This window comes from Siminovitchia fortis (assembly GCF_007681465.1).
In the GTDB taxonomy this organism is placed as follows: Bacteria; Bacillota; Bacilli; order Bacillales; family Bacillaceae_C; genus Siminovitchia; species Siminovitchia fortis.
Genome location: NZ_VEKZ01000003.1, coordinates 27,584 through 129,192, shown reverse-complemented (window position 1 = coordinate 129,192; position 101,609 = coordinate 27,584). Strand labels below are relative to the sequence as shown.

General features: G+C 44.0%; 102 protein-coding genes, 1 pseudogene and 1 other annotated feature. Of the genes and pseudogenes, 29 read left to right on the top strand and 74 right to left on the bottom strand.

All coding sequences use genetic code 11. The features are described 5' to 3' along the window. The first annotated feature begins 49 nt into the window (after positions 1-49). The 3 genes from FS666_RS02290 to FS666_RS02280 all read left to right on the top strand — a co-directional run bounded on the left by FS666_RS02290 (position 50) and on the right by FS666_RS02280 (position 3,079). Positions 50-448: an SIMPL domain-containing protein gene (locus FS666_RS02290; protein WP_144460072.1), complete on the top strand. Its 399-nt coding sequence runs from the start codon at positions 50-52 to the stop codon at positions 446-448. A 99-nt stretch (positions 449-547) separates the two neighbouring features. After that, on the top strand, positions 548-1,816 hold the full coding sequence (gene ilvA / locus FS666_RS02285; protein ID WP_144460073.1) for a threonine ammonia-lyase IlvA: 1,269 nt from the start codon (positions 548-550) through the stop codon (positions 1,814-1,816). 528 nt (positions 1,817-2,344) lie between these two features. Further along, entirely contained in the window at positions 2,345-3,079 is a 735-nt protein-coding gene (locus FS666_RS02280; protein WP_186306432.1) for a type 1 glutamine amidotransferase, read from the top strand. A gap of 107 nt (positions 3,080-3,186) precedes the next feature. On the opposite strand, the gene FS666_RS02275 is transcribed toward FS666_RS02280, so the two are convergent. Then, a complete protein-coding gene (locus FS666_RS02275) occupies positions 3,187-4,254 on the bottom strand; it encodes a M20 family metallopeptidase (protein ID WP_144460075.1) in 1,068 nt (355 codons plus the stop codon). Between the two features lie 231 nt (positions 4,255-4,485). On the opposite strand from FS666_RS02275, the gene FS666_RS02270 reads away from it, so the two are divergent. The 4 genes from FS666_RS02270 (at position 4,486) to FS666_RS02255 (ending at position 8,812) form a co-directional block, all read left to right on the top strand. Continuing rightward, positions 4,486-5,067: an ANTAR domain-containing response regulator gene (locus FS666_RS02270; RefSeq protein WP_120070851.1), complete on the top strand. Its 582-nt coding sequence runs from the start codon at positions 4,486-4,488 to the stop codon at positions 5,065-5,067. Positions 5,068-5,154: 87 nt separating this feature from the next. Continuing rightward, positions 5,155-6,588 carry an NAD-dependent succinate-semialdehyde dehydrogenase gene (locus FS666_RS02265; protein WP_306463591.1) on the top strand — a complete coding sequence of 478 codons (1,434 nt, stop codon included), beginning with the start codon at positions 5,155-5,157 and terminating at the stop codon, positions 6,586-6,588. A gap of 29 nt (positions 6,589-6,617) precedes the next feature. Next, positions 6,618-8,021, top strand: a complete 1,404-nt coding sequence (locus tag FS666_RS02260) for a glutamine synthetase family protein (RefSeq protein WP_144460076.1) — start codon at positions 6,618-6,620, stop codon at positions 8,019-8,021. Positions 8,022-8,044: 23 nt separating this feature from the next. Further along, positions 8,045-8,812, top strand: a complete 768-nt coding sequence (locus tag FS666_RS02255; RefSeq protein WP_144460077.1) for an SDR family NAD(P)-dependent oxidoreductase — start codon at positions 8,045-8,047, stop codon at positions 8,810-8,812. A gap of 237 nt (positions 8,813-9,049) precedes the next feature. Here FS666_RS02255 and eutH read toward each other — a convergent pair whose 3' ends face one another. From eutH to FS666_RS02235, 4 genes are all read right to left on the bottom strand, one after another. Next, positions 9,050-10,312 (bottom strand): ethanolamine utilization protein EutH, encoded by a 1,263-nt coding sequence (gene eutH / locus FS666_RS02250; RefSeq protein WP_120070835.1) that lies wholly within the window; start codon positions 10,310-10,312, stop codon positions 9,050-9,052. Between the two features lie 196 nt (positions 10,313-10,508). Continuing rightward, the gene (locus FS666_RS02245; protein ID WP_144460164.1) at positions 10,509-10,892 is read right to left on the bottom strand and encodes a response regulator; all 384 of its coding nucleotides are present in this window, start codon (positions 10,890-10,892) and stop codon (positions 10,509-10,511) included. Continuing rightward, positions 10,861-12,318 carry a sensor histidine kinase gene (locus FS666_RS02240; RefSeq protein WP_144460078.1) on the bottom strand — a complete coding sequence of 486 codons (1,458 nt, stop codon included), beginning with the start codon at positions 12,316-12,318 and terminating at the stop codon, positions 10,861-10,863. Before FS666_RS02240 ends, FS666_RS02245 begins: the two co-directional genes overlap by 32 nt. Before the next feature lie 163 nt (positions 12,319-12,481). After that, positions 12,482-12,901 (bottom strand): DUF1801 domain-containing protein, encoded by a 420-nt coding sequence (locus tag FS666_RS02235; protein WP_244943818.1) that lies wholly within the window; start codon positions 12,899-12,901, stop codon positions 12,482-12,484. A 345-nt stretch (positions 12,902-13,246) separates the two neighbouring features. On the opposite strand from FS666_RS02235, the gene FS666_RS02230 reads away from it, so the two are divergent. Beyond that, positions 13,247-14,305: a C45 family autoproteolytic acyltransferase/hydrolase gene (locus FS666_RS02230; RefSeq protein WP_144460166.1), complete on the top strand. Its 1,059-nt coding sequence runs from the start codon at positions 13,247-13,249 to the stop codon at positions 14,303-14,305. Positions 14,306-14,831: 526 nt separating this feature from the next. Here FS666_RS02230 and FS666_RS02225 read toward each other — a convergent pair. The 5 genes from FS666_RS02225 to FS666_RS02205 all read right to left on the bottom strand — a co-directional run bounded on the left by FS666_RS02225 (position 14,832) and on the right by FS666_RS02205 (position 20,777). Continuing rightward, complete coding sequence (locus tag FS666_RS02225) at positions 14,832-15,833, bottom strand: LacI family DNA-binding transcriptional regulator (protein ID WP_144460080.1); 1,002 nt, start codon at positions 15,831-15,833, stop codon at positions 14,832-14,834. Between the two features lie 301 nt (positions 15,834-16,134). After that, a complete protein-coding gene (locus FS666_RS02220) occupies positions 16,135-17,589 on the bottom strand; it encodes an alanine/glycine:cation symporter family protein (RefSeq protein ID WP_144460081.1) in 1,455 nt (484 codons plus the stop codon). A 47-nt stretch (positions 17,590-17,636) separates the two neighbouring features. Further along, a complete protein-coding gene (locus tag FS666_RS02215) occupies positions 17,637-18,797 on the bottom strand; it encodes a pyridoxal phosphate-dependent aminotransferase (RefSeq protein ID WP_144460082.1) in 1,161 nt (386 codons plus the stop codon). Between the two features lie 401 nt (positions 18,798-19,198). Beyond that, entirely contained in the window at positions 19,199-19,822 is a 624-nt protein-coding gene (locus FS666_RS02210; RefSeq protein ID WP_144460083.1) for a bifunctional 2-keto-4-hydroxyglutarate aldolase/2-keto-3-deoxy-6-phosphogluconate aldolase, read from the bottom strand. Between the two features lie 10 nt (positions 19,823-19,832). Beyond that, complete coding sequence (locus FS666_RS02205; protein WP_144460084.1) at positions 19,833-20,777, bottom strand: sugar kinase; 945 nt, start codon at positions 20,775-20,777, stop codon at positions 19,833-19,835. Between the two features lie 256 nt (positions 20,778-21,033). Here FS666_RS02205 and FS666_RS20600 point away from each other — a divergent pair. Beyond that, positions 21,034-21,114, top strand: a pseudogene (locus FS666_RS20600) (hypothetical protein); the annotation flags it as partial. Positions 21,115-21,130: 16 nt separating this feature from the next. Then, positions 21,131-21,298, top strand: coding sequence for a hypothetical protein (locus FS666_RS02195; protein ID WP_186306434.1), 168 nt, complete (start codon positions 21,131-21,133; stop codon positions 21,296-21,298). Between the two features lie 70 nt (positions 21,299-21,368). On the opposite strand, the gene FS666_RS02190 is transcribed toward FS666_RS02195, so the two are convergent. Genes FS666_RS02190 through FS666_RS02180 form a run of 3 tightly spaced genes read right to left on the bottom strand, consistent with a single transcriptional unit; the run spans position 21,369 to position 24,443 of the window. Further along, positions 21,369-22,574, bottom strand: coding sequence for an ABC transporter permease (locus tag FS666_RS02190; protein ID WP_144460085.1), 1,206 nt, complete (start codon positions 22,572-22,574; stop codon positions 21,369-21,371). Next, entirely contained in the window at positions 22,571-23,251 is a 681-nt protein-coding gene (locus FS666_RS02185) for an ABC transporter ATP-binding protein (protein ID WP_222119335.1), read from the bottom strand. The genes FS666_RS02190 and FS666_RS02185 overlap by 4 nt, the downstream gene beginning before the upstream one ends. Then, on the bottom strand, positions 23,235-24,443 hold the full coding sequence (locus FS666_RS02180) for an efflux RND transporter periplasmic adaptor subunit (protein ID WP_144460086.1): 1,209 nt from the start codon (positions 24,441-24,443) through the stop codon (positions 23,235-23,237). The genes FS666_RS02185 and FS666_RS02180 overlap by 17 nt, the downstream gene beginning before the upstream one ends. 508 nt (positions 24,444-24,951) lie before the next feature. Between FS666_RS02180 and FS666_RS19640 the strand changes: the two genes are divergently transcribed. The 3 genes from FS666_RS19640 (at position 24,952) to menC (ending at position 27,671) form a co-directional block, all read left to right on the top strand. Next, entirely contained in the window at positions 24,952-25,110 is a 159-nt protein-coding gene (locus tag FS666_RS19640; RefSeq protein ID WP_164876287.1) for a hypothetical protein, read from the top strand. Positions 25,111-25,393: 283 nt separating this feature from the next. Next, positions 25,394-26,548: a M20 peptidase aminoacylase family protein gene (locus tag FS666_RS02175; RefSeq protein WP_120070818.1), complete on the top strand. Its 1,155-nt coding sequence runs from the start codon at positions 25,394-25,396 to the stop codon at positions 26,546-26,548. Then, positions 26,529-27,671, top strand: a complete 1,143-nt coding sequence (menC, locus tag FS666_RS02170) for an o-succinylbenzoate synthase (protein ID WP_144460087.1) — start codon at positions 26,529-26,531, stop codon at positions 27,669-27,671. Before FS666_RS02175 ends, menC begins: the two co-directional genes overlap by 20 nt. A gap of 947 nt (positions 27,672-28,618) precedes the next feature. Here the strand turns inward: menC and FS666_RS02165 are convergent. Both FS666_RS02165 and FS666_RS02160 read right to left on the bottom strand, forming a co-directional pair. Beyond that, entirely contained in the window at positions 28,619-29,431 is an 813-nt protein-coding gene (locus FS666_RS02165) for a GNAT family N-acetyltransferase (protein ID WP_144460088.1), read from the bottom strand. A 49-nt stretch (positions 29,432-29,480) separates the two neighbouring features. Further along, positions 29,481-31,055, bottom strand: a complete 1,575-nt coding sequence (locus FS666_RS02160; protein ID WP_244943817.1) for a long-chain-fatty-acid--CoA ligase — start codon at positions 31,053-31,055, stop codon at positions 29,481-29,483. Positions 31,056-31,231: 176 nt separating this feature from the next. On the opposite strand from FS666_RS02160, the gene FS666_RS19635 reads away from it, so the two are divergent. From FS666_RS19635 to FS666_RS02140, 5 genes are all read left to right on the top strand, one after another. Beyond that, entirely contained in the window at positions 31,232-31,384 is a 153-nt protein-coding gene (locus FS666_RS19635; protein ID WP_186306435.1) for a hypothetical protein, read from the top strand. Then, positions 31,381-32,055 (top strand): response regulator, encoded by a 675-nt coding sequence (locus FS666_RS02155; RefSeq protein WP_144460090.1) that lies wholly within the window; start codon positions 31,381-31,383, stop codon positions 32,053-32,055. Before FS666_RS19635 ends, FS666_RS02155 begins: the two co-directional genes overlap by 4 nt. After that, positions 32,052-33,440 carry a sensor histidine kinase gene (locus tag FS666_RS02150; RefSeq protein ID WP_144460091.1) on the top strand — a complete coding sequence of 463 codons (1,389 nt, stop codon included), beginning with the start codon at positions 32,052-32,054 and terminating at the stop codon, positions 33,438-33,440. Before FS666_RS02155 ends, FS666_RS02150 begins: the two co-directional genes overlap by 4 nt. Before the next feature lie 219 nt (positions 33,441-33,659). Beyond that, a complete protein-coding gene (locus tag FS666_RS02145; protein WP_120070799.1) occupies positions 33,660-34,061 on the top strand; it encodes a hypothetical protein in 402 nt (133 codons plus the stop codon). Continuing rightward, on the top strand, positions 34,061-36,193 hold the full coding sequence (locus tag FS666_RS02140) for an MMPL family transporter (RefSeq protein WP_144460092.1): 2,133 nt from the start codon (positions 34,061-34,063) through the stop codon (positions 36,191-36,193). Before FS666_RS02145 ends, FS666_RS02140 begins: the two co-directional genes overlap by 1 nt. 15 nt (positions 36,194-36,208) lie before the next feature. Here FS666_RS02140 and FS666_RS02135 read toward each other — a convergent pair whose 3' ends face one another. Continuing rightward, a complete protein-coding gene (locus FS666_RS02135; RefSeq protein WP_144460093.1) occupies positions 36,209-36,991 on the bottom strand; it encodes a cytochrome c oxidase assembly protein in 783 nt (260 codons plus the stop codon). Positions 36,992-37,159: 168 nt separating this feature from the next. On the opposite strand from FS666_RS02135, the gene FS666_RS02130 reads away from it, so the two are divergent. Genes FS666_RS02130 through FS666_RS02120 form a run of 3 tightly spaced genes read left to right on the top strand, consistent with a single transcriptional unit; the run spans position 37,160 to position 39,107 of the window. Further along, positions 37,160-37,531, top strand: a complete 372-nt coding sequence (locus tag FS666_RS02130; RefSeq protein WP_120070790.1) for a GntR family transcriptional regulator — start codon at positions 37,160-37,162, stop codon at positions 37,529-37,531. Further along, positions 37,528-38,424 (top strand): ABC transporter ATP-binding protein, encoded by an 897-nt coding sequence (locus FS666_RS02125; RefSeq protein ID WP_144460094.1) that lies wholly within the window; start codon positions 37,528-37,530, stop codon positions 38,422-38,424. Before FS666_RS02130 ends, FS666_RS02125 begins: the two co-directional genes overlap by 4 nt. After that, the gene (locus FS666_RS02120) at positions 38,421-39,107 is read left to right on the top strand and encodes a hypothetical protein (RefSeq protein ID WP_144460095.1); all 687 of its coding nucleotides are present in this window, start codon (positions 38,421-38,423) and stop codon (positions 39,105-39,107) included. Before FS666_RS02125 ends, FS666_RS02120 begins: the two co-directional genes overlap by 4 nt. Before the next feature lie 348 nt (positions 39,108-39,455). On the opposite strand, the gene FS666_RS02115 is transcribed toward FS666_RS02120, so the two are convergent. The 12 genes from FS666_RS02115 to ilvE form a co-directional block, all read right to left on the bottom strand. After that, the gene (locus tag FS666_RS02115) at positions 39,456-40,682 is read right to left on the bottom strand and encodes an MFS transporter (RefSeq protein ID WP_144460096.1); all 1,227 of its coding nucleotides are present in this window, start codon (positions 40,680-40,682) and stop codon (positions 39,456-39,458) included. Between the two features lie 77 nt (positions 40,683-40,759). Further along, on the bottom strand, positions 40,760-41,323 hold the full coding sequence (locus FS666_RS02110; RefSeq protein ID WP_120070779.1) for a TetR/AcrR family transcriptional regulator: 564 nt from the start codon (positions 41,321-41,323) through the stop codon (positions 40,760-40,762). A gap of 221 nt (positions 41,324-41,544) precedes the next feature. After that, the gene (locus tag FS666_RS02105) at positions 41,545-42,237 is read right to left on the bottom strand and encodes a TerC family protein (RefSeq protein ID WP_120070777.1); all 693 of its coding nucleotides are present in this window, start codon (positions 42,235-42,237) and stop codon (positions 41,545-41,547) included. Positions 42,238-42,372: 135 nt separating this feature from the next. Beyond that, on the bottom strand, positions 42,373-42,960 hold the full coding sequence (gene leuD / locus FS666_RS02100; protein WP_144460097.1) for a 3-isopropylmalate dehydratase small subunit: 588 nt from the start codon (positions 42,958-42,960) through the stop codon (positions 42,373-42,375). Next, positions 42,957-44,372 carry a 3-isopropylmalate dehydratase large subunit gene (gene leuC / locus FS666_RS02095; protein WP_144460098.1) on the bottom strand — a complete coding sequence of 472 codons (1,416 nt, stop codon included), beginning with the start codon at positions 44,370-44,372 and terminating at the stop codon, positions 42,957-42,959. The genes leuD and leuC overlap by 4 nt, the downstream gene beginning before the upstream one ends. A 10-nt stretch (positions 44,373-44,382) precedes the next feature. Continuing rightward, positions 44,383-45,483 (bottom strand): 3-isopropylmalate dehydrogenase, encoded by a 1,101-nt coding sequence (gene leuB, locus FS666_RS02090; RefSeq protein ID WP_144460099.1) that lies wholly within the window; start codon positions 45,481-45,483, stop codon positions 44,383-44,385. Positions 45,484-45,510: 27 nt separating this feature from the next. Then, positions 45,511-47,055, bottom strand: coding sequence for a 2-isopropylmalate synthase (locus tag FS666_RS02085; RefSeq protein WP_144460100.1), 1,545 nt, complete (start codon positions 47,053-47,055; stop codon positions 45,511-45,513). Beyond that, positions 47,042-48,076 (bottom strand): ketol-acid reductoisomerase, encoded by a 1,035-nt coding sequence (gene ilvC, locus FS666_RS02080; protein ID WP_120070763.1) that lies wholly within the window; start codon positions 48,074-48,076, stop codon positions 47,042-47,044. Before ilvC ends, FS666_RS02085 begins: the two co-directional genes overlap by 14 nt. 17 nt (positions 48,077-48,093) lie before the next feature. Next, positions 48,094-48,609, bottom strand: a complete 516-nt coding sequence (gene ilvN / locus FS666_RS02075; RefSeq protein ID WP_120070760.1) for an acetolactate synthase small subunit — start codon at positions 48,607-48,609, stop codon at positions 48,094-48,096. Then, positions 48,606-50,327 (bottom strand): acetolactate synthase large subunit, encoded by a 1,722-nt coding sequence (gene ilvB / locus FS666_RS02070; protein WP_144460170.1) that lies wholly within the window; start codon positions 50,325-50,327, stop codon positions 48,606-48,608. Before ilvB ends, ilvN begins: the two co-directional genes overlap by 4 nt. 269 nt (positions 50,328-50,596) lie before the next feature. Beyond that, positions 50,597-50,844, bottom strand: a binding site (T-box leader). A 2-nt stretch (positions 50,845-50,846) separates the two neighbouring features. Next, positions 50,847-52,511, bottom strand: a complete 1,665-nt coding sequence (ilvD, locus tag FS666_RS02065) for a dihydroxy-acid dehydratase (protein ID WP_144460101.1) — start codon at positions 52,509-52,511, stop codon at positions 50,847-50,849. An 18-nt stretch (positions 52,512-52,529) separates the two neighbouring features. Further along, complete coding sequence (gene ilvE / locus FS666_RS02060; protein WP_144460102.1) at positions 52,530-53,429, bottom strand: branched-chain-amino-acid transaminase; 900 nt, start codon at positions 53,427-53,429, stop codon at positions 52,530-52,532. Between the two features lie 349 nt (positions 53,430-53,778). Here ilvE and FS666_RS02055 point away from each other — a divergent pair, with 349 nt between their 5' ends. Together FS666_RS02055 and FS666_RS02050 are read left to right on the top strand one after the other, a co-directional pair. Beyond that, positions 53,779-54,441: a hypothetical protein gene (locus FS666_RS02055; protein ID WP_144460103.1), complete on the top strand. Its 663-nt coding sequence runs from the start codon at positions 53,779-53,781 to the stop codon at positions 54,439-54,441. 18 nt (positions 54,442-54,459) lie between these two features. Continuing rightward, on the top strand, positions 54,460-55,716 hold the full coding sequence (locus FS666_RS02050) for an efflux RND transporter periplasmic adaptor subunit (RefSeq protein WP_144460104.1): 1,257 nt from the start codon (positions 54,460-54,462) through the stop codon (positions 55,714-55,716). A gap of 250 nt (positions 55,717-55,966) precedes the next feature. Here the strand turns inward: FS666_RS02050 and nagB are convergent, their stop codons facing one another. Further along, on the bottom strand, positions 55,967-56,680 hold the full coding sequence (gene nagB, locus FS666_RS02045; protein ID WP_144566808.1) for a glucosamine-6-phosphate deaminase: 714 nt from the start codon (positions 56,678-56,680) through the stop codon (positions 55,967-55,969). Positions 56,681-56,935: 255 nt separating this feature from the next. Next, a complete protein-coding gene (gene megL / locus FS666_RS02040) occupies positions 56,936-58,120 on the bottom strand; it encodes a methionine gamma-lyase (protein ID WP_144460105.1) in 1,185 nt (394 codons plus the stop codon). Positions 58,121-58,316: 196 nt separating this feature from the next. Between megL and FS666_RS02035 the strand changes: the two genes are divergently transcribed. From FS666_RS02035 to FS666_RS19630, 3 genes are all read left to right on the top strand, one after another. After that, positions 58,317-59,624, top strand: coding sequence for a C40 family peptidase (locus FS666_RS02035; RefSeq protein WP_244943816.1), 1,308 nt, complete (start codon positions 58,317-58,319; stop codon positions 59,622-59,624). A 163-nt stretch (positions 59,625-59,787) separates the two neighbouring features. Next, positions 59,788-61,302, top strand: a complete 1,515-nt coding sequence (locus tag FS666_RS02030) for an alkaline phosphatase (protein ID WP_144460174.1) — start codon at positions 59,788-59,790, stop codon at positions 61,300-61,302. A 189-nt stretch (positions 61,303-61,491) separates the two neighbouring features. Beyond that, positions 61,492-61,647, top strand: a complete 156-nt coding sequence (locus tag FS666_RS19630) for a hypothetical protein (protein WP_186306436.1) — start codon at positions 61,492-61,494, stop codon at positions 61,645-61,647. Between the two features lie 67 nt (positions 61,648-61,714). On the opposite strand, the gene FS666_RS02025 is transcribed toward FS666_RS19630, so the two are convergent. Then, positions 61,715-62,077, bottom strand: a complete 363-nt coding sequence (locus FS666_RS02025; RefSeq protein ID WP_120070736.1) for a single-stranded DNA-binding protein — start codon at positions 62,075-62,077, stop codon at positions 61,715-61,717. 285 nt (positions 62,078-62,362) lie between these two features. Between FS666_RS02025 and FS666_RS02020 the strand changes: the two genes are divergently transcribed. Continuing rightward, a complete protein-coding gene (locus FS666_RS02020) occupies positions 62,363-62,791 on the top strand; it encodes a YwpF family protein (protein ID WP_186306437.1) in 429 nt (142 codons plus the stop codon). A 24-nt stretch (positions 62,792-62,815) separates the two neighbouring features. Here FS666_RS02020 and FS666_RS02015 read toward each other — a convergent pair whose 3' ends face one another. From FS666_RS02015 to spoIID, 9 genes are all read right to left on the bottom strand, one after another. After that, a complete protein-coding gene (locus tag FS666_RS02015; RefSeq protein ID WP_144460107.1) occupies positions 62,816-63,082 on the bottom strand; it encodes a hypothetical protein in 267 nt (88 codons plus the stop codon). Positions 63,083-63,246: 164 nt separating this feature from the next. Beyond that, on the bottom strand, positions 63,247-63,672 hold the full coding sequence (gene fabZ / locus FS666_RS02010; RefSeq protein ID WP_120070722.1) for a 3-hydroxyacyl-ACP dehydratase FabZ: 426 nt from the start codon (positions 63,670-63,672) through the stop codon (positions 63,247-63,249). A 46-nt stretch (positions 63,673-63,718) separates the two neighbouring features. Next, a complete protein-coding gene (locus tag FS666_RS02005) occupies positions 63,719-63,997 on the bottom strand; it encodes a DNA-directed RNA polymerase subunit beta (protein WP_120070719.1) in 279 nt (92 codons plus the stop codon). 41 nt (positions 63,998-64,038) lie between these two features. Beyond that, positions 64,039-64,869 carry a flagellar hook-basal body protein gene (locus FS666_RS02000; protein WP_144460108.1) on the bottom strand — a complete coding sequence of 277 codons (831 nt, stop codon included), beginning with the start codon at positions 64,867-64,869 and terminating at the stop codon, positions 64,039-64,041. Positions 64,870-64,883: 14 nt separating this feature from the next. Beyond that, a complete protein-coding gene (locus FS666_RS01995) occupies positions 64,884-65,660 on the bottom strand; it encodes a flagellar hook-basal body protein (RefSeq protein WP_144460109.1) in 777 nt (258 codons plus the stop codon). A 15-nt stretch (positions 65,661-65,675) separates the two neighbouring features. Then, complete coding sequence (mreB, locus tag FS666_RS01990) at positions 65,676-66,677, bottom strand: rod shape-determining protein (protein ID WP_120070711.1); 1,002 nt, start codon at positions 66,675-66,677, stop codon at positions 65,676-65,678. Between the two features lie 280 nt (positions 66,678-66,957). After that, complete coding sequence (gene spoIIID / locus FS666_RS01985; protein WP_018706548.1) at positions 66,958-67,218, bottom strand: sporulation transcriptional regulator SpoIIID; 261 nt, start codon at positions 67,216-67,218, stop codon at positions 66,958-66,960. A 450-nt stretch (positions 67,219-67,668) separates the two neighbouring features. Further along, positions 67,669-68,556, bottom strand: coding sequence for a stage II sporulation protein SpoIIQ (spoIIQ, locus tag FS666_RS01980; RefSeq protein WP_235870287.1), 888 nt, complete (start codon positions 68,554-68,556; stop codon positions 67,669-67,671). Between the two features lie 176 nt (positions 68,557-68,732). Beyond that, positions 68,733-69,752, bottom strand: a complete 1,020-nt coding sequence (gene spoIID, locus FS666_RS01975) for a stage II sporulation protein D (RefSeq protein ID WP_120070709.1) — start codon at positions 69,750-69,752, stop codon at positions 68,733-68,735. Positions 69,753-69,925: 173 nt separating this feature from the next. Between spoIID and FS666_RS19625 the strand changes: the two genes are divergently transcribed. Then, a complete protein-coding gene (locus tag FS666_RS19625) occupies positions 69,926-70,078 on the top strand; it encodes a hypothetical protein (protein ID WP_164876254.1) in 153 nt (50 codons plus the stop codon). Between the two features lie 134 nt (positions 70,079-70,212). Here the strand turns inward: FS666_RS19625 and murA are convergent, their stop codons facing one another. The 32 genes from murA to FS666_RS01815 form a co-directional block, all read right to left on the bottom strand. After that, positions 70,213-71,523 (bottom strand): UDP-N-acetylglucosamine 1-carboxyvinyltransferase, encoded by a 1,311-nt coding sequence (gene murA / locus FS666_RS01970; RefSeq protein WP_120070706.1) that lies wholly within the window; start codon positions 71,521-71,523, stop codon positions 70,213-70,215. Positions 71,524-71,556: 33 nt separating this feature from the next. After that, positions 71,557-72,294, bottom strand: coding sequence for a YwmB family TATA-box binding protein (locus tag FS666_RS01965; protein ID WP_186306438.1), 738 nt, complete (start codon positions 72,292-72,294; stop codon positions 71,557-71,559). 168 nt (positions 72,295-72,462) lie between these two features. Further along, positions 72,463-72,705, bottom strand: a complete 243-nt coding sequence (locus tag FS666_RS01960) for a DUF1146 family protein (protein WP_144460111.1) — start codon at positions 72,703-72,705, stop codon at positions 72,463-72,465. A 75-nt stretch (positions 72,706-72,780) separates the two neighbouring features. Continuing rightward, a complete protein-coding gene (locus FS666_RS01955) occupies positions 72,781-73,182 on the bottom strand; it encodes a F0F1 ATP synthase subunit epsilon (RefSeq protein WP_144460112.1) in 402 nt (133 codons plus the stop codon). A gap of 22 nt (positions 73,183-73,204) precedes the next feature. Continuing rightward, complete coding sequence (gene atpD / locus FS666_RS01950; protein ID WP_120070695.1) at positions 73,205-74,626, bottom strand: F0F1 ATP synthase subunit beta; 1,422 nt, start codon at positions 74,624-74,626, stop codon at positions 73,205-73,207. A gap of 46 nt (positions 74,627-74,672) precedes the next feature. Further along, positions 74,673-75,530, bottom strand: coding sequence for a F0F1 ATP synthase subunit gamma (locus FS666_RS01945; RefSeq protein ID WP_144460113.1), 858 nt, complete (start codon positions 75,528-75,530; stop codon positions 74,673-74,675). Between the two features lie 92 nt (positions 75,531-75,622). Next, a complete protein-coding gene (atpA, locus tag FS666_RS01940; RefSeq protein ID WP_120070690.1) occupies positions 75,623-77,134 on the bottom strand; it encodes a F0F1 ATP synthase subunit alpha in 1,512 nt (503 codons plus the stop codon). 30 nt (positions 77,135-77,164) lie between these two features. After that, positions 77,165-77,701: a F0F1 ATP synthase subunit delta gene (locus FS666_RS01935; RefSeq protein ID WP_120070686.1), complete on the bottom strand. Its 537-nt coding sequence runs from the start codon at positions 77,699-77,701 to the stop codon at positions 77,165-77,167. Then, a complete protein-coding gene (gene atpF, locus FS666_RS01930) occupies positions 77,698-78,225 on the bottom strand; it encodes a F0F1 ATP synthase subunit B (RefSeq protein WP_120070683.1) in 528 nt (175 codons plus the stop codon). Before atpF ends, FS666_RS01935 begins: the two co-directional genes overlap by 4 nt. Before the next feature lie 152 nt (positions 78,226-78,377). Further along, positions 78,378-78,590 carry a F0F1 ATP synthase subunit C gene (gene atpE / locus FS666_RS01925; RefSeq protein WP_018708433.1) on the bottom strand — a complete coding sequence of 71 codons (213 nt, stop codon included), beginning with the start codon at positions 78,588-78,590 and terminating at the stop codon, positions 78,378-78,380. Positions 78,591-78,665: 75 nt separating this feature from the next. Continuing rightward, entirely contained in the window at positions 78,666-79,379 is a 714-nt protein-coding gene (gene atpB / locus FS666_RS01920; RefSeq protein WP_120070680.1) for a F0F1 ATP synthase subunit A, read from the bottom strand. A gap of 7 nt (positions 79,380-79,386) precedes the next feature. After that, positions 79,387-79,779, bottom strand: coding sequence for an ATP synthase subunit I (locus tag FS666_RS01915; RefSeq protein ID WP_144460114.1), 393 nt, complete (start codon positions 79,777-79,779; stop codon positions 79,387-79,389). A 6-nt stretch (positions 79,780-79,785) separates the two neighbouring features. Continuing rightward, positions 79,786-80,001, bottom strand: a complete 216-nt coding sequence (locus FS666_RS01910; protein WP_144460115.1) for an AtpZ/AtpI family protein — start codon at positions 79,999-80,001, stop codon at positions 79,786-79,788. 302 nt (positions 80,002-80,303) lie between these two features. Further along, positions 80,304-81,455: a non-hydrolyzing UDP-N-acetylglucosamine 2-epimerase gene (wecB, locus tag FS666_RS01905; RefSeq protein ID WP_144460116.1), complete on the bottom strand. Its 1,152-nt coding sequence runs from the start codon at positions 81,453-81,455 to the stop codon at positions 80,304-80,306. Between the two features lie 35 nt (positions 81,456-81,490). Continuing rightward, positions 81,491-82,120 (bottom strand): uracil phosphoribosyltransferase, encoded by a 630-nt coding sequence (gene upp, locus FS666_RS01900; protein WP_120070668.1) that lies wholly within the window; start codon positions 82,118-82,120, stop codon positions 81,491-81,493. A gap of 218 nt (positions 82,121-82,338) precedes the next feature. Next, positions 82,339-83,601, bottom strand: a complete 1,263-nt coding sequence (locus tag FS666_RS01895; protein ID WP_144460117.1) for a serine hydroxymethyltransferase — start codon at positions 83,599-83,601, stop codon at positions 82,339-82,341. A gap of 110 nt (positions 83,602-83,711) precedes the next feature. Then, positions 83,712-84,284, bottom strand: a complete 573-nt coding sequence (locus tag FS666_RS01890) for a TIGR01440 family protein (RefSeq protein WP_120070663.1) — start codon at positions 84,282-84,284, stop codon at positions 83,712-83,714. Between the two features lie 26 nt (positions 84,285-84,310). Further along, the gene (gene rpiB, locus FS666_RS01885; RefSeq protein ID WP_120070659.1) at positions 84,311-84,757 is read right to left on the bottom strand and encodes a ribose 5-phosphate isomerase B; all 447 of its coding nucleotides are present in this window, start codon (positions 84,755-84,757) and stop codon (positions 84,311-84,313) included. A gap of 92 nt (positions 84,758-84,849) precedes the next feature. Beyond that, on the bottom strand, positions 84,850-85,284 hold the full coding sequence (locus FS666_RS01880; protein WP_144460118.1) for a low molecular weight protein arginine phosphatase: 435 nt from the start codon (positions 85,282-85,284) through the stop codon (positions 84,850-84,852). 130 nt (positions 85,285-85,414) lie between these two features. Then, positions 85,415-85,963, bottom strand: a complete 549-nt coding sequence (locus FS666_RS01875) for a manganese efflux pump MntP (RefSeq protein ID WP_144460119.1) — start codon at positions 85,961-85,963, stop codon at positions 85,415-85,417. Between the two features lie 93 nt (positions 85,964-86,056). Beyond that, positions 86,057-87,109, bottom strand: coding sequence for an L-threonylcarbamoyladenylate synthase (locus FS666_RS01870; RefSeq protein ID WP_144460120.1), 1,053 nt, complete (start codon positions 87,107-87,109; stop codon positions 86,057-86,059). A gap of 264 nt (positions 87,110-87,373) precedes the next feature. After that, a complete protein-coding gene (gene spoIIR, locus FS666_RS01865; RefSeq protein WP_144460121.1) occupies positions 87,374-88,090 on the bottom strand; it encodes a stage II sporulation protein R in 717 nt (238 codons plus the stop codon). A 54-nt stretch (positions 88,091-88,144) separates the two neighbouring features. After that, entirely contained in the window at positions 88,145-89,020 is an 876-nt protein-coding gene (gene prmC, locus FS666_RS01860; RefSeq protein WP_144460122.1) for a peptide chain release factor N(5)-glutamine methyltransferase, read from the bottom strand. Then, complete coding sequence (gene prfA, locus FS666_RS01855) at positions 89,021-90,091, bottom strand: peptide chain release factor 1 (RefSeq protein ID WP_144460123.1); 1,071 nt, start codon at positions 90,089-90,091, stop codon at positions 89,021-89,023. 360 nt (positions 90,092-90,451) lie between these two features. After that, positions 90,452-91,069 carry a thymidine kinase gene (locus FS666_RS01850; protein WP_244943815.1) on the bottom strand — a complete coding sequence of 206 codons (618 nt, stop codon included), beginning with the start codon at positions 91,067-91,069 and terminating at the stop codon, positions 90,452-90,454. A 488-nt stretch (positions 91,070-91,557) separates the two neighbouring features. Further along, positions 91,558-91,758 carry a 50S ribosomal protein L31 gene (gene rpmE / locus FS666_RS01845; RefSeq protein ID WP_120070638.1) on the bottom strand — a complete coding sequence of 67 codons (201 nt, stop codon included), beginning with the start codon at positions 91,756-91,758 and terminating at the stop codon, positions 91,558-91,560. 155 nt (positions 91,759-91,913) lie between these two features. Further along, positions 91,914-93,164, bottom strand: a complete 1,251-nt coding sequence (gene rho / locus FS666_RS01840) for a transcription termination factor Rho (RefSeq protein ID WP_120070926.1) — start codon at positions 93,162-93,164, stop codon at positions 91,914-91,916. Positions 93,165-93,416: 252 nt separating this feature from the next. Continuing rightward, the gene (gene glpX, locus FS666_RS01835; protein ID WP_120070635.1) at positions 93,417-94,382 is read right to left on the bottom strand and encodes a class II fructose-bisphosphatase; all 966 of its coding nucleotides are present in this window, start codon (positions 94,380-94,382) and stop codon (positions 93,417-93,419) included. 103 nt (positions 94,383-94,485) lie between these two features. Then, on the bottom strand, positions 94,486-95,772 hold the full coding sequence (locus FS666_RS01830) for a UDP-N-acetylglucosamine 1-carboxyvinyltransferase (RefSeq protein WP_144460124.1): 1,287 nt from the start codon (positions 95,770-95,772) through the stop codon (positions 94,486-94,488). Positions 95,773-95,893: 121 nt separating this feature from the next. Continuing rightward, complete coding sequence (fsa, locus tag FS666_RS01825; protein ID WP_144460125.1) at positions 95,894-96,541, bottom strand: fructose-6-phosphate aldolase; 648 nt, start codon at positions 96,539-96,541, stop codon at positions 95,894-95,896. Between the two features lie 242 nt (positions 96,542-96,783). Beyond that, the gene (fba, locus tag FS666_RS01820) at positions 96,784-97,647 is read right to left on the bottom strand and encodes a class II fructose-1,6-bisphosphate aldolase (protein ID WP_120070628.1); all 864 of its coding nucleotides are present in this window, start codon (positions 97,645-97,647) and stop codon (positions 96,784-96,786) included. A gap of 122 nt (positions 97,648-97,769) precedes the next feature. Beyond that, positions 97,770-98,153, bottom strand: coding sequence for a response regulator (locus FS666_RS01815; RefSeq protein WP_144460126.1), 384 nt, complete (start codon positions 98,151-98,153; stop codon positions 97,770-97,772). A 225-nt stretch (positions 98,154-98,378) separates the two neighbouring features. Between FS666_RS01815 and FS666_RS01810 the strand changes: the two genes are divergently transcribed. Next, complete coding sequence (locus tag FS666_RS01810) at positions 98,379-98,900, top strand: DUF2529 domain-containing protein (RefSeq protein ID WP_144460128.1); 522 nt, start codon at positions 98,379-98,381, stop codon at positions 98,898-98,900. Between the two features lie 85 nt (positions 98,901-98,985). Here the strand turns inward: FS666_RS01810 and FS666_RS01805 are convergent, their stop codons facing one another. Next, positions 98,986-100,590 (bottom strand): CTP synthase, encoded by a 1,605-nt coding sequence (locus tag FS666_RS01805; protein WP_144460129.1) that lies wholly within the window; start codon positions 100,588-100,590, stop codon positions 98,986-98,988. Between the two features lie 263 nt (positions 100,591-100,853). Further along, on the bottom strand, positions 100,854-101,402 hold the full coding sequence (gene rpoE, locus FS666_RS01800; RefSeq protein WP_390614647.1) for a DNA-directed RNA polymerase subunit delta: 549 nt from the start codon (positions 101,400-101,402) through the stop codon (positions 100,854-100,856). Positions 101,403-101,609: the final 207 nt, after the last annotated feature.

The following is a 101,609-nucleotide window of genomic DNA, read 5'->3' as shown; positions in this document are numbered from 1 at the left end:
ATCAATATCGAAAAAAAGTGGAATCAGCACAACTAACTGGTTGTGTTAGTTGTGCCGTGTAAGTTTTAAAAACTACAGGGTTGAGCATATGCTTTTAATTAAGGTCGCAGAAATCAACCGGGCGGGAGCCATTGTCGATACCGCCGTGAGAAATGGGGCCAACGTTGTTTCAGGTGTCACCTTTGAAACATCCCGTTATGAGGAATTTTACAGGCAGGCACTATCCCTTGCGGTTCTGGATGCCCGCCGGAAAGCCGAAACCATTGCTGAAACGCTGAATGTGCTGCTGTCAAAAGTGCCTCTGTCGATTGTCGAAATCACCGATGGTAAAATGATTCCTTATCAGACAAAGACATTTGCGGTCAGCGAAGCGTCGACATCCTTTCATCCCGGGACGCTTGCGATTATAAGCCGCGTTCATGCAGAATTCACCTATGCTTCTATGTAAACGCTTTCCCTAAATATTTCGAAAACTCCTGTATTATTTTCAGCATGTTCATGCTATAATATAGAAATGTTTATACGAAAGCGGAGGTAGGATGACGCCATGAATACAACCGAGGAAAAGACAAAAACCTTGAATTTGGAAGATGTTCTCATTGCGTATCAATTTTTAAAAGACGTAGTGGCACATACACCTTTGCAGAAAAATGACCGGTTATCTGAGCAATATGATTGCCAGGTGTATGTAAAAAGAGAGGATTTGCAGCACGTCCGCTCCTTTAAGCTGCGTGGTGCTTATTATAAGATAAAAACAATTGAACATGAAGCCAGGGAAAAAGGCGTTGTATGCGCCAGTGCCGGAAACCATGCTCAAGGTGTTGCCTACGCATGTGCCCACCTTGGAATTCAAGGGACGATCTTCATGCCGCAAACAACACCTAAACAAAAAATCAACCAAGTGAAAATGTTTGGCCGCGACTATATAGAAGTCGTTATGACCGGCGATACTTTCGATGAAAGTTCCGCCCAGGCAAATGCATACGCAGAAGAGGAAGGCCGCATCTTCATCCATCCATTTGACGACCTTGACATCATTGCCGGACAAGGAACAGTAGCGGTCGAAATGATGAATGATATTCACGAGCCAGTCGATTTTGTCTTCGGCAGCATCGGCGGCGGCGGATTGATGGCCGGCTTAAGCACTTATATAAAAAATGTGTCCCCTCACACAAAAATGATCGGCGTTGAACCAAGCGGAGCGTTGAGCATGAAAGCGGCTTTGGAAAACAACTCCGTGACCACGCTCCCTTACATCGATAAATTTGTAGACGGAGCTGCTGTCCAATGCGTCGGCCATAAGACATTTGAACTGTGCAAGAAATATATCGATGATATTGTGTCTGTTCCGGAAGGAAAAGTATGTACAACCATCCTGGACCTCTATAACCAGCATGCCATCATCGCGGAACCTGCGGGCGCCCTTCCGATTGCGGCATTGGACTTTTATAAAGACCAAATCAAAGGAAAAACGGTTGTGTGCGTCATCAGCGGCGGCAACAACGATATAAGCAGAATGCAGGAAATCAAAGAAAAATCATTGATCTACGAGGGACTGCTCTATTATTTCATCGTGAATTTCCCGCAGCGTGCAGGTGCACTCAGGGAATTCCTGGATGAAGTGCTTGGCCCTGACGACGATATTATCACATTCGAATATACGAAGAAAAACAACAAAGAAAGAGGCCCGGGCCTTGTCGGCATCGAATTGAAACGCCGTGAGGACTACGCAGGCCTGATCGAGCGGATGAAACAAAGAAACATCTCCTATACGGAAGTGAACAAAGACAGTACGCTGTTTCATTTGTTGATTTGATGAGGACGCCCCCGGGGGCGTTTTTTTCCTGCTAAAAAAAGCTAAAATTTGAACCGTATCTTCTAATAGAATGTGATGGGGTCCAGCTACAGGCGTCATCGGCGCAAGGATTAAGCCAATCGCCTTTGAAGGCAAACTACGCCTTCTTCAGCACACGTCTAGCTTTGCGCCGATAGGCGGGCGCCTTGCGCTTTTCTTTAAAGCAAATTTAATTAGATTGGCTTATCTCCGTCGGCCCGGACATCTATAACCAAAAAATGCTCATGACCCGCCACTCTGACTCCCCCCTTTATTTCCGCCATATATTTCAACTTCTATAATTTTGGGCCATTGGAATACACCTTTCGATGCTGCTTCTATTGTATCAACATTATAAGTTTAAAGGATTACAAACTTTTCTGTTGAATATACCTTATAGAATATAAAAATGGTTGATTGTCGACAATCTTTCCACCGTTTTTCATAGTCTTCATATTCAATAAAACCATTTTTCAGATGATATTCACCTGTCGAATTGGGGGGATTAGTATGAGCATATTGATTATCCAACCAGAAGACCTTGCTCCTGCAGGAGAAATAACTACTGCCCTTAAAATGGCTGGGGAGCACTATACAGTTTTTCGAATGGAAGAAAACACAATACTGCCAAAGGAAATAAATAAGTATGAAGCATTAATCATACTGGGCGGAAGCATGGGGGCTTACGATGATTCTGACTTTCCTTTCTTAACAGAAATTAAATCGGCCATCTTGAATTTTTATCGGTCTAACAAGCCCATTTTAGGCATTTGTTTAGGGGCCCAACTAATTTGCAGCGCCTATAAAAAAGCCGTTCGCAAAATGGAAAAACCTGAATTTGGTATGATGAAGTTAAGAAAAACAGAGGAAGGAAAAAGTGATCCACTATTTCGTAACTTGCCAGACATATTTTCTTTTATGGAATGGCATGAGGACTATTTTGAATTGCCCGAAAAGGCAGTTCGCCTTGCTACAGGTAGCAAGTGTAAAAATCAAGCATTTAGAATTGGAGATTATATTTATGGTTTCCAATTCCATCCTGAGGTTAATAAGACCATCTTGGAAAGTTGGGTAAAAGAAAAGAAAAATTGGATTCTGCAGCAAGACTCAAATTTTATAGAAAAGATGGATGGTTTGGTAAAGGGAGAACTTTCCTCTTCCAAAAGGTACTGCCATCAAATAATATATGAATGGTTAAAGTTAGTGCAGGAACGAAGGGCATACGGCAGTAGCAAACCCCTTTAGACCTGATTCAGTGGTTCAATTTTGGACAATCTTTATATGAGTAAACAGACAAGGACGGCAACACCGCCCTCAAATTTTTTGCAGGAGAATTAATGCGTATTTCTCATTTATTTAAAAGATTTCGCGAATTCAATTAAAATTTCTTTATATGTTTCAACAGATTTCAAATCCACATATTCATTATCACCATGCCAGAAGTTTCCTGCCGGGCCAAATTCAATGGCAGGTATGCCGAACTTGGAAAAATACCTGGTATCGGCGAATCCATGCTGCCCAAAAATTTCGACCTTGTCTTTATCTGTGTTAGCTCTTATTTGTGATACCAAGCTCTGTATATGTATATTATCAGCTGAATTCATGACCGGGTCTCCATATAAGACAACTTCAACCTCACATTTATCAATACTCCGGATTTGATCGATAATCATCTGTCTGTTTTGAAAAGGGAGAAATCTAATATCAAGCGACATAACACACGCGTCGGGCACCTTGTTATACACTTCCCCTCCCGTAATTTTCGCCAAATTGATCGACGGATATCTAAAAAATTCCGAGGATTCTTTTGCAAAAGGAAGGCTAAGAATATTTTTGTACAATTCGTAGGAACGTAAAATAGCATTCTCTCCCTCCCACGGCCGGCTGCCATGAGCCGATTTTCCCCTGACAAGTATGTCCAACTGGAGAACCCCTTTTGCCTGAAGACCAATTCCCAGATTAGTAGGTTCAGCACATATTACAAACTCCCCAACATAGCCGGATTCCGTTAAATATTTCGTACAATTATACCCGCCTATTTCCTCATCTGTGACAAGCTGTAATTGTATTTTGCTGTTTAATTTCTCATCCTTTAAATCAGCCATCGCAAACATCATAGCCGCCACACCGGCCTTCATATCTGCCGATCCTCTGCCATATAATTTCCCCTCTGCCTCATATGGTTGGAATTGAATTTCCTTTCCGCTTACGACATCTACGTGTCCATTTAAAATTAAGGTCTTTTCTCCGCTGCCCACTTCACATATCAATATATCAAACCCGTTATTTTTAAGTTTATTTACAGTAAGCCCCCGTGCGAGAAGCCAGTTTTCACAATATGCAATTGCCTCATTGGCTCCTTGTTTTGTGGAACTGTCGATTCGAATCAAATCCTTTATTAGACTTATCAAATTGCCCATGTATGTATGCCCCTCTCTTATTTTATCGCTAGTGAAATATTCTAAATTATACATTAATAATTGACAAGCTTTTTTTATTCTAGTAGAATTATTACAAAAGTTCATAAAACAAGCAAAGGCGCTTATAGACACTTTCCAAAAATGTTGAAAGGAGTTCTTAGGGCGCCTTTTATTATTATCGCTTCTCCTCTTTATTGGAAGCATTGCTAACTTTCTATGAGGTGGTTCATAGTGAAAAACGGAATATTACTAGTTGAAGATGAAACGATTATACGCTTGGATGTAAAGCAAATGTTGGAGTCTGCAGGGTATGAAGTATATGACACCTCGAATGGGGAATCTGCTATCGAATTGGCATATAAAGTTAAACCGGACCTTATCGTAATGGATATTATGATGCCAAAACTCAATGGCCTCAAAGCAAGCCGGATTATCGGAAAGGCTACCGGCACGCCGGTTATTTTTCTAACAGCGTATAGCCAGCCTGATTTGATTGAGGATGCAAAACAGCCTCATGTACTGGGTTATATTGTAAAACCTATTACAGAGGCAAGTTTGATTCCTGCAGTGGAAATAGCCTTGTCACAAGTAAATATTAGAAAGCAAATTACAAATGAACTAAAGGATATACAGGAGAAGCTTAAGACCCGAAAATTGATTGAAAGGGCGAAAGGCTGTTTAATGAGAGTTAAGAGTTTATCGGAAGACGAAGCATACGTTTTACTTAGAAAGATGAGCATGAATAATCAAAAGCCGCTGGAAGTCATCGCAGCTGCTGTATTAAAGAAATATCAGTTAAAAACAAGTAAATAAATGGGCAAAGGCGCTTACCAAACAGTTTATCGCTGTTATTGGAGCGCCTTTTATTTTTTGCCCAAAGACGATGTGGAAGGAGAGAGAATGTCCATGTTTGATTACAACTGGATTAGCGGAAACAAGGTATATACTCATGAAATGATTAATGTGATTAACCCCGCAAACGGGAAAGTAATCGGAAATGTACCAATCTCAGGAAAAAAAGAAGTAGCCGCTGCCATAGAGGCAGCTTCCAGGGCTTATGTAAGCTGGTCAAAGTTGACCCCATCCGAACGTGGAATTTACTTAATTCATTGGGCTGAAAATTTACTAAATAAACGGGATGAACTTGCCTTATTGATGAGTGAAGAACAGGGAAAGCCGATTAATGAGGCACGTGGTGAAATAGAGGGCAGTGCTCAATTTATTCAGTGGTATGCGGAGGAAGGAAAAAGGATATACGGAGAAGTCATCCCCCCTTCCAGTCGAAATCAGCGGATTACCGTAATAAAACAGCCAGTGGGTGTTTGCGGGTTGATTACTCCATGGAACTTTCCAGGTGCGATGATCGCCAGAAAGGTGGCCCCCGCTTTAGCTGCCGGTTGCACCATTATCGTGAAGCCTGCTAGTGAAACACCGAGAATCGCTATCGCTATGTTTGATGAGCTAATGGCAACGAAAATACCGGACGGCGTCGCCAACCTTGTTACAGGCAAGGCTTCTGTAATATCCGATGCTCTATTTGAAGATAAGCGTGTACGCAAAATTTCATTTACGGGTTCTACGAACGTAGGGAAGACATTAATGAAACATGCGGCTGATCAAGTAAAAAGAATCTCACTTGAACTCGGCGGAAATGCGCCTGTTATTGTTTTTCCTGATTCCAATCTGGACGTGGCAGCTGAAAAAATAGTGGAGAATAAATTTGAAAACTGTGGCCAAATGTGCAATGGAATCAACGTAATCATGGCTCATAAAGATATAAAAGAGGAACTGATCAATAAAATTAAATATCTGGTTCAGCGGATAAAAGTGGGTGAAGGAACAAAGGCAGGTGTTCAAATGGGACCACTAATAAATGAAGCTGCCCTTCAAAGAATGGAGGTACTGGTAAAAGATGCCAAGGAGAAAGGGGCTACTGTACTGACTGGAGGTGAACGAATACGGACCGAGTTGGGCGGATATTTTTATTCACCTACAATTTTGACAGATATCACAGAAGACATGGACCTTATACAGGATGAAATATTTGGACCTGTTGCCCCCATCATGACTTTTGAAGATGAGGAAGAAGTCATTGATTTCTCCAACAAGTCACCTTATGGTCTGGCCGCCTATTTCTTTACAAATGATATTAACCGGGTGTATCGCATCAGTGAATGCTTGGAATACGGGATGGTTGGCGTTAACGGAACACAATTAAGCGTTCCCCAAGCCCCGTTTGGCGGAATGAAAGAGAGCGGGATGGGAAGAGAAGGCGGCCATTTTGGATTGGATGAATTTGTAGAACTAAAATATATCTCATTAACTTTGCAGTAAGGCAATCTATTATGGAGGAGATTCATACTATGGCAAAATTACTTTCCAATTCCAGTGAGGTTAAAACGACTAACACTAAGAACAAATTAATCCAAATGATTAAAGAAGGACAAATAGACACTGTCATTCTTGGCTTTTGCGATATGCAAGGAAGGTTCATGGGAAAAAGGGTCACCGGCGCATACTGTCTGGACAACGACTTAGATGAGGGAACTCATTTTTGTAATTATTTGTTGGGAACAGATTTTGAGATGAATGTCCCTGAGGGCTATGAATCAATGAATTGGAATGACGGTTATGGAGATTGGATCGCCAAGCCGGATTGGAACACTTTTAAGATTATCCCCTGGCTGGAAAAAACAGCATCCATATTCTGCGATGTTTATGAAATGGATGGCATCTCCCCTGTGGCTGTAGCTCCAAGAAATATACTGAAAAGCCAACTGGAAAAAGCGGAGCAAATTGGCTTCCGCCCATATATGGCAAGTGAGCTGGAATTTTATTTATTTAGCGAAACGTATGAAACTGTCCATGAGAAGGAGTATAGGGGTCTTCAGACGGCAGGTCATGTGAATGAGGATTATAACCTTTTGCAAGGCACAAGAAATGAGCCTCTCTACCAGAAAGTCCGCCAATACATGGACATGGCCGGTATACCAATCGAATCTTCAAAAGGAGAAGCCTATTACGGGCAGCATGAAATTAATTTAAAGTACAGTGACGCCCTAAATGCGGCGGACCAACATTTATTTTTCAAACATGGCATGAAGGAGATATGCATCCAAAACGAACGGTCTGTCTCCTTCATGGCCAAGCCCCATCACGAGTGGACCGGTTCAAGCGGTCATATTCATTTGAGTCTCACAGACGCCCATACTGGCAAAAATGCTTTTTTCGCTGGTGAAGATACGGGTAACCCCATGTCAAAAACAATGCAGCAATTCATGGCCGGGGTTCTGTCTTACACCAGAGATTTCTCCTTGTTTTTTGCTCCAAATGTTAATTCATATAAGCGGTTTGCCCCGAACAGCTGGGCACCTGTAAATATCGTATGGAGTAAAGATAATCGGTCAGCGGGTTATCGAGTGGTAGGGGACAGTGATCACCTACGATTTGAATCAAGAATACCCGGTGCTGATATGAATCCTTATTTGGCATATTCCGCACTTATTGGAGCAGGCCTGCTGGGAATTGAGCAGGAACTTGAGCTGCCTGCGGAATTTAAAGGAAATGCATATGCCGATCCAAATGTGAAGAGAATTCCCTCCTCTCTGCATGAAGCCATTATATGCTGGAAAAATAGCGGAGTTGTAAGCGATGTACTGGGAGATAGAGTTGCCAAACATTATCTGCATGCAGCTATGGTAGAGCAGCAGGCGTTTGATGGATTTGTTTCGGATTGGGAACGTGCCAGATATTTTGAACAATGTTAAAAATTGATTCATGAGGTGAAAATATGAGACTTAAAGATAAAGTATGCATTATTACAGGCGCAGGTGGAGGTATGGGTAAAGTTGCTGCCCAAATGTTCGCCAAAGAAGGTGGTAAAATTGCTGTATTTGAACTCAATGAAAAGTCCGGAATTGAAACAGTAAACGAAATAAGAGAAAGCGGTGGAGAGGCAGAGTTTTTTCAGTGTAATATTGCCAATGAGAGAAATGTTGCTTCTGCTGTCTCGGAAGTGGTCAATAAATACGGAAAGATAGATGTTCTATATAATAATGCCGGTGTAATGCCGGCCGAGGACCACTCAGTAGTGGATACATCGGAAGAAGTTTGGGACCTGGTAATGAATGTAAACGTAAAAGGCATCTTTTTCATGACAAAGTATGTTATCCCCGAAATGGAGAAAAATCAATCGGGTTCCATTATCAATATCGCTTCATTTGTTGCTTTTATGGGCTGTTCAGTACCTCAGGATGCCTATACGGCTTCCAAAGGAGCTGTATGTTCACTCACAAAATCTCTTGCCATTCAATTCAGGCCAAAAGGAATACGTACAAACGCCATTTGTCCGGGGCCGATTGAAACGCCGCTATTAATGGAATGGCTTGTTACAGATGAAGAAGCAAAACGCGTTCGTTTGGATCGCCAGCCATCGGGACGGTTTGGAAAGCCGCAAGATATTGTTAATTGTGCTTTGTATCTCGCTTCAGATGAATCTGACTGGACAAACGGCGCATTAATAAATGTTGATGGCGGAATCACATCAAATTATTTTTAAAAATACAGCAGTGCAAAGATTTAATATTAACCATCGAGCTGTTCACTGTATTGGAGACTTTCATAAAGATCACAAAGCCCTGGGAAACTTCCAATGAAGTTTACCAGGGCTTTGTATGATTATGGAGTCGGCAATATCTGCTTCCGGCCCCCTTGGTTTATGCTTCCCCGTTTCGGCATAAACACAATTAAAACCCGGAAGATATAAATCCTTCCGGGCAAACACCTTAGAAAAAGATTATGCTGTTGTCGATGTTTGATGCTTTTCATCATAGATGTACTCTTGTTTTCCAATGATACCTGCTTCCCTATCCATTTTCTCCAATTCAAGAGCCTTAGGAACACAAATCCAATAAGCAAAAACAACTCCTAAAGCCCCCGCACAAATTTTTCCTATTAATACCGCAGGAATAAGACTAGGTTGAAAGTTGGCAGTATAGGAAAGATGATCCCCTAGTAAAAATGCTGCCGATACCCCAAAAGATATATTTATAACCTTGTCTTTTGGAGGCATATCACGAACAAGCTTGAACATAGCCAATATATTGGCTACAGTGGCTAGCATTCCCGCGCTGCCGGCTTCACTAAGGCCAATCTTTCTGCCCATTGCTGTAAGGGGTTTTGATAAATACTTACGAATCAGGTATACCATTGGGAATGCACCTGCGAGCATAATCGCAATATTTCCCGCATTTTCCAATGCCCTAAAATTATCCTTGCCATCAGCCATAATAGGATCGAATCCCCATGAACCAAAAAGCGTAGAGAATAAGCCGGTGAAGATTTCAACAATGGAGAACACCAAAACGATCTTAATGCTTATGTCCAGTAGTTTTCCAAATATCATGAAACCTTTGATCATTAAATCAGAGAAAAAATATAATCCCAATGCAATAATGACTACGAATATAAAAAGAGGCAGCAAATTAACAAGGATTGATAAGTAGCTCAGAGTAAACTCATAAGTTGAATCTGCACTCGTATCAATGATTGTGCGGATCTTTGCATTTGATAAAACAATAATGACGCTGGAGATAAAAGCTCCGATTGGAATGGTCAACAGGCCTGACATGATGCCAAGCGCCATATATTTGTGGTCTCTTTTATCAAGCATAGGCAAACCCAGTGGAATCGAAAACACAATGGTAGCACCAGCCATATAGCCAACAATCATAGCCATAATCCACCCTTCATAGGAGGATTTTAGAACATTGGCCAACTGATACCCACCCATATCCGTTGCAAGAATGGAGGTAGCTGCAATGGCTGCATCTGCTCCCAGTTTGTCAAAAAAGGGGCCAAAAACGTTGGTTATAAACTTGGACAAGTATGGAATGGATGCCATGATCCCTGCTGAGTTTGCAAAAATAGGGCCAACCGTATATATGCCTTCCATAAACTCCTTGCCAAGTCCTTTATGGGCATCTTTCATTGCTGCAAACGCACCTAAAACTGCACAAATCATTATAATATAGACAACTATATTTCCGACGAGTTCCAATGGTATCCCTCCGTTTAAATTTTATATCTATATCAGCCGAAATGATTAGATTTCCACTAAAGTTGTAGAACCATAAAATTCAAACAAAAAGGTGCCTATCCGTTTTATACAATTTTATAAATACGGATAAGCACCTTTGCTTAAACTTATTAACTTTTCATAGGAACAATAGACTTTCGATTAGAAGATTAGAAATCTATTTTCGGTTTCTGTACTGAGTTGAAAATAATATATTTTTCACTGCTGGTATCAAATTGTTTTCAGATATGGGTTTCACCAAATATCCTGAAATAGACTTGATCTTTCTGCTTTTTATTACTTCATCCTGTGTATATGCCGTTAATAACAAAATAGGAACATCTAATTTTTTTGAAATGATTTCACTTGCTTTGATCCCGTCCAGTTTAGGCATTTTTATATCCATTATAATGAGATCGGGCTCCAAAGCTTCCGCAAGTTCTATAGCCTTTTCCCCGTTATTTATCGCAGCTACAACATCCCATCCTTCGTCTTCGAGCATTTCAACGATATCCAGTCGAACAATGGATTCATCCTCCACTACCATAATGCGCTTGTTCAACATGATGGTTCTCCTTCGATTGAAATATGACCGTTGCTACTGTTCCCGGCTGCTTACGCTGAATGGAAAACTCACCCTCCAAATCGTATTCGACCATCATCTTTACAATGTCTAGGCCAAAAGATGTACTAGTATCTTCTGGATAGCCGATTCCATTGTCAATAACTTTCATTTCTATTTTGTTATCACTCTTTTCAAAATCGACCTGGATTCGCCCTTGAATATTGTCTTTGAAGGCATGTTTAACACAATTTTGAATTAATTCATTAATGATCAAAGCAATTGAAACAGCTTTATGGGAAGGAAGCTGTAAATTGGATTTTTCATAATTAATTTGTAAGGTTATGTCCGTCTGGTGATCGTTGTGAACAATCATACGGGCAATCTTTTCCACCAAATTCAACACATTAACATCGTCAGCGCTTGAGCCGGAAAGAATCAACTCATATACGGCCGCTATGCTTAATATCCGATTTAGACTTTTCTGGAAGTGTGGCTTGCTTTCTTCCGGGACCCCATTTCTCATTTGTAACCGCAAAAGACTGGCGACCGTTTGTAAGTTATTTTTTACCCTGTGATGAATCTCACGGATAGCCACTGACTTTACAACAAGCTGCCGTTCTTTTTCTTTAAGCTCTGTAAGATCATGCAGAATAATAAATGTTCCGGATGCATTATTATTATGGTTCAGGGATATCTTCTTTAATTGAAAAAAACGGCTTTTTATCTGAATCTCCCTCATTAATAACGCCTCTGGCAGAGACAGGAGATCTTCAACAAAAGGTAGATATTCAGTAATCGGCGTGCCCACTTTACATTTACTGCCATATATTTCATAAATAAGGTTCATTGCTGATGGATTCACATAAACGATATCATCATTTTCATCAATATAAAACAGCGCTTCTTCTATGATTTCAGGAACAATTGGATCATTTTGAGTCATTCTGATCATGATATCACCGAGGGTAGCTGTAGCCTTGGATAACGCTTTCATTTTATCTTCTTCTTCAACCTGTTCAGTGATATCTTTTTCCATTATTAATGATCCAATTACTTTTCCGCCTTTCCCATTAATCGGAACTACGCTCTGTTTCACCATTTTACCTTCTTGTGTAAGTGCCCTGTTAAGGATCATCTGCTTCCCTGTTCGCAGCGTGAAAAAGACAGCAGGCTCAAAGGCTTCATAGGCAAATTCTCCTGTAACAGGCCGGTCGTACAACGAATTCCCATTAGACGGAACCGCTTCTGCAACAACGATTGCATGTTTTAGTTCCCGGGTCGGACAGTCTATAAAAATATTGGCTTGATTCAAATCCGCAATCAGCTGTAGGTTGCTTTCTATCTTTTCTATTTCATCAATATCTTCATCATTGAGTTGCGTGTACGTGCGACAGATTTCTCTTGCTGATTTTGTATGTACCAATTCAGCCCCCTACCTTAAGCACTAATATGTTTTAATGTTATAGCTTTCTTTTATTTTTGTCAAGATTCTGTTTATTGAGTTATTTAGTCATTAACTTATCCCCTTTGGGATGCAAAAGAAGTCATGTCCATTGTCAAGTTACATCTGACAATGGACAGCCCGGTCAAATCGTAGCGTGAATCCACTTATCTATCACTTCTCGAAGGTCATTTTCCTTGGCCCTCACATCATCCATATTGGTGAATTTCACTATGGCTCTGTCGTCAGTTACCCACTCCAATATCTCGCTATTATCTACAAACAAAGATTTATTGGCCGTGTTATCTTTAACCTTTGCCCCACAGTGAAAAATAAGTCGAAAAAATCCTTTTCCATTAAGGTTAAACGTTATCCGATCATGGCCATCTACACAAAAACTGGGTGCATTCCATTTAATTTTTTCTGTAATTTTGCTGTTTGTTCCTAAAATAATTTTTCTAACTTCTGTGATTTCCTCTTTAAGTGGATGTTCGAGGTTGTTCATAAATTCTGCAACCTGTTGGGGACCAGATAACCTTTTATTTTTGTTTGGCAGCTTTCTCACCCTTTCAACTTCCATTATGATTCATAATAATTTTGACAATAATGCGCAAATCCCTTCATAAATTCGAAATTTCAAATGGTTTGAATCCAATTAATGGAGAGGAGAGCATCAGCCTGCTACAATTAGAGATACTTTGAAATCCAAGCCCTAAACAACCATAAAATACTATACCGGAATAAAAGGTTATCATTTTTGTACGGCATCTCTTTTTTTGGAGGTTTGGTTAACCTTTACATTCCACAAAAAAGAGGTGCCATTCCTATTTTTAAGCAAAGACAAACAAGCTAATCCTCGATATATTTTTTGGCAAGACTTAAGACCTTAACAGAAAGTAGGGGACACATGATGAAAAAGATCTACACCGATATTATTCAATTCCGCGGTTCCCATTTCGATTTTGGCTTTATGCAGGGACAGCTTTTAAAAGATTCACTAACAATAAAAAATCGGGAGAATCAGTGGAAAGTACGCAGGCCACGGTTCGCCATTGACCCCAAGGAAGTGAAAACGGCCATCACACCGATTGCTCCGGGGATTTGGGAAGAGATTCTCGGGCTGCAGGAGGCGCTGGAATGGCCGCTCGAACGTGCTCTGACTGAATTTGGCGGGTACCGGCTGGAGATTCCGCGGTCTGGATGCTCAATTTTAACGGGTGAAGGCTATTTGGTCCGCAATTACGATTATCATCCGAAGACATATGAAGGACGGTATGTATTTTTTCAGCCGGCAGGAGGTGGTTATGCGACCGCAGGGCCAAGCCAAAGAATTACCGGGCGCTCCGATGGACTGAACGAGAAGGGGCTTGCTATGGGCTACAATTTCATGAACCGGAAGAATCCCAAGGACGGTTTTATTTGCGGAATGATCGGAAGGCTTGTTTTGGAGACTTGTGCAAATGGGCAGGAAGCCGTTTCCTTATTAAAAGAAATTCCGCACAGGCATTCGTTCAGCTATATCGTGTGTGATCGAAGCGGCGATACCCAGATTGTGGAGGCGACGCCGAGGGAAGTCACCGTAAGACAGTCAAACGCCTGCACGAACCACTTTGAAGAGTTGAAGCACGAAAACCGTCATCATCTTGCGGATTCCGAGCGCAGGCTTGAAGCGATTCGAAAAAATCCCGCTTCTGATGCATACGAAGCTTTCCGCCTGTTTAACGATACGGACAAAGGAGTTTTTTCAGACTTATATAGCAGCTGGGCAGGCACGATCCATACGTCAGCATACTTTCCAAAAGAAATGAAAACATGGATGGCGCTTGGCGGGAATCAGGAACCGGCAGAGTTTGATTTCGGAAAATGGCTGGCAGGCGAGGATATTGGGGCGAAAAGAATTACAGGAGAAGTGGATACGGATATCCCGTTCGTACATATGGATGAAAACGCAGACTGGTTTCGGAGGTGAAAGCACCCTATTTGAATAGCCATCAAGTAAACTGCGGCTTGGCCAGTGCGAAATCAGGTTTTAAATTCAAGAAGTCCACTCTTTGCTTTAAGCTTTGAAATTACTGAATTCGAGCACGCTGTGGCAAAGTCTTTGATCGTTCAAGACCTTGACGGTAATTTAATTAGCTTATTTGCCTAATTTAACAAATAATAACCGGGTCGGATGGCATGCAACAATAAATACAAAAAGACTCCCCCCTTGCGTATAAGAAAATTATCTGTATTTCTGGGAGGAAGAGCCTCATCAAGTCCGTTAATGCTTCTTTTTTGTTTTCGTTATTCCCTATGCTTCATTCCTAAAACTTAAACAACCACATGCTCAAAAGCAGGTGGTTGTTTAAGGGTATTCCTAGGCGTAAATTAATTTCTATTTGCATTGCTCAAAATTAGAAAAAAAGATGATGGCTATAAACTAAACAGCTGAACTTTCCCGCCATCAACTAGTAAAGTTATTCTAACTTTATGGGGTCACATTAATGACAGTATTATAGCAGTGTGGAGTCTCTTTTAAGAAAAATCGGCTCGAATCGATATAGCTTTTTCGTTTCCTTAAAATTTCCTGTTTTAATTTTTTCGAACAACAAAGCGGCAGCTTGCTTAGCCATTAGATCAGCAGGCTGCTCAATCGTTGTGAGTGGAGGTGTCATGAGCTCTGTAAATGGCATTTCATCAATAACAACAATTTGGAGGTCATCCGGTACACGAATATGATGTTTTTTTACATATAGCATGAGCTCCTGCGAAACGCGGTCATTTGTAGCAATGACGCCCTTGGGAGGTACTGCCAATGTAAAAAGTTCATCAAAAATTTGTGCCAGCTCCTTTGTCTCTCCATGCCGAACATACTCTTCTTGTATTTCAAAATTTCGTTTTTGCAATGCAAGCCGAAAGCCTTCAAGACGTTCAACACGCGGTGTAATTTGAAGATCCAAAGAAGTTGTTATGACCGCTAAGGGATGTACATTAAAAGAGGAGACAGCCATCTCCATTGCCGTCATATTATCAAGAAGTACAGATGGGATATCAAGTTCTTCAATAAAACGGTCGATAAAAACAATGGGAATATTTTGCATCGTCAGCGTACGATAAAGCGCCCCATTTTTTCCTGTTGGAAATATAATGAAGCCATCCACCTGTCTTTCTAGAAGCGTTTCAATATGCTTCTTTTCCTTTGATGGCTCATCGGCCGAGTTGCAAATAATCATATGAAACCCTTTTTTATCAAATTCCGCTTCAAGCCCATTAATAATTTTTGTTGAAAAGCTATGAATAATATTGGCGACGATGACACCTATCGTAAAGGTTGACTTTTGCTTCAAGCTTCGAGCCATGAAGTTCGGTCGATAGTGCAGCTCCTGAATCGCCTCTTCAATTTTTTTTCGCGTTTCCTCTCCCATATATTCATAGCGCTTGTTTAAATATTGGGAAACTGTACTTTTCGATACATTAGCAAGCTTTGCCACATCTGCAATTGTTGCTTTTTTCACGACAATCAATCTCCTACCGGGGATATACTCTCATTTCATTCTATCATATATAATTCGTCGAAGGTAAAATAACATGCTATTGATTTACCAATTGGAGGCATGCCCCTTAAATGCATCGACACCTGTAAAAACAGTAACGTTCATTTATAGGATGATTTGAGCTTTATTCGTATTGTAGTTCCAATTCCTAAAACAGTTGATGGCTCATTTATTTACAAAAAACATCTCTAGTAATCAAGTTTATTTCATAAAGACAGCCTTCTTCAAGAGTTACTTAAAGAAGGCTCTAAACATTTCTTTATTAAAGAGATCTTTTTTCTTTTTTTATTTCAGTATTTCTTTCTTCCCAGAAAGTCGCATTTTTTATACCTAGTTTAATAGGGTTAAAGACTGGATCAATTCCCATTGCTTTTTGCTGTTCGTAGTCCTTAAGGGTATTTAATACTGGTTTTCGTAAAAGAAAAATACCAATAACATTTATCCAAGTAATGAGCCCAACTCCTATATCAGCTATCGCCCAGATTAAGTTGGCTGATACAATTCCACCGTAAAATGTAGAGAGAATTACAGTGATCCTTAATATATTCTTATAAATTTGTTTATCTCCAAATATATACACGAAGTTTATCTCTGCAACATATGCAATAAACAATAATGTTGTAATAGCAAAGAAAAAAACTGCTATTGCTACAAATATACTACCGAATCCATTAAATACGGAATCTACTGCAAGTTGGGTATACCCCACTCCAATTTCAGTATCACCTATATTGTTTACCAGAAAACCACCAGTTGGATTTTCGACATTATATTTGCCGGTTATTAAAATCATAAATGCTGTTGCACTACACACAATAATTGTATCAATAAATACGCCAAGCGCTTGAACTAATCCTTGTTTAGCTGGATGTGAGACATCAGCAGATGAAGCTGCATGTGGAGCAGTCCCTTGACCTGCTTCATTCGAATAAATTCCTCTTTTTACTCCCCAGGCAATAGCAGCACCAATAATTCCTCCAAAGGTTTCCTCAACACCAAACGCACTAGAAAAAATTAAGGCAACAACACTTGGTAATTTATCAATATTCATTACTATTATAAGTAAAGCTACTAAAATATAAGCAAGTGCCATAAATGGAACAACAATTTCCGAAAATTTCGCAAACCTCTTAACTCCGCCGAAAATAACTATACCCACCAATATACAAATAAATATTGTCGTAATAATAGGATCAATATTAAATGCTGTACTAAAAGATGCAGTTATCCCATTTGATTGAACTCCCGTTAAAAGGACTCCATAGGCAAATGCTATAGTGATTGCAAATAACGAACCGTACCATTTTTTACCTAATCCTTTTGATAAATAATAGGCAGGACCTCCACGAAATTCATCACCTTTTTTTTCTTTATAAATTTGTCCTAATGTACTTTCAACAAAAGAAGTAGCCATTCCAATAAACGCCATCAGCCACATCCAGAATACAGCGCCCGGACCCCCTAAACCAATAGCTGTAGCAACCCCGGCTATATTCCCAATACCAACGCGTCCTGCAATTGACATTAATAATGCTTGGTAAGAAGATACACCTGTTTTCGACTCATTTCGATCAAGCATTACGTTTACCATTTCTTTCAAATGTCTAATTTGTAAAAATTTAGTCTTGAAAGAGAAGAACAAACCTACTGCCATTATCAGAATGACAAGAGCATTGCTCCACACAATAGAATTAATTAACTCAACAACTTTTTCCATAATTACCCCCCCATATCTTCAAAGTTTTTATTATGCCACACCAAGTGTCAGTAATTTTTCTTTACATGTTCTCTAATTCGTCGAACAGCTTCAATTAAATTCTCGTCTGAGTTAGCAAATGAAAAACGCAAATATCCCTCACCCATGCTTCCGAATGCAGATCCGGGAGTAACCGCAACCCCTGCCTCGGTTAAAAGTTCTATAGCGAAGTCTTCTGACGGCTTTTTAAACTCTTTAATGTTTGGAAAAGCATAAAAGCTGCCTTCAGTATTAATACATGAAAAACCTGGAATTTCATTTAAACCAGTAATTAAAATTTCTCGGCGACGTTTATAATGCACCAACATCTCTTTTACAATTAATTGTGAACCATTAATTGCTTCAACGGCTGCTTTCTGGATAAAAGGAGGTACACAGGAAGCCATTCCTTCTTGAACTTTTGGCATTACCGAAATAATCTTTTCATTACCAATGACAAATCCTACTCTCCACCCAGTCATAGCATACGTTTTGGATAAACTATTAATAATGAGTACATTGTCTTTCACTTCAGGAATTTGAGCGATACTAAAATGCACTTTATCATCATAAATAATTTTTTCGTATACCTCGTCAGAAATAACGATTAGATTATGTTTTAACACTACTTCTGCCAACTCTTTTATATCCTTTTCGTCCAGTACAGCACCTAATGGATTACTTGGAGAATTTAAAATGATAGCTTTTGTTTTGGAAGTAATGGCTTTTTCAACGTCTTCTGCCTTCAATTTAAACGCATTTTCTTCATAAACAGGAACGGGTACTGCTTTCCCACCAAGCATAAAAACCTGTCCTAAGTAATTAGGATAAGAAGGATCAGCAATAATTACTTCATCACCTGGGTTGATTGTCGCCACTAGGGCTAACATAATTGCTTCCATCCCTCCAAAAGCTACCATTACTTGATCAGAAGTATATTCCGTCCCAAATTCAACAGTATACTTTTTAGCTACTGCCTGACGAAGTTCATCAGTCCCAGCATTTGATACATAATGAGTAAGATTTCTGTCAATACCATTCTTCGCAGCAATTTTTATATGATCTGGTGTTTCAAAGTTTGGTTCTCCTACTGTAAGCTTGATTATATCTTCATATTGGTTTGCCAATTCAAACATACGTCTAATAGCGGATGCAGGATAGTTTTTCGCAACATTTGATAAAGAAATCATAGATATCCTCCCAATAAAGTTAAGTTTTCTTCAAAATGCTCTTGTTTTCCCAAAATTGCCTAAACACTTGAATAATTTAATGAATACATCACCATGCTGTAGATAACCAAACATATAATTATCCCTCCAACCCAATTGGTTATATTTGTAAAAAATTAAATATAAGCGTGCTTATACTCCTCAATCATCCTATGTACAGGCTACATGTTTGTCTTTGACAATATCAATAACAATTAAAGTAGGCGTGTGATTTTTGCGAGATATTTTGATTTTGCGTATAGTTCATTACGAGTCCTACTTGGGTATCAATTAAGGGTCCTCTTTACTTCGAAGCTTTGACACTAGTATCCAAAGGGCCCTTTTTTGTTCAACCTTTTATTTTTTTCATTAGAGGAATGCTCCTATTGTTCTGAAAGTTTATGAATATAGGACTTTGCCTTTTCTACTACACCGGCATAGCCGTTTTCTGTATACGCTTTATTTAAATCACTGCCAATTCCAACTGCGACCGCTCCCGCTTGAAGCCAATCATTCATATTAGACAATCCGACACCGCCTGTTGGCATAATAGACACATTGGGCAGAGGACCTTTTACAGCCTTTATAAAGCCGGGCTGAAATTGACTTGCCGGGAAGAGCTTGATTATATCGCTCCCGTACTCAAGAGCTGCCACCATTTCTTTAATGGTCATGCAGCCTGGAAAGTACGGAACGCTATAGCGGTTACAAACTCTTGCAATTTCCGGATGAAAGCTCGGACTGACGATAAATTTCGCCCCATTTAAAATGGCATGCCTTGCGGTCTCAACATCTAACACCGTTCCTGCTCCTATCAACACATCGGCATTACGCAACCCCTTAAATGTATCTTCAACAAATGGAGTTGTATATGTCAGCTCAATTGCCCGTATGCCCCCTGCGATAGCAGCCTGAGATAAAAGTGTTGCCTCCTCCGCATGATTGCCACGAATGACCGCCACTACCTTCGCACCCGTTAACGCTTTCAAGACTTCCAACTTTTGCATGGTCTTCCTCCTATCGTTCAATTGTCTGTTCATCCCCAATGAATTCCTTAAGCTCTTTTAGAGACGGCAGTCCTTCATTGTCTCCTTTAATGGTAGCAACAAGTGCTCCTGCTCCATTTGCAAGGCGAATGCGTTCATCAATCGCATCTTGCTGCAGGTAACTATAAATATATGCCGCGTCAAAGGCATCGCCTGCACCAACTGTATCAACTGCATTTATTTTGTATGCTTCACGAGCAATCCATTGTCCGTTCGCATACACAGCTGCTCCCTGCTCGCCTTTCTTAATCACCATTTCTTCAATTTGATAGCGCGCTTGAACCTCCTCAACAGAGTCGCTTCCAAATAGCAATTCAAACTCTTCATCTCCTGCTAAAAAAATCGTGACGGAAGAGTAGATTGTTTCATAGACTGCTCTAGCTTCTTCAATTGTCCACAGCTTTAATCTCAAATTAGGGTCAAATGAAATGGGGATATGCAGTTTTTTTGCAAAGTCTATTAACTTTCGTACGACTTCAATATTATGCTCGCATACTGCTAAGTACACTCCACTGATGTGTAATATATCAACATTTTTTAGAACCGATTCGCTGATCCTATCAGCTGTCAACTCAAGCAATGGAGAAGGCTGACGATAATAAAACGATTTACCTGCTCCGTTTTCTTGGATTTCCTTAAAGTAAACGGATGTCGCATATCGCTCAGATAGTCTTACATCCGATACATCAATTCCTTCACCTCGAGCAAAGTTGTAAATGACCTTCCCAAATTCATCATCACCTAAGCAGCTGATCCATTTCGCCTCAAGGCCTAAACGTGCTGCACCAATTGCAAAGTTAAGTTCTGCACCACCGACTGCCCGCTCAAAAGAATGAACAAATCGGAGTGGGCCCGTTTTTGTTGGATTAAAGACGACCATCGCCTCTCCAACCGTTGCGATTCTTTTTTTCTTCAATACAAACGCTCCTTGCCCCTTAGATAAAACGTTTTAGTATATCGGTTTAGTAAACCGATATACTAATCGTAACATGCAGACATTAATAATTGCAATGTAATTTTTTCAAAAGCAGATCCTTTCCCGACTATAATATCTTGAGATCTACCGGGAACGAATCGAGCATTCACAAGAAAAAGGAAATGGTTAGTCCGGTTGCAAAAAGAGGGAAAAAACACCCCTAAGAATTCCGGATCGCCTGTAACTCGTCCTTCTTCCTCCTTATAACCCGCAGCTGAACCTGATGGAAGGTGCTTGGAAATGGCTCAAGGACTCCGTTATCAATAATATCTTCTTCGACAGCATCAAAATAATTGGAGAAGCCGTCTGTGGCGCTTGGCGGGAATCAGGAACCGGCGGAGTTTTATTTCGGAAAATGGCTGGCAGGCGAGGATATTGGGGCGAAACGAATGACAGGTGCAGTGGATACGGATATCCCGTTCGTACATATGGATGAAAACGCAGACTGGTTTAAAAGGTAAAGCACCCGAACACGGGTGCTTTGCTTCAACTATTAACCGATTCTCTCGTTTATATGAAGACCGCTCGTCTCTATTCATACCTCAATGCATCAATCGGGCTCAGCTTGGATGCTTTATTTGCAGGCAATATGCCAAAGATAATACCGATAAATGCCGAGAAGCCGACACCAATCAGCACAACCACTGGACTGATGACTGCTGTGATCGGCGATAACACCGTAACGAGTAAAGCCCCTATCGCTGCCAGGCCGATCCCAATCAACCCGCCCAATGAAGTCAGCGTGATCGATTCAATGAGAAACTGAAGGAGTATTTTTCCCCTTGTGGCTCCAAGAGCCTTGCGGAGACCGATTTCCCTTGTCCGCTCTGTGACAGATACGAGCATGATATTCATGACCCCGATCCCGCCAACCAAGAGGGAAATGGCTGCGATGCTTCCGATAAACAGCGTCATTGTTGTGATCACTGTATTTATCTCTTTTTCAATTTCCGAAAAATCATTAATGGCATACATTCCGTCTTCAAGTTTCTTGTGTTCAGTCAAAGCGTCTGCCGCTTGCATTCCGATTTCAGAAATCCGCTCCGGGTCATCTGCAATTATGGCTAGGTTTTCAACTTCGCTGTTGCCGAACATCATGGAAACGACGGATCTTGGCATGACCATCTCGCCGTTTTCAGACCAGCGGAACTGCTCAGGAATCGGAGATTCATAGACTCCCACAATTTTATAAGGATTTCCATCCAACTCGATAATTTCCCCAACTGGATCACTCGACCCTTTGAAAAATTTATCCCTTGCAACCGTATCAATCATGACAACACGGTTTAAACCGTCTATATCGCTGTCATTCAACGGACGGCCTTCCACCGTTTGAATGTTTTGCGCAGTAAAATATTCTCCGCCTACACCGGTGATGTCCATCTCACCTTGCTTATCATTAATCATGACGGTTCCAAACCCCTGATTAGTCGCAAGGACGGCTTTCACCCCTTCAACCTCTGATAGGAATTCCACGTCCGTTGAAGAAAGTTCGGGCAATTCCCAAAACATGTCTCCTTCATCTTCCGACTGTGTCGGTTCGTAATAAATTTCGACCACATTTTTATCCGTGCTGAACAATCCATCCATCATTTCTTTTTTCGCACCTTGTCCTATCGCCACAATGACAATGACTGCCGCTACTCCGATAATGATTCCAAGCATAGTCAAAACCGACCGGATTTTATGGTTCCAAATGGAGGACAGTGCAATTTTAAAGCTTTCCCAAATATTCATAGACTTGTCCTCCGGTCGTCAATGATCTTTCCATCTTTTAAGGTGATGATTCTATCCGTATATGCGGCGATTTCCTCTTCGTGGGTAACGATGATGACGGTTTTCCCTTCTTTGTTCAGCTGGACGAGCAGGTCCATGATCTGGGCACTCGTTTTGGAATCGAGGGCCCCTGTAGGCTCGTCCGCCAAAATGAGTGTCGGATTGTTCACAAGGGCGCGCGCAATCGCAACCCTTTGCTTCTGGCCTCCCGAGAGCTGGTTGGGCAAATGCTTCACGCGGTCTCCCAAACCCACTTTTTCCAGCATCTGCTTGGCCCTTTCCGTCCTCTCCCGTTTTGGAACACCCGCATATATCAACGGGGCTTCCACATTTTTCTGCGCATTCAGCCTCGGCAGCAAAAAGAATTGCTGGAACACAAATCCGATATGTTCATTTCGCAGCTTTGCCAGCTGCTTCTCTTTCGCCGAACTGATATTTTCTCCATTCAGTTCAAACGTCCCAGTTGTCGGATAATCCAAAAAGCCGATAATATTCATCAGCGTTGATTTTCCGGATCCCGACGGTCCCATGATCGCGATAAACTCACCGTCTTCAACGGCCAAATCAATGCCGTGCAGCACTGGAACCTGGAGCGACCCGTTTCCATAAACTTTTGTTATCTCACTCAATTTCATCAAAGGTGGTCACTTCCATTCCATCATGCATGCCTTCATGAGGAGCGATGACAACAAGCTCATCCTTTTCCAGGCCTTTTTTGACTTCGATGAATTCGTCATTCGATGCACCCGTTTCAATTTCACGGCTTTCCAATATTCCGTCCTTCAATACAAAAACGGTATTGGTGTCGCCCTCTTCCAGAATAGCAGCATGTGGGATGGCCAATTTTTTTCCGTCCCCGTCAATCTTGATTTCCAATGAAACATGGAAGCCCTGGCGAAGTTCAGACGTATCATCTGTGATAGCGACTTTGAATGGATACATGGTAACGCCACCGCCGCCTCCACCGCCGGCGAATTCCTCTTCACCGCCTTCTTCATTCGGAAATTGGGAAACCGATTCGATGGCACCTTTCCATTCCTTGTCTTTATACACCTTTGGACGAATGGTCACCGCTTGCTTCTCCTTTATTTTTACCGCGTCAAACTCGCTCATTGTACCAATTACCTTAAATGGCTGGCTTGAGATAATATGTACTGCAGGGCTTGACGCTCCCCCTTCCGTGCTTACCGCATTTCGGTCCACCTTTACAACGATTCCATCAATCTTGCTCTTTACAGTCATCTCTTTGATCTGTTCATTCAAATCATTGATCTGCTCCTGGGCGGATTCAATTTCTGATTTGGTGCTTTCATGCTGGATTTCCATTTCAAGCTTTTCACTCTTCAGAGCGTCAGCATCCCCCGCCGGCGCTTCGCCTTCTTCTCCATCCCCAGTTGGAGCCGGAGCTTTTTTCGCGTCTGCAATCCGCTTGTTCAATTCAGCGATCTGGTTAATTTCTGTTTGCGAGCGTTTTTTCACCAAATCCCTTTCTCTTACAGCTTTATTATATTCTGACTGTAATTTGGAAGAATCATAGACAAACAAAGGGTCTCCGGCCTTCACTTGCTGATTTTCCTTTACCTTAAATTCCGTTACCTCTCCTTTGTCCGGCTCCAAAAATACTTTTTGCTCATCTTCCGGAACAATCTTTCCGGTCACCAAAATGGTTTCGCTCAGTTCCTGTTCCGACACTTTTTGAACAGTCACCGGTTCTTCGACATCGGCTCCAGCCATTTTTCCGGCTTGGACCCTGATTATCAACGTGACCACAGCCGCCACTACCAATACCCCAACAATAGATGCGGCCCATATCCAGGCTTTCTTTTTCACTACATATCCCCCTCGTAAATGATGGCGGCAGTCCCCTATTTTGAAAGTATAGCTCGATATGAAAAACTTTTTCAAAACAAGCCTTTCTTTGTCCAGCTCCAGCGCCTAGCCCCGCAAGGATCAAGCCGCTTCCCTGTGGCGGCTGAAGAACCGCCTCCTCGGGAATCGTCTTGTTTGCCCGCGCTAAACAAGGCGCTTGCGCTTTTCTTATAAGAAACTCCGCAAAAAACGACAATAATAATAACGTTTTACACACAAAAAAGATTCAAAAGCTTTAAATCTTTCGATCCATGCCCCTTACAGTCTATTAGACGATCCAAGGAGAGAAAAGCACTACATGAAATGAAATATTAAAACCATATAACAATAATATTACAAAATGTTTAAAAACTGAAATATGGGTTAAAAAAAGAATATATATTTAAGAGGAAATGACGAGGGAACCTGCGGATATGTATCTCGTGCCATGACTTTTTTCACAAACTCAGTTCAATCAGGGGGCCCCCTTATGTCCATTAAAGAGGAAAATCTGCTATTCATAAGAGAGATGCGCCGTCTGCTCGACGACTATGAACGCTCTCCAAACAATAAAAGGGCGGATATCATGGAAGATGTCATCGTACTCGCCCAAGCGCTCAATATAAGGAATCGACAAAAGCTTTGTTAATTCCCATTTGATCCTTTCTTTTATAATAATCGAATGACCACGCCTCCCGCCTTAAATGCAACCGGTTGATTCCCCTTTTCCTGAAGCCTATAATTTACAGTAGGGACAATTTGCGAAATAGTTATACGCCTTTTTCACCAAAAGACACTCAATCAGGGCGACTTTCATATACCATATTTCATATAATTCAGCACAAGGTAAAAAAAGTGCGCTTTTTTTGTAACGGTGATTACTTACTGTTTCTCAAAACCAATACTTTTTTCGGGAAAGGATATCATCAGGCATGCAGGACGAACATTTTAAGCAACAAGTTTACGATACGTTTGATCATCTTCACGCTCATCCGGAGCTCAGCTGGGAGGAGGTAAACACAAACGAGTTTATTAAGGAGCAGCTTGAAAAAGCAGGCTGCAAAGTGCGGACATTCAGTGATTGCACGGGAGTAATCGCTGACTTTGGCGGAATTAAAGGCAATCCGGTTGTAGCGATCCGCGCCGACATGGATGCGCTGTGGCAGGAAGTGGACGGAAAATTTCAGGCCAATCATTCATGCGGCCACGATGCCCACATGACGATGGTGCTCGGCGCATTGTGGAAGCTGGCGAAAGACCCTTCCATCAAGGATCGGGTGACCGTCCGTTTTATTTTCCAACCGGCGGAAGAGGTCGGTGACGGAGCACTTAGAATGGTTGAAAAAGGCGCTGTCGATGACGTCGATTATTTATTCGGCATCCATTTGCGCCCCGTTCAGGAGGCTCCGGACGGATATGCGACCCCGGCGATTATCCACGGGGCTGCCACGTCAATCGAATGCGACATCATCGGGGATGACGCCCACGGTGCCAGACCGCACTTGACAAGCAATGCGATTGATGTCGGAACCCATATTGTGAATGCAATCAACGCCATCCACTTGGATCCGACCGTTCCGTATTCTGTAAAAGTCACAAAGTTCCACGCTGGAGGAAAAAGCACCAATATTATCCCGGGCCAGGCATCATTGGCTTTTGATCTAAGGGCGCAGACAAACCAGCATATGAAGATGCTGAAAGAAAAAGTATATGAGACTTTAGAGGCAACCGAACAACTTTTTCAATCCAAAATAAAAATTACAGATGATTACGGAATTCCCGCAGCGGAAGTGGCCCCGGAGGCAGAAGTAATCTCCAGACAGGCCATTTCCAACGTTTTAGGCCCTGATCATACAATGGATCCGCTTATGACACCGGGCGGAGATGATTTCCATTTTTACACGATTAAAAAGCCAGAACTGAAAGCGACGATGATCGGACTCGGATGCGACTTGAAACCGGGACTTCACCATCCGCATATGACTTTCAACCGTGAAGCCCTATTCAATGGGATTGATATTATTACAGAGATTGTACAAGTGTTGGCAAAAAAGGAGAGAACAAGCATTGAAACCAGTTCAAATTAAAGAAGTGGTCCTTCACACGGTAAAGATGAAGCTGATTGCACCATTTACAACGAGTTTCGGCACATTTCAGGAGAAACATGTATGCCTTGTGGAGGCGATCGACGAATCAGGCATCTCAGGATGGGGAGAGACGACAACAAGCGACGAACCTTATTATAACGAGGAAACCACACACACAGCGGTCTATATGTTAAAGGATTTTCTCATTCCAAGAATCATTCATAAAACAATTGAACATCCGCTGGATGTCCATGACATGCTTACGTTTGTAAGGCGAAACCAGATTGCCAAATCCGCGATTGAAACAGCGATTTGGGATGTGTTTGCAAAGAAAAACAATGTAGCGCTGTCCGAATTGATCGACGGTACGAAAACGGAAATAGAAGTAGGAAAAAGCATCGGGATTCAAGCAACTCCTGGGAAGCTTGTCGAGAAGGTCGGCGAATATGTGGAGGAAGGTTTTCGGAAATTAAAGGTTAAAATTGCTCCCGGGGCAGATTTGGATTATATTGATGCAGTCAGGAAGGCATTTCCGGATATTCCATTGATGGCTGACGCAAATTCCGCCTATACATTGAACGATGTGGACCACCTGAAACAGCTTGATCAGTATAACCTGATGATGATCGAGCAGCCGCTTGCCCATGACGATATTATCGACCATGCCACTTTGCAAAAAGAAATCCAGACACCGGTTTGTCTTGATGAAAGCATCCATTCTCTCGAAGATGCCAGAAAAGCATTACAGCTGGGCAGCTGCCGGATTATCAATATAAAAATCGGCCGTGTCGGAGGTTTGGGAGAATCCATCCGAATCCACGACCTGTGCAGGGATAACGGAGTGCCTGTCTGGTGCGGCGGAATGCTGGAAACGGGAATCGGGCGAGCTCACAATATTGCCTTGACTTCCCTTTCCAACTTTACAATACCAGGGGATACTGCACCGTCTTCCCACTATTGGGATGAAGATATCATCGAGCCCGAAGTGACAATGGATCATGGAATCATTCAGGTACAGACAGGTCCGGGGATCGGATTTGACGTCAATCGTGAAAAGCTTGAACAGCTTACGGTTGAAAAAGAGAGCATTACTACGGCGGTGACGCCGCATCCGATGCCATAGCTTATAAGAAAAGCGCAAGCGCCCGTTTAGCAACGTACAAACGGAAATGCGGAAGACGGCTGTTTAGGGGCGACAAGCGCTGGCCGCCGACAAACGCCACATCCTGTGGCGTCGGTGGCACTAGGACATCCTGTCCGACGGAGGGCAATCCAGTGAAGTCGTTCTTTGACTTCATTGGATTGACCGAAGCGACCTCGAGCCCCTGCCGTCTGAAGCTAGACACTGGAGCACTCCGCAATGAGATAAAGGATAAGGAAAGGCGGAGAGTGCCTGGTTATCGGCGACAAGCATAAGACGAGCGCTGAAGAAGGCGTAGTTTGCCTTCAGCAGCGATTGGCTTAATCCTTGCGCCGATGGCACTCGGAGCCGGACAACACGGCGAGGTACGAGCCGATGTTGGCTTATCGTAGTGCTCTGAGCCTACTTCCTCGAATAAACATCCACGCAGAAAAAGCGAAGCTTTTTCGAGGAAAGGAGTGCGAAGTTTACTAGTCGCTGGGCGCTGGAGCTGGACAAAGAAAGGCTTTTTTTGAAAAAATCTTCATATCAGCTTATACTTTCTTTTACTTCAAGGAAAAACCGATATTCACGCCTGAATATCGGTTTTCTTTATCACATTGGGGAGGTATTCCTGGTATTCGTTACCAATTTTCCATTTTCGACACCCCTTCGGGAAGGTATCCTCAGTATTCGTTACCGTTTTTCTATTTTCGACGCCACTTCGGGAAGGTATCCTCTGTATTCGTTACCGCTTTTCTATTTTCGACGCCACTTCGGGAAGGTATCCTCTGTATTCGTTACCAATTTTCCATTTTCAACGCCACTTCGGGAAGGTATCCTCTGTATTCGTTACCGTTTTCCCATTTTCAACGCCCCTTCGGGAAGGTATCACCGGTATTCGTGACCGTTTTTTGGTTTTTACCGTCGCTATGGGTAAGAATCCTATTTTAAATTTGAAGAGATTCTCTTTTCACCAATAAATAATGATGCACAGGCTCCTCGGCGCTTTTTTCCAAAGAAACGGCGGCATACTCCTTTTGGAACAGCTCTTGAAAAACAGAGCGGGTTTTCAATCTCCAATCCAATGCGAGGCTCATATCCTCCTGCTTGATCGTTTGAAATGCCGCAGGAACCGGGACCATTATTTGGGCTGCCTCAGGAATTTCTACATCATCAGCAAGGACCGGGCCGCTTGCAGCCTGTTTCCATGGGATATAAAAAGCATCATCCTTGACAGGAGCCGGAATACGTTCATCGACATGCCGGCTTTTTATCCACCATTCCACTTTAAAGCGGTCTGTCGGCAAACCCGCATTGAGCCCGTCATCGAATTCCCCGTAGCAATTTTCAATATATGTACTGCAAACCGCACGGAGTTTCGATAAGTTCAAATAGCCGTTGCGTGTTTCCAGCGGATCATATGTCCATGTCAGCATATCGTACCCTATTCGGGCCGCTTCCGCTTTTTGCCTGTTTTTTAATGAAGCGCCGATGCCTTTGTCACGGTAATCGGGATGAATTCCCATATTGTGTGAACATAGATACGCCTTACCATCCTTGAATCCGGGAAAACTATAGCTGAATCCGACAAGCTGATCATCACAATATGCACCAATCGCAAGGCCTCCGTTCCGAATGGCCGTGATTGTTTGATGAACAGGAATTCCGCCTTCCCCTTGCCAGATGAATTCTTCAAGCTGATACATTTGTCTCATTTCTTCGTTGCTGTTTAAAACACGTATATCAATAGTTGCAGTCATAAGGCAGCCCTCTTTCCGTCAAAATTTCTGTTTGGCTGCCATCATTATATCAGCTTTTTGCTGCAGGCGATACAAACTCCCGCAGCTTCACTTTCATGATCTTGCCGCTCGCCGTTTTGGGAAGCTCCTCCATGAAAGTGACGATGGTCGGGCATTTGAAATGCGCCAGTCTTTCTCTTGTAAAATCAATGATATCCTGCCCGGCCACTTCATGTCCGTCCCGCACAACAACAATGGCATGCGGAGTCTCCCCCCATTTTTCATGGGGCGCAGCTATGACCGCCACTTCTTTCACCGCCGGATGGTCGTATATGACATTTTCGATTTCTATTGTAGAGATGTTTTCTCCGCCACTGATAATAATGTCTTTTTTCCGGTCAACAATTTGGATGCGGTGGTTTTCATCCATCGTCCCCATGTCCCCTGTATGAAGCCAGCCATTGATAATGGTCGATTTCGTCGCCGCTTCATCTTTCCAATATCCTTTCATGACGCCGGGTCCTCTCACAATTACTTCTCCAATTTCTTTGCCGTTTTTTGCAACGTCATTTCCAAATTCGTCCACCACTCTAACGTCGGTTCCGATCATTTCGAGCCCAGTTTTGACTTTTAGCTCATAATATTCATCATCTGAAGCGCCTTCATCTTCGGATGAAATATAAGACGCCAGGCTCAATGGCGACGTTTCCGTCATTCCATACACCTGGTAAAATTCCCAGCCGATTTCTTCTTCCAGCTGTCTGATGAACGCTTTAGGCGGAGCGGAACCCGCAACAACAATCCTGACATTTTGGTCGATTTTCGGATTTACATTCTTATATTGATCCATAATGGATTGAAGTACTGTTGGAGCCATATGCATGACCGTGACCCCGTATTTTTCAACCTTTTCCAAGATCACCTTAGGATCGATCGCTTTTTGCATAATCTGGGTGGCGCCATTCGCCGTATAATAAAAGGGTGATCCCCAGCCGTTCACATGAAACATCGGTAAAATATGCATAAGGACATCACGGTCATTTACCCGCAAGTGATGCATGGTGGATAAAGCGTGCAAATAATTATTCCGATGCGTCAGCATGACGCCTTTGGGATTCCCGGTTGTACCGCTCGTATAAAGCAATGTGCTGACATCATCCTCATGCAATTCCACACGCGGGAAATCAGTTGAAGGAAAGGAAGAAAGCCAGGAGTCATAGGCAATAAGCCCATCCTTATCCTCTGGCAGACCATGAACAATAATCGTCTCAACCGTTTTAAGCTGATTGCGGACCGGTTCAATCAGATTTAACAGTACATGATCCACAAAGAGAACCTTACTCTCACTGTGATTTAAAATATAGACGTAATCCTTCGGTTTCAATCTCGTATTCAATGAAACCATTATGCCCCCTACCTGAAAAATCCCATAAAAACCTTCGTACATCTCGAGTGTGTTTGGAGCCAAATAAGCCACCCGATCCCCTTTTTTAACCCCGAGGGAAGCCAGTCCGAATGAAAGGCTGTTCACCCGCCCGTTCACTTCTTCATAGGTGTAACGCTTGCCATGTTCATCAATAATAGCCGGTTTTCTTCCGTACAAATGAACTGCCCGATCCAAAAATTGCGTCAACAAAAGAGACATCTGCAAATCCCCTTTCCACCAATTTATGAATAATCAAAATTATACCACAAATTACCCGAATTGCGAGAGGGGCATTTCCGCGTCTCCTCTTTTTAACTAATGCTTTATAATAAGAAAAGCGCAAGGCGCCCGTCTATCGGCGACAAGCATAAGACGAGCGCTGAAGAAGGCGTAGTTTGCCTTCATCAGCGATTGGCTTAATCCTTGCGCCGATGGCGCCTGAAGCTGGACATTACGTTAATCTTGTTCAGACGGAAAATTCAGTAAAATTTTATGCTTTCTTTAGCTTTGAAGAAAAAACTGTAGTCAAAAAGGAGCTGGCGACTTGAAAATACTCGTTGTCGATGACGACCCGCATATTTTGGAGCTTGTAAATATTCATTTAACCCAAGCAGGATATATCGTCCGAAAAGCGGCCAACGGTTCCGAAGCCCTTAAACTATTAGAGCATGAGATTCCGGATCTCGCGGTTGTGGATGTCATGATGCCGGGAATGGACGGTTATACATTGACGAAAACATTAAGGGCCGAAGCGGATATTCCGGTTCTCCTGCTGACGGCCAAGGGAGAACTGGAGGATAAGGAAAAAGGCTTTCTGGCAGGATCAGATGATTATCTTGTCAAACCTTTCGAGCCGAAAGAGCTGCTTTTTAGGATCAACGCCATTTTGAGAAGATATGACAAAGCGGTCGATATCTTGATCAAAGTGGGCCCCCTTACGATAAACAGGCAAAGCTATGAAGTGTCTGCCGGTAAAAAGGTGACCCTGCTGCCGCTGAAAGAATTTGAATTGCTGTCTGTACTCGCATCCCGTCCCAATCAGGTATTTACGCGCGAAATATTGCTCGAACGTGTTTGGGGCTATGACTATGAAGGTGATGAGCAGACTTTGAATGTACATATCAAAAGGCTTCGCGACAAGTTGAAAAAACTGGCCGAAAATGTCATTATCTCCACTGTTCGGGGAGTCGGCTATAAACTAGAGGTAACGAAAAATTGAAATCCCTTTACAGCAAGTTCGTTGTCTTTACGCTCGGAACGATGATTATGAGCGGGCTCATCGCTTTCTTAGCTGTCAACACCTACTATCACCAGCAGCTTAAAGGAAAAAATGATGAAAAAAACATGAAAATTGCTTTATCATTGGCTTCCTTCATTGAATCCGATAAAAACCTGGATTTGGAAGACTTTCTTCAAACCCAATCAGCTGCGGGCTATAAAATTTATGTTGTCAATGAGAAGGACGAAACACTGCAATATGGTGCTCCCTTTCGCGTCAACAATCTTTCCCGGGATGCCATCAGCCAAGTATTGGGTGGGGGTGCCTATCACGGGATGAGGGACCTTCCGACAGAAACGTTCGTAACAGGGTTCTTCTCGGACGAGCTGGCCAATACGGTTGGAGTCCCTTTCCGCCATAACGGAACGGACTATGCCCTTTTCCTCCGCCCTGACATCAAATTTCTTTTTACAGAGGTCCATTATTTGCTTGGCGGTATGGTTATTGTCATGACGATTATCAGTGTACTGGTTATGCTAACTGTCGCCAAAATGCTCATTGACCCCATTACCAAATTAACCGATGCTGCAAAAAAAGTGGGCGAGGAACAATTTTCCCCTGAACTGAATATTGATCGGCGGGATGAAATCGGGCAACTCGCCCAAAGCTTTCGAAACATGACGGAGCGGCTGAGTGAGAATGATCGCATCCGCAAGGAGTTTATCAGCGATGTGTCCCATGATTTCCAGTCGCCGCTTTTAAATATAAAAGGGTATGCGGAGCTGTTGACGAAAAGCGATCTTCCAGAATCGGAAAGACAAAACTATGCAGAAGTGATCCAATCCGAAACCGAACGTCTCTCTTCATTGACGAAACAGCTCATGCTTTTGACATCGCTGGACCAGCTTGTTTCACCGATTCGCAAAAAGGCCTTCCGGCTCGACGAACAAATAAGAGAAGTTACCTTGAGATACAGATGGCTCCTTGAGGAAAAAGAAATGTCATTATCCATGGATCTCGATAAAGCGGAAATCCTTGGAGACCCGGCCTTTTTGGAAAAGGTTTGGGAGAATCTTTTATCCAATGCTTTAAAATATACAGAGACCGGCGGTTCGATTGATATTACTTTGACAAAAAAAGATGATGGAGTGACAGTCGCCTATTGTGACAGCGGCATAGGGATAGAAGAGGAGCATATGGGCCGCATTTTTGATAGATTTTACAGAGCAGACGAATCGAGAACGAAGCAAATATCGGGGACGGGCCTTGGGCTATCAATTGTCCATCAGGTTGTTAATCTGCACGGGGGTTCTATCGATGTACAAAGGAATAAAGGTGAAGGTATGACATTTATTGTGAAATTGCCGACCTCCAATAGAAACTAAAAAGCCTGTAGAGAAAAACTTTCGCTTTCTTTATCAAACAATCCTTAACATGATTGAACAAGTGTTTAACAGGCTCGGCCGTAAGCAGTAGCCGTGGCCTGCTTTCAATTTGTGATGACAAAATCATAGCAAAAAATGATTTTTAACCTTCCGTTAATGTTCTGTTCATGTTCACTGCTTAGGATGAACATTAAATGAACAAAACAGGAGGAATGAATGATGTCACAAAAGAAATGGAGTATCCGATTCATTCGTATTGCAGCAATTTTTGGCTTAATAGGAACGGTAATGGGGTCACATATGGCAGGGTCCGGATCTTATGCATTCCGTCCGATCCACGCACATATTCTTTTGGTAGGCTGGTTATCGATGTTTGCATGGGGAGCCTTTTACCGGATGTTTGAGGTCAGGGCAGAAAAATTGGTCACATTCCATGGTTGGACAGCTATCATCGGTTCAATCGGTCTGACAGCGGGCATGTGGTTCCAATTCATCCAGCCGTTTGGTGTGAATAAAATATTCTCGTTGATCTTTTATATCGCTGGAGGTAGTATCCTTCTCCTTAGCTTTGCCTTGTTTATCATCGTGACATTTCTTACCGAGAAGGAAGTGAAACAATAATGGCTGATAGATTATTAAAAGGCAACCGCCTTTGGTGGTTTATGCTGGTGATTTGGGCGGCCCTTGCAGGCATCTTATCAAGTGCTGCACCCGGTGCCAAGGAGTTTGTGGCTGCGAATAAAGATGCAGGCCTCCCTCCGGATACCGAATCCATCATCGCCGACCGCCAATTGGAAAAGTATTTCCCAGAAGAAGGCGGACTGCCGCTGTTTGCTGTTTTTTCCAAGGAAAGCGGCCTGACGGATGATGAAATATTGACCTTTGCCCAAGTGGCCGAGGATCTGAAGGTGGATAAAAAATACGGAGACATCGAGACCATTCCATTATCCAAAATGCCTCCGGAAGTAAGAAATTCGTTTCTCTCAGAAAATAAAAGGACATTCTTCCTTCCTATCACGCTGCCTGAAAACCTTGAGGGTCGCGATTTGCATGCAGCAGTAGAGCAAATCAAGAAACAATTTACCGTGGATCATGACTTAAAGCTATCTTGGACGGGGCCGGCAGGAATCGCAGCAGACGCAGTCGAACTGTTCAGCCGGGCAGACATCGTCCTGTTGCTGTCAACCGTTGGGCTGATTTTGGTATTGCTTCTCATTATTTACCGTTCGCCGCTGTTGACTTTCATCCCATTGATCGGCGCTGCCATCGTTTACACGGTTGTCGATAAAGTGATAGGTCTGTCGATGAAAGCCGGATTGTTTGCCATTGACAGCCAGGCGGTTTCCATCATGACCATCCTTTTATTTGCAGTGGTAACCGACTATTCACTGCTCATATTCTCCCGTTATCGCGAGGAACTCCGTACCCATGAGAAGAAAGATGCGGCTATGCGCGAGACGATGCGCCATGTAAAAGAGCCGATTTTTTTCAGCGGAAGTACGATTGTTCTTGGTGTAGCAACTTTGTTCTTCGCTTTATATGAGCCATATCGGAACTTTGCTCCGGCGTTTGCAATCGCAGCAGCCTTCATGCTCGTTGCAGGCCTGACGCTGCTCCCGGCCTTATTCGCATTGACGGGCAGAAAGGCATTTTGGCCGGTCATTCCGAAATTCGGGGATGAAAAATCGGAGAAGAAAACAATCTGGGGAAAAATGGCCGACAAAGTGACAAAACGTCCGGCAGCTTTTTTAATCCCAATTGTTCTTCTTCTGGCACTTGCCGCATTAAATATGACAAAAATGGAAGAATCGTACGATTTAATTGCGTCCTTCCCGGAAGACTTGTCTTCCCGGATCGGCTATGAGCAGCTCGGGAAAGATTTTTCTGAAGGAAGTTTGGCACCGGGAACACTCCTATTCGTCTCAGATCGGAAGCTTGATATGCGGAGTTTGCAGTCAGCAATGAAGGAACTTGAGGACATCAAAGGCGTTGATCAGGTGACTGCGCAGGGACATCCCCTCTCTGCAGATGGAAAAAGCGCCAAGCTTTCATTGATATTTACTGGAAATCCATATGAACATGAAGCGCTGGATGCCGTGAAAAAAATCCGGGAAAAAAGCGGTAAAATTTTAAATGATGCTGGTTTAATGGATACTGAGCTTTTCGTTGCCGGAGAAAGTGCAAAAAATGCGGATCTCCGAGATATCAATAAGCGTGACACGATTGTGGTGCTGGTGTTGATGATCATCCTTATTTCCATCATGCTGGGATTACAGACCCGTTCCATTGTCGCACCATTATACATGATGGGGACCATCCTGCTCTCTTACGCAGCAACGATCGGCCTTTCATTATTCTTGTTTAAAATTTTCCTTGGCCTGGATGCCATCAGCTATCGTATCCCATTGTACGCTTTAGTGTTTCTTATCGCACTTGGCGTGGATTATTCGATCATGCTGATTGCAAGGATCCGAGAAGAGGTCAAAACAATGCCGTTTGCTGATGCAGTCAGAAGAGGCGTTGACCGAACAGGCGGCGTCATCAGTTCCGCAGGATTGATTTTGGCCGCAACCTTCCTTGTTCTTGCAACTATGCCGATCTATGAACTAAAATTATTTGGCTTCATCATGGCATTAGGGATTTTGATCGATACATTCATTGTTCGACCGCTCCTCATTCCCACTATATTGATGCTCCTTGGCAAATGGAGCTTTTGGCCAAAACGTGTGGTTGAAAATAAAAAAGCTGTTTAAAAACATGAAAAACCGTCATTCCATCCTGTGGAGTGACGGTTTTAATTTTAAGTGTTCCCGGCTTATTCTCTGGCTTCCAAGTCGTATTGCCGCCAGCAGACTGAATTTATGAAGCGCAAGCATCAAAATGCCGCCAAAGATTTGATCGGCTTTTGCATTGATTTGAAAAGGTAGCAAAGCTCCTGCCTGGTCGGCAGGGATGCATAGTTTTAACATCAGCTGACTGAACAATGGACTCGCATTCTGCCCATCCATCAATCCATTCAATATGAGCAATAGGCAGGCCGGCATTAATAAAATACCGCTCCACCATGAAAATCGATTCGGACCGGGGCCCGGTGTAATGACAGGAAGCCACATCAGACAAGAAAGGCCAAACAGGAGAAGTATGAAGCCTGTGTGGATAACTGGACTTTTATAAACAAATGGAACAACTTGGGGTAAATGATAAAGAAAGAACAATATTGAGAAGAGGATGAGGGCTGAAAAAGAAGATATGTTTCTTTTTTTCCATTTGTCTCCATTCCATGCGGGAATCCCGAACAGAAGAAGAGGCGGTACAAAAAAATAAAGAATGCTCATTTGCAGCATATGTGTACTGAATGAGAGGTGGCTGAGTACATACAGCGGACTTCCCATTAATAAGTAGAACAATCCAATGCCCGCATGAAACAGGCCAAACTTTTTCGGCCACACTTCTGAACGTTTTTTTGCCATAAAACAGTACATTGCTGATATGCATGCAAGGATCAACACGAGCGGCATATTCCAAGCAGCCAGGCCGCCCAGTATCATCATGATGTCCTCCCCCTTTCTCAAAACCCCTGCATCTATTCATTTTATTACGGAGCTTTCACACTTATGACTTCGCCCATTTTCAAATAATTTTCTACTTTGCATTGACTTTTCACCGCAAACGTTATATGGTTAGTTACATAAGTAACTAACCAATATGGTGGTGAAGCAGTGAGTAGTTTAATTGATGATGGGCGCCCTATTTTCATTCAAATTGCCGAGAGAATCGAAGATGATATTATTTCGGGCGGATTGGCAGAAGAATCTCAAGTACCCTCTACAAATCAGTTTGCAGCATTTTATAAAATCAATCCTGCTACAGCCGCGAAAGGAGTCAATTTGCTGGTGGACGAAGGAATTCTTTATAAAAAGCGAGGGATTGGCATGTTTGTGGCAGAAGGTGCACGTGCAAAAGTGATTGAAAAAAGAAAAGAGCATTTTTTTGAGCAATATGTGGTCACGATGATCCATGAAGCGAAAAAGCTTGGAATCACGACCGATCAATTGACTGAAATGATTCAGAGAGGAGAGGGGCAGGATTGAAACATATTATTGAGGCCAACCGCCTGGAGAAAGCATATGGCGATTTCACAGCTGTCCGAAACGCCAGCTTCACTGTTCAAGAGAATAAAATTTATGGGCTTCTTGGCCGAAACGGGGCTGGAAAAACCACCTTGATGAAGATGATCACAGCTCAAATCATTCCGACAAGCGGAGACATAAAAGTTTTTAATGAAAACCCTTATGAAAACAACAAAGTGCTTAAACAAATATGTTTCATTAAAGAAAGCCAAAAATACCCGGATAATTTTCTTGTCAAAGATGTGCTTGACGTATCAAGGTCACTTTTTCCGAATTGGGATGCTGACTTTGCATACTCACTAATAGAAAGCTTTAACCTTCCCGTCAATAGAAGAATAAAGAAGCTTTCGCGCGGAATGCTGTCGGCCGTAGGCATTGTTGTCGGCCTTGCAAGCCGGGCACCGCTGACGGTCTTTGATGAGCCGTATTTGGGGCTTGATGCCGTATCGCGCGGAATTTTTTACAACCGGCTAACGGAGGATTATGTTGAACATCCGCGCACAGTAATCCTTTCCACTCACTTGATCGATGAAGTCAGTAATTTACTGGAGCACGTATTAGTCATTGCGGACGGCGAGCTTACCATTGATGAAGATGCGGAGAAACTCCGGGGGATGGCTTACACGGTTACCGGCAAAGCGGCCATAGTCGAAAAATTCCTTGCAGGAAAAGAAGTCGTTCATCAGGAACCGTTTGGAGGATTGCTTTCTGCTACAGTCATTCGGAATGATCACTATTCCGGGCAAAACCAGGCGGAATCACTTGATCTTGAAGTGACTTCGGTATCGCTGCAACAGTTAATCGTCTATTTGACAGGCGGAAAGCGCGACCAAAAAGGAGCGGTGGCCAAATGAGTATCCAAAGCGTGCTACACATTCATAGAAAAGACAAATGGGGTTGGCTCTATATCCCATCCATCATTCTCTCTTCAAGCTTTTTTGTTAACTTGATCGTCAGCCTGCTGATCAATAATGATGAAGCGTTTTACACGGGGGGCGTCACTTCCATTTTTGTTTATGTCTTTGTAATGGGCATCTTGGTCGTCGTACAGTCTTTCCCGTTTGCAATCGGGATGTCTGTCACCAGAAAGGATTATTTCATCGGCACTGTTTTAATGGGTCTGGCAGCATGCTTTATCCTCGGCACCTTGATACGTATCTTCGCTTTGATCGAGAACAGAACCAGTGGCTGGGGAAATAGGTTCCATTTTTTTCACTTCCCATATTTGAATGACGGTACCTCATTTTTCCAGCAGTTGATTATGTATGTGATCCTATTCAGCTTTTTATTTTTCCTTGGATTTCTGATTGCAAGCTTTGCCCGGCGTTTTGGCGGCAAAGGAATGCTACTCTTATCGCTGGCCGTTTTACTGATTGGAAGTGTCACTGTGTTGCTGTTCCATCAGTTTCATGTTTGGCCCGATATCTTTAAATGGTTCTCAAACCAAACAGCAGTCGGGCTTTCCTATCGGCTCATTCCAGTTGTTCTTTTCAGTATGGCTGCCTCCTATTTGCTGCTCCGTAAAGTGTCTGTTTGATCAAAGGCGCAAGCGCCTGCTTATCGTTGTACAGCACAATAAGCGCGAAGTCTGCCAGTCGATAGGCGCTGGCCGCCTTAATGCGCCACGTCCTGTGGCGCCGGCGGCACTGGGACCTCCTGTCCGTCGATCATCAAAATAAGAAAAACGAATATTATTTTTTTCATTTTTTTCCTACTTTCAAAAAAAATAATCAGTTCGCACTAACTTTTAAAATACACCAAAATGAATACACGGCATAGTCATTTTCTGCATTCTTCTGTAGATCCGCTCTTAGGAAATAGTAAAAAAGCCTTGGGCATCTCCATTCCCCCCAAGGCTTTTAAAAATTATTACATAATGAAATGTTTAATCCATTCTTTGAACGGTTTCTGCCGATGGCACACACTCCAGGTTCCCCATGCTCTTCTTCCTCGTTAAAGAAAGCCCATATGTGGAAAGGATGACGGCTCCGCTTGCAATGAAAATCGTAACTTTCGAAGTGAATACATCCGTCAGCACTCCTCCCACAAAGGGGCCGATGATGGCAGCGACGGCAAAAAATATATTAAATAAGCTGTATAAAGCTCCGTAGGAGTTTTGCTCTCCCTCTTTTTGTGTGTTGCCAAGCATTGTTAACGTAGGAGATACGGCGAGTCCCATGCTTGCCCCTAAGAATAGTAAGGCGATAACCATCTGTAAGGTGGATTGGGCGATAACGACGAAAGGCAGGATGAGCCCTGCAAGCAGCAAACCGACCAGCACAACCCGGCTCGGTGTGTATTTATTGATCAGAAATCCTGATACCGGAGCCATTATTCCATAAGCCAACGTGATTACTCCAAACATTAGGCCTATGAAAAATGAATTCCCGGTAAAAGTACCCGATAAATATATCGGCAAAATCGGTTCCAGCATCGTCATGATTCCTTCGCCAACCACCATGATGGCCAAGATCCAAACGACTTCACGCTGTTTTAACAGATCCACAACCTTCTTGGACGCCTGAACAACCGCCTTATGCTCATCCTGCAGGTAGAAGACCGCCAATATCATGACAATGATCAGCATTACTGAAGCCGTATAAAACGGCGTTGCATATCCTCCAAACTCAATGAGAAAGCCGCCAATCGGCGCTCCCAATAATGTTCCTGCAGACATGCTTGTCATGGCAACCCCCATGGCAAACGCCCGCTCCTTTTTGACGAACATATCAGCTAGGAGAGCAAGCGATGCGGTCCAGGTTGCCGCCGAAGCGACACCTTGCAGCCCCCTGGCAATAATCAGCATCTCAAAATTGATGGGATGGGCAAATACGATGGTCGCGATAGTCAATCCAATCAGCCCGATAACAATCGGCTTTTTCCTGCCGATCCGATCTGTCAATTTTCCAAAGTATGTGGTGAAGATCAATAAAGTAATGGAATAGCTGCTGAACAATATACCGATCATAGTCGGCGAAGCTTTGAAATTTTCTTCATAATAAGGCGTCAGCGGTATGATGACGCTATATAGCAGCATGTCTAAAAACAAAATCGTGATGGCAAACATTAACCCGAGTTTTTTTTTCACACTCATTTGTTTAATAAAATTCATTTTACACCTCTATAAAATTCGAAAACTATTTAGGTTTTGTTAGTTTTTTAAAGAAAATTAAACCGCCGAGACAACTACTAAGGCTCGGCATTTTCCTCAACCATTCCAAACAATAACACATTCACAATCCCATTCATTGCCTCTTGGACGGTGATCCTGTTTTCCCAAATGAAACGCCGGTCCAACGTTAGATTCGTAGCATCAATAACCAACCGCATAAGCAATTCAACATTTTGATCTTTAATGAGGCCTTCTTCAATACCCTGTTCAAGCAGTTTTTTTAAAGCCTCCCACTCATATAGAGAATTATTCATTTTTTCCCACTGCTTAGGGTAATACCTTTTCATCTGTTCAAGTATTTGCAGATCATAAAATTCATCGTACTTCGGAACGACCATAATCGCCTCTTTAATTTTTTCCAAAAGCGTTAAGCTGCTGTCTTGAATAATAGCTTCCGTTTTTTCATCAAATTCTGTGATCGTTAAATCTATAATAGCGTCCAGAATCTCAACTTTGGAAGAAAAGTGCTCATATAAAGTGCGTTTACTGATGCCCAATCGTCCTGCTAAATCATCCATCGTAAACTTAATTCCCTTGTCTTTGACTTCATCAACAAAAGCCTGCATAATCCGATCTTTCATTGAAATACTCCTTTGAAAACCATTTAAACAAAAAAAGTTTTATTAGTTTAATTGATATTTCTTATTATACAGGCAAAAAGTTGGGGCCGCAAGGGGTATTATAACGACAAAAACATCCCCGGGAAAGAAATATCTTTCAATCGACTTTCCATCTTATGGTGAAATAAACAAAAAATCCCCTTCGATCAGAAGTAAGGGACTTATAGTGTGGTCCTATTTCATCAAAACTTCCTATGTATAATGATTCGATGGTGCTTAATATAGGAAATCAGGCCAATGACCACAATGATAATGACGGCGCCATTAGCAGCGGTATTTACGATGTTGACCTCTGGTACAAACTCGTCAGCATAATTGATCCAGCCTTCTATCCACGGATCCTTTGCCATTGACATAATGGCATTTTGAGCAATAAATCCCCCCGCAACCACGTTGATCCAAGGAATAGCGGCAGCCAGTTTTATAATGAGCCGTAAAAAATAGAGAGAGATTAAAAGACTGCAAAAAATTCCTATTGAAATGATGGGGATATGATCGGAAATGTTTGATACGATGAGAACCCCGTCCCAGCAGATCAAAAAGTCAGTTGCAGCCAAAGCGGCTAATATTTTTATTTTTTGAAGCAGGAATATGGAACGCGATGATCTTAATGTTTCTACACCATAAATCAGTTTTGTTACAAGCTTATAAGATATAAAAAGCAAAATGAGTCCAGTCAGAAAATGAAACATCGGGACATCCGACAGCCCCTCCACGACACAAACATATGCTGTCCGGGTAATCGTCAACATAACGGCCGCAAGAAAAGTAACTTCAAAATAAGAGTGCCTTCGCAAAACGGCTCCAAGAATCAGCATGTTATCAATATCGCTCACAAGGGTCATGAGAAACACTTGAAGGAAATCTTGGATCATATAGGACTGGTCTCCTTATTTTCCATTTCACTAATTTGTATGTGGAAAAGCCCGAATCATTCCTAAAGGCTCGCATTTGGGGCAATTAAGGAAATAAGAAAAATGCCCGCAGGGCTGATGCCTGCGGACATATTGTTATTTTGCTATAGAATTCTCATATGCTGCAATTTTATCTTCCAGCTGCAATGTCAATGCGATTTCATCCCAGCCGTTTAATAGCATTTGCCGGCGGTATGGATCAATGGAGAAAGTATACGTTTTTCCATTCTCTGCCTCAATCGTTTCCGTTTCCAGATTGACGATAATCTTCAATGGTTTTTCTTTCCCTGCCTGAAGAAGTTCTTCAATCTCTGTTTCTTTCAATTGTATTGGCAGAATGCCATTTTTAAAGCAGTTGCTATGGAAAATATCGGCAAAACTCGCAGCAATGACAACGCGAAAGCCGTAGTCTCCCAAAGCCCATGGCGCATGCTCGCGGGAAGAGCCGCAACCGAAGTTTTCCCGGGCTACAAGAATCTCACTGTTCTTATATTCCGGCTTGTTTAAGACAAAGTCGGACTTTTCCGTACCATCGTCATTGAAACGCCAGTGATAAAATAAAAACTTCCCGAACCCTGTCCGTTCAATTCTTTTTAAAAATTGTTTCGGAATGATTTGGTCCGTATCGACGTTCACGCGGTCTAAAGGTGTAATGACGCTTGTTACTTCTTTTATCGGCCTCATGCGTGAACCTCTCCTTTCATCATATGCCTTACATCAACGAATCGGCCTTCAACAGCTGCAGCTGCAGCCATTGCCGGGCTGACAAGATGCGTACGTGATCCGTTTCCTTGGCGTCCTTCAAAGTTCCGGTTGGATGTAGAGGCGCAGCGTTTGCCTGCAGGTACCTGGTCAGCATTCATCGCAAGACACATACTGCACCCTGTCTCCCGCCATTCAAAACCCGATTCTAGGAAAATTTTATCCAAGCCCTCTTCCTCAGCTTGCGCCTTTACAGTACGGGAGCCGGGGACAACGATGGCTGTTACCCCCTCTTTGACTTTTCTTCCTTTCAGCACTTCAGCCGCCGCTCTTAAGTCTTCGATGCGAGAGTTTGTGCAGGAGCCGATGAACACATACTGAATATCCACATCGGACATTTTCATGCCGCCGTCCAAGCCCATATAGTGAAGAGCCTGCTCGATGGATTCTTTTTCAGAGTCGCTTGCCGCATCTTCCGGTTTAGGAATGCTCTGGGAAATCCGGACACCCATGGAAGGATTTGTTCCCCATGTCACGAATGGTTCGATTTCCGAAGCCTCAATTTCGATCACTGAGTCATATTCAGCATCTGCATCAGACGCTAGCTGTTTCCACTCTTCTACTAACTTATCAAACTCTTCTCCTGACGGGACATGCTCACGGCCTTTCAAATATTCGAATGTTGTTTCGTCTGGGCTGATCAGGCCTGCTCTTGCCCCGGCTTCGATGGACATGTTGCAAACGGTCATGCGCTCCTCCATCGTCAAATTGCGGATGGCTTCGCCTGTGTATTCAATGACATGCCCCGTTCCAACGTCAACACCATGCTTGGCAATGATCGCTAAAATCAAGTCTTTTGCAGTAACTCCGGCACCAAGTTTGCCGTTCACTTTGACTTGCATTGTTTTCGGCTTTTGCTGCCATAAAGTCTGCGTAGAAAGAACGTGTTCCACTTCACTCGTTCCGATTCCAAAAGCAAGAGCCCCGAAAGCGCCGTGTGTAGAAGTATGGCTGTCTCCACACACGATTGTTTTTCCCGGCTGTGTTAAACCAAGTTCAGGGCCGATGACATGGACGATTCCCTGGTCAGGATGGCCCACTCCTGCCAACGGCACCCCAAATTCCGCACAATTTTTCTCCAGCGTAGTCATCTGTGTTTTGGCAATCGGATCTGTTACCTCTTCATTCGTTCTTGTTGGAACGTTATGATCCATAGTGGCAAACGTAAGATCAGGCCTTCTCACTTTACGGCCGTTTAAGCGAAGTCCCTCAAACGCCTGCGGAGATGTTACCTCGTGGACGAGGTGCAGATCGATATAAATGAGATCCGGTTTTGACTCTTCACTATGAACAACATGTTTTTCCCAAATTTTTTCAATAATTGTTTTGCCCATCTTCCACACCTCACTGATACGCTGCTAAAATATGGTCTGAAACTAGTTCACACTCAATTTCGTTAATGACTTTTTCCGTCATTTCTGTCGTAGTCAATACTTTTCCGCCTTGGGTTTTAAACTCACCTGTGCCAAATCCGGCTTCCAATACTTTTTTGACTGCTTCTTCAATGGCATCTGCTTCCTGGTTCATGCCAAATGCCGTTCTCAGCATCATGGCACCGGATAAAATGGCTCCCAGCGGATTCGCTTTGTTCTGTCCGGCAATATCGGGAGCAGATCCGTGCACCGGCTCATACAGGCCGAATCCGTCTGCACGAAGGCTTGCTGAAGGGAGCATTCCAAGCGATCCGCAAATGACGGAAGCTTCGTCGCTTAAAATATCCCCGAACATATTCTCAGTTACAATTACGTCGAAAGAAGCTGGAGAAGTAATCAACTTCATGGATGTCGAATCCACGAGCATATGCTCATATTCCACGTCAGGAAATTCAACCGCAATTTCTTCCACAATTTTTCGCCATAGACGGCTTGACTCCAACACATTGGCTTTATCTACCGACGATACTTTCTTCTTGCGGAGTTTCGCCAATTCGAATGCAAATCTGACAACGCGCTCGATCTCTTCGCGTTTGTACACTAATGTGTCAACTGCTTCTTCATCCGTGTGATAGCTCGGTTCCCCGAAATAAAGGCCGCCTGTCAATTCCCTGACGAATACCAAGTCGACGCCTTCTGCAACTTCCTCCTTTAAAGGAGAAGAGGAAAGCAATGTTTTGTATGCTTGCACGGGTCTTAGGTTCACACTTAATTCAAAGTGCTTGCGAAGTTGAAGAAGCCCTTTTTCCGGCCGCAGTTCCTTTGGATAATGATCCCATTTCGGCCCTCCGATTGCTCCGAGTAAAATTGCATCACTTTCTTCGCATTTCCTGATGGTCTCTTCAGGAATCGGGTGACCGGCCTGGTCAAGGGCATCTCCGCCGAGTAAGCCATGCACCCACTCAAATTCGTGATGGAAGCGGCGGCCGATTGCATCCAAAACAGCCGTTGCCGCATTCGTTACTTCTTTGCCAATACCGTCTCCGGCGAGTACAGCTACCCGTTTCTTCATCCCGTTTTCCTCCTAATTTGTAATATTTTAAACTGATGTTGAAATAAGCTGTTTCATTTTCGATTGAAGCAAGTTTCTGTTAATGGCATTCAAGTAAGCTTTCGCAGATGCTTCCAATACGTCCTGTGCTGCTCCCCGGCCTGTAAATTCTTCGCCGTTGAATGTAAGGTTGATGACTGCTTCACCAAGGGCATCGCGGCCTTTGCCGATGGAAGAAACTCTGTAATCCAACACATGGACTTTTCCATCAATGATACGCTCAAGTGTATTGAAGATGGCTTCGACGCTTCCCGCTCCGTTGCAGGCATCTTCCAGTATCCTGCCGTCGGGCACTTTGACGCGGGCAGTGGCCATTGGGCTGTCCTCCGTACCGTAATGTACTTGAACGGATTCCAGTTCATAGATGGCAGCATCTTCATCTTTCAATTGCTGCTGGGTCAAAATGGTCCAAAGATCTTCAGATGTAATTTCTTTTTTACGGTCAGCCAATTGCTTGAATTCTTTAAATGCCTGATTGAGTGCTTCTTTGTCAAGCTGGAATCCCATGGACTTGGCACGGTCATTAAAGGCATGGCGTCCTGAATGCTTTCCGAGTACCAAGTTGTTTGATTCTTCGCCGATCAATTCAGGTGTGATGATTTCATAAGTTGTCGGCTCTTTCAAGACACCGTCCTGGTGAATGCCCGATTCATGGGCGAAAGCATTTTTACCGACAACAGCTTTATTCGCCTGGATTGCCATACCAGTCAACTGGCTGACAAGCTGGCTTGTGCGCTTAATTTCATTCAAGGTCAAACCCGATTGAATGTCATACGCATCTTTTCTTGTGTAAAGAGCAACCGCGACTTCTTCCAAGGCAACATTGCCTGCCCTTTCGCCAATACCGTTGATGGTTCCTTCCACCTGATCCGCTCCGTTTTCAATGGCGGCCAGAGTATTGGCTACAGCCATTCCCAAGTCGTTGTGGCAATGGGTTGATAATTTCACCTGATCGACATTCGGAACATTTTCCTTCATGTACTTGAACATGGCCCCGTATTCTTGGGGTGTTGCATATCCGACTGTATCAGGAAGGTTAATGACCGAAGCGCCTGCTTTAATCGCCTGTTCCACGATATGGGCAAGAAAATCCGGGTCTGAACGGGACGCATCTTCTGCAGACCATTGAACGATCGGGAAAAACTGTTTTGCGTATTTGATCGCCTGAACTGTTGTTTCGACGACTTGTTCAGGTGTCTGTTTCAATTTATAAGTCATATGGATGGGCGATGTCGCAATGAAGACATGAAGTCTTGGGCATTCAGCCACTTTTAGGGCTTCCCATGCTGCATCGATGTCTGATTTGACAAGGCGTGCCAATCCGGTGACAGATGAATTTTTGATCGTGGAAGCAATCTGCCTGACTGCATCCAGGTCGCCAGGAGAGGCGGCGGGGAATCCCGCCTCCATAACGTCCACTCCAAAGCGCTCCAGCTGCTTCGCTATTTCAAGCTTTTCGGCTGTGTTTAAGTTGACCCCTGCCGACTGCTCTCCGTCACGAAGCGTTGTATCAAAGATGTCAATTTTTCTCACTAGTTACCACTTCCTTGCCGGCTTTCTTTTTGCCTGCTTTGACAAACGGCATCATTTCACGAAGTTCTTGACCGACTTTTTCAATGAGGTGCTCACTTTCACGTTGGTTGATGGCGTTGAATTCAGGTCTGTTCAATTGGTTCTCAAGCAGCCAGCCTTTTGCAAACTTTCCTGTTTGGATATCATCCAGGATGTCTTTCATGCGCTCTTTTGTATCAGCATCGATTACACGCGGGCCGGATACAAAGTCTCCCCATTGCGCTGTATCAGAGATGGAGTAGCGCATACCTGCCAATCCGTCTTCGTACATAAGGTCAACGATCAATTTCAATTCGTGCAGGCACTCAAAGTATGCCACTTCCGGCTGATACCCAGCTTCTACGAGTGTTTCGAAACCCGCTTTTACAAGAGCTGTCGTACCACCGCAAAGAACTGCCTGCTCTCCAAAAAGGTCTGTTTCTGTCTCTTCTTGGAAAGTAGTTTCCAATACGCCTGCACGGGCGCTTCCGATTCCTTTTGCATAAGCCAAAGCGATGTCTCTTGCATTTCCTGAAGCGTCTTGGTAAACAGCGAACAGAGCCGGTACGCCTGCACCTTCCTGGAATGTACGTCTTACCAAGTGGCCAGGACCTTTTGGTGCTGCCATGAATACATCAACGTTTGCTGGTGGAACAATCTGGCTGAAGTGGATGTTGAATCCATGGGCGAATGCCAATGCTTTTCCTTCAGTCAATTCCGGTTTGATTTCATTTTCATAGACAACTGTTTGTCTTTCATCCGGAAGAAGAATCATGATGATGTCCGCTTGGGAAGCTGCATCCTTGACAGTGTATACTTCGTGTCCGTCTTCTTGAGCCTGCTCAAAAGACTTACCTGGTCTTACCCCAACGATTACGTCAAATCCGCTTTCTTTCAAGTTGCTTGCATGTGCATGTCCCTGGGAACCATAACCCATGATTGCGATTTTCTTTCCTTGCAGTACTGCCTCATTGATTTCGTTATTGTAGTAAACTTTTGCCATTTTAAATCCATCTCCTTTTATAATTGTAAAATTGATAATTGTGGTGCGTCTTGCTTTTGCTGCTCCCGGACAAAGGCGGTTGCCCCTGTCCTGGAAATGTCCTTGATTCCATATGGCTTCAATAGTTCGATGAATGCTTCGACTTTTGAAGGTTCGCCAGTGACTTGGACGGTGATGATATTTTTTCCAATGTCAATGACGGTTGCCCTGAACGGTTCGATAATGCTGTATACCTCGCTGCGAACCGGCGGCGGGCAAGACACTTTGATCAGTGCCAGCTCCCGGGTCACCGCTTTGTCGGTAATATCTGTCACTTTCAGTACGTCAATTTGCTTTTGCAATTGCTTTGAGAGCTGCTCCATTTTGGCCGGATCGTCGATCGGAACAATCAGCGTCATTTTGGAAATATTTGGGTTTTCTGTAGGCCCTACTGAGATGCTCTCAATATTGAATTGTCTTTTTGAAATCAGCCCGGTAATTCTGTTTAACACGCCGCTGTTATTGTTGACTGTCAAAGATACAACGCGTTTCATTCTCCCACCCCGATCATTTCATGTAGTCCTGTGCCTGGTGCAACCATTGGATATACATTCTCATCCTGTACGACGCGGCAGTCGATCAAAACCGGTTCCTTGCTGTTCAGCGTTTTTTCAAATACTTCCTTGGCCTCTTGCTCAGTTTCAACTTTATATCCTTTTATTCCATACGCTTCAGCCAGCTTGATGAAATCTGGCTGGTCAGGGATGAGGGATTGGGAATATCGCTCATCGTAAAATTTCTCCTGCCATTGGCGTACCATTCCTAGGGCCTTGTTGTTTAAGATGACAATTTTGATTGGAAGATTTAATTCTCTGACAACAGATAATTCCTGAAGACACATTTGGAATCCGCCATCACCTGAAATGGATACGACCGTTTTTTCAAGATCGGCCAATTGGGCGCCGATTGCTGACGGGAAACCAAAGCCCATCGTGCCAAGCCCTCCTGATGTAACCCAATGGTTCGGCCCGTTGAATCCGTAATATTGGGCGGCCCACATTTGATGCTGCCCAACGTCCGTTGTAACGATGGCATCGCCGCCGGTCATGTCATGGATCATTTTGACGACATGCGGTGAAGAAAGCTCATTTTCGTTGGAGACCGGTTTTTTAAACGGATATTTCTCCTTGTATTCCTGGATATGCTCAGTCCAGGAAGAAATATCAGGCAATTTGAAGTCCATTTCAACAAGCTGTTTCAAGACTTCCTTCGCGTCCGCAACAATCGGGATTTCTGTCGGAACATTTTTGCCGATTTCCGCCGGATCGATGTCGATATGGGCGACTGTTGCGTTCGGTGCAAAATGTTTCAGGTTCCCGGTCAACCGGTCATCGAAACGCGCTCCGAAGTTGATCAGCAGGTCGCATTCCGTGATGGCCATGTTGGATGCGTACGTTCCGTGCATGCCAGCCATTCCCAGGAATTGCGGATGGTCGCCGGGAATGCTTCCAAGGCCCAGGAGAGTATTTGTAATCGGAAACCCGGTTTTTTCGACAAATGCTTTTAAATCATCGGCGCCTTTTGAAAAAATAACGCCCGCACCGGCCAAGATAAGCGGTTTTTTAGCTGCCGACATGACATTGGCAAGTTTTTGAAGCTGTAAATAGTTCGGCTTCGTTGTCGGCTGATAGCCCGGCAAATGAAGCGGTTCATCCGGGTATTTTCCGGCCGTTTCTGTTGCGATGTCTTTAGGGATATCAATCAATACAGGACCGGGCCTTCCGCTATTGGCGATATAGAACGCCTCTTTGATGATGCGTCCAAGATCTTCAAGCTTCTTCACTTGGTAGTTATGTTTTGTGATCGGCATTGTAATTCCGACAATATCGGATTCCTGAAATGCATCTGTTCCAAGAACAGGACTTGCTACCTGTCCTGTAAAGATAACAAGAGGAATGGAATCCATCATCGCATCTGCGATACCTGTAACCAGGTTGGTGGCACCCGGTCCGGAAGTTGCGATGACAACACCCGGTTTACCGGTTACCCGTGCATATCCTTCCGCTGCATGGATGGCCCCCTGTTCATGTCTTGTCAAAATGTGTTTGATGGGGTTCTTATATAATGCATCGTAAATCGGAAGTACGGCGCCCCCCGGGTAGCCGAAAATGATTTCTACGTTCTCTTTCTGTAATGCCTCAATAAACAAGTCTGCCCCTGTCTTCACTTGTTCCTTCACGGCCGTGTCTGATTGTTGGCTGCCTGTTTTCATCGGGAAACCTATGCTCACCACTAGCGCCTTCCTTTCAATTTTTATTTTTTAGTGTATTTGCTAAATGTAAATATCCTAATTTCTTTACAACTTAAGGAATTGTGTCTAGCTCCAGGCGCCATCGGCTCGAGGTCACAAGCCGAATTGCTGTGGTGGCTGAAAAGCCGCCTCCTCGCAATTCGTCTTGTGCTTGTCGCCGATAGGCGGGCGCCTTGCGCTTTTCTAATAAAAAAAAGTTTTTTCAGCCCACACAAAAGGAGAACCTTTTATGCAGGGATGAAAAAACTTTCATGGTACCACCCTACTTTACAGTGTCAATCACTGACTTAAGAACAGCTTTCGTGCTGTTCATTGATAACGGGAACTCCTAAGCATCCCCGTGAATTCCTAGTCGCTTTCGCTTTCAGAATTCCGGCTCCAAGGCGATGTCGCGAATGACTGCATTGCCGGCTTCCAGCATGACCGGCTCTCTGTAAATGCAGGGCTTCACCCACTTTTTCCTTATCATTGCCTTCAATTTTATATTTTCATGACTCCGCCTGTGCTTGCGGATGTAACTAACTTCGAATATCTTGCCAAATATCCTTTTTTAATTTTCGGTTCAAACGGTTTTAATTGCTTTTTCCGTTCGGCCAATACTTCATCATCTACGAGCAATTGAATGGTACGGTTCACCAAGTCTATGAAGATTTCATCGCCGTTTTCAACCAATGCAATCGGTCCGCCTTCGGCAGCTTCCGGTGAAATATGTCCGATCGAGATGCCGCGTGAAGCTCCGGAGAATCGCCCGTCGGTGATTAATGCAACTTCTTTCCCGAGGCCTCTTCCGGCAATGGCCGATGTAGGAGCGAGCATTTCCGGCATTCCGGGTCCGCCTTTTGGCCCCTCGTAGCGGATGACCACTACATGGCCTGCCTGGACAGTTCCGTCGTTGATGCCCTTTTGCGCATCTTCCTGTGAGTCGAACACAATCGCTTTCCCGCGGAAAGTTTTAATGGACGGGTCGACCGCTCCTACTTTGATGACTCCGCCGTTTGGAGCGATATTTCCATAAAGGATGGATAATCCCCCAACTGGACTATATGCATTTTCCTTCGGCCTTATGACTTCAGGATTTTTAATCACATTGTCTTTTACATTTTCGTAAACCGTTTTGCCTGTGACTGTCATACGGTCCGCTTCAACCGCACCCATTTCACATAATTCGCGGATGATGGCACTGATTCCGCCGGCATCATGGATGTCCTGCATCGTGTAGTCTGAAGCCGGTGCGATTTTCGCCAAATATGGGACTCTTTCCGCAACTTCATTGATTCTAGATAAATCGTAATCTATTTCTGCCTCGTGTGCAATAGCCAATGTGTGTAAAACGGTATTGGTTGATCCGCCCATTGCCATGTCAAGCGCAAATGCATCGTCAATCGTGCGTTCGGTGACAAGGTCTCTTGGTTTGACGTCTTCTTTTACCATCCGGATCAAATGGCGGGCAGCTTCTTTGATCAGACGGTGCCTTTCATCTGAAGTTGCAACAATTGTGCCGTTTCCGGGAATGGTCATACCCAGCATTTCCATCAAAGAGTTCATGGAGTTGGCTGTGAACATTCCGGAACAGGAACCGCATGTCGGGCATGCGTTTTGTTCAATGTCCAATAGTTTTTCGGCCGTCATTTTTCCGGCATGATAGGCACCGACGCCTTCGAATACCGAAGTCAATGTTAACGGTTCTCCCTCGGAAGACGTTCCGCCTTCCATCGGTCCGCCGGATACAAAGATTGACGGAACATTTGTCCTGAATGCAGCCATCAACATGCCGGGTGTGATTTTATCACAGTTCGGAATGTAGAAGACCCCGTCAAACCAGTGTGCGTTAATGACTGTTTCAGCAGCATCCGCAATCAATTCGCGGCTCGGGAGTGAATAGCGCATGCCGATATGTCCCATCGCGATGCCATCGTCCACTCCGATTGTGTTAAATTCAAACGGTACCCCGCCTGCTTCCCAGATCGCTTCTTTGACAACTTCCGCAAAGACATTCAAATGTTTATGTCCCGGAATAATATCAATATATGAATTACAGACACCAATAAATGGTTTGTCCAGATCTTTTGTTTTAATACCGGTAGCATAAAGCAAGCTTCGGTGAGGGGCACGATCGATCCCCTTTTTTATCATATCACTTCGCATCGTCATCCCCCTCTAATCTTAGCTGACATGTAATGATTCGCTGTAAACTTTTACTCCATCTGTCAAAGTTACTTCCCGAAAAGCTGCAAGCAGATCTTTTGTCACAGGACCCGGCCTGCCTTCTCCGATGACACGTCCGTCCACTTTTACAACAGCAATGACTTCCGCTGCCGTTCCTGTCAGGAAGACTTCGTCCGCTGTATAAACGTCATGTCTTGTGAACATCGCTTCTTCAACTTCATAGCCTTTCTCTTCCGCAATCTCGATGATGGTATTTCGGGTAACCCCCACGAGCGCACCGACATGCCCCGGAGGGGTTAACAGCTTATCACCTTTTACTAAAAATATATTATCAGCGGAACCTTCAGCCACGTACCCTTGGTCATTCAGCATTAATGCTTCTTGTACGCCGGCAAGGTTTGCTTCTATTTTTACGAGAATATTATTTAAGTAGTTTAAAGATTTAATCATTGGATTGAGTACATCCGAACGGTTGCGCCGGGTGGCCACTGTTGCGATTTCGATTCCTGAATCGTACAATTCTTGAGGGAAAATCCGAAGCGGTTCGGCAATCACAATCACAGATGGCTTCCTGCAGTTTGCCGGATCCAGTCCAAGATCTCCGACTCCACGAGAAACGACCAGGCGAATATACCCATCTTTCAGATTATTCTTTCGGAGAGTTTCCACAAGAATTTGTGTCATTTCCTCCTGAGTATACGGTATATCAATCATAATGGATTTTGCGGATTCATAAAGGCGGACAAGGTGCTCATTCAGGCGAAAAATATTGCCGCCATAAGAACGGATTCCTTCAAAAACACCATCCCCATACAAAAATCCATGGTCATATACCGATATAACGGCTTCTTCTTTATTCACATAGCTGCCGTTGAGGAATATCCACTGCTCACTCACCTTTGTTCGCCCCTCTCGCACATTTGTCGTTTGTGGATGTAATATATTGTTCCTAATCATAACGCTGATTATTTGTTTCGTCAACCATTTTTCAGAATCTTGTAGCTGTTGGAAAACCGGCAAAAAAACCTGTATCCGTTTACATTGCGGTCATGCCAACGTTCTCCATTTTGAGCATTTTTAAATTTTTTTCAGCGGAATTTTCAGTCTGCAAATTATGGAGTTCTGCGTCCGTATTTCTACTGGATTCGACGAACTAAAGTCATATTCTCATATTGCAGATTACAAAAACGGACATTATGAGGTAAAATGAAAAGAAATCGATGGTTTTGAGACAGGTGATTTCAGATTGATTTATCAGTTAAGGATATTAAAAGGCTTGTTTTATCCAAATAGAAGTTTATTCCAATTGGAGAAAGCAGAGGCTGTTTATGGACTTCGGCCTAATATTTTGCTTTTATTTTTCTTAAGTGCTCTTGTTTTCAGCGTTTCAGGGCTTGCTGGTATCGGCTCGCATGTTATTTCATCTGAGTTGACGGCGGTTCCGGGCGGGGTGTTTGAATGGCTTAAAAGCTATTTTGTTTTGGGCCGCTTTATTCAGGGGCTTCTTTATGCAGCCTTGGTTATCTTCTTTCAAGCGCTCTGGTTTTGGACGCTTACAGATGCCCCGTATCCTAAACTCGTTGTTTTGCAAGCTTTTATACTTCCAATTCTCCTATTGGAGCAGATTGTCAACATTGTACTGGCCGTGCAAATGAACCTTCCTTGGTTTTCATCCCCGTTTTCCCTCGGGCCGGCTGCTCATTACATCACTGATAAACGATTTTTAATTTATTTTCTTGGCTGTATCTCTTTATTTAAAATTTGGGTGATTTCGATCCAGCTTTACGGTTTGCGAATTTTAAGCAGCCGCCGCCGGCTGACATCGTTTTTTATCATCCTTGGCATCCATGTCATATTTTGGCTCGGTACGGCGTTTCTCGCATTTCTTAATTTTAAAAAGATCTTATAATGAAAGTGTGCTGTGACAATGAATAAGTGGCTTCGTTTAGCAGTTGTATTGGGAATAATCATTTTTCTAACGGCAAACATTACGCTAATCGGCAGAGAGAAAAGCAAAGTCAGCCGCATTAATCATATTACAGACTGGTCCCAAATCAGGGAAACGGACATTGTTGATTCAATGCCTGTTGATGGTGTCATTGCGGAAGCCGAAACATACTATGTAATGGCCGAAAAGGATGAAACCATAGAGGAATTCTATGTAAACGAAGGAGATTTTGTCGAAGAAGGTACTCCTTTATTTAATTATCAAAGTGACGACATTGACCGTCATACCGCTATGCTGGATGGAGAGATAGAGAGCCTGCAATCTAAGAAAAACAGTATCCAATCCCTGATCAATAATTTAAAATCAATGACCCCTCCTGTTACACCGAATCCACGTTCTACGGATTCTTATAAAGATTATGATATCGATTCTCGACTTCTACTTGACATCTTTCGGGACGACTTTAATCAGGCCGAATGGAAGCAGGCCATTGAAAAAGAAATCGGAGAAAAAACATTGGAAATGGAAAAGATTGAAGCTGATATAAAAAAACTCGAGCAACAAAAGGATTCGTATTTAAGTGATAAGGATAACCTGTCAATTACAAGCCCTATCACAGGGATTGTAAAGGAAATAAACCCGGATTCACCAAAAGTCATAACGATCGCATCTGATGAAACAGTGTTCAAGGGAGAGCTCAGCGAGGAACAGCTTTCTCAAGTAAACGAAGGGATGGCAGTGAATATCCTTTCCAATTTATTTAAAGGACGCTTAACAGGGGAAATCAGCCAGATCGTTAAGCTGCCAGCCAACGGATCGGACCATAATGATAAAAGCCTTTACCCTTTTACAGCCACTTTTGAACAAGAAGACGAAGATGTACATATCGGTTACCATGTGACAGCAGATATTATCTTAGAAGAAGCGAACGACGTTCCCGCCGTTCTTGGAAAAAGCATTCGGAGTAATGGGGAAAAATCTTATATTTGGATACTGAACGAAAAGGGGATTGTTGAAAAGCGGAAAGTTGCTACAGGTTTGGAAGTGGGCAACCTTTATGCAATTACAGAAGGCGCAGAAGCAGAGGAGTTTTACGCGACTGATCAGCGAGAGGCAATAAAACAGGCGCCGTTCATCACCCCATTGAACCTTTATAAATTAGATAAAGCCGCCATAAAAAATATCTCACGAAAAAAAGCTATCAAATATATTTTCATTGGTTTACTTCAGCAATAAAATACTAAAGGCCGGATACTCAAATCAGAGGCCCCGGCCTTTTTCTTACTAAGTAAGAAAGTATAAGATGTTTTAGCTTTAAAATTTTGAACAAAGCCTTTTGTTGTCTAGCTCCAGCGCCTATCGACTAGCAGACTTCGCACCTCCTCCTACGATAAGTCAACATCGGCTCGTTCCTCGCCGTGTTTCCTTTATCTCGTCGGAGGCACTCCAGTCTGTACGTCGATGGGCAAGGCGCTTGCGCTTTTCTTTATTTATTGCGCTCTAATTTGCTTGCTGCCTCTTTATCCAGAATGATGACAGCATTTGAATGGTTTTGCAGGACAGAGGCAGGGCAGTCAACCGTAACAGGCTCATCGATCATTCTTCTTACCGCTTCCGCTTTGGCTTCTCCAAAGGCGAGCATCAAAACCTCTTTAGCGGACATGATGGAGGAAATGCCCATTGTAATAGCCTTCGTAGGAACATCTTCCTCTTTATCAAAAAATCGTTTATTGGCCTCTCTCGTAGATGGTGTCAACTCAGTAATATGCGTCACTGAATCAAAGGAGGTGCCCGGCTCGTTAAACCCTATATGGCCGTTTGGCCCCATGCCTAATATTTGGAGGTCAACAGGATGGTTTTTAAGAATTTCCTCGTAGCGCTCACACTCTTTTTCCAGATCCTCAGCCACACCATTAGGAATATATGTTGCTGAAAAATTCATATATTTGAACAATTCCTCATTCATATAGTAGTTATAGCTCTGGGGATCGGACGGCTCCAACCCGACATATTCATCCAAATTGACAGTCGTTACATGTGATACATCAATATCCGTACTGCGGAGTTTTTCATAAAGTTTTAAAGGGGTGCTTCCTGTGGCCAGCCCGATTGTTTTCAGTCCTGCTTCCAAACGTTCCATAACAATGTCAAAAGCGGCTTTTGTAGCTTCTTTGGGGCTATCGAATATTAACACATTCATACTTTTTCCTCCTCGCATATCTCCGCGCTTTTACAATTTCACATTTATCGTAACTACGGATTACCCAGTCATAGATCAATGTATGACACTTGGAACCAATCCCAGTAAGTCATTCAACAAACCACGACTGAACATTTATTAATTATAAAGCTCATTATTTTTCGTTACAATAAAAAACTTTCGTTACTATAAAAAAACAGAGATATCCAAAAAACCTTGCTTATTTCAAATGAAAATGGCAAGGTTCATAATCTATCAAATTCCGTCCAGGGCCTGCTTCAAATCCTCCCAAATGTCTTCCCATGCTTCAAGGCCGACGGACATTCTGATTAATGTGTCAGAGATCCCCATTTTTTCCCGTTCCTCTTCAGGGACAACAGAGTGAGTCATTGTCGCCGGATGCTGAATCAATGTCTCGGTATCACCCAGACTGACAGCAAGGCGAATGAGTTTCACCCGGTTTAAAATGGCCTGAGCATCCTCTTTACTTCCCTTGACTTCGAAACTGATCATTCCTCCCGGCAGCTTCATTTGTCTTTTGGCAAGCTCATACTGGGGAAAATCCGGATCTCCAGGGTAGAACATTCGTCCAACCTTTGGGTGTGCTTTTAATTTGTCAGCGATCTTTTCGGCGTTTTCACAGTGGCGGTCGAGCCTCACCGCTAATGTCTTCAAGCCGCGCAGCAGCAGCCAGGCGTCTAATGGAGACATAATTCCCCCAATATCCTTCCTCATCGTGACGCCCATCTCCGCTATCTCCTCTTTATCAGCGCCTACGACAATACCTGCAACTACATCACCGTGGCCTCCGATATACTTGGTAGCACTGTGGACAACATAGTCGCATCCCAAGGAAAGCGGCCGCTGCAGATAAGGTGAACAAAATGTATTGTCAACGACAACACGTACGCCGCGTTCCTTTGCAATGCTTACAATCATTTCAAGGTCAACCAGCTTCATTGTTGGATTGATAGGCGTCTCAACATAAATCACTTTCGTATTGTCACGAATAGCCGCTCTGACCGTTTCTTCACTGTCCATGACAATCAAATCATGGTCGATATCATATTTTTTCTTCATTAATTGTAAAAGGCCAAATGTACATCCATAAATTCCGTCAGAACATAAGATATGGTCGCCGGTATTCGTCAAATGGAAAAGCGTAGCGCTGACCGCCCCCATTCCTGAAGCAAATGCAAGCGCTGCCCCTCCCTGCTCAAGAACGGTCATCCTTTCCTCAAGAGCGGTCACAGTCGGGTTTCCCAGCCTTGAGTAAATATGTCCGTCCGATTCTCCTGCAAACCGTCTTTCTCCTTCTTCGGCGGATGGAAATGTATATGTCGAAGTTTGAAAAATGGGCGGAACAAGACTGCCCAGATGATCGGATGGCTTATACCCCGCATGAATGACATCTGTTTCAAATTGATTCTTTTTTGCCAAGTCAAAAACCTCCTGAAAATCCTTCTTAATCTTATTCTATGATATAGGCCCGGAGATGAAAAGAAAATCATTTATTTATACTGGTAAAATATGGTTGTATTATTAAAATAATGTAACATTTTGTATTATTTACATGGATTGTGAAGTATTTATGCTAAACTGGCTAATAAGCTATAATTATTAGGGGGAATAATTTGTGCGGAAAAAGTTAGTAGGCGGCGTGGCTACAGTAGCATTAATGGCAACTTTTTCTGGAAAAGCTTCGGCAGCAAGCCATGAAGTAAAGCCCGGGGACAATCTTTGGAAAATAGCAAGCCAATACAAAACAACCGTAAATAATATTAAAAAGTTGAATGGTTTAAGCAGTGAAGTCATCTATCCGAAGCAAGTTTTGAAAGTGTCACAGGGAAGCGGCGGCACATCATCTGCACCGGCACCAAAGCTATCAAACGCTTCCAACTCCAGTTCATCAACTAAAAGCAGCGGCGCCAATGCTGGTACATATAAGGTTGTATCCGGCGATACACTTGGCCGTATAGCGGCTAAATACGGGACAACCGTCACAAAGTTAAAGCAGGCAAACGGGTTAAAGTCGGATTTGATTTATGTAGGGCAAGTCCTTCGCCTAAATGGCAGCTCTTCGTCTGCACCGGCACCGAAGCCATCAACCGCTTCCGGCTCCAGTTCATCAGCTAAAAGCAGCGGCGCCAATGCTGGTACATATAAGGTTGTATCCGGCGATACACTTGGCCGTATAGCGGCTAAATACGGGACAACCGTCACAAAGTTAAAGCAGGCAAACGGGTTAAAGTCGGATTTGATTTATGTAGGGCAAGTCCTTCGCCTAAATGGCAGCTCTTCGTCTGCACCGGCACCGAAGCCATCAACCGCTCCAAGCTCCGGTTCATCAACAAGCAGCAACAGTGGCAGTGCTAGTACACATAAGGTTGTATCCGGCGACACACTTGGCCGTATAGCGGCTAAATACGGAACAACCGTAACACAGTTAAAACAGGCAAACGGGTTAAGATCGGATTTGATTTATGTAGGGCAAGTCCTTCGCCTAAATGGCAGCTCTTCTTCCGCAGCCTCTTCCGGAAGCGCCGGAAAACAAACAGCTGCCTCGGTGTCAAACCCGGTGAAAAAAACCGGCAGCGTGGTCGATGCGGCCAAACAGCATGTTGGAACTAAATATGCCTGGGGCGGGACATCTCCCGCAGGATTTGATTGCAGCGGATTCATTTATTATGCATTTAAACAAGCGGGCCACAACATAAGCAGATTAGGTACGGACGGATACTATAACCGCTCACATTATGTAAAAAGTCCTCAACCCGGAGATTTGGTATTTTTCAAAAATACATATCGCAGCGGCATTTCACATATGGGAATCTACCTGGGAAGCAACCAGTTCATCCATGCAGGAAATAACGGAGTTGAGATTACCAGCCTTAATAATTCATACTGGAAAAGCAAATTCGACGGATTCAAAAAGTTTTATTAGAACAAAAACCGTAACGCGAATAAAAGCGTTGCGGTTTTTTATTTTTTTGAGAATATATGCGTTATGCCTGGCTCCAGGCGCCTTGCACTTTTCTTTTCACCCTCGAATAAATTCATTTTTCCTTCCAATAATAAGACCATCCAGCATAAATTGGAGGTAAATGATGTTTAAAAGACTGATCATTGCTGTTTTAATATATTCTTTTAGTTTTGCTATGCCTTGTAACGCAGAAGCCTCTTTGAAGGAGGGCAGCCGGAAGAATGTCATCTTCATGATAATGGACGGAACTAATTCGGACGTCATTACATTGGCAAGGCATTATAAAGGCAAACCGCTTGCATTGGATGAAATATTGACAGGAGGAGTCCGTACCTATTCCTTACGTTCAGCCATTACCGACTCAGCGGCAGCTGCAACCGCCATGGCAACCGGACATAAAACGACCGTGGATTTCATTGGTATGATTCCCGTTAAAGAAAACAGAGGACGGCCTGTCGCAAACGTTTTAGAAGCCGCAAAAGAAAAAGGCCTTGCAACGGGGATCATCGCCACAGCCCCTATTCAGCATGCCACACCCGCCGCTTTTTCAGCGCATTCTAACAGCCGCCATCAAATGAAAGAGATCGGCGTTCAGCAGGCCCATCAAAATATCGATGTCATGCTCGGCGGAGGAAAAAAATATGCATTTATTCCGGATCATATTTCCACAAAAACAGAAATGATGAATTCAAACGGTTTGCGGCTTCACGGCTTTTTTTCCGAAGAGGACATTGCCTATGAGTTCGACAGAAGAAAGCTTCATCCTGAACAGCCTTCCCTTGCCGAAATGACTAAAAAAGCGCTGCAGACACTTGCTCAAAACCCTAACGGTTTTTTTCTCTTTATCGAGGGGAGCAAAGTTGATTTTGCCGGACACAAAAATGACCCGGTCGGAATGGTCAGTGAGGTTCTGGCATTTGATGAAGCTGTTAAAGAAGCATTGCAATTTGCAATAAAAGATCAAAATACCCTTCTAATCGCTGTCGCAGACCACGGAAACAGCGGATTGACAATGGGTAACAGACAGACGGACCAATCGTATCCCGAAACACCGCCGGAACATTTTACAGAACCTTTGAAGAAAGCTTCGCTTACCGTGACAGGTGCTGTATCCCAATTAAAAAGAAACAAATCAAATATGAAAGATGTCCTGGAAAGCTACGGATTGGATGATCTCTCGCAATCTCAGATAGAACGGATTAAAAAAGCGGAGGACATTGAAAAAGCGATGGTTCAATTAATGGCCGAACGTGCCCACTTGGGTTTTACCACCCGAGGCCATTCGGGTGAAGACGTCTTTTTATACAGCTATGGCGGTAAGGGAGTGCTGCATAAGCCTCAGGGCCTCATTAATAATACGGAGTTGCCTGAATATGTCATTAAACATCTTGGGCTTTCCCCGCTTTCCGAACTTACGAAAAAAAGGTTTGTCCCAGCCGGGGATTATTATGTACAAATGGGATATAACACAAAAATAAAAGCTGATAAAAACAAACAAGCCATCTTTATAGCCGAAAAAAACGGGAAAATCATTCAATATCCAGCCAACCGAAATGTCAGGATAGTGAATGGCAAAAAAGAGACTTTAAAAGGGATTACCGTATATAACGGGAAAGATTTTTGGATTCCGAAGCCGTAAGAAAAGCGCAAGGCGCGCAGCCTTGGGCGCAAAGCTAGACAAGCGCTGAAGAAGGCGTAGTTTGTTTCATCAGCGCTTGGCTTAATCCTTGCGCCGATGGCGCCTGAAGCTGGACAAGTAAAAAAGACCAGCCAATCGCAGCTGGTCTTCCATTTTGGGGGCGGCCAAACGAGGATACAATTAAATTGGATGATTGAGGCTGAAAATGGATGGATCAATGTTTCTCTAGGAGGTTATAAGGATTTGCTGAAGATTGTTCGGGTGTCTGTTGATTTAAGAGAAGTTCAAGTTGATGAACCCGTTGGGAAAGAGTATGGATTTTCTGGTTGGCTTTTCCAAGCTTGAAAATGAGGTCACTGACAAGGAGTTCCAGCGAATCACCTTGACCGGCTCTTCTCAAATGTTCACCTCCTTAGCCTGCAGGCTGGCTTGAAACAGCAGGCCTTTCATCTTTTGTTCGCCCTCCCATGAATTTCACTGAATCAGCAACGACTTCGGTAACATAGACCTTTTTTCCATCATGATCTTCGTAATTTCTCGTTTGAATTTTCCCCATGATTCCGACGATGGAACCTTTACTGCAATACTTGGCGGTATTTTCAGCAATCTTGTTCCAGAGGGTGCAAAGCACAAAGTCTGCATCAAATTCACCTTGGGCGTTTCGGTAATGGCGGTTAAGCGCAAGTGTAATATTCAAAACCGCTTTTCCTTCCACCGTGTAACGAAGCTCCGGATCTTTTGTCAGCCTCCCGACCAATGTTACCTGATTTATCAATTGATCACTCCTTTTTGTTTGGTACCCATATTTTATAAGCGATCCTTCGGGATGTAAAATGCTCAAAAATCATTTTTCCCCGAGAAATACACCTAAAAAATAAACTATTCCTATAATCAAATTTCGATTTTCATTATATTTTTTTGCCTATAAAAGAATATTGGATGTTTTTAAAAAAAGATCAAACTTTGAAGGACCGTGTCGAATAAAGTGGTCTCTTATAACTATGTAGTGAAAATGAGAAAATGATATACTTTAAAAAAGAACATATGGAGGAGACTCGATTTGAAAACTTTTAAAATCGTAGCCCTGCAAATAGTCGATGATCAGCGGGAAGCAAAAAACATACCGCTTACAGATGGTTTGATCATCAATAAGGAGAATGAAGAAGGAAGCTGGATCATTGAGGCATATATCGATAACCGGTTTCAATCGTATTTCGAGTCTATTCATGAAAAAGGAGAGCCATTTGAAATTCGGGTGATCATCACCCATGCTGCCAACGATCCAGCCCCATTTACCGTTTCAATTCACTCCATCAGACCGGTGAAGGACCACATCAGCGTTTTGTTTACGGGCCGACTGAGCAAGCGCCGGAACGAATACTTGGAATTGCTGTTGGACGATCTGATAAAAGAAGGGTTGAGCGGAGAAACATTATTAAAGGAGTTCAAGGCAAGAATGAGAATGAAGCAGCCTGTTACCAAGAAATAAATAAAAAGCGGGGAATCCCGCTTTTTATCTGTTATCGTCTTCATCCATGCGATAATTGTTGTTGTCCAAATCATTGTTATCCGTATTAACGCCGTCATTGTTGTCCAGGTTGTTGTCGTTATTCAAATCGTTGTTATCGTTGACGCCATTATTGTCATTGACGTCGTTGTTGTCCTGGACACCGTTATTGTCATTTGGCGGAGGCGGCTCTTGGTTATTATTTGCGCATCCCGCGAAAAGCAGCGATGTGAGGGCGACTGCCCCAATGATTTTTCCGAACTTTGGATTCATTTTGGTAAGCTCCTTTCAGATTTTTAGGCCCACATCATGTGGGTAAGATCGGCTCAGACACTAGGGCCTGTTTGGCCTGATTTTAGCTTTCCCAAATTCCCCAAATTCTTCAATCTTTTTTCGAAGATTTTCCATGAATCCCCTCCTACTTGGTTCTTTATCCATTATTCCCCAATGGCAAACATGATTTCAGTTTCGCAGACAATCTCTTCACCGACCCGAGCAGTGCCTTTCCCTTTGCCGATTGGGCCTTTCACCCGAATGATTTCCACTTCCAAATGAAGCTGGTCGCCTGGTTTCACCTGACGCTTGAAGCGGCATTTATCAATTCCTGTAAAAAAGGCAAGCTTTCCGCGATTTTCCTCTTTTTTAAGCATGGCCACTGCACCAACTTGAGCAAGCGCCTCAACAATTAAAACACCAGGCATGACGGGATAATCCGGAAAATGCCCATTGAAAAATTCCTCATTTGCCGTTACATTTTTCAATCCGGCTGCCCGTTTGCCTTCCTCAATTTCAAGGATCCGGTCGACGAGTAAAAACGGGTAGCGGTGCGGAATAATTTCTTTTATTTGCTGAATATCCATCATGATTCATTCCTCCAAAATAAATAGTAAAAAAAGGCTGAGACAGCCTTTACTTTTCCTTATTTACAATGTCGATAATATGAGTCCATGTTTCTTTTTTTAAAGCATCCTGCGGTTTTCCGTCACCGATGACAGCATATCCTGTCACGACGCCTGCAATCAAACACACCGCGGTTAAAAAAATGACAATCAAAACCTTCAGCCAAATGGGGATGAGCCGGACCTTGACCTTTTTTAAAGGCTCTTCCATATTTTTTTCTTTGTTTCGCTTTTTATCCATTTGCTCACGTGTCTTAGATTGATCTTTGCTGATAAATTTAGCCGACATAGAAAAAAACTCCTTTTGGCCATTTGAATAAACGAAGAAAGTTAACGTATTCCATTGATCAGACCCATCATTTGGTCTGCAAGAGTGATGGATCTGGACTGGAACTGAATTGACCGCTGTGCAGCCATCATGTCCGTCATCTCTTTTCCGATATCTACATTGGAAGCTTCCAATACACCCTGCTGAAGGGAGATTTCCTGCCTTCGGGCCCCGTTCAAATCAGCATAAATCTGATTTGCATTATTATCCGCACCATCAGGCAGCCCTATAAGCGTATTTCCCTTCTGTTCCATGTACTGGGGCTTGTTTAGAGCTATTACGCCCAATTGGAATGCGATATTCCCGCCATTATCCATTCTTGCTTCCAACAGACCAGGCCGGACCATTTGAACCTCTTCAACTTTTCCGGGAAAAGTAATCACTTGGTTGTTTTCATCTAAAACCGGATGACCGTCCTTTGTTGCGAGCATCCATTGGCCTCCGGCATTCACAATATCGAGTTCACCATTCCGGGTAAAACGGATTTGGGGCACGCCGCCTTCCTGGACCCTTACTTTTAAATATTGATTCTCTTTTGTAAAAGCAACATCAAGCGGGCGGCCGGTTGTTTTCAATGAACCCTGCTTGGAAAGCATCGCTGTTTGGGAAATCCTTGCGCCGGGGCTTTGGCGGATTCCCAGGGGTGACTGTCTGCCGGTTTCTAGCCCGGCGGAAGAATAGTTGTTGATTTGCTGAGCCATCAAATCAGCAAAGGAGGCTTCCCTTGTCTTATAACCTGCGGTTTCAGCGTTTGCCATATTATGGCCGATCAAATCAACTTGTTTTTGTAATTGTCCAAGTGTATTAACGGCCGTTATCATTGTTCTATTCACTCTTCTTCACCCTCTTATCCGTTGACCCTTCCGACTTCATTGACTGCTTTGTCCAGGCTGCGGTCATAAGCCTGCACGACTTTCTGGTTTGCCTCAAATGTTCTGTAAGCCGTGATCATGTCAGTCATCGAGCGTGTAATATCAACATTCGATTTTTCAACAAACCCTTGAGAAACGGCAAAATCAGCATTTTGGGCAAACGGAAGGGCAGTGTTATTTTCCGTCCTAAAAAATCCGTCACCGTCTTTGGCAAGATTCTCCGGATTATCTGTCAGCACGATTCCTAAACGGGCTACTTGTGCACCGTTTTCTGTAATCCTGCCCGCTTCATCCACCTCGAACTCCTCGCTGGCCACCCGAATCTGATTACCGTTTACATCAAGGACAGGCCAGCCGTTTTCCGTTGTTAACACGCCCGACGGATCGACTGTAAATCTGCCGTTCCGTGTATATTTCACCTGGCCGTTCTGTTCCACTGAGAAAAAAGCAGTTCCATCCGCCCGATCCAATAGTGCAAGATCGGTAGACCGCTCGGTCTGAATGGTATCGCCCTGTACAAAACGCGGGATCATCTCCTGGACATATACGCCTGTATGCAGTCCTCCTACCCGATTCGTCCGGCTTTTTCCGGCATTGAAGCGTTCAATAAGCATTTCCGGAAAGGCCCGGACATGTGAATGGTCCGCTTTATATCCCGGTGTTTGGGCGTTTGACATATTATTCGTTAACATTTCCGTCTTTCGCTGCGAAGCATACATTCCTGATGCTGCTGTAAAAAGGCCTCTTAACATTGATCATGCCCCCGTTTAAACAATACTGCGCCTGTCGATCTTATCAATATTTTCCAGCATGATGCCTGTCCCGATCGCAACCGCATCCATTGGCTCATCAGCCACTAAAACCGGTACGCGCAGCTCCTCTGCAAGCAATTGGTCAATTCCATGAAGAAGCGCTCCGCCGCCTGTTAAAATGACACCTCTGTCAATAATATCTGCGGAAAGCTCCGGCGGAGTTTTTTCCAATACATTTTTTGCAGCCTGAACGATAACTTCAACCGATTCCTTTAAAGCCCCTTCTATTTCCTTTGAATTAACAGTGATCGTGCGCGGAAGTCCATTGACCAAATCCCGTCCGCGTATTTCCATTTCCTCATCACGGGCACCAGGGAAAACCGTACCAATATTGATTTTGATATTTTCTGCTGTCCTTTCCCCGATTAACAGCTTGTACTCTTTTTTAACGTAATTTAAGATCTCGTTGTCAAAATTGTCGCCTGCCATTTTTATAGAAGCGGACGTCACAATGTCGCCCATCGAAAGCACAGCCACATCCGTAGTGCCTCCGCCGATATCGATAACCATGTTTCCGCTCGGCTGAAAAATATCCATTCCTGCACCGATTGCGGCAACTTTAGGTTCTTCCTCAAGGTAAATTTTCTTTCCTCCGCTTTTTTCCGCCGCTTCCTTGATCGCTTTCTGTTCCACGCTTGTAATGTTCGTCGGGCAGCAAATAAGAATGCGGGGCTTTGATAAAAATCCCTTCACATTCAATTTATTGATAAAATGCTTCAACATTGATTCCGTAACATCAAAATCGGCAATGACCCCATCCCTCAAAGGGCGAATGGCTACAATATTTCCCGGCGTCCTTCCAACCATGCGCCTTGCCTCCTCGCCGACCGCAAGGACTTTATTCGTATTCTTATCTATAGCCACAACCGATGGCTCATTCAAGACGATTCCCTGCCCCTTTACATGAATCAGAACATTAGCCGTTCCCAAGTCAATGCCGATATCTTTTGCCAACATTTTTCGATCCCTACCTTCATATATTAAAAACTTCATTATGTACATTTCCGATGAACACACATATCCCTAATTATATATATTATCATACCCCGGACCTAAAAAGGAATGAAGGATTGACAAAATATTAGGTTTTTTGACATATAGAAAAGCGGAGACGCCTTGCTCAGCCCCGATAAGCATAAGACGAACGCTTGCGAAGGCGTACTTTGCCTTCAATGGCTTTTTCCCGAAGAAAATCAAAGAAGAAGGCCCGCGATTTACTGCCTTCCTCAGCATAAAACTATTTTTGAAGCTCAGCTTTTTTGTACTTTTGTTTGGTCGCTTCTCCCCCCCTGAGATGCCTGATTGATTTATGATATTCCAAAATGCCTTTCACCTGGTTGGCAAGCTCCGGGTTCAATTCCGGCAGCCTTTCTGTCAAATCTTTATGGACAGTACTTTTGGATACGCCAAACTCTTTCGCAATCATGCGAACCGTTTTTCTCGTCTCCACGATATACTTTCCAATCTTGATCGTTCGCTCTTTGATGTAATCGTGCACACCACTCGCCCTCCCTGAATTGGATGTGAGGAGTGTGAAATGAGACTCGTCTTTTGTATATACATGCTGGGTCTGCTTTATTGGAACCTCCCATCTGTTCCACAGCATACTGTACGGATAGGAAATCATCTTTTGCAAATCAAGCTCCTAGTACGGGAAATAAACAAATATTGAATTCAATGTAGGCTCTATTTAAACGATTACTCACCTCAAGCACTCTCTGTTTTTATCGTGTTGGTATCATCTTATTTGTCCAGATGATGATATATGCTCGAAAAAGACAATAAGGACAAGGCGGTGGACAAATAATTTTATGATAAAAACGAATATTGGAAAGGCCATTGAAAATAAGAAAAGCGGAAGGCGCCTGAAGCTAGACATATCACATCATATCGTTTCCCAAACAAATAAAAAGACAGGCCAGAAAAAATTCGCCTGTCTCGATATCAATTATTCATCTGTCATTTGGGATGACTGACCATCTTCATCTGTATCAGTCTCTTGGGACTGATTATCTTTCTCTGCATCAGTCTCTTCGGATTGGACATCTTTCTCAACTTCAGTCTCTTGCTGATTGGACTCCCCTGCTGCAGGGTTTTGTTCCGTTTCACCGGATGCATCTTCCTGCTTGTCCGTGTCAGCTGTTTCATTGTCTACTTTTTCAAAAGCGGTGAATGGCTGCCCGAAAAAGTCGAGCGGATTGAGTGCCGTGTTGTCTTTCCGAATTTCAAAATGCAGATGGTTTTTGGCTTCCTTATTAAATTGGCTTGTTCCTGACGTGGCAAGCTTCTGCCCCTGCTTGACAGTATCGCCGGATTTCACCTGCATGTCTTTGACTGATTGATAGATCGTCTTCACACCATTTTCATGTTCGACTTCAATCACATTTCCAAGCAGGGAATCATTCCGGGCTGCAGTCACCTTCCCGCTGAGGGAAGCTATTACTTCAAACTCCGAGCCGTCCTTCATGGCAATATCGACCCCCATGTTAGGGCGATATTTATTTCCATCTACAATGAGTGCTGCTTCCTGCTCTTCCGCTGCCGCATCGGCGTCAAAAAATTGTGTAATGTATTCCACTTTTTCTTCATTCTTTACAGGAACAGAGACATTTTCCAGGGACTGATTGACCTCTACGACTGTATCATCGTTCATTCCGGTCAGCTCTTTGCTTTCCTCCGTCAAATTAGGCTTATCAGCCGTATTTTTGCCGGCGGTCTGGTACCAGAATATCGTGGAAATGAGCAATGCAGCACTGGCAAGATAGATTGCCGGAAAAACCCACCGCTTTCTAAAAAAGTTTTTTAGAGAAGATCGCTTCTTTTCTTCCTCTCTCATTTTCATCACCTCTGCCATCATTGTGAACAGAAAGACAGAATAATATACTTGAAAATGAGAAAAACACTTCTTATTTTCTGATATTATGTGTTTTTTATACAGAAAAATGGATTTTCCCTGCATATTCCCTCATTTTTAAAAAACCGGCATTCCCCTTTGGGGCTGCCGGCTTTTCATTATTGGGTCGAAGCCATCCTTTTATCAAAAAACTGGCTTACATTTGATATCGTTACACCCTGATAATAATGACTGACAATATCATCGTATTTTCGACCTTCTTTAGCCATTCCATTCGCGCCATACTGACTCATTCCGACACCATGGCCGAATCCTTTGGTTTTAATGATGATGGAATTTCCTTTCCTTTCCCAATTGAAATCTGTCGATTTAAGATCGAGCTTTTCACGGATTTCCCTGCCTGTAAAACTCTTTCCGCCGATCGTCACAGCAGCCACCTTTTTTCCCGGCGTTCGGGCTGTGACCGTTCCGATATCGCCAGACTTTTCAATGTTGACATTAAGCCTTTGCTGAAATTCTTTTACACTGATGACTTTTTGGTCACTGAATTTGGGTGATTGGCTGTCCCATGGGCTTTCCACACTTTTCAAATAGGGAACAGGGTTATTCCAATAATCCTCCGCGTTCTCCGTATAGCCATTGCTCGTGGAGAAAAAGGACGCGGAAATTGGTTTGTTATTATAAGTAAGTACTTTTCCTTCTGTCGCCTTTACGGCATCTTTTATTTTTTTCATCTTCCAATCGAAGTCTTTATCCCATTGACGCTTCAATTCTTCCTTATTTTTAAACACTTGATGGTTGACCGTATCGGTTACGTTTGCATTTTCAGGGATCTGCGCGTTTTCAGGATTGAGCAGCTGGTTGACGATATATGTTCTTGCAGTAAGCGCCTGTGCTTTCAGTGCTTCCTCTTCAAATTCAGCCGGCATTTCCGATGCAACCACACCGGCCACGTATTCTTCCAACGGAAGTTTTTCCACCGTTTTGGCGGCAGTGCGGTAAACCGCAACCTCAGCAGAAGGCTGAGCCGTTTCCTTTGGCGGCAACTCGGCCGATTGTTCATCAAGTTCAACAGTGGGTTCCTCTTTAGAAAAAGGCAGGACGAGGAGGGATGGAACGAGAAAAGAAACAACGATTAAGATAGCGGACGTAAAAAGCAGCGGTTTTAATTGCTTCATGCCTGATGCCTCCAATATAAAAATTAAGGTGACAAAAAAACAATCACCTCGGTCCAATTTATTCAGAAGGACAAGCATTTATGCTTTCTAAGATCGGGAAATAAGAAAAGAGTAAGCGCCTTGCCCATCGACGTACAGACTGGAGTGCCTCCGACGAGATAAAGGATAAGGAAGTGCGAGAGTGCCTGCTTATCGGCGACAAGCATAAGACGAGCGCTGAAGAAGGCGTAGTTTGCCTTCAGCAGCGATTGGCTTATGACCTCGAGCCGATGGCACTCGCAGCCGGACAACACGGCGAGGAACGAGCCGATGTTGACTTATCGTAGGAGGAGGTGCGAAGTCTGCTAGTCGATAGGCGCTGGAGCTAGACAACAAAAGGCTTTATTCAAAATTTTAAAGCTAAAAAATCTTATGCTTTCTTTAGCTTAATAGAAAAACCCGCTTTCGCGGGTTTATCGTATCATGCATTGATGTCAGTTACAATATTTATTTCTTCCTGGTTCATTTCTCCGGAGATATCCGTGATCCGTTCAACATCTGCCCCAAGGCTTTGCAGCTTTTTATGGAAATCGAGATAACCGCGGTCCAAGTGCTTAAGCTCGGTTACCCGGGTATATCCTTCTGCCCTTAACCCTGCGATGATTAATGCTGCCGCTGCACGCAAATCTGTTGCAGCAACCTCAGCTCCCTGAAGCTTGCACGGCCCTTGGATAATAACTGAACGGCCTTCGATTTTAATATCGCTGTTCATTCTGCGGAATTCTTCTACATGCATAAAACGGTTTTCAAATACCGTTTCTGTAATGACGCTTGTTCCTTCTGCACAAAGCAGCAGGGCCATCATTTGTGATTGCATATCTGTTGGAAATCCGGGATGCGGCATTGTTTTAATATCAACCGGCTTCAGTTTTTCAGGGCCAATGACGCGAAGACCATTTTCTTCCTCAATAATCTTCACATTCATTTCTTCAAGCTTGGCAATCACAGAAGCCATATGGTCGGCGATTGCACCTTCAATAAGCACGTCCCCTCCGGTTATGGCCGCCGCAACCATAAAGCTCCCGGCTTCAATTCTGTCCGGCATAATCGTATGGTCGGCACCGTACAGCCGCTCGACACCCTCGATAATAATCGTTTCAGTGCCTGCACCTCTTACATCAGCGCCCATTTTATTCAAATAAGCTGCAAGATCCGCAATTTCCGGTTCTTTCGCGCAGTTTTCAATGACTGTTGTTCCTTTGGCCAGTACCGCTGCCATCATAATATTTTGTGTAGCGCCGACACTCGGAAAATCCAAGTAGATCTTAGCACCAGTCAATTGTTCGGCTGCGGCCTCAATGTATCCATTTCCTACAGATACTTTCGCTCCCATCGCTTCAAAACCTTTTAAATGCAAATCGATCGGACGGGAACCGATTGCGCATCCGCCCGGAAGAGCCACGCGGGCTTTGCCCTGCCTCGCCAGTAAAGGGCCCATCACAAGCACTGATGCTCTCATTTTCCGAACATATTCAAACGGAGCTTCAATATGGAGATCTTTTGAAGCATTCACATACACCGTTTTATTTTCAAACTTTACTTCCGTATTTAAGTGACGCAACACTTCACCAATCGTGTATACATCGGAGAGAGTTGGTACTTCGCGAATGACGCTTTTTCCTTCGCTTGCCAATAATGATGCAGCGATAACAGGCAAAACAGCATTTTTTGCACCTTCAACCTTGACTGTGCCGCTGAGCCTTTTTCCGCCGCGGACGATGATCTTTTCCAAGAGTATTCCCCTCCGCGTCTATTTTCTTTTATATTAGTATTCATTTGTCAGGATGGGTGTGCCTACCGTGAAGTATGTACCATGTCCTGCATCGTTTTTGCGCAGACCAATCTGCAGGTTCATTTCCTCACCGGGAAGAGAGAGAGATTGTGAAAAAAGAGAGGAATACGCTGAGATGGACAAAAAATCCTCTTCTCTGAGTGCCTCTTTCTCTTTCGCCAGAAGAGATGACATCATTTCTTTAACGTGAGATCGCCCAAAATCATTTTCATCATTGAATATGCCTTTGATACAAGAGAAAACAACAGGTTTTTGTTTAAAAATCAGTTCCGTTCTGGATTGCAGCAAATTGCCGGTTCTTTTTGCCATGCTCTTATCCCACGTTGTACCTTTGATTTCATAGGAAACGTAAGATGCGAGATTGGCCCTGTTATCGGCTGTCACGGCTTTTATTTTTTCTTCAATATGCCCGTGCCGTTTGATCCCTGTCACCGTTTCGCTCCCAGCAGCGGCGGAAAAAGACCATTCCCATTCGGGGAATTTTTTCTTCAGCCTGGCGACAGTCCACTCCTGTGATGGTTGTTCAGCCAGTTCTCTTGTATGTAGAGACCATTCAATGATGGTGCCATGTTGCTGCTGAACTGCATATGCCAATTTTTCTATATCCAGCCCGCTTTGCCCTGCAACACTTGTTTTATTCCCCACAATAACGGCAAACAAACAGGTAAAAAGCATAAACGGAATAAGGTGCTTCCTGCAGTATTTTTTCATTCTACTCTCCCCCTTAACAATAAGTGTTTCCACTGTTGAGGAGGACATACTTTAAGAATAACTGCATATGTAGAAAATTACCAGAGCAATTTCGACAAATTTCTTAATTGCCGTACTCACAACTCAAATCATAACAAAAAGCTCTCATTTAAAAACGAGCCAAAAGACCTATTTAAAAAAATATTGAAGCTGGCGTGACCAGTGCAAATAGTCGAGGAAGAAGTTGCTGACAGAAGAACCGATAGCAATCGTTAAAAAAATATACAGAACTCTTGCCTGGAAGACACGGCCGGCGCTTAGGAGTTTATCGAAGTGCAGCGCCTGGAGAGCCCAAAAAGTAAAACCGATAAACACCAAATGGGATGAGATGCTGATAAGGGCCTGTTGGCCGATTTCCATTCCATCAATCATTGGAGAGCCTCCGTTCCTTGTCAGAAATAACACCTTCCGATCAGGTCAAGACCAGAAGGTGTTATATTGAATGTTTTATCTGTGCTGTGACACATCAATCCGGTTCATCGCACGTTTCAATGCGAGCTCCGCTCTTTTGAAATCTATGTCATCCCGATTGCTTTGCAGAAGCTGCTCTGCACGAGCCTTGGCTGCTTGAGCACGCGCAAAATCAATGTTCTCCGCTCTTTCAGCAGCCTGTGCAAGAATGGTGACTTCTTCAGGACGAACTTCCAAAAATCCGCCGGTTACTGCAACATATTCTGTTTTGCTTCCATTCTTTAATCGGACTGCACCGATTTGCAGGGGAGCAACCAATGGAATATGCCCTGGAAGTATTCCCAGCTCGCCTGTTTCAGCCTTAGTGCTGACCATTTCAACTTCTGAATTATAGACTGGGCCGTCTGGAGTGACAATACTTACTTTCAAAGTGTTCATTTGATCGCCTCCTCGTCCCTGTTTATGCTTCTACGCCCATTTCCTCAGCTTTTTTGACCGCATCTTCAATTGGACCAACAAGACGGAAAGCATCCTCAGGAAGATGGTCATATTTGCCTTCGAGGATTTCTTTGAATCCACGTACAGTTTCCTGTACAGGCACATAAGATCCAGGCTGTCCTGTAAATTGCTCAGCCACGTGGAAGTTTTGAGACAAGAAGAACTGGATACGGCGTGCACGGTGAACAGTCAGTTTGTCTTCATCTGAAAGTTCATCCATACCAAGAATCGCAATGATATCCTGAAGTTCTCTATATCTTTGAAGTGTTTGCTGTACTTGACGCGCTACTTCATAGTGCTCTTCTCCAACGATTTCAGGGGAAAGCGCACGCGATGTGGAAGCAAGCGGGTCAACCGCAGGGTATATACCCATTTCAGAAAGCTTACGCTCAAGGTTTGTCGTTGCATCCAAGTGAGCAAACGTTGTTGCCGGAGCAGGGTCAGTGTAGTCATCCGCAGGTACATAAATTGCCTGGATGGATGTTACAGAACCAACGTTTGTAGATGTGATTCTTTCCTGTAGTTGACCCATTTCCGTAGCAAGTGTCGGCTGATAGCCAACGGCAGAAGGCATACGGCCAAGAAGGGCGGAAACCTCTGAGCCTGCTTGTGTAAAACGGAAAATGTTGTCAATAAAGAAAAGAACGTCCTGCCCTTGTTCATCACGGAAATATTCAGCCATTGTCAAACCTGTCAAGGCAACGCGCATACGTGCACCAGGCGGTTCGTTCATCTGTCCGAATACCATTGCTGTTTTATCAATAACGCCAGAGTCTTTCATCTCGTAGTAAAGGTCATTTCCTTCACGCGTACGCTCTCCAACGCCGGCGAATACGGAAATACCGCCGTGCTCTTGCGCGATGTTGTTGATCAATTCCTGAATCAATACAGTTTTACCTACACCTGCACCGCCGAAGAGGCCGATTTTTCCACCTTTGATATATGGTGCAAGCAGGTCAACAACTTTTATTCCCGTTTCAAGGATTTCGACTTCCGTAGAAAGCTGGTCAAACTTAGGTGCTGAACGGTGGATGGAGTCACGTCTTGCATCTGTGTCAATTGGTTCGTCCAAGTCAATATTTTCACCCAATACGTTGAAGACGCGTCCTAAGGTGATGTCACCGACCGGAACAGAAATTGGAGCTCCCGTATCAACAACTTCCATGCCCCTTTGAACACCGTCAGTGGATGCCATGGCAATCGTACGAACGGTATCATCGCCAAGATGAAGGGCAACTTCCAATGTTAGGTCGATATTCACTTCTGTTTCTGATTGAGCATTGTACGTTACTTTCAGCGCATTATAAATCTCAGGGAGATGGCCGTCTGGGAACTTAACGTCGACAACCGGTCCCATTACTTGCAATACCTGTCCTTTGCTCATTTTTTTCCCTCCTACCTGGGATCAATATTAATAGTGTCAATTTGGTTTATTCCAATGCGGCCGCACCGCCGACAATTTCAGTGATTTCTTGGGTAATCGCTGCCTGGCGAGCCCGGTTATAGGATAATGTCAGGCTGTCAATGAGTTCAGATGCATTATCTGTCGCACTCTTCATCGCCGTCATCCTTGCAGCGTGCTCACTTGCTTTTCCGTCAAGCAGAGCCCCATATATCAAGCTTTCAGCATATTGTGGAAGCAAAACGTCGAGAATGGCTTCAGCAGAAGGCTCATATTCATATGACATGAGTTTGGTCGTTGTGCCCAAATCTGTCAAAGGCAATACTTTTTTTTCTGTCACTTCCTGTGTCATGGCACTTACGAAGTGATTGTAGTACATATATAGTTCATCGAATGTACCGTCGGAAAACATTCCGACTGTATTTCGAGTGATGTCCATGATATCAACGAATGAAGGCTGATCAGAAAGGCCCGTAATTTCCAGGACGACATTCATATTTCTTTTTACGAAAAAGTCGCGTCCCATTTTTCCGATAGCAATGATCGCATATTCGTCTTTGCTTTTATGGCGTTCCTGGATTTTGGCGTTAACAGTCCGTAAAATACTGCTGTTATATGGCCCCGCAAGCCCGCGGTCAGCTGTGATCACAAGGTATCCTGTTTTTTTGACCGGACGTGATACAAGCATTGGATGGGTTGCATCTTTGCTTCCCAAAGCTATGCTCGCAGCCACTTCCTGGATCTTTTCCATATATGGAACAAATGACTTGGCGTTTGTTTCTGCACGATTCAACTTTGCCGCCGATACCATTTGCATCGCTTTCGTAATCTGACTTGTTTTTTTCGTCGAATTGATGCGGTTTTGGATATCACGCAATGATGCCACTGGTTCTCACCACCCTGTATTTGAAGTAGTCGTATTCTTTCGAAAAGGCGCCAGGGGCTATTAGAGCTTGGCACCTTCAGCCGTCATCAAGATTAAGAATCGCTTTTGGCAAATGTTTTCTTGAATGTATTCAATGCATCCGCCATATCTTCGTCTGCCGGGAGATTTCCAGTAGAGCGGATTGATTCAAGCAATTCTGCACGGTTATGGTCAAGCCATGAATATAATTCTTCTTCAAATCTTTGGATATCCTGAACAGGGATGTCATCCAAGAACCCGCGGGTTAAAGCATAAAGAATCGCTACTTGCTTTTCGACTCTGATCGGTTTATTCAGATCCTGTTTTAACACTTCAACTGTGCGTTGGCCGCGGGCAAGTTTTGCCTGGGTGGCCTTGTCCAGGTCGGATCCGAATTGAGCAAATGATTCAAGTTCACGGAAAGCCGCAAGGTCCAGACGGAGCGTTCCTGCAACTTTTTTCATTGCTTTAATTTGAGCGGATCCACCAACACGGGATACAGAAAGACCTGGGTTGATCGCCGGGCGTACACCGGAGAAGAATAAATCGGATTGCAAGAAAATCTGCCCATCTGTGATGGAAATAACGTTCGTAGGAATATAAGCAGAGATGTCTCCTGCCTGGGTCTCAACGAACGGTAATGCTGTCAACGATCCAGCGCCTTTTGCATCACTGAGTTTCGCTGCACGTTCCAATAAGCGGGAGTGCAAATAGAAAACATCCCCCGGATATGCTTCACGTCCCGGCGGGCGGCGGAGAAGCAAGGAAAGTTCACGATATGCAGCAGCCTGTTTGGAAAGGTCGTCGTAAACAACAAGAACGTGCTTGCCGTTATACATGAACTCTTCACCCATTGTTACCCCGGCATATGGAGCCAAGAATAACAGTGGTGCAGGCTGGGAAGCTGAAGCTGTAACTACGATTGTATAATCCATTGCCCCATGCTTGCGAAGTGTCTCCACTGCATTCCTTACAGTAGATTCTTTCTGTCCGATTGCGACATATACACAGACCATGTTTTCTTCGCGTTGATTCAAAATAGTGTCGATGGCAACAGTTGTTTTACCTGTTTGTCTGTCACCGATAATCAATTCACGCTGACCGCGCCCGATTGGAACAAGAGCGTCAATTGCCTTGATGCCGGTTTGCAGTGGCTCATGGACTGATTTACGATCCATTACGCCAGGTGCCGGGCTTTCAATTGGACGGGTTTTCGCAGTATTGATCGGTCCCATTCCATCGACAGGCTGTCCCAGCGGATTGACTACACGGCCGATAAGCTCTTCACCGACAGGAACCTCCATGATGCGTCCTGTACGGCGAACTTCATCGCCTTCACGAATTTCTGTATATGGTCCAAGGATAACGATACCGACGTTGCTTTCCTCGAGGTTTTGCGCCATTCCCATAACACCGTTAGAGAACTCGACAAGTTCTCCGGCCATGACGTTGTCCAGTCCGTATGCACGGGCAATACCGTCCCCTACTTGTATAACTGTTCCAACATCATTTACTTCTAATTCAGCTTGATAGTTTTCAATTTGCTGTTTTATCAGCGCACTGATTTCTTCAGCATTGATGCTCATGCATTTCACCCCACATTATTCAAATCTTTCTTAACTAGTCAGTTTGCGTCCAAGCCGGTCAAGTTTTCCACGAAGGCTTCCGTCAAAGATCCTGTTTCCGATGCGCACTTTGACACCGCCGAGCATGTTTGGATCAACAATATTTTCGATATTTAATGTTTGCTTGCCTACTTTTGGGGCAAACACAGCAGAGACGGCTTTGGATTCATCCGCAGTCAAAGCCCTGACTGAATAGACAGTCGCTTCGGCAATACCCCGTTCTTCATTCAGACGGTTGATATAGGATTCAGCCACTTCAACCATGATGTTTTCTCTGTGCCGATCTGCCAATAACATGAGAGTATTAATAACAGGCACAGATACGTTTGGAAAAGACTTTGCAATCAGATTTCTTTTGTCTTCCAAAGAAAGCTTCGGAGATTGCAAAAGATTGATAAAGCCCGGATTTTGAACAAGGACCTTTTTAATCGTCCTCAGCTCTTCGTCAATCTTATCAGACATGTTCTGTTCTTTTCCTACCTGATAAAGAGCCAAAGCGTAGCGTTCAGCAACGACAGGATTACTCATCGATCCTCGCCTGCTCTTTCGATATATTCATTGATCAGCTTTTCTTGGTCTTCAGCCGTCAATTCTTTTTCAATCACTTTCGACGCGATCATTACGGATAATGATGCTACTTGCTCACGCAAAGCTGCAACAGCATTTTCTTTTTCCTGCTCAATTTCCAAGCGTGCAGTTTCTTTTAAACGCTCCGCTTCCCGGCGAGCGGCTTCCATAATTTCCTGGCGTTGGTTTTCGCCATGTTTCTTGGAGTTTTCAATCATGTTTTGCGCTTCTTGACGCGCTTCTTTCAAAAGAGCTTTTTGCTCTTCAAGCAAATTATTTGCTTCTGTACGGCTCTTTTCAGCCGCTTCGATTTCACCCGCTATATGCTCTTCACGCTGTTTCATGATGCCCATCAATGGTCCCCAGGCAAATTTCTTTAACAGCGCCATTAGTATAATAAACATTACAAGCTGGAAAATGATGTCGCCGCCATTAAAACGTACACCGGCAATTTCCGCTCCTAATACAAAGCTGCTCGTTAACAAGCTCGCTCCACTCCTTTCGGACTTTCGTATCGGTTTTGAATCAACCGGCCCTCAGCCGGTGGCCTGTTAATAAACTACTTGATTTCTTAAAAAATGGCGAAGCAATATTTTTCTTCGCCATTTTCAAACTTGTTCTGATTATTCAATAAATGTTATCTGCCTTGAACCATAAACGCGATAACAACTGCGATGATAGGAATAGCCTCTACCAACGCTACCCCGATGAACATTGTAGTTTGTAGCATACCACGTGCTTCCGGTTGACGTGCAATCCCTTCTACTGTGCGGGAAACGATCAATCCGTTACCGATACCTGCTCCAAGAGCTGCCAATCCGATTGCAATTGCTGCTGCTAACATTCCCATTATAAATTTCCTCCTTAAATATATGAAAAGTATTTTGGTTAAAAGTCATTGTCCAATTTGATGAACAATTATATATTAATGGTCTTCATTGACTTTGTGGGCCAAATAAACCATTGTCAACATAGTAAAAATAAATGCCTGAATCGCTCCGATAAATACGGAGAATCCCATCCATGCAAGCGTTGGAATAGCTGCTGCAATCCAGCCGACTGCTCCGATGGCTGCAAGCCCTCCGGCCAACAGGCCAAGCAAAATCTCCCCTGCAAAGATGTTTCCGTAAAGACGAAGACCCAACGTCAACGTATTGGCAAATTCTTCAATAATTTTGAGCGGGAATAAGAACCACATTGGGCTGACATAGCCGCGAAGATATTCGCCAAAACCTTTTTGCTTAATTCCATAGTAATGCGATAATGCCACTACCATTGTTGCCAATGTAAGTGTGATGACCGGATCGGCTGTCGGTGACTTCCACCATAATTCATCATTGATAGATACCGAAAATGGCAAACCAAGCATGTTGGACACAAATATATAAAATATCAAAGTTACGCCGAGTACGTGGAAGTGTCCGCCTGTTTTCCAGTCCATATTGCTTTTAACGATATTTCTGACGAAATCGAATACCCACTCCATAAAATTCTGCATACCTGTCGGTTTCATTGCCAAAGTCCGTGTACTGATCACCGCTATGATAAACACGATAAGCGATGCTACAGTAATCATCAATACGTTTCCGAGATTGAAATACAATCCAAATATTTCTTTAACTGGTGCTCCATGATCCATTTAGAACTCACCTCTCTTCCCGCTGCTTGTCTTTTCTAAAAAGGATGGAGATTAAAGCATCTATGACTATGACAAGATAAGATGTCATTAATCCTATAATTACACTCATGAGATTGAAGGTTTCCGGATATTGAACGGCGATGAATACTGCCAAAATCGCAGCCGCCATCCTGGATAGCGTCCCCAATGAACGCATTTTGCGCCCAGCAAGCATGGCTTCCCCAAACTTGTCCATTCTGCGGACCATCATCCACAGATTGAAAAAGCTGATGGAAGTTCCAAGAATCAACCCCATAAAAATAGATTGGTAATGGGAGAAGCCCCAGCCCAATACAAAAATTGCCAACAAGTATAGTATGTACTTCTTGTATCTATAAAATAACAGTTGGAGATCATCCATGTCTTTCTAATCCCCCGATTGCCGGATTGTTAAAATAACCGCAAAGACCCCGGCCGCCAAGCCCGCAAGAAGGCCGATGATCATGAAAAGCGGCTCAAGCCCGGCTTTTTCATCCAGCCATCTTCCAATAAAAATCCCAGCAAGAATAGAGCCTGTCAATTGTGCCAAAATGGCAGAATAAAGGGCCATCCCGTAAAGCAGATGACGATTTTTCCTACTCAATATGCATCATCTTTCGCATTTTTTAGTCAGGCTGCAAATTCCGTGTTTTTTCAACAATTTCCGAACGCTTTTTGGTTGAAAGAAAGTGAATAAACTCTCCTCTTCATACCCTTTGTTAGCATACAATAGGGTTATGTCAAAGTCAACGGGTTTCATGTGAAATTAGAAACAAACTAAACGCGTTTTTCAGTTTGTCACAAATTCATCAAATTTCATCTAACATGTGGTTTTTCGACCTTTTTCTGCCATGGATTGTTATACATGCAGTATCACCAAAAACAGGAGGAAATTTTCCCTCCTGTTCAATCAACGGGCCGAAAAGGCTCAGGACGTTCATCTTTCATTTTAAAATAATATAAAATGGCATCCGCTATCCGTTTTGAAGCTTCCCCATCACCGTACGGGTTGATGGCTTGGGCCATTTTCTTATATTCTTCGGAATCTGTGAGCAATTCAGCGGCCAAGCGGTAAATCGTTTCTTCATCGGTCCCGGCAAGCTTCAGCGTCCCCGCTTCGATCCCTTCAGGGCGCTCTGTCGTATCCCGGAGAACAAGTACCGGAACTCCAAGAGACGGCGCTTCCTCCTGAACCCCCCCTGAATCGGTGAGTATCAAGTGGGCCCGGTTGGCAAAGTTATGAAAATCAATGACACCAAGGGGTTCGATCAGATGTATGCGCTGGTCATTGCCCAGCTCTTCATCAGCAATGTTTCGAACCACCGGGTTTAAATGAACGGGATAAATGACCTGGATATCCGGCTGTTCATTTACAATCCGTTTAATGGCCCTGAACATGTTTCGCATTGGCTGGCCAAGATTCTCCCTGCGGTGGGCGGTGAGAAGGATCAGCCGGTCGTTCCCAAGCTTATCGAGCACCGCGTGCCCATACTCCTTTTTTACTGTAGTCTTAAGGGCATCGATAGCCGTATTTCCGGTGATAAAGATATTCTCTTCCTTTTTATCTTCATTGATCAGATTCCGGGCTGCTTTTTCAGTAGGAGAAAAATGCAGATCCGCAATGACCCCTGTCAGCTGCCGATTCATCTCTTCAGGAAAAGGAGAATATTTATTCCATGTCCTCAAGCCTGCCTCAACGTGGCCTACAGCAGATTGGTTGTAAAAAGCGGCCAGGCTTGCGGAAAATGTGGTCGTCGTATCACCGTGAACGAGAACAATATCCGGCTTCAGGTCTTTCATGACCCCATCCAGCCCCTCAAGGCTGCGCGTTGTGACATCAGTCAGGGTTTGCCGGTCTTTCATGATATTCAAATCAAAATCCGGCTCGATATTAAAAATTTCAAGTACCTGATCAAGCATTTGCCGATGCTGGGCTGTTACAGCCACGAACGGCTCAAACTCATCGTTCCTATTTTTCAGCTCCTTCACAAGCGGGGCCATCTTTATGGCCTCCGGCCTCGTCCCGAAAACAGATAGTACTTTGATTCGCTTACTCATTTGGGGATCCCTCTTCTTTCTTTATATTCTCAGAATTACTTTGTCCCAAATAAACGATCCCCGGCATCGCCTAAACCCGGTACAATATATCCTTTTTCGTTCAGCCTTTCATCCACGCCCGCAACATAAATATCCACATCCGGATGGGCGTCCTGGATGGCTTTAATTCCCTCGGGAGCGGCGATCAGGCACATGAGCTTCATCTGTTTGGCTCCGCGCTTTTTCAAGGAATGAATGGCTTCTACGGCAGTTCCGCCAGTCGCAAGCATGGGGTCGACAATAATGAAAAATCTGTCTTGTATATCGCTTGGGAGTTTTAGATAATACTCAACCGGCAGCAAAGTTTCCGGGTCACGGTAAAGACCGACATGCCCTACCTTTGCAGCAGGAATTAATTTTAATATACCGTCCACCATGCCGATTCCGGCTCTGAGGATCGGAACAATGCCTATCTTTTTCCCGGCCAGCACTTTCGAAGTAGCCTTGCTCACCGGCGTTTCCACTTCAATCTCTTTCAGGGGCATATCTCTGGTAATTTCAAAAGCCATCAACGTTGCGACTTCGTCAACAAGCTCGCGGAATTCCTTTGTCCCTGTATTTTTATCGCGGATGTATGTAATTTTGTGCTGAATGAGAGGATGGTCGATTATATGAACTTTGCCCATGCGTGCTCTCTCCTTTGTTCTTTTATTTACGATCAAGACGGGAGCTTTGAAGTGATTCAGACGGCAGGCAGAACCAATTCACCCTCGCTCTGGTCGTTATATCCCTGCCCATTTTACATAAAAGAAAATCTTTCGGCAACTAGAAAAGCGAAAGCGCCCGTTTATTCGACAACCACAAGAACAGCCTGCCTTTGATAGACAGACTGTTCATAAAAAAATTATTCATAGAGAGGGAAACGGGATGTGATGGCCTCAACCTTCTTGCGTGCCTCTTCCAATTTCTCTTCATCGCCGTTATTTTTCAGGACAAAAGCGATCAAGGAGGCGATTGCATCCATTTCTTTCATTCCGAATCCGCGTGATGTAACAGCCGCTGTTCCTATACGGATGCCGCTTGTTACAAACGGGCCTTCAGGATCGTATGGGATCGTGTTTTTATTGACAGTGATCCCTACATCATCAAGAACTTTTTCCGCATCTTTTCCGGTCAATCCCAAAGAACGCACATCCAATAGAAGCAAGTGGTTGTCCGTTCCGCCGGAAACGAGGTTCACACCTTCTTCTTTAAGGCTTTCGGCAAGCCTGTTTGCATTTTCCATAATGAGTTTTGCGTAATCTTTGAAATCAGCACGCAAAACTTCACCAAATGCAACGGCTTTTGCGGCAATGACGTGCATGAGCGGGCCGCCCTGAATTCCAGGGAAAACGGACTTATCGATTGATTTTGCAAACTTTTCTTTGCAAAGGATCATTCCGCCGCGTGGACCGCGCAATGTTTTGTGAGTAGTTGTTGTAACAAAATCGGCATATGGAACCGGATTAGGATGGAGTCCTGCCGCCACAAGACCGGCAATATGAGCCATATCCACCATAAAATAAGCCCCGACTTCGTCGGCGATTTCACGGAATTTCTCAAAATCAATGACTCTTGGATATGCGCTGGCACCCGCGACAATCAGCTTCGGCTTATGCTCAAGCGCTTTTTGGCGTACATCTTCGTAATTGATGCGGTGGCTTTCTTTATCAACACCGTATTCGACAAAATTATATTGTACCCCGCTGAAGTTGACCGGGCTGCCGTGGGTAAGGTGCCCGCCGTGTGACAAGTTCATGCCCAGCACAGTATCCCCATGCTCAAGAATAGTAAAATAAACGGCCATGTTTGCTTGAGCTCCGGAATGCGGCTGTACGTTTGCATGCTCAGCACCAAAGATCTGTTTTGCACGGTCGCGTGCCAAGTCCTCGGCAATATCGACATACTCACAGCCTCCATAATAACGGCGGCCGGGATAGCCTTCAGCATATTTATTTGTCAACACCGATCCTTGCGCTTCCATTACCGCTTCGCTGACAAAGTTTTCGGATGCGATCAATTCAATTTTCGTCCGCTGCCTTTTCAATTCCTTTTGAATGGCTTCATAAACTTGCGGATCTTCTTGTGCAATAGCACTTAAAGCACTATTTTCACTCAGTTTGCTCATATTGCTCCCCCTCATCCTTTCAAGTCTCGCTTGTATTCGTAATCGCTTTTATTTTAACATGAAGAGTCGGACTTTCCAAACCTCTTTTGAACAAAAACGGAACATTTCTCTTAAAAGGAACATTGATCGTTCAGTTTTTGCTTTTCATATACCGCTCTTGCCCCGCCAATCAGCTTCGGCCTTGTCGTTGCAATCGTCACATGGGCGCCGCCCACAGATTTTTGGCTGACTCTTACCGGTACAGCCACATGTTTCAAATGCATTCCGATAAACGTGTCACCTATATCAATGCCTGCATCTGCCTTGATAAATTCAACAACCACCGGATCCTTCATTTGTGAATAGGCATAAGTGGCCATGGATCCGCCCGCATTTCGGACCGGAACAACTGTTACTTCATCCCAGCCATTTTCTGAAGCAATCTGCCTTTCAACGACTAAAGCACGGTTTAAATGTTCGCAGCATTGAAAAGCGAGATGGACCTTTTTATCGTCCGCAAACTTCTTCAATTCTTCGTACAGCATACTTGCGGCTTCCAGCGTGCCGGAAGTGCCGATTTTTTGCCCGGCAATTTCGGATGTTGAGCAGCCGATGACCAATACTTTCCCCTCAGCGATAGGGAGGCTTTCCCTGCATTCATCAAGAAGAGCTCGCATTTCTTCCCGCCATTGTTCAATTGCCAATTAAAACGCCCCCTTGTTGATTTCCATCATAGTTTTTCCGTTTCATAGTCCTTAATTTTTTTCACCCTGTTTTCGTGGCGGCCGCCTTCAAAATCAGTTTCCAGCCAAGTCTTTGCAATCTCGCGGGCCAATCCAGGGCCGATGACCCGTTCCCCCATTGCCAAAATATTGCTGTCATTATGAAGCCTTGTTGCTTTTGCACTAAACACATCATGTACAAGGGCGCAGCGTATCCCTTTTACTTTGTTGGCAGCTATGCTCATGCCGATTCCGGTTCCGCAAATCAGAATACCCCTGTCACATTCCCCTTTTACCACTTTTTCCGCCACAGGAATGGCATAGTCGGGATAATCAACGGAACAACCGCCTTCACAACCCAAATCTTCATAATCAATATTCATTTCATCCAGCAGCTGGAGAATTTCCTTTCGGATGTTTATACCGCCGTGGTCAGATGCAATTGCGACTTTCATTGAAAGATTCCCCTCCTTATTTGTTCGTCACACGCTTCCTTCATTATAAAAGAAGAGCAGTCCAGTTGCCATTTTGGCGCGCGGATTTTGGGCTAATCAAGGGAAAGCCGCTCAATCAGCTCCTTCATTTCTTTAAAAGTCTCACGATATGTATGAATGTCCCCCCCGAAAGGATCGTCTATATCAATGTTGCCTTCGGGTCCCTCAACATATTCCTTTAATGTGAATATCTTATCGGCGGCTGCCGGATACTTGTCCATCAGCATTTCTTTATGGGCTCTCGTCATCGTGAACACATAGGAAGCCCAATTCAAATCATCCTCTGCCAGCTGCTTGGACCTGTGATTCAGATGCATTTTGTTTTCTGCTAAAACTTTCAATGCATTTTCGGCCGCCCGGCTGCCTTCGACGGAAAATAGGCCGGCTGACCTGGCAAAAGCATTCCCGGCTTGGAGATGATTAAAAATCGCTTCGGCCATCGGGCTCCGGCAAGTATTGCCAGTGCAAACAAACAATACGTTTTTCATAGCTGCCCCCTTATGGACTTTTCTTTATATTATATCACTAAAAGAGAAATCACCTGCCAATCCTAGAAACTAAAAATGGCTGCACGAGGACAGCCGTAAATTTTTCAACCATATGTATATGTGAGCAAGTTCAGCCAATGAAAACCAGCTTGATTCCAAAAACGATCAGAATAAAGCCGCCAAGCAGCTCCCCGTAAAAGCCAAGCCAATTTTGTACTTTCCTCCCCAAAATGAGCCCGCTCCATGTCAAAAGGGCGGAAACCGCACCGAATATAATCATGGCAGCAATCGCCTTTGCACCAAACATCCCCAGGCTCAGCCCGGCAGAAAAGCTGTCCAGGCTTACGACCATGCTAAAAAAAAGCAGCCCCCACCCGATCGGCGCAACGATCGTTTGCTCTTCGTTGCGAAAACTTGAAACAATCATCATCACACCCATGATTACCAGAAGCATGCCGCCGATATAACCCGTAATTTTTCCAAAAGTCGCCGACAGCAGATGCCCTGTCATAATTCCCAAAAGCGGCATTGCCATATGAAATAAACCAATCGTTATTCCGATTGAAAAAATTTGACGTAATCTCAGTTTAAACGTTCCCATGCCAAGGGAAACAGAAAAAGCATCCATCCCCACCGCAAAAGCCATGATCACTAATGTTACCAATTCAGGAAGCCACATGGATTATTCTCCTTTCACCTCGGACGTGCCTATAAAAAATAATATGCACCGAAATGAAAGAGTAGACATCCTTAAAATCATTCAGCTCGCTTCTCAATTTTTCCCCTTCGTGATCTTTCTGTGGGCAGCCGCTTTTTCAAGCCTGTTCATGATTGCCGCACCCACTCCTTGAACCGGATAAACCTCCGCATAAATGATATCAAGGTTTTTTTCCTCAAAACTTCTTAATGCATGATAAAGGCTATGTGCGACACTCTTTAAATCCGCCCTGCTTCCACAAACAGCCACCGCATCCGCGTTGTAAAAAGAAGCTGATTCTTCGGGGGCAAGAACGCCGACTTTTAGACCGGAATCCCTCTTTTGATCAATCAGTTCCTGAATCCATTCCTTATCCCCGTCCGCCAAAAATAATGGTGCAGACGGAGCATAATGCCTGTATTTCATCCCGGGTGATTTAGGCGCGGCTTCCGAATGTTTAAGAGCGGGATCCTGTTCAACATGTTCGATGACTCTTTCAATATCTTCTTTGGACAAGCCGCCGGGACGCAAAATGACAGGAACCTTTGCAGTGCAGTCAAGAACTGTGGATTCCACACCCACCCCTGTAGGACCGCCATCAACCACTCCCGCTATCAGGCCATCCAAATCAGCCAACACATGAGATGCTGAAGTGGGGCTTGGCTTTCCTGACTTATTGGCGCTCGGGGCGGCAACAGGCACACCTGCGGCATCAATAAGCGCCAGCGCTACCGGATGATCCGGCATTCTTACAGCGACCGTATCGAGTCCAGCTGTTGTCAGCGATGATACAGCATCTGGTTTCTTTTTTAAAATCAGTGTTAACGGACCCGGCCAAAATTGGGCCATTAGCCTGGCAGCAGTCTCCGGAATGTCTCTTGTTAATAACTCTAGCTGCCCCATATTGGATATGTGGACAATCAAGGGATTGTCTGCGGGCCTTCCTTTTGCGGCAAATATTTTTGAAACAGCGGCATCCGACATAGCATTTGCTCCGAGCCCATAGACTGTTTCCGTTGGGAAGGCGATAACTTCCCCTTCTTTTAGAAGCTGTGAAGCTTCCACTATTTGTGGATAATTCTTTTCGCTATCCACATCATTATCCACAGACCAACATTTCGTTTCCATGTTCCCACCTCTTTTTGCCTAGATATACACCTTTAAATATAGGGATTTCTAGCGTTACAGATTTCATTCAAACGTTTGATTAATAAATTATTAACAACTTGGGGATAAAATTACCTAAATTGTGGATAACCGTATTGTTTTTTGTGAATAACTGGCTATCATTTAGCTTCTTTCCGGCCGTTAAACTTAAGCTTTACTCACACAATATTACTTTCTCTTCTTATAAAAAACAAAAAATCTCCCTTTCGAGAGATTGGTTGTGTATCAAAGCAGCTCATCAAACAGTTCCTTCAAAAAGAATTTGACCTCTACTTCTTCTTCCTCTTCCTGTTCGCCTACGAATACAGGATCAGGTACCGCGGGCAGTCCGGCCTCTTCTGATAAGCTTTCTTCCTGCGCAACTTCTATATCAACATGGTTATCCACACTTTCTTCTATTCCCCGGCTTACCGCAGCACTGTTGGAGTAATCCAGGAAACAAAGCGGCGGAAACAGTACACACCACCAATTGGACCCTTTGCCTTCTCCAAGTGTGATCAATACAGCTTCATATGTGCCGGCCGGGTATAGATATTGACCGTATAATTTTGTCGGAAATTGAACATCCCCGAAATCGATGCCTACTGAATAATGAAGATCATGTTTTGCAAGTTCGGCTTTCGCAATCTTTTCGAGCTCCGGAAGCCTTGAAGAAATGACATACCGTGCTTCCTCGATGGAGGTCAATTGCTCCACCCACTCGTTAATCTGCTTATTCACAGCATCCCGGACAGCTCTTTTGACTTCCTGATCCCTTTCACTGTCGCTGTTGGCAAGAATCCGAAGCCGGATCGCCTCATCAGGAATGACCGTTAGATTTTCCGCTGCCGAGCTCTCTTGTTCCGGAAAATAAAAGCTCATAACGGCAGCCAGCGAAAGAACTGCAATATATACACTTGCCATATATTTTTGATAGAATTTTGGTTTACTATTTTTTCTCATATTCCCCACCTGTCCCTTCACTAGGACAGTATGGACAACTTTTGAATCTTATAATCAATCGAAAGGTATTTTCTGCTGTATCAAAGTGACAATGCGCTCTTTGCCATTTATATCCCTAATGACTTCAATCTCCGCTTCAGGAAAGCAGCCCGCCAATAATCTGCTCACAGCCTCGCCTTGCCCATCTCCGATTTCAAAAGCAGCGAGCGCATTTTCTTTTAACACTTTTGGCAGTTCAGACGAAAACCGCCGATAAAAATCTAATCCATCTTCTCCTCCAAACAATGCCGAATGGGGCTCATGTTCGGAGACAACATCTGATAATTTCTCATGGACAGGAATATATGGGGGATTGGACACGACGATATCCAACTTCAGTCCACGATCAATAAACGGCTGGAGCAAATCTCCCTGTAAAAATTGAATTTCCGCATTAAGGCGTTCAGCATTCCTTTCGGCCATTTGCAGCGCCTTTTTGGAAAAATCAGATGCATAGACAGAAAGAACAGGCCTCTCCAATTTTAAACTGACGGCTATTGCCCCGCTTCCTGTCCCAATGTCCGCCGCTTTCAAGCCGGACAAAGATTTAAATGTTGCATCCAATTTTTTTAAAACAGCCTCGATCAGCTCTTCCGTTTCCGGACGCGGAATAAGAACATCTTCATTTACAAGAAATGTTCTTCCGTAAAATTCTTCGTATCCGATGATATGCTGGACCGGCCGGCCTGCTGCATGTTCCCTGACTGCCTTTTCAAACCGATGCCACTCATGATCGGCAATAGGCATTCTCTGTTCAGCGAGCAGTCTTGACCGGCTCATGTTCAGCTGGGCTCTCAGTAATATTTCACCGGCATTGGCATCCCGTCCATTTGCTTTTAAAAAAGAAGAAGCCCAGGAAAGGGCTTTGAATATCGTCCGTTCATCTGACAATTAATCTTCCACGCTTTCAAGCTTTTTGGATTGATCTTCAACGATCAGTGCATCTATCACTTCATCCAGTTTGCCTTCCAGGATTTGATCCAGTTTCTGGATGGTCAAACCGATGCGGTGGTCTGTTACGCGATTCTGCGGAAAGTTATACGTCCGGATCCTTTCGGAGCGGTCACCTGTTCCCACAGCCGATTTGCGGTTGGCATCATACTCTTCTTGTGCCTCCTGCTGGAATTTATCATAAATGCGTGCACGGAGAACCTTCATCGCCTTTTCCTTATTTTTGATCTGCGACTTTTCATCTTGGCAGGAAACCACAATTCCAGTCGGGATATGAGTTAAACGTACGGCTGACATCGTCGTGTTGACGCTTTGCCCGCCTGGTCCGCTGGAGGCGAATGTGTCGACACGGATATCTTTTTCATGTATATCCACTTCCACTTCCTCGGCTTCAGGAAGGACAGCCACTGTAGCGGTGGAAGTATGGATGCGGCCGCCTGATTCCGTCTCCGGCACCCGCTGTACCCTGTGTGCGCCATTTTCGTATTTCAACCTGGAAAAAGCTCCATTTCCGTTGATAATGAAAATGATTTCTTTGAAGCCGCCCAGACCTGTGGAATGCTCTTCGATCACTTCCGTCTTCCATCCGCGGGCTTCTGCATATCTGCTGTACATTCTGTAAAGGTCACCTGCGAATAATGCTGCTTCATCTCCCCCGGCAGCTCCCCGGATTTCCATAATGACGTTTTTATCGTCGTTGGGGTCCTTCGGGATCAAAAGAATTTTCAGCCGTTCTTCCAGTTCCCCGATCCGGGGTTCCAATTCAGCGATCTCTTCCTTAACCATTTCGCGCATCTCCGGATCGAGCTTATCATCCAGCAATTCTTTGGCATCTTCGTATTCCGATTTTGCCTCTTTATATTCCCTGTACACTTCAACCGTCTCTGCTATTGAAGATTGTTCTTTTGAATATTCCCGGAGTTTTTCCGAATTGCTGACAACTTCAGGATCGCTCAGCAACTCATTTAACTTCTCATAACGGTCTTCAACCGCTTGCAATCTATCGAACACAAGTCTTCACCTCAAAGTTTTTCCTTTCATGCTCTTTTTATAGTACACTGTCCACTTTCTCCAAAGCAAATTTTTTTTAGAAAAGCGCAAGGCGCCCGTCTATCGGCGCAAAGCTAGACTACGCTTGCGAAGGCGTAGTTTGCCTTCATCAGCGATTGGCTTAATCCTTACGCCGATGGCGCCTGAAGCTGGACATTACGTTAATCTTGTTTGAAGAGAAAATTCGGTAAAATTTTATGCTTTCTTTAGCTTTTGAAAAAGCATTCGTTTCATTTTATGTGGATAAACCCTCATCTGTTATTCAAATGTGGACAGGAACCCAAAAAAAATCCAGCACTCTGTCTGGATTTTATATCGGGTCTACTCTTCACTTTTCACAAGCTGCGCCAAATGTCCGCTCACACCCGAAGGCACCTCATGATGGCGGCGGCATCTTGCTTCATAAGCCTCGGAAGCTCCCACTAAAATAACCGGATCATCATAACAGGCGGGCTTGCCATCGATTAGGCGCTGCGTCCGGCTGGCAGGTTCTCCACAGATGACGCATACAGCCTGCAGCTTGGTCACGTATTCCGCCATGGCCAACAACTCAGGCATGGATCCGAAAGGCTCTCCGCGGAAATCCTGGTCCAGCCCCGCTGCGATAACCCTGTGTCCTGAGTCGGCCAGCTGATTTACGACCTCCACAATTTTCTCATCAAAAAATTGGGCTTCATCAATGGCAACAACATCAACGTCCGCATGGACCCACTGAAAAATATCGATGGAGTTATCCACAGGCTGTGCCATAGCAGATAACCCGTTGTGGGAAACAACTTCATTGATACTGTAACGATCATCCAGTTTCGGCTTGAAAATCATCAAGTTTTGCCGTGCATATTGAACCCTTCTGACCCGGCGGATCAGTTCTTCCGTTTTCCCGGAGAACATGCTGCCGCAAATCACTTCAATTGAGCCCATTTGGTTGGTGACTTCCACTTATCCACACCCCTGTCCCATTTTACGTAAGCGATTTGAATTTATCCACAAAAATTTGCATAACAAAGGCGCAAGCGCCTGTTTATTGACGTACAGACTGGAGCGCTTCTGACGAGATAAAGGATAAGGAAGTGCGGAGAGTGCCTGCTTATCGGCGACAAGCATAAGACGAGCGCTGTAGAAGGCGTAGTTTGCCTTCAGCAGCGATTGGCTTATGACCTCGAGCCGATGGCACTCGCAGCCGGACAACACGCGCAGCGGAGCGGAGCGATGTTGACTTATCGTAGGAAGAAGCGTGAAGTCTGCTAGTCGATAGGCGCTGGCCGCCTTAAAGCGCCACGTCCTGTGGCGCCGGCGGCACTAGGACCTCCTGTCCGTCGGAGCCGGACGTAGCACAAAAAGATAATGAGTTATCAACAACTTAAGCGCTTTATAATTTTCTGACCATAAAAAAACGGGCAAGCCTCCTTGCCCGATTTTTACGATTATTATTTAAGCCCGTATTTTTTGTTAAAGCGATCAACACGTCCGTCCGCGGATGCGAATTTTTGACGGCCAGTGTAAAATGGATGGCAGGCTGAGCAAATTTCCACACGGATGTTCTCTTTGACAGAGCCGCTTTCAAATTCATTGCCGCATGCACATTTTACTGTCGCTTTTTTATATTCTGGATGGATTCCTGTTTTCATTACATTTCATCTCCTTAATGCCCTGAATCATTTGCTGAAACAGAGTTCTATATTACGATGCAGATTTTAGCTGCATTAATTCAAAAAAGCACATTTTTTATTATAACAAGATGACAGCAAAAATGCAATTCATGCTGAAGGAAATTTTTTAGACACTACTTCGCCGTCAACGCCTCAAAAAATTCTTCGTTCGTCTTTGTCTGCTTCAGCTTGCGCAGGAATTTCTCCGCAAAATCAGGAGTGTCCGACATCGCTTTACGTAGTTTCCACATTTTCTCAAGCTGATCTTTCGGTATGAGAAGCTCTTCTTTCCTTGTGCCGGAACGGCGGATATCGATGGCCGGGAAGATCCTTCTTTCAGCCAAAGAACGGTCCAAATGAAGTTCCAAATTCCCTGTTCCCTTGAATTCCTCATAAATGACATCATCCATACGGGATCCCGTATCCACAAGGGCTGTCGCCAAAATGGTCAGGCTGCCGCCCTCTTCAATATTTCTTGCAGCACCAAAAAATCGCTTTGGACGGTGGAATGCGGCAGGGTCAATACCCCCTGAAAGCGTTCTTCCGCTCGGAGGAATGACGAGATTATAAGCACGGGCAAGCCTCGTGATACTGTCCATCAAAATGATAACATCACGCTTATGCTCCACAAGCCTCATAGCGCGTTCCAAAACCAGTTCAGCCACTTTGATATGGTTTTCAGGAACCTCATCGAATGTGGAGCTTACAACCTCTGCATCTACCGAACGCTCGATATCTGTAACCTCTTCTGGTCTTTCATCTATCAACAGTACAATCAATTCTGATTCGGGATGATTCGTCGTAATTGAATTGGCAATGGATTTTAACAGCATTGTTTTACCGGCTTTCGGAGGAGCCACAATCAAGCCGCGCTGTCCAAAACCAACCGGGGAAATAAGGTCCATGATTCTGGTAGACAGGTTCGAAGGGGCTGTTTCCAGTTTAATCTGCCTATCCGGGTAAAGTGGAGTCAAAGCCGGGAAGTGGACACGCTCCTTTGCGCTTTCCGGATCATCACCATTGACCGCCTCTACATGCAGCAACCCGTAATAGCGTTCGTTTTCCTTGGGCGGACGCACTTTACCGGATACCTTATCGCCATTTCGCAAATCGAAGCGGCGGATCTGCGAAGCGGATATATAAATGTCCTCGGAACTTGCCGTATAGTTGATCGGCCTTAAAAACCCGAATCCTTCAGATTGGATGATCTCCAGGACGCCTTCCATGAAAAAGAAACCTTCCTGTTCCGCACGGGCTTTTAAAATGGCAAATATCAATTCTTTTTTTGTGAGTTTGCTGTAATAGGAAACTTTATATTCGCGGGCAAGTTCATATAATTCTTTCAGTTTCATATCTTCCAACGAAGAGATGGTTAAACCAGCCATTTCTACACCACACTTTTTCAATATTTTATTGCTTTTTTCATACTTATAATATTTCGCGCACACTTGTTTTCATCCTGCTTTAATCTTCTTGTCTGTTAATCCTCATGAAGTTGTTATATGTAAAATAACATTATGTTGAGAAAGTGGAAGGATTGTTTTGAGTGCATTTCACATGAAGAATAGGAAGAATGAGACCATGGCATTGTGTTACAACTTAAAAGGCATGAAGGAGGGAACGGATCCCTCCTAAAATTATAATTCCACAACCATATTTGGTTTTTTGCTTAGACTGTGGCGGCCTTCGATAAAGCGAATTGTGCCCGATTTGGCGCGCAATACAATGGAATGGGTAGATCCGTAAGAGCCTTTAAATTGAACGCCTTTCAATAGTTCGCCGTCTGTTACTCCGGTAGCGGCAAAAATGGCGTCATCGCCCTTCACCAAATCTTCCATTCTGAATACTTGATTGACATCAATATTCATTTTCCTGCATCGTTCTATTTCACCATCATTGGAAGGGACAAGCCTGCCTTGAAGTTCTCCGCCAAGACACTTAAGCGCTGCTGCGGCTATTACGCCTTCGGGGGCACCGCCTGTACCAAACAAAATATCAACGCCTGTCTGGTCAAAAGCGGTATTGATCGCTCCGGCAACGTCGCCATTATCAATCAGTTTGATCCGGGCACCGGCTTCGCGGAGTTCCGCAATGATTTTTTCATGGCGCGGGCGGTTCAGAACAGTTGCCACGACATCTTCGATATTTTTATTTTTTGCCTTCGCCACTGCTTTTAAATTATCCGTAACTGAGGCATTCAAGTCGATTTTTCCTACCGCTTCGGGCCCGACAGCAATTTTTTCCATATACATATCCGGGGCATGAAGAAGATTTCCTGCATCGGCAATGGCGATAACAGACAGCGCATTCCATCCGCCGGAAGCCACAATTGATGTGCCCTCAAGCGGGTCAACGGCTACGTCGACTTTCGGCCCCTGCCCGGTTCCAAGCTTTTCACCGATATAAAGCATGGGAGCCTCGTCCATTTCCCCTTCGCCGATTACCACTGTCCCTTGCATCGGAATCGTATCAAAAACATTACGCATCGCAGTGGTAGCAGCATCATCCGCTTCATTTTTCATTCCGCGGCCCATCCATCTTGCAGATTTAAGCGCAGCCGCTTCTGTCACTCTCACGAGCTCCATCGATAAACTTCTTTCCATTGACTTTCCTCCCGTCATTGGCAGCATATTGCCCTGAAGTTAAAGTATATCATATTTCTGCCATTTTCTGTATTGTATATCACTAGAAAAGACTGGGAAGTTTTTAGGAACTTTTTAATTGTTCAATCTCCTGGTCCGTCATTTTTTCGCGCCAAATGGTAGCGCCAAGACCATTTAATTTATCTACCAATCCGCTGTAGCCCCTGTCAATGTGATCCAGTCCGGTCACTTCGGTAATCCCTTCGGCCATTAACCCCGCAATAACGAGGGCAGCTCCCGCTCTGAGGTCGGATGCCTTGACTCTTGCCCCTTGGAGGACAGTCGAACCGTTAACAATTGCGGAGCTTCCCTCCACCTTGATATTGGCATTCATTCTCCGCAACTCATCAATATGCTTGAAGCGCGCGGAATAAATTGTATCAGTGACAATGGAAGAGCCCTCCGCCTTTGTCAGCAAAGAAGTAAAAGGCTGCTGCAAATCAGTCGGAAAGCCCGGATATACAAGCGTTTTGACATCCACCGGCTTCAGCTTTTCACTCTTTCCGATAAAGGCCTGTTCGTCGCTTGTTTCAACCGGGACGCCCATTTCTCTCAATTTGGCCGTAAGAGATTCCATATGATGTGGAATGATATTATCGATCAATACACCTTCCCCGATAGCCGATCCTAATATCATAAAGGTTCCGGCTTCAATTCTGTCAGGAATGATTGTATGCTGGCATCCGTGAAGCCGATCTACCCCATCGATCCGGATGACATCCGTTCCGGCACCTTTGATTTTGGCCCCCATGTTTGTCAATAATGTCGCTACATCAATAATTTCAGGTTCCTTGGCAGCATTTTCTATAACCGTCCGTCCTTTTGCCTTTACTGCCGCCAGCATAATATTGATAGTAGCACCGACACTTACAACGTCCAAATAGATTCGGGCGCCGTTCAATTCATCTGCCCGAAGGTATAAAGCCCCCTGTTCGTTGGTTACCTTTGCACCCAAAGCCTCAAATCCTTTAATATGCTGGTCGATCGGGCGCGGTCCGAGATGGCAGCCTCCAGGAAGTCCGATTACAGCTTTTTTGAAGCGTCCAAGCATGGCACCCATCAGATAATAGGATGCTCTCAATTTCTTCACTTTTCCGTTCGGCAATGGCATGGAAATCATATTGGTAGGATCTACATGCATAACATCATGATCCAGCGTCACTTTGCCTCCGATTTCTTCCAACAAGCCGCTCAACGTATCAACATCTGAAATGTGGGGAAGACCCTCGATTTTCACAGGGGAATCTGCCAGAATGGTAGCCGGTATAAGTGCGACAGCACTGTTTTTTGCACCGCTCACTTTTATTGTTCCTTTTAACGGATAACCGCCAGCGATCTTTAGCTTCTCCATTTTTGACTTCCTTTCAGGCCTGTTAAGGTATAATATTTTTTCGAAAATAGGCATTATACCCTTTATTATAAACAAAAATTGGCGAAACATGTAGGCTTCATAACCTTAAATGGGAAAATTATCATTTATTTTTTCTTGCTTCCCAATCACGGATAAAAGATTCGATTCCCCAGTCTGTCAATGGATGTTTAAACAATTGGACAAGTACTTTATACGGCAGGGTTGCAATATGCGCACCGTTTAATGCAGCTTCCGTCACATGCTGGGGATGGCGGATGGACGCCGCAATGATTTGTGTATCAAGATGATGGATTGAAAAAATATCCGCGATTTCGGATATAATCTCCCCTCCGCTGTGGCCGATATCGTCCAGGCGGCCGATGAATGGAGAAACATACGTGGCTCCGGCCCGTGCTGCAACGAGAGCCTGGTTAGAGTTGAAGATGAGCGTTACATTCGTTTTAACATTTTCTTTGGACAAAATGTTTACTGCTTTCATCCCATCATGGGTCATGGGAATTTTGACCGTAATATTCGGAGCGATGGCTGCCAGTTCCATCCCTTCTTTTACCATTCCATCCGTATCTAATGCAATCACTTCGGCACTTACAGAACCGGGAACAACTTTGGTAATTTCTTTTAAACGCTCATGAAATGAAACATCCTCTTTTGCCACTAATGACGGATTTGTTGTGACTCCGTCGATGATTCCCAATTCAATCGCTTTCTCTATTTCATCAAGATTGGCGGTATCAAGAAAAAATTTCAATGGGTACAACTCCTTTTCAATAATATGGAAACCGCCAAGATAAGCCAGGCGGTTTCTTTGTTCTCTGTATCTATAGTTTTTATTAAAAAATTACTCCGCTTTTCCAATGTCCAGCTCCAACGCTCAGCGACTAGCAAACTTCGCACTCCTCCACTACGATAAGTCAACATCGGCTCCTTCGTCGCCGTGTTTCCTTTATCTCATTGCGGAGTGCTCCAGTTTGTACGTCGCTAAACAAGCGTTTACGCTTTTCCCGACGATCCGAAATCACGCATTTTGCCCATGACGGTTTCTTTGATTGCTTCCCGGGCAGGGCCAAGGTACTTGCGCGGATCGTACATGTCAGGATTTTCAGCCAAAACCTCCCGCACACGCTTTGAGGAAGAGATTTGGTTTTCTGTATTTACGTTGATTTTCGCTGTTCCAAGGGAAATGGCCCTCTGGATATCTTTAAGCGGAATGCCTGTGCCGCCATGAAGCACTAGAGGAACACCCGTCAGCTTCATTACTTCCTCCATGCGGTCAAAGCCCAGTTTAGGCTCTCCTTTATATGGACCGTGAACCGAGCCCAAGGCAGGAGCAAAGCAGTCGACATTCGTTTCTCTTACGAGGCGGTCGCATTCTTCAGGAATTGCGTAGGAGGCTTCTGCATCATCGACTGTCAGGTCATCCTCCTGGCCGCCGATTCTTCCCAGCTCTGCCTCTACTGAAACGCCAAACATATGGGCGAGCTCGACCACTTTCTTTGTCAATTCAATGTTTTCCTCAAGCGGCAGATGAGAGCCGTCAATCATGACAGAGGTGAAACCCGCATGTATGGCTTTGGCGCACATCTCAAAGCTTGAACCGTGGTCCAGATGAATCGCTACCGGCACCGTAACGCCGTATTCTTCCATGAGCGCTTCAACCATACGGACAGTCAGTTTGAAGCCTCCCATATAACGTGCTGCACCTTCCGAAACTCCCAAAATGACAGGTGACTTCTCTTCCTGCGCCGCCTGCAATATGGCCTGTGTGAATTCCAGGTTGTTCAGATTGAATTGGCCGACCGCATATTTTCCTTCGTTTGCTTTATGTAACATCTCTCTCATTGATACTAAAGGCAAAATCTTTTCCTCCTTTATATTGGGCCTGACCCAATAGAAACCTCAGTCGTTTTTTGCAGTATCATCATATCAAATTATTTACTATAATACCATTGATGCAGATATTTTTTAAAATTCATCTTTTATGTAGCGGTCCGGTCTGAGTTGACCAATAAAAACTTTTTCACAGCAGAACGGATTTCTTCAATATCAAACGGCTTGGAAAAATGGGCAAGCGCTCCCAATTTTTTTGTTTGTTCAATGAGATCCAATTCCCCGTATGCCGTCATGATAATGACCCTGATATCCGGATTGATTTCCTTCATTTTTTTCAATATTTCAAGCCCATCCATTCCCGGAATTTTCATATCCAAAAGAACAAGGTCCGGAGCATGCTGCTCTGTCACACTCAAAGCCTGTAATCCGTTTGCAGCCTGAAAAATTTCATACCCCTCTTTTTGCAAAACTTCGTTCAATAGGGTCCGTATCCCAAATTGATCGTCGACAATCAACACTTTTTCCCTCATTGTTATCCCCCTTCATTAAATTGGTATTCTAATAACCACCCCAAATCAAAATTTTCAGCTTTAATTTTTCAATTTTAGTTTGTAGTATATCCTTTCGCTGTCAGATGCCTTATTTCCTTCTAAAGATATATAGCCTTTCCGCCTTCTCCCACTGGCTCTTTCTTTTTTTTCCAAGTCCGGACCTCTATAATAGTTATATCTCCCTTTATGAAAGGAAGTTATTTCATGTTAAAAATGTTATCAACCCAGCTGACCGGACTGTTTTTGAAAATTAATGAAAAGGAAGAAATGGCTTTGGAAGATGGAGCAAGACTATTAGCCCAGGCTCCCGCCGGCGAGGGAAAAATATATTTTAAGGGTTTTGGCGAAATGGAAGGAGTTGTCCGCGAAGCATTGGAAGGGGCTGAACCTTTGGTACATGCAAAAGCTCTTGGGGAAGCGGATGCATTGGCCCATACAGACCGCGCAATTGTCTTTTCCCGCTTTTCCGACAGCCCGGAAGCGGTCTCCTTGGGCCTGGAGCTTACGGAAAAAGGCATCCCTTTTGTGTCTGTGTCAGCAGCGAAGAGTGAAACCGGCAAGGGTTTGGCGGATTTGGCCGACGTCCATATTGATACGCATGTTATCAGGCCCATTCTTCCAGCTGAAGATGGAACGAGAGTCGTATTCCCATCCCTGATTACCGCTCTTTATATTTATCATGCATTGAAATTTACCATAGATGAAATTCTTTTGGAGAATGAATAAAACTGCCCGGACTTTTGGGCAGTTTTATTCATTCTATATGGATTGGAACAGCTTTTTTCTCCGAAAAAAGGCTGTTCCAATGAAATTATTGGTCCAATTTTCCCAAGGCAGCTTTTATAAATCCTTTGAATAGCGGCTGCGGTTTTGTTGGGCGGGATGTAAATTCGGGATGGAACTGGCTGGCGATAAACCAGGGATGATCCGCTAATTCCACAATCTCCACCAGATTTCCGTCAGGGCTTGTACCCGAGAAAACAAATCCGGCTTCTTCCATCTGCTGCCGATATTCGTTATTAAATTCATATCGATGGCGATGGCGTTCATTTACTAAGTCTTCCTGGTACAATTCATGTGCTTTTGTTCCCGGCCTGAGTTTGCAAGGATAAAGGCCTAAACGCAAGGTTCCTCCCAAGTCAACGATTTGATCCTGATCTGGAAGAAGATCGATCACAGGATGATCGGTTGCAGGATTGATTTCAGATGAGTTGGCTGTTTCGATTCCAAGTACATTTCGGGCATATTCGATGGAAGCAAGCTGCATTCCGAGGCAGATTCCCAAAAACGGCACTTTGTTTTCCCTGGCATATTTGATTGCCGCAAGCTTTCCGTCAATGCCCCGGTCTCCGAAGCCGCCGGGTACAAGGATTCCATCACAGTCATGCAGAAGCTCTTCCGCATTTTCTGTTGTCACAAGCTCCGCGTTGAGCCATTTGACTTCAACATCTGAATCAAAGGCATAGCCGGCGTGCTTCAATGCTTCCACGACTGATATATAGGCATCGGGCAGCTCCACATACTTTCCAACCAGGGCGATTTTTGTTGTTTTGGACAGGTTTTGGACTTTTTCCACCAATTTCTTCCAATCTGACATATCAGCTTCGTGGCAGACAAGCTTCAAATGATCACAGACGATTTGATCCAGATGCTGTTCCTGAAGGGAAAGCGGAACGGAATACAGCGTGCTTGCATCAAGCGCTTCAATGACCGCTTCTTTTTCAATATCACAGAACAAAGCGATTTTGTCTTTCATATCTTGGGAAATCGGCATTTCCGTACGCACCACAATAACATTTGGCTGGATCCCAAGACTTCTGAGCTCTTTTACACTATGCTGTGTCGGTTTTGTCTTCATTTCGCCGGCTGCTTCAAGATAAGGTACAAGCGTACAATGGATATACATGACATTGTCCCGGCCCACATCGTTTTTCATTTGTCTTATGGCTTCAAGAAAAGGCAGTGATTCTATATCGCCAACAGTACCGCCAATCTCTGTTATGACGACATCAGCATCAGTTTTCTCCGCTGCACGATAAATGCGGTCTTTGATTTCATTTGTAATATGGGGAATGACCTGGACCGTACCCCCGTTATAATCGCCGCGGCGCTCTTTTCTGATGACTTCCGAATAGACTTTTCCTGTCGTGATATTGCTGTACTTATTGAGGTTGATGTCAATGAAACGTTCGTAGTGGCCAAGGTCCAAATCAGTTTCAGCACCGTCTTCCGTCACAAATACTTCTCCATGCTGATACGGACTCATTGTTCCCGGGTCTACGTTAAGGTAGGGATCGAACTTTTGAATCGTTACATTCAAGCCACGGTTCTTAAGTAAACGTCCAAGTGATGCGGCGGTTATACCTTTCCCAAGTGAGGAAACTACACCACCGGTTACAAAAATATATTTTGACACAATTTTTCCTCCTTCATCCTGTCCCTATGTTTCCACATCTTTGCTCCGGATAGCCAAAAAAAGCAAAAATGCAAGCGCCCGCCAGCATGTAAAGCTAAATAGCTTCAGCTGCGGTACGCCGCATGTCATTCATGGTATCCATCATGTCAAAAACATAAAAAACGCTCCGCTACAAAAGTAAGGGAGCGTTGCGTATTGTAAGTCAGTCCTTTTTCAAGGAGCCCAAGTAAAATTCTACATACTGGGATGTAAGAAGTCAAGAACTATTCTTCCTCTTCTTCCTCTTCTTCCAAGTCTAATTCATCATCATCCAAATCATAATCTTCATCTTCATCAAGCAGTTCCTCATCTTCATCATTAAAATCAGCTTCTTCTTCCCGAAGGGCTTCCAGGCTCTCGTCTTCTTCGAGGTCGTCATCCAATTCATCTTCAAAATCAAGTTCCTCTTCTTCGATATCCAGCAGCAGTTCGTCATCCTCCAATGCAGCTTTCGCCTTCTTCTTTTTCTTTTTCGTTGGTGCCGGAGTAATGATTTCTTCATCCACTTGGTCAAATGGATACCATTCACGCAGTCCCCACTGATTTTCTCCCAGTGCCAAGAAACTGCCATCCACATTCAAGTCAGTATAAAATTGAAGCATTCTTGAACGCAACTCTTCATCCGACAGCTCCAAAAACTTTCCAATTTCTGCAGTGAGCTCCTGAAACTGCATACCCTGCTTTTTTTCTTCCAATATACTTTGCGCGATTTCAATAAACGACATCTCTTTACGCTCATCCATGGACAATTGCTCAAGTTTCAATCCCTGCACAACCTTTCCCCTATTGATAGAAGGCCCGCCGTCGCCTTTAATGCTAATTTATAGATACTCAACATTATAAACAAATATCTTTCCTTTATGCCACCTTTTTATTCAATAAATATTAATTCGGATAACCGCTGCCCGCGGGAGCACATTATAAACAAATATCTTTCCTTTATGCCACCTTTTTATTCAATAAATATTAATTCGGATAAC

Coding starts and splice junctions, on each gene's coding strand:
- FS666_RS19630 (WP_186306436.1), top strand. CDS start 61,492: ATGATTGAGGCTGAAAATGGATGGATCAATGTTTCTCTAGGAGGTTAT.
- fabZ (WP_120070722.1), bottom strand. CDS start 63,672: ATGATGGATATTCAGCAAATAAAAGAAATTATTCCGCACCGCTACCCG.
- FS666_RS02030 (WP_144460174.1), top strand. CDS start 59,788: ATGTTTAAAAGACTGATCATTGCTGTTTTAATATATTCTTTTAGTTTT.
- spoIIR (WP_144460121.1), bottom strand. CDS start 88,090: ATGAGAAAAAATAGTAAACCAAAATTCTATCAAAAATATATGGCAAGT.
- FS666_RS01965 (WP_186306438.1), bottom strand. CDS start 72,294: ATGAAAAAATACTGCAGGAAGCACCTTATTCCGTTTATGCTTTTTACC.
- atpE (WP_018708433.1), bottom strand. CDS start 78,590: ATGGGAATGTTAGCAGCAGCAATTGCAATCGGATTGGCAGCTCTTGGA.
- FS666_RS01880 (WP_144460118.1), bottom strand. CDS start 85,284: ATGAAAAACGTATTGTTTGTTTGCACTGGCAATACTTGCCGGAGCCCG.
- wecB (WP_144460116.1), bottom strand. CDS start 81,455: ATGAGTAAGCGAATCAAAGTACTATCTGTTTTCGGGACGAGGCCGGAG.
- nagB (WP_144566808.1), bottom strand. CDS start 56,680: ATGAATGTGTTAATATTCGATAGCCCCAAAGAAGCTACAAAAGCCGCT.
- rpmE (WP_120070638.1), bottom strand. CDS start 91,758: ATGAAAACAGGAATCCATCCAGAATATAAAAAAGCGACAGTAAAATGT.
- ilvN (WP_120070760.1), bottom strand. CDS start 48,609: ATGAAACGCGTTGTATCTTTGACAGTCAACAATAACAGCGGCGTGTTA.
- FS666_RS01810 (WP_144460128.1), top strand. CDS start 98,379: ATGTTAAAAATGTTATCAACCCAGCTGACCGGACTGTTTTTGAAAATT.
- FS666_RS02275 (WP_144460075.1), bottom strand. CDS start 4,254: ATGGGCAATTTGATAAGTCTAATAAAGGATTTGATTCGAATCGACAGT.
- FS666_RS02190 (WP_144460085.1), bottom strand. CDS start 22,574: ATGAATATTTGGGAAAGCTTTAAAATTGCACTGTCCTCCATTTGGAAC.
- rpiB (WP_120070659.1), bottom strand. CDS start 84,757: ATGAAAGTCGCAATTGCATCTGACCACGGCGGTATAAACATCCGAAAG.
- spoIIQ (WP_235870287.1), bottom strand. CDS start 68,556: ATGAGAGAGGAAGAAAAGAAGCGATCTTCTCTAAAAAACTTTTTTAGA.
- ilvA (WP_144460073.1), top strand. CDS start 548: ATGAATACAACCGAGGAAAAGACAAAAACCTTGAATTTGGAAGATGTT.
- FS666_RS01995 (WP_144460109.1), bottom strand. CDS start 65,660: ATGTTAAGAGGCCTTTTTACAGCAGCATCAGGAATGTATGCTTCGCAG.
- FS666_RS02120 (WP_144460095.1), top strand. CDS start 38,421: ATGAGTATCCAAAGCGTGCTACACATTCATAGAAAAGACAAATGGGGT.
- FS666_RS02255 (WP_144460077.1), top strand. CDS start 8,045: ATGAGACTTAAAGATAAAGTATGCATTATTACAGGCGCAGGTGGAGGT.
- FS666_RS02110 (WP_120070779.1), bottom strand. CDS start 41,323: ATGAAAGATCGGATTATGCAGGCTTTTGTTGATGAAGTCAAAGACAAG.
- FS666_RS19640 (WP_164876287.1), top strand. CDS start 24,952: ATGTCCATTAAAGAGGAAAATCTGCTATTCATAAGAGAGATGCGCCGT.
- FS666_RS02140 (WP_144460092.1), top strand. CDS start 34,061: ATGGCTGATAGATTATTAAAAGGCAACCGCCTTTGGTGGTTTATGCTG.
- FS666_RS02050 (WP_144460104.1), top strand. CDS start 54,460: ATGAATAAGTGGCTTCGTTTAGCAGTTGTATTGGGAATAATCATTTTT.
- ilvB (WP_144460170.1), bottom strand. CDS start 50,327: ATGAAAACAGGCAGCCAACAATCAGACACGGCCGTGAAGGAACAAGTG.
- FS666_RS01895 (WP_144460117.1), bottom strand. CDS start 83,601: ATGAGCAAACTGAGTGAAAATAGTGCTTTAAGTGCTATTGCACAAGAA.
- atpB (WP_120070680.1), bottom strand. CDS start 79,379: ATGGATCATGGAGCACCAGTTAAAGAAATATTTGGATTGTATTTCAAT.
- atpA (WP_120070690.1), bottom strand. CDS start 77,134: ATGAGCATCAATGCTGAAGAAATCAGTGCGCTGATAAAACAGCAAATT.
- FS666_RS01870 (WP_144460120.1), bottom strand. CDS start 87,109: ATGGAAACGAAATGTTGGTCTGTGGATAATGATGTGGATAGCGAAAAG.
- FS666_RS02145 (WP_120070799.1), top strand. CDS start 33,660: ATGTCACAAAAGAAATGGAGTATCCGATTCATTCGTATTGCAGCAATT.
- FS666_RS02105 (WP_120070777.1), bottom strand. CDS start 42,237: ATGATCCAAGATTTCCTTCAAGTGTTTCTCATGACCCTTGTGAGCGAT.
- leuB (WP_144460099.1), bottom strand. CDS start 45,483: ATGAAGAAACGGGTAGCTGTACTCGCCGGAGACGGTATTGGCAAAGAA.
- FS666_RS01815 (WP_144460126.1), bottom strand. CDS start 98,153: ATGAGGGAAAAAGTGTTGATTGTCGACGATCAATTTGGGATACGGACC.
- ilvC (WP_120070763.1), bottom strand. CDS start 48,076: ATGGCAAAAGTTTACTACAATAACGAAATCAATGAGGCAGTACTGCAA.
- leuD (WP_144460097.1), bottom strand. CDS start 42,960: ATGAGGCCGATAAAAGAAGTAACAAGCGTCATTACACCTTTAGACCGC.
- FS666_RS02210 (WP_144460083.1), bottom strand. CDS start 19,822: ATGCAAAAGTTGGAAGTCTTGAAAGCGTTAACGGGTGCGAAGGTAGTG.
- FS666_RS01915 (WP_144460114.1), bottom strand. CDS start 79,779: ATGGATGATCTCCAACTGTTATTTTATAGATACAAGAAGTACATACTA.
- FS666_RS02260 (WP_144460076.1), top strand. CDS start 6,618: ATGGCAAAATTACTTTCCAATTCCAGTGAGGTTAAAACGACTAACACT.
- FS666_RS02215 (WP_144460082.1), bottom strand. CDS start 18,797: ATGATTTCTTTATCAAATGTTGCGAAAAACTATCCTGCATCCGCTATT.
- FS666_RS02165 (WP_144460088.1), bottom strand. CDS start 29,431: ATGACTGCAACTATTGATATACGTGTTTTAAACAGCAACGAAGAAATG.
- FS666_RS02230 (WP_144460166.1), top strand. CDS start 13,247: ATGAAAAAGATCTACACCGATATTATTCAATTCCGCGGTTCCCATTTC.
- FS666_RS02175 (WP_120070818.1), top strand. CDS start 25,394: ATGCAGGACGAACATTTTAAGCAACAAGTTTACGATACGTTTGATCAT.
- FS666_RS01960 (WP_144460111.1), bottom strand. CDS start 72,705: ATGATTGATGGAATGGAAATCGGCCAACAGGCCCTTATCAGCATCTCA.
- rho (WP_120070926.1), bottom strand. CDS start 93,164: ATGGCTGGTTTAACCATCTCTTCGTTGGAAGATATGAAACTGAAAGAA.
- FS666_RS01830 (WP_144460124.1), bottom strand. CDS start 95,772: ATGGAGAAGCTAAAGATCGCTGGCGGTTATCCGTTAAAAGGAACAATA.
- ilvD (WP_144460101.1), bottom strand. CDS start 52,511: ATGCGAAGTGATATGATAAAAAAGGGGATCGATCGTGCCCCTCACCGA.
- FS666_RS02280 (WP_186306432.1), top strand. CDS start 2,345: ATGAGCATATTGATTATCCAACCAGAAGACCTTGCTCCTGCAGGAGAA.
- FS666_RS01875 (WP_144460119.1), bottom strand. CDS start 85,963: ATGTGGCTTCCTGAATTGGTAACATTAGTGATCATGGCTTTTGCGGTG.
- spoIID (WP_120070709.1), bottom strand. CDS start 69,752: ATGAAGCAATTAAAACCGCTGCTTTTTACGTCCGCTATCTTAATCGTT.
- FS666_RS02160 (WP_244943817.1), bottom strand. CDS start 31,055: ATGTCTCTTTTGTTGACGCAATTTTTGGATCGGGCAGTTCATTTGTAC.
- leuC (WP_144460098.1), bottom strand. CDS start 44,372: ATGGGCAAAACAATTATTGAAAAAATTTGGGAAAAACATGTTGTTCAT.
- FS666_RS02005 (WP_120070719.1), bottom strand. CDS start 63,997: ATGTCGGCTAAATTTATCAGCAAAGATCAATCTAAGACACGTGAGCAA.
- FS666_RS02015 (WP_144460107.1), bottom strand. CDS start 63,082: ATGAATCCAAAGTTCGGAAAAATCATTGGGGCAGTCGCCCTCACATCG.
- FS666_RS02265 (WP_306463591.1), top strand. CDS start 5,155: ATGTCCATGTTTGATTACAACTGGATTAGCGGAAACAAGGTATATACT.
- FS666_RS02220 (WP_144460081.1), bottom strand. CDS start 17,589: ATGGAAAAAGTTGTTGAGTTAATTAATTCTATTGTGTGGAGCAATGCT.
- FS666_RS02135 (WP_144460093.1), bottom strand. CDS start 36,991: ATGATGATACTGGGCGGCCTGGCTGCTTGGAATATGCCGCTCGTGTTG.
- FS666_RS01935 (WP_120070686.1), bottom strand. CDS start 77,701: ATGAGTAATCCTGTCGTTGCTGAACGCTACGCTTTGGCTCTTTATCAG.
- mreB (WP_120070711.1), bottom strand. CDS start 66,677: ATGTTGGCAAAAGATATCGGCATTGACTTGGGAACGGCTAATGTTCTG.
- upp (WP_120070668.1), bottom strand. CDS start 82,120: ATGGGCAAAGTTCATATAATCGACCATCCTCTCATTCAGCACAAAATT.
- glpX (WP_120070635.1), bottom strand. CDS start 94,382: ATGGAAAGAAGTTTATCGATGGAGCTCGTGAGAGTGACAGAAGCGGCT.
- FS666_RS01955 (WP_144460112.1), bottom strand. CDS start 73,182: ATGAACACTTTGAAAGTAAGTATTGTCACTCCAGACGGCCCAGTCTAT.
- FS666_RS02115 (WP_144460096.1), bottom strand. CDS start 40,682: ATGAATTTTATTAAACAAATGAGTGTGAAAAAAAAACTCGGGTTAATG.
- atpD (WP_120070695.1), bottom strand. CDS start 74,626: ATGAGCAAAGGACAGGTATTGCAAGTAATGGGACCGGTTGTCGACGTT.